This window comes from Variovorax sp. P1_G12 (assembly GCF_056405555.1).
In genome coordinates this window covers 54,991-139,502 of record NZ_JBFUBW010000018.1, presented here as the reverse complement: position 1 = coordinate 139,502, position 84,512 = coordinate 54,991, and the positions used below count along the sequence as shown (strand labels likewise).

General features: G+C 69.2%; 80 protein-coding genes (1 of these 80 running past the window's edge). 53 read left to right on the top strand and 27 right to left on the bottom strand.

The features are described from left to right. The 5 genes from AC1D2O_RS21340 to AC1D2O_RS21320 all read right to left on the bottom strand — a co-directional run. A partial coding sequence (locus AC1D2O_RS21340; RefSeq protein WP_478157864.1) for a tripartite tricarboxylate transporter permease occupies window positions 1–246 on the bottom strand: 246 nt, incomplete at its 3' end. 10 nt (window positions 247–256) lie between these two features. Beyond that, window positions 257–745 (bottom strand): tripartite tricarboxylate transporter TctB family protein, encoded by a 489-nt coding sequence (locus AC1D2O_RS21335; RefSeq protein ID WP_478094095.1) that lies wholly within the window; start codon window positions 743–745, stop codon window positions 257–259. A gap of 104 nt (window positions 746–849) precedes the next feature. Next, window positions 850–2,637 carry a type IV pilus assembly ATPase TfpB gene (gene tfpB, locus AC1D2O_RS21330; RefSeq protein ID WP_478094093.1) on the bottom strand — a complete coding sequence of 596 codons (1,788 nt, stop codon included), beginning with the start codon at window positions 2,635–2,637 and terminating at the stop codon, window positions 850–852. Between the two features lie 7 nt (window positions 2,638–2,644). Next, complete coding sequence (locus AC1D2O_RS21325; protein ID WP_478094091.1) at window positions 2,645–3,388, bottom strand: class I SAM-dependent methyltransferase; 744 nt, start codon at window positions 3,386–3,388, stop codon at window positions 2,645–2,647. Further along, window positions 3,385–3,918 (bottom strand): DNA-deoxyinosine glycosylase, encoded by a 534-nt coding sequence (locus AC1D2O_RS21320; RefSeq protein WP_478157863.1) that lies wholly within the window; start codon window positions 3,916–3,918, stop codon window positions 3,385–3,387. Before AC1D2O_RS21320 ends, AC1D2O_RS21325 begins: the two co-directional genes overlap by 4 nt. 50 nt (window positions 3,919–3,968) lie before the next feature. Between AC1D2O_RS21320 and AC1D2O_RS21315 the strand changes: the two genes are divergently transcribed. Then, on the top strand, window positions 3,969–4,799 hold the full coding sequence (locus AC1D2O_RS21315; RefSeq protein ID WP_478157862.1) for a mechanosensitive ion channel family protein: 831 nt from the start codon (window positions 3,969–3,971) through the stop codon (window positions 4,797–4,799). Window positions 4,800–4,845: 46 nt separating this feature from the next. Here AC1D2O_RS21315 and AC1D2O_RS21310 read toward each other — a convergent pair whose 3' ends face one another. Together AC1D2O_RS21310 and AC1D2O_RS21305 are read right to left on the bottom strand one after the other, a co-directional pair. After that, the gene (locus AC1D2O_RS21310; protein WP_478094744.1) at window positions 4,846–5,193 is read right to left on the bottom strand and encodes a hypothetical protein; all 348 of its coding nucleotides are present in this window, start codon (window positions 5,191–5,193) and stop codon (window positions 4,846–4,848) included. Window positions 5,194–5,317: 124 nt separating this feature from the next. Continuing rightward, the gene (locus AC1D2O_RS21305; protein ID WP_478157861.1) at window positions 5,318–6,178 is read right to left on the bottom strand and encodes a TatD family hydrolase; all 861 of its coding nucleotides are present in this window, start codon (window positions 6,176–6,178) and stop codon (window positions 5,318–5,320) included. 91 nt (window positions 6,179–6,269) lie between these two features. On the opposite strand from AC1D2O_RS21305, the gene AC1D2O_RS21300 reads away from it, so the two are divergent. The 6 genes from AC1D2O_RS21300 (at window position 6,270) to AC1D2O_RS21275 (ending at window position 12,034) form a co-directional block, all read left to right on the top strand. Further along, complete coding sequence (locus AC1D2O_RS21300) at window positions 6,270–7,238, top strand: S1C family serine protease (RefSeq protein WP_478090500.1); 969 nt, start codon at window positions 6,270–6,272, stop codon at window positions 7,236–7,238. A gap of 22 nt (window positions 7,239–7,260) precedes the next feature. Further along, complete coding sequence (locus AC1D2O_RS21295; RefSeq protein WP_478090499.1) at window positions 7,261–8,271, top strand: AAA family ATPase; 1,011 nt, start codon at window positions 7,261–7,263, stop codon at window positions 8,269–8,271. Beyond that, window positions 8,252–9,238: a DUF58 domain-containing protein gene (locus AC1D2O_RS21290; RefSeq protein WP_478090498.1), complete on the top strand. Its 987-nt coding sequence runs from the start codon at window positions 8,252–8,254 to the stop codon at window positions 9,236–9,238. Before AC1D2O_RS21295 ends, AC1D2O_RS21290 begins: the two co-directional genes overlap by 20 nt. Then, on the top strand, window positions 9,235–10,275 hold the full coding sequence (locus AC1D2O_RS21285) for a VWA domain-containing protein (RefSeq protein ID WP_478090497.1): 1,041 nt from the start codon (window positions 9,235–9,237) through the stop codon (window positions 10,273–10,275). The genes AC1D2O_RS21290 and AC1D2O_RS21285 overlap by 4 nt, the downstream gene beginning before the upstream one ends. 292 nt (window positions 10,276–10,567) lie before the next feature. Further along, entirely contained in the window at window positions 10,568–11,326 is a 759-nt protein-coding gene (locus AC1D2O_RS21280; protein WP_478090496.1) for an SDR family NAD(P)-dependent oxidoreductase, read from the top strand. A gap of 72 nt (window positions 11,327–11,398) precedes the next feature. Then, complete coding sequence (locus AC1D2O_RS21275; protein ID WP_478090495.1) at window positions 11,399–12,034, top strand: dioxygenase family protein; 636 nt, start codon at window positions 11,399–11,401, stop codon at window positions 12,032–12,034. 117 nt (window positions 12,035–12,151) lie between these two features. Here the strand turns inward: AC1D2O_RS21275 and lolD are convergent, their stop codons facing one another. Continuing rightward, window positions 12,152–12,841: a lipoprotein-releasing ABC transporter ATP-binding protein LolD gene (gene lolD, locus AC1D2O_RS21270; RefSeq protein ID WP_478090494.1), complete on the bottom strand. Its 690-nt coding sequence runs from the start codon at window positions 12,839–12,841 to the stop codon at window positions 12,152–12,154. Beyond that, window positions 12,834–14,090 carry a lipoprotein-releasing ABC transporter permease subunit gene (locus AC1D2O_RS21265; protein ID WP_478090493.1) on the bottom strand — a complete coding sequence of 419 codons (1,257 nt, stop codon included), beginning with the start codon at window positions 14,088–14,090 and terminating at the stop codon, window positions 12,834–12,836. The genes lolD and AC1D2O_RS21265 overlap by 8 nt, the downstream gene beginning before the upstream one ends. Window positions 14,091–14,125: 35 nt before the next feature. Between AC1D2O_RS21265 and AC1D2O_RS21260 the strand changes: the two genes are divergently transcribed. From AC1D2O_RS21260 to AC1D2O_RS21250, 3 genes are all read left to right on the top strand, one after another. Continuing rightward, window positions 14,126–15,094, top strand: a complete 969-nt coding sequence (locus AC1D2O_RS21260; RefSeq protein WP_478157860.1) for a hypothetical protein — start codon at window positions 14,126–14,128, stop codon at window positions 15,092–15,094. 2 nt (window positions 15,095–15,096) lie between these two features. Continuing rightward, the gene (gene recJ, locus AC1D2O_RS21255) at window positions 15,097–16,806 is read left to right on the top strand and encodes a single-stranded-DNA-specific exonuclease RecJ (protein ID WP_478090491.1); all 1,710 of its coding nucleotides are present in this window, start codon (window positions 15,097–15,099) and stop codon (window positions 16,804–16,806) included. Window positions 16,807–16,916: 110 nt separating this feature from the next. Continuing rightward, entirely contained in the window at window positions 16,917–17,267 is a 351-nt protein-coding gene (locus tag AC1D2O_RS21250) for an alpha/beta hydrolase (RefSeq protein ID WP_478157859.1), read from the top strand. A 4-nt stretch (window positions 17,268–17,271) separates the two neighbouring features. Here AC1D2O_RS21250 and AC1D2O_RS21245 read toward each other — a convergent pair whose 3' ends face one another. Genes AC1D2O_RS21245 through AC1D2O_RS21235 form a run of 3 tightly spaced genes read right to left on the bottom strand, consistent with a single transcriptional unit; the run spans window position 17,272 to window position 22,642 of the window. Beyond that, window positions 17,272–17,937, bottom strand: coding sequence for a hypothetical protein (locus tag AC1D2O_RS21245; protein ID WP_478090271.1), 666 nt, complete (start codon window positions 17,935–17,937; stop codon window positions 17,272–17,274). A 29-nt stretch (window positions 17,938–17,966) separates the two neighbouring features. Beyond that, complete coding sequence (locus tag AC1D2O_RS21240) at window positions 17,967–18,983, bottom strand: response regulator (protein ID WP_478157858.1); 1,017 nt, start codon at window positions 18,981–18,983, stop codon at window positions 17,967–17,969. Continuing rightward, entirely contained in the window at window positions 18,980–22,642 is a 3,663-nt protein-coding gene (locus AC1D2O_RS21235; RefSeq protein WP_478157866.1) for a hybrid sensor histidine kinase/response regulator, read from the bottom strand. Before AC1D2O_RS21235 ends, AC1D2O_RS21240 begins: the two co-directional genes overlap by 4 nt. A gap of 81 nt (window positions 22,643–22,723) precedes the next feature. Between AC1D2O_RS21235 and AC1D2O_RS21230 the strand changes: the two genes are divergently transcribed. The 9 genes from AC1D2O_RS21230 to AC1D2O_RS21190 all read left to right on the top strand — a co-directional run bounded on the left by AC1D2O_RS21230 (window position 22,724) and on the right by AC1D2O_RS21190 (window position 30,670). Then, a complete protein-coding gene (locus AC1D2O_RS21230) occupies window positions 22,724–23,026 on the top strand; it encodes an urease subunit gamma (RefSeq protein WP_286369833.1) in 303 nt (100 codons plus the stop codon). A gap of 34 nt (window positions 23,027–23,060) precedes the next feature. Then, window positions 23,061–23,642: a HupE/UreJ family protein gene (locus AC1D2O_RS21225; RefSeq protein WP_478090273.1), complete on the top strand. Its 582-nt coding sequence runs from the start codon at window positions 23,061–23,063 to the stop codon at window positions 23,640–23,642. 10 nt (window positions 23,643–23,652) lie between these two features. Next, the gene (locus AC1D2O_RS21220; protein WP_478090274.1) at window positions 23,653–23,958 is read left to right on the top strand and encodes an urease subunit beta; all 306 of its coding nucleotides are present in this window, start codon (window positions 23,653–23,655) and stop codon (window positions 23,956–23,958) included. An 86-nt stretch (window positions 23,959–24,044) separates the two neighbouring features. Continuing rightward, entirely contained in the window at window positions 24,045–25,763 is a 1,719-nt protein-coding gene (gene ureC / locus AC1D2O_RS21215; protein WP_478090275.1) for an urease subunit alpha, read from the top strand. 55 nt (window positions 25,764–25,818) lie between these two features. Continuing rightward, window positions 25,819–26,427 (top strand): urease accessory protein UreE, encoded by a 609-nt coding sequence (ureE, locus tag AC1D2O_RS21210; protein WP_478090276.1) that lies wholly within the window; start codon window positions 25,819–25,821, stop codon window positions 26,425–26,427. Continuing rightward, entirely contained in the window at window positions 26,424–27,113 is a 690-nt protein-coding gene (locus AC1D2O_RS21205) for an urease accessory protein UreF (protein ID WP_478090277.1), read from the top strand. Before ureE ends, AC1D2O_RS21205 begins: the two co-directional genes overlap by 4 nt. A gap of 37 nt (window positions 27,114–27,150) precedes the next feature. Continuing rightward, window positions 27,151–27,801: an urease accessory protein UreG gene (gene ureG / locus AC1D2O_RS21200; RefSeq protein ID WP_478090278.1), complete on the top strand. Its 651-nt coding sequence runs from the start codon at window positions 27,151–27,153 to the stop codon at window positions 27,799–27,801. A gap of 212 nt (window positions 27,802–28,013) precedes the next feature. After that, window positions 28,014–28,328 (top strand): hypothetical protein, encoded by a 315-nt coding sequence (locus AC1D2O_RS21195; protein WP_478090279.1) that lies wholly within the window; start codon window positions 28,014–28,016, stop codon window positions 28,326–28,328. 77 nt (window positions 28,329–28,405) lie between these two features. Further along, window positions 28,406–30,670: a heavy metal translocating P-type ATPase gene (locus AC1D2O_RS21190; RefSeq protein WP_478157857.1), complete on the top strand. Its 2,265-nt coding sequence runs from the start codon at window positions 28,406–28,408 to the stop codon at window positions 30,668–30,670. A 61-nt stretch (window positions 30,671–30,731) separates the two neighbouring features. Here the strand turns inward: AC1D2O_RS21190 and AC1D2O_RS21185 are convergent, their stop codons facing one another. Next, complete coding sequence (locus AC1D2O_RS21185; RefSeq protein ID WP_478090222.1) at window positions 30,732–31,130, bottom strand: HU family DNA-binding protein; 399 nt, start codon at window positions 31,128–31,130, stop codon at window positions 30,732–30,734. Between the two features lie 284 nt (window positions 31,131–31,414). Between AC1D2O_RS21185 and AC1D2O_RS21180 the strand changes: the two genes are divergently transcribed. From AC1D2O_RS21180 to trhA, 3 genes are read left to right on the top strand one after another with little or no spacing between them, the layout of a single operon-like run. Next, window positions 31,415–31,831, top strand: coding sequence for an NfeD family protein (locus AC1D2O_RS21180; protein ID WP_478090213.1), 417 nt, complete (start codon window positions 31,415–31,417; stop codon window positions 31,829–31,831). A gap of 42 nt (window positions 31,832–31,873) precedes the next feature. After that, complete coding sequence (locus tag AC1D2O_RS21175) at window positions 31,874–32,785, top strand: SPFH domain-containing protein (protein ID WP_478090214.1); 912 nt, start codon at window positions 31,874–31,876, stop codon at window positions 32,783–32,785. 11 nt (window positions 32,786–32,796) lie between these two features. Further along, on the top strand, window positions 32,797–33,444 hold the full coding sequence (gene trhA, locus AC1D2O_RS21170) for a PAQR family membrane homeostasis protein TrhA (RefSeq protein ID WP_478090215.1): 648 nt from the start codon (window positions 32,797–32,799) through the stop codon (window positions 33,442–33,444). An 18-nt stretch (window positions 33,445–33,462) separates the two neighbouring features. Here trhA and AC1D2O_RS21165 read toward each other — a convergent pair whose 3' ends face one another. The 3 genes from AC1D2O_RS21165 to AC1D2O_RS21155 are packed head-to-tail and all read right to left on the bottom strand — an operon-like array spanning window position 33,463 to window position 37,486. Further along, on the bottom strand, window positions 33,463–35,247 hold the full coding sequence (locus tag AC1D2O_RS21165) for an acyl-CoA dehydrogenase C-terminal domain-containing protein (RefSeq protein WP_478157856.1): 1,785 nt from the start codon (window positions 35,245–35,247) through the stop codon (window positions 33,463–33,465). Next, the gene (locus AC1D2O_RS21160) at window positions 35,244–36,863 is read right to left on the bottom strand and encodes an AMP-binding protein (protein WP_478090217.1); all 1,620 of its coding nucleotides are present in this window, start codon (window positions 36,861–36,863) and stop codon (window positions 35,244–35,246) included. Before AC1D2O_RS21160 ends, AC1D2O_RS21165 begins: the two co-directional genes overlap by 4 nt. Before the next feature lie 29 nt (window positions 36,864–36,892). Continuing rightward, the gene (locus AC1D2O_RS21155) at window positions 36,893–37,486 is read right to left on the bottom strand and encodes a 2-hydroxychromene-2-carboxylate isomerase (RefSeq protein ID WP_478090218.1); all 594 of its coding nucleotides are present in this window, start codon (window positions 37,484–37,486) and stop codon (window positions 36,893–36,895) included. Between the two features lie 89 nt (window positions 37,487–37,575). Here AC1D2O_RS21155 and AC1D2O_RS21150 point away from each other — a divergent pair, with 89 nt between their 5' ends. The 3 genes from AC1D2O_RS21150 to AC1D2O_RS21140 all read left to right on the top strand — a co-directional run bounded on the left by AC1D2O_RS21150 (window position 37,576) and on the right by AC1D2O_RS21140 (window position 40,047). Further along, window positions 37,576–38,172, top strand: coding sequence for a TetR/AcrR family transcriptional regulator (locus AC1D2O_RS21150; protein WP_478090219.1), 597 nt, complete (start codon window positions 37,576–37,578; stop codon window positions 38,170–38,172). Between the two features lie 99 nt (window positions 38,173–38,271). Further along, window positions 38,272–39,012 carry an SDR family oxidoreductase gene (locus AC1D2O_RS21145; protein ID WP_478090220.1) on the top strand — a complete coding sequence of 247 codons (741 nt, stop codon included), beginning with the start codon at window positions 38,272–38,274 and terminating at the stop codon, window positions 39,010–39,012. A gap of 48 nt (window positions 39,013–39,060) precedes the next feature. Then, window positions 39,061–40,047 carry an NAD(P)H-dependent flavin oxidoreductase gene (locus tag AC1D2O_RS21140; RefSeq protein ID WP_478090221.1) on the top strand — a complete coding sequence of 329 codons (987 nt, stop codon included), beginning with the start codon at window positions 39,061–39,063 and terminating at the stop codon, window positions 40,045–40,047. A 61-nt stretch (window positions 40,048–40,108) separates the two neighbouring features. On the opposite strand, the gene AC1D2O_RS21135 is transcribed toward AC1D2O_RS21140, so the two are convergent. The 6 genes from AC1D2O_RS21135 to AC1D2O_RS21110 form a co-directional block, all read right to left on the bottom strand. Next, window positions 40,109–41,809 (bottom strand): AMP-dependent synthetase/ligase, encoded by a 1,701-nt coding sequence (locus tag AC1D2O_RS21135; RefSeq protein ID WP_478157855.1) that lies wholly within the window; start codon window positions 41,807–41,809, stop codon window positions 40,109–40,111. Further along, the gene (locus AC1D2O_RS21130) at window positions 41,806–42,999 is read right to left on the bottom strand and encodes an ABC transporter substrate-binding protein (RefSeq protein WP_478094703.1); all 1,194 of its coding nucleotides are present in this window, start codon (window positions 42,997–42,999) and stop codon (window positions 41,806–41,808) included. The genes AC1D2O_RS21135 and AC1D2O_RS21130 overlap by 4 nt, the downstream gene beginning before the upstream one ends. A 45-nt stretch (window positions 43,000–43,044) precedes the next feature. Then, the gene (locus AC1D2O_RS21125) at window positions 43,045–43,830 is read right to left on the bottom strand and encodes an ABC transporter ATP-binding protein (protein WP_478093506.1); all 786 of its coding nucleotides are present in this window, start codon (window positions 43,828–43,830) and stop codon (window positions 43,045–43,047) included. 150 nt (window positions 43,831–43,980) lie between these two features. Further along, window positions 43,981–44,739, bottom strand: a complete 759-nt coding sequence (locus tag AC1D2O_RS21120; RefSeq protein WP_478093507.1) for an ABC transporter ATP-binding protein — start codon at window positions 44,737–44,739, stop codon at window positions 43,981–43,983. Next, window positions 44,739–45,815, bottom strand: coding sequence for a branched-chain amino acid ABC transporter permease (locus AC1D2O_RS21115; protein ID WP_478093509.1), 1,077 nt, complete (start codon window positions 45,813–45,815; stop codon window positions 44,739–44,741). The genes AC1D2O_RS21120 and AC1D2O_RS21115 overlap by 1 nt, the downstream gene beginning before the upstream one ends. Beyond that, the gene (locus AC1D2O_RS21110) at window positions 45,812–46,708 is read right to left on the bottom strand and encodes a branched-chain amino acid ABC transporter permease (protein ID WP_478157854.1); all 897 of its coding nucleotides are present in this window, start codon (window positions 46,706–46,708) and stop codon (window positions 45,812–45,814) included. Before AC1D2O_RS21110 ends, AC1D2O_RS21115 begins: the two co-directional genes overlap by 4 nt. Window positions 46,709–46,938: 230 nt before the next feature. On the opposite strand from AC1D2O_RS21110, the gene AC1D2O_RS21105 reads away from it, so the two are divergent. From AC1D2O_RS21105 to AC1D2O_RS21085, 5 genes are all read left to right on the top strand, one after another. Beyond that, complete coding sequence (locus AC1D2O_RS21105; protein ID WP_478093512.1) at window positions 46,939–47,130, top strand: short-chain dehydrogenase; 192 nt, start codon at window positions 46,939–46,941, stop codon at window positions 47,128–47,130. A 67-nt stretch (window positions 47,131–47,197) separates the two neighbouring features. Beyond that, window positions 47,198–48,004 (top strand): MlaE family ABC transporter permease, encoded by an 807-nt coding sequence (locus AC1D2O_RS21100; RefSeq protein WP_478157853.1) that lies wholly within the window; start codon window positions 47,198–47,200, stop codon window positions 48,002–48,004. A 219-nt stretch (window positions 48,005–48,223) separates the two neighbouring features. Next, window positions 48,224–49,006, top strand: a complete 783-nt coding sequence (locus AC1D2O_RS21095) for an ABC transporter ATP-binding protein (RefSeq protein WP_478094575.1) — start codon at window positions 48,224–48,226, stop codon at window positions 49,004–49,006. Further along, window positions 49,003–49,989 carry an MlaD family protein gene (locus AC1D2O_RS21090; RefSeq protein ID WP_478094574.1) on the top strand — a complete coding sequence of 329 codons (987 nt, stop codon included), beginning with the start codon at window positions 49,003–49,005 and terminating at the stop codon, window positions 49,987–49,989. Before AC1D2O_RS21095 ends, AC1D2O_RS21090 begins: the two co-directional genes overlap by 4 nt. Then, on the top strand, window positions 49,986–50,591 hold the full coding sequence (locus AC1D2O_RS21085) for a PqiC family protein (RefSeq protein WP_478157852.1): 606 nt from the start codon (window positions 49,986–49,988) through the stop codon (window positions 50,589–50,591). Before AC1D2O_RS21090 ends, AC1D2O_RS21085 begins: the two co-directional genes overlap by 4 nt. 43 nt (window positions 50,592–50,634) lie before the next feature. Here the strand turns inward: AC1D2O_RS21085 and AC1D2O_RS21080 are convergent, their stop codons facing one another. Further along, window positions 50,635–50,943: a DUF4124 domain-containing protein gene (locus tag AC1D2O_RS21080; protein WP_478087168.1), complete on the bottom strand. Its 309-nt coding sequence runs from the start codon at window positions 50,941–50,943 to the stop codon at window positions 50,635–50,637. A 203-nt stretch (window positions 50,944–51,146) separates the two neighbouring features. Here AC1D2O_RS21080 and AC1D2O_RS21075 point away from each other — a divergent pair, with 203 nt between their 5' ends. Next, entirely contained in the window at window positions 51,147–51,383 is a 237-nt protein-coding gene (locus AC1D2O_RS21075) for a hypothetical protein (protein WP_478087166.1), read from the top strand. Here the strand turns inward: AC1D2O_RS21075 and AC1D2O_RS21070 are convergent. After that, window positions 51,380–52,114 carry a GntR family transcriptional regulator gene (locus tag AC1D2O_RS21070; RefSeq protein WP_478087164.1) on the bottom strand — a complete coding sequence of 245 codons (735 nt, stop codon included), beginning with the start codon at window positions 52,112–52,114 and terminating at the stop codon, window positions 51,380–51,382. The two genes, AC1D2O_RS21075 and AC1D2O_RS21070, sit on opposite strands and share 4 nt — an antisense overlap. Window positions 52,115–52,401: 287 nt before the next feature. Here AC1D2O_RS21070 and AC1D2O_RS21065 point away from each other — a divergent pair, with 287 nt between their 5' ends. From AC1D2O_RS21065 to AC1D2O_RS20990, 16 genes are all read left to right on the top strand, one after another. Further along, window positions 52,402–53,727 (top strand): aromatic ring-hydroxylating dioxygenase subunit alpha, encoded by a 1,326-nt coding sequence (locus tag AC1D2O_RS21065; protein ID WP_478087162.1) that lies wholly within the window; start codon window positions 52,402–52,404, stop codon window positions 53,725–53,727. A 12-nt stretch (window positions 53,728–53,739) separates the two neighbouring features. Then, window positions 53,740–55,179: a glutamine synthetase family protein gene (locus AC1D2O_RS21060; RefSeq protein ID WP_478087160.1), complete on the top strand. Its 1,440-nt coding sequence runs from the start codon at window positions 53,740–53,742 to the stop codon at window positions 55,177–55,179. 7 nt (window positions 55,180–55,186) lie between these two features. Then, window positions 55,187–55,510 carry a 2Fe-2S iron-sulfur cluster-binding protein gene (locus AC1D2O_RS21055; protein WP_478087158.1) on the top strand — a complete coding sequence of 108 codons (324 nt, stop codon included), beginning with the start codon at window positions 55,187–55,189 and terminating at the stop codon, window positions 55,508–55,510. Further along, complete coding sequence (locus AC1D2O_RS21050) at window positions 55,510–56,769, top strand: NAD(P)/FAD-dependent oxidoreductase (RefSeq protein WP_478087157.1); 1,260 nt, start codon at window positions 55,510–55,512, stop codon at window positions 56,767–56,769. Before AC1D2O_RS21055 ends, AC1D2O_RS21050 begins: the two co-directional genes overlap by 1 nt. Window positions 56,770–56,853: 84 nt before the next feature. Next, window positions 56,854–58,050 (top strand): ABC transporter substrate-binding protein, encoded by a 1,197-nt coding sequence (locus tag AC1D2O_RS21045; protein ID WP_478087156.1) that lies wholly within the window; start codon window positions 56,854–56,856, stop codon window positions 58,048–58,050. Window positions 58,051–58,086: 36 nt separating this feature from the next. Further along, a complete protein-coding gene (locus tag AC1D2O_RS21040) occupies window positions 58,087–58,947 on the top strand; it encodes a branched-chain amino acid ABC transporter permease (RefSeq protein ID WP_478087154.1) in 861 nt (286 codons plus the stop codon). Continuing rightward, on the top strand, window positions 58,944–59,906 hold the full coding sequence (locus AC1D2O_RS21035) for a branched-chain amino acid ABC transporter permease (RefSeq protein WP_478087153.1): 963 nt from the start codon (window positions 58,944–58,946) through the stop codon (window positions 59,904–59,906). Before AC1D2O_RS21040 ends, AC1D2O_RS21035 begins: the two co-directional genes overlap by 4 nt. A 58-nt stretch (window positions 59,907–59,964) precedes the next feature. Continuing rightward, complete coding sequence (locus tag AC1D2O_RS21030; RefSeq protein WP_478087152.1) at window positions 59,965–60,726, top strand: ABC transporter ATP-binding protein; 762 nt, start codon at window positions 59,965–59,967, stop codon at window positions 60,724–60,726. Then, window positions 60,719–61,438, top strand: a complete 720-nt coding sequence (locus AC1D2O_RS21025; protein ID WP_478087150.1) for an ABC transporter ATP-binding protein — start codon at window positions 60,719–60,721, stop codon at window positions 61,436–61,438. The genes AC1D2O_RS21030 and AC1D2O_RS21025 overlap by 8 nt, the downstream gene beginning before the upstream one ends. Window positions 61,439–61,493: 55 nt before the next feature. Next, window positions 61,494–62,666 carry an ABC transporter substrate-binding protein gene (locus AC1D2O_RS21020; RefSeq protein WP_478157851.1) on the top strand — a complete coding sequence of 391 codons (1,173 nt, stop codon included), beginning with the start codon at window positions 61,494–61,496 and terminating at the stop codon, window positions 62,664–62,666. Then, window positions 62,666–64,033, top strand: coding sequence for an amidase family protein (locus tag AC1D2O_RS21015; protein WP_478157850.1), 1,368 nt, complete (start codon window positions 62,666–62,668; stop codon window positions 64,031–64,033). Before AC1D2O_RS21020 ends, AC1D2O_RS21015 begins: the two co-directional genes overlap by 1 nt. After that, window positions 64,030–64,749, top strand: coding sequence for a type 1 glutamine amidotransferase (locus tag AC1D2O_RS21010; protein ID WP_478087145.1), 720 nt, complete (start codon window positions 64,030–64,032; stop codon window positions 64,747–64,749). Before AC1D2O_RS21015 ends, AC1D2O_RS21010 begins: the two co-directional genes overlap by 4 nt. Before the next feature lie 227 nt (window positions 64,750–64,976). Next, on the top strand, window positions 64,977–67,205 hold the full coding sequence (locus AC1D2O_RS21005) for an NADP-dependent isocitrate dehydrogenase (protein ID WP_478087143.1): 2,229 nt from the start codon (window positions 64,977–64,979) through the stop codon (window positions 67,203–67,205). Between the two features lie 80 nt (window positions 67,206–67,285). Further along, the gene (locus AC1D2O_RS21000) at window positions 67,286–68,467 is read left to right on the top strand and encodes a lipocalin family protein (protein ID WP_478087141.1); all 1,182 of its coding nucleotides are present in this window, start codon (window positions 67,286–67,288) and stop codon (window positions 68,465–68,467) included. 197 nt (window positions 68,468–68,664) lie between these two features. Next, window positions 68,665–70,527 (top strand): non-ribosomal peptide synthetase, encoded by a 1,863-nt coding sequence (locus AC1D2O_RS20995; protein WP_478087139.1) that lies wholly within the window; start codon window positions 68,665–68,667, stop codon window positions 70,525–70,527. A 26-nt stretch (window positions 70,528–70,553) separates the two neighbouring features. Then, window positions 70,554–77,081, top strand: a complete 6,528-nt coding sequence (locus AC1D2O_RS20990) for an amino acid adenylation domain-containing protein (protein WP_478157849.1) — start codon at window positions 70,554–70,556, stop codon at window positions 77,079–77,081. Between the two features lie 6 nt (window positions 77,082–77,087). Here AC1D2O_RS20990 and nadA read toward each other — a convergent pair whose 3' ends face one another. Both nadA and nadC read right to left on the bottom strand, forming a co-directional pair. Next, complete coding sequence (gene nadA, locus AC1D2O_RS20985) at window positions 77,088–78,209, bottom strand: quinolinate synthase NadA (protein ID WP_478087695.1); 1,122 nt, start codon at window positions 78,207–78,209, stop codon at window positions 77,088–77,090. Between the two features lie 14 nt (window positions 78,210–78,223). Beyond that, complete coding sequence (nadC, locus tag AC1D2O_RS20980) at window positions 78,224–79,099, bottom strand: carboxylating nicotinate-nucleotide diphosphorylase (protein ID WP_478087691.1); 876 nt, start codon at window positions 79,097–79,099, stop codon at window positions 78,224–78,226. A 153-nt stretch (window positions 79,100–79,252) separates the two neighbouring features. Here nadC and nadB point away from each other — a divergent pair, with 153 nt between their 5' ends. From nadB to panC, 4 genes are read left to right on the top strand one after another with little or no spacing between them, the layout of a single operon-like run. Continuing rightward, complete coding sequence (gene nadB, locus AC1D2O_RS20975; protein WP_478087689.1) at window positions 79,253–80,830, top strand: L-aspartate oxidase; 1,578 nt, start codon at window positions 79,253–79,255, stop codon at window positions 80,828–80,830. A 41-nt stretch (window positions 80,831–80,871) separates the two neighbouring features. After that, window positions 80,872–81,273 (top strand): aspartate 1-decarboxylase, encoded by a 402-nt coding sequence (panD, locus tag AC1D2O_RS20970; protein ID WP_442285846.1) that lies wholly within the window; start codon window positions 80,872–80,874, stop codon window positions 81,271–81,273. An 18-nt stretch (window positions 81,274–81,291) separates the two neighbouring features. Next, a complete protein-coding gene (gene panB / locus AC1D2O_RS20965) occupies window positions 81,292–82,176 on the top strand; it encodes a 3-methyl-2-oxobutanoate hydroxymethyltransferase (protein ID WP_478087686.1) in 885 nt (294 codons plus the stop codon). Window positions 82,177–82,186: 10 nt separating this feature from the next. Continuing rightward, window positions 82,187–83,050: a pantoate--beta-alanine ligase gene (panC, locus tag AC1D2O_RS20960; RefSeq protein WP_478087684.1), complete on the top strand. Its 864-nt coding sequence runs from the start codon at window positions 82,187–82,189 to the stop codon at window positions 83,048–83,050. Here the strand turns inward: panC and AC1D2O_RS20955 are convergent. Next, window positions 83,025–83,159: a hypothetical protein gene (locus AC1D2O_RS20955; protein WP_478087682.1), complete on the bottom strand. Its 135-nt coding sequence runs from the start codon at window positions 83,157–83,159 to the stop codon at window positions 83,025–83,027. The genes panC and AC1D2O_RS20955 overlap by 26 nt on opposite strands. A 23-nt stretch (window positions 83,160–83,182) precedes the next feature. Between AC1D2O_RS20955 and AC1D2O_RS20950 the strand changes: the two genes are divergently transcribed. Continuing rightward, complete coding sequence (locus AC1D2O_RS20950; protein WP_478087680.1) at window positions 83,183–84,034, top strand: LysR family transcriptional regulator; 852 nt, start codon at window positions 83,183–83,185, stop codon at window positions 84,032–84,034. A gap of 329 nt (window positions 84,035–84,363) precedes the next feature. After that, a protein-coding gene (locus AC1D2O_RS20945; protein WP_478087678.1) for a hypothetical protein crosses the window boundary here: on the top strand, window positions 84,364–84,512 show its 5' portion. 100 nt of this gene lie beyond the right edge of the window; the window shows 149 of its 249 coding nt (coding positions 1–149); the start codon lies at window positions 84,364–84,366; the stop codon falls past the right edge of the window.

Below are 84,512 nucleotides of genomic sequence, written 5' to 3'. Positions count from 1 at the left end.
GACCAGGATGGCGGTGGTGGAGCCGCCGTACTGGGCGCCGTAGTAGATGCCGGCCAGCATGATGAGGGCCGACACCGGCGGCAGCGCGTAGGTCGCGGGCAGCAGCATCGCGATGGTGGCGACCGGGCCGATGCCCGGCAGCACGCCGATCAGGGTGCCCAGGATGCAGCCGACCAGGCAGTACAGCAGGTTGGTGAAGGTGAACGCGACACCGAAGCCAAGGGAAAGGTTGTTGAGAAGTTCCATTTGCCAGTCCTCAGCCCGTGATGAAGGTGGGCCACACCTGGATTTGCAGCTTGAGCGCCCAGATGAAGGCGATGTAGCTGCCGACAGCCAGCACCGTGGCGAGGATCAGCACCTTGGGCAGGTTGAATTCGCTGCCCGCAAGACTGGAGATCAGGACCAGCGCATAGATCGCGATGATCATGCCCATGGCGGGTACGCCGAGGCTCGGCAGGCCGCCCAGCAGCACGCCGAAGGCCAGGTTGGCACCGAGGATGTAGAGCACCTGCTTCCAGGCCCACTTGCCGATCTTCTCGCCGTCCTCGGTCTCGACCGTGAGGCCGGTGAACATGATCACGAGGCCGATGACGGCCATCAGGATGCCGAGCATCAGCGGGAAGTAGCCCGGGCCCATGCGGGCGCCGTTGCCGACGTTGTAGGTTGTCGCCCCCCAGGCGAAAGCGACCCCCACGACGGCGAACATCACCCCCGAGAAGAAGTCTTTCTGACTCTTGATTTTCACGAACAGTCTCCACGAAAAAACTCGATCGGAGATTGTGTGGTCAGGCTGAAGTCAGCTCGATGTGGATTCCACCTACCGGCTCTTCAGGGTTATCCCTGCTTGCCTCATTCCAGTGGGGGGGTGGCGCTGAGCACTTCCTCGATGGTGGTCACACCCTCCGCGACCCGCAGCGCGCCGGCCAGGCGCAACGGCCGCATGCCGTCGACCACCGCCTGGCGCCGCAGCCCGACCGCGTTCGGCTCCTTCGTGACCAGGGCCTTGAATTCCTCGCTGATGCTCAGGAGCTCGTACAGCCCCATGCGCCCCATGTAGCCCGTCATGCGGCAGTCGACGCAGCCGACCGGCTTGTAGGCGCGCACCGAGCCGCTGATCTGCCACGGCTTGACGAACTCGGCCAGCTTCTCGCGCGTCACCGACTCGTCCGGCTGCTTGCAATGCGGGCACAGCGTGCGCACCAGGCGCTGGGCCAGCACGCCGAGCATCACCGCGTTGATCAGGTAGGACGGCACGCCGAGCTCCATCAGCCGGGTGATCGCGCTCGGCGCGTCGTTGGTGTGCAGGGTGCTGAAGACCAGGTGGCCGGTGAGCGCCGCCTGGACCGCCATCTCGGCGGTGGCGAGGTCGCGGATCTCGCCGACCATGATGATGTCCGGGTCCTGCCGCATCAGTGCGCGCAGGCCTTCGGTGAAGCCGAAATCGATCTGTGCCTGCACCTGCGTCTGGTTGAAGGAGGGCTCGATCATCTCGATCGGGTCCTCCACCGTGCTGACGTTGACCTGCTCGGTCGCGACGCGCTTGAGCGTCGAGTAGAGGGTGGTGGTCTTGCCCGAGCCGGTCGGGCCGGTCACCAGGATGATGCCGTGCGGCCGGGTCACGAGCTTCTCCCAGCGCTGCGCGTCGTGCGGGGTGAAGCCGAGCGCGTCGAGGTCCTTGACCGCCGTGTCGGGGTCGAAGATCCGCATCACCATCTTCTCGCCGAAAGCGGTCGGCAGCGTCGACAGGCGCATCTCGACCTCGTCGCCGCGCAGGTTGCGGGTCTTGATGCGGCCATCGAGCGGACGCCGCTTCTCGACCACGTCCATCCGCCCGAGCAGCTTGATGCGCGCGACCATCGCGTTCATCACGCCCATCGGCATCTGGTAGGCCGGATGCAGCACGCCGTCGATACGAAAGCGGATCATGCCCTGGTCGCGCCGCGGCTCCAGGTGGATGTCGCTGGCGCGCTGGTCGAAGGCGTACTGCCACAGCCAGTCGACCACCTGCACCACGCTCTGGTCGTTGGCGTCGAGCTGCTTGTTGCTCTTGCCGAGCTCGACCAGTTGCTCGAAGCTCGCGCCGCCGGCGTTGCCGCCGGCCTTCTGCGCCGCCCGCACCGACTTGGCCAGCGCAAAGAACTCGGCCGTGTAGCGCTGGATGTCGGTCGGGTTGGCGACCACCCGGCGCACCGTGCGGCGCGACTGGCGCTCGACTTCGGCGATCCAGTCGGTCAGGAAGGGCTCGGCGGTGGCCACCACCAGCTCGCTGGGCGTCACCTGCACCGGCAGCACCTTGTGCCGCTCGGCATAGGCCGCGCTCATGGTGTCGGCGACCTTGCCCACATCGACCTTGAGCGGGTCGATCCGCAGGTACGAGAGGCCGGCGCGGCCGGCCAGCCACTGGGCCAGCATTTCGAGATCGAGCGGCTTGCCGTCGCTCTCGCGGACCATCGCGACATTGGCCAGGCGTACCAGCGGCGCCTGGCGGCTCTCGGCCTGGGCGCAGCGCGCCTGCGTGCGCTTGGCCTCGACCGGCGAGATCACGCCATCCTGGGCCAGCCATTCGATCAGGTGGCGCAGGACCAGCGGGCCCTCGTGGCGCGAGGCGGCGGTGGCGGCGGGGGTGACGGCGCTCATGGGCAGTTCAGCTCTGGGGTTTGAAAACCCGCAGCCACTTCGGCGCGGGCAGGCCCCAGCGAGTCTGGATGCTTTGGGCGCGCTCGGCAAGAAGGGGCCGCTTGGGGCGGGTGGCTTCGCGCTGGGCCAGCACCACGGTGTTGCCCTCGCGCGTCGGCTTGAAGGCCCAGACCGCCTCGGCGCCGAAGGCCGCGGTGATCTTCTCGAGGCTGTGCTCGTAGCTCGACGAGCGGCCGAACAGATTGACGGTCATGGCGCCGTCTTCGGTCAGCAAGGCGCGGCAGTCGGCGTAGAAGGCTTCGCTGTCGAGCACCGGCGCGGCCGCCTCGTGGTCGTACAGGTCGACCTGCAGCGCATCGACCGTCCCCAGCCAGCGCGGCTTGCGGATCTCGGCGGCGGCATCGGCGATCACGATCTCGAGCTTGGTGTCGTCAGCCGGCAGCTTGAACCAGCCGCGGCAGGCGGCCACGACCTGCGGATTGAGCTCGATCGCCGTGGTGCGCATGCGCAGCGTCTTGCGGCAGAACTTGGTCAGGCTGGCCGCGCCCAGGCCGAGCTGCATCGCATGCCGTTTGCCGACGCCGGCGGGATCGACGAACAGCAGCCAGGCCATCATGCGCTGGACGTATTCGAGCTCGATCTCGAAGGGCGCATCGAGCTTCATCGAACCCTGCACCCATTCGGTGCCGAGGTGCAGATAGCGCACGTCGCCCCAATCGGAAAAATTGACTTCGGGAAGGGAGACTTTCATGGAATGACCAAATACCTTTCAAACACCTCGCGCCACGCCTGCACCTTGCGCTCGAGGCTCCAGGAGGCGTTGGCAGGACTCGACGAGGGCAACCGATGGACCGGGACGCCAAGCGCCCGCGTGTGCCGCGCATGCCGGAAACTTTCGCCGCCGTTGTGCGCGATGGCCGCGAGCCGGGGCAGGCGCAGGCTCGCGATATCGTTCGCCACAGCCTCGCGGATCGCCGAATCGAGGCTGCCTTCACGCTCGCAGCTGGCATAGACGTCCCACACGCCGAGTCCCCGATCGAGCAACCAGGCGCTACGCTTTTTATAGCTGTCTTCACCCACTGGCAGCGGGTTTCCGGGCCACAGCGCCTGCAAAATCTTCCAAAAACCATTCTGCGGGTGCGCATAATACTGCTGCTGCGCGATCGACCGGGCCCCAGGAAAGCTGCCGAGGATCAACAAGGCGGCGTTTTCGGAAACGATTGGCGCGAGCCCCGTGAGCACGGCCTTGACGTCGCCTGGGCGCGAGACCGGCTTATTCATGACGAACGCTGCACGGTTTGCCGAAGCATCGGCACCTGCGAGGAGAAGAAATGAATACGGAAGCGATCTGGATTTTCCTGACGACGCAAGGCGTGGATTTTGGCCTGAAAGTGATCGGCGCCCTGATCGCCTGGGCCATCGGCCGCTGGCTGATCGGCCTGGCGCAGCGCCTGGTGGCCAAGGCCCTCGAACGCGGCAAGAGCATGGACCCGACCTTGAATCACTACCTGGTCTCGATCCTCGGCGTGCTGCTCAACATCGTCCTGATCCTCGCGATCCTCGACATGTTCGGCGTCCGCACCACCTCCTTCGCGGTGCTGCTGGCCGGCGCCGGACTGGCGATCGGCACGGCCTGGGGCGGACTGCTCACGCATTTTGCGGCCGGCGTGTTCCTGCAGGTGCTGCGCCCGTACCGGGTCGGCGACTACGTCACCGTCGGCGGCGGCATCAACGGCACGGTCAAGGAGCTGGGCCTGTTCGGCACCACGCTGATCACGCCCGACAACGTCGTCACGACGGTGGGCAACAACAAGGTGCTGTCGGATCCGATCCAGAACTTCAGCCAGTTGCCCTTTCGCCGGGTCGACGTCACCGCGAAGATCGCCAACGGGGTCGACGTGAACCAGGCCATCGCGCTGCTCAAGGCCGCGGTGAGCCAGATCGCCAACGTCTCGGCCGAGCAGCCGCCGGACGTCGAGATCCTGCAGTTCACGCCCGAGGGGCCCCTGCTCGCGGTGCGTCCGTACACCCACACCGACCACTACTGGCAGGTCTACTTCGACACCCACAAGGCGATCGTCCGCACTTTCGGCGCCGCCGGCTATCCGACGCCCGAGACCCCGCTGGTGCACCGGTCCGTCGCACCGCCGCCGACCGCCTGAAAAAAACCCGCCGACGGCGGGTTTTTCATTGGGGCCTTGGGGCCAGTCAGGGCTTCTTGGCGGCTTCGTGCTGCTCGGTGCCCGGAACCTTCTCGCCGATCTTGTTGCCGACCTTGCGAGTGCCGTCAGCGGCGTCGGTGGCCACGTTGTCGATCGCCTTCCCGGTCGCCTTGGCGCCCTTCTCGGTGGCCGTCACGGCCTTCTTGGTGCCGCTCTTGGTCGAATCCCAGGCCTTCTCGGTGCCGCTCTTGGTGGCATCCCATGCCTTCTCGCCGGCGTTCTCCACCTTCTGGGTGGTGCTGGGCGCCGTGGTTTGCGCGGTTGCCGACACGCCGATGCAGGCGAAGGCCAGGGCCACTGCGGCAGGCAGGGTGCGAACGATGGATTTGCTCATTGGATGGGCTCCTTGTATGAGTTGGAGTGACGGTTTGCCACTCTGATGCAACGACTGCACGAGTTCGCAGGATGACACCAATATCCCCTGCCGCACCCCAACGGCCCCAAGTCGGGTGCTTCGCCTACGCCGGGCGCGGGCTGTCGGCCGACAGGCCGATCAGCGAAGCCAGACGTGGCAGGGCCGCGGCGGCGTTGCGCGTGGTCGCTTCGGCCAGCGCCGAGCGCTCCATCCCGCGCAGGCCCGCCACGACCTCGGCGATGCGCGGCAGCTCGCCGGGCTCGTTGCGCCCCTGCGGCTGGCCCGCCTCCCGCTGCGCCTGCGTGCGATAGAGCCAGTGGGGCTGGATGTCCGGCGCGTCGGTTTCCATCACGATCGCATCCAGCGGCAGCATGGCAGCGAGCCGGCGCAGCTGCAGGGCGCGCTCGAAGGTCACGGCGCCGCCGAAGCCCAGCTTCAGGCCCAGGTCGATGCAGGCCTGCGCCTGCTGCTCGCTGCCGTTGAAGGCATGCGCGATGCCCTGCCAGCCCTGGCCCGGTGCCACCTGGCGCAGGTGCATCAGCACCTTGTCCACCGAGCGGCGCACATGGATGATGACCGGCAGCCCGTGCTTGCGCGCCAGTTGCAACTGACTGTGAAAGAAGCGCTCCTGCTTCGCGGGGTCCAGGCCGGCGACGAAATAGTCGAGGCCGATTTCGCCCACCGCCACCAGCCGCGGGTCGTCGCGCCGGCGGCCGAGTTCCTCGTCGAGCAGCCCCAGATCCTCGTCGCGCGCTTCGCCGGTGCACAGCGGATGGATGCCGAGCGCATAGGCATCGTCCTGCAGGTGCGCAAGTTCGCGCACGGTCGCGAAGTTGGAGACAGCCACCGCGGGGATGACGCAGAGCATGACGCCGGCGTCCCGGGCGCGGGCCCGGATCCGGGGCATTTCCGAGCCGAACTCGGGCGCATCGAGGTGGCAATGGGTGTCGACGAAGCGGGACATCGCGCGATGATGCCCGAAGGGATGCACGGCCGCGGAAAGCGTGCTACCGTGCCTCCTACAGCGACTCTCTCTTTTGTGCGGAGGTGCCCCGATGCGCAGGCCTGCTTTCTACAGCCGCTCGCCCCGAGGGCCGCAGGATGCGGCCGAGGCCGTTACGCCCGAGGCAGCCCAGACGGTCGCGCAGGCTCCCGCCGCTGCCTGGCAGCCCGGGCGTCGCAGCTTCGGCCTGCTGCTGGCATTGATGGTCGGATTGGGCGCCACCGGCGCCTACTTCTGGCCGCACCAGGGCGCTCAGGCGCTGACCCAGAAGGACATCGACGCGGCGGTGCTGCGCACGCTCCAGACCGCCCCGCTGCCCTCGCCTGCCGCCCGGGCCGCCGAGATCATCCGCCCCTCCGTGGTCCGCGTGGTGGGCTACGGCACCGAGAAGACGACGCCCGAGGCCAAGATCGAGAAACGCGGCCGCAATCTCGCCAAGGCCAAGCCACCGGAGGTCACCGACGAAGTGGCCGGCAAGCAGGTCGAGCGCGGCGTCGGCACCGGCGTGGTGATCGTCGACAAGGGCGTGATCCTGACCAACCTGCACGTGGTCGCCGGCGCCGAGACCATCAAGGTGACCTTCGCCGACGGCCTCGAGGCGCCGGCGACCATCACCGCGCTGCAGCCCGAGAACGACCTGGCGGTGCTGCAGGCCCAGAAGCTGCCCGACGACCTGATCCCGGCCACCATGCGATCGACCGCCGACCTGATGCCGGGCGACCAGGTGGCAGCGGTCGGCTTCCCGTTCGGCATCGGGCCCTCGGTGTCGGCCGGCGTGGTGTCCGGTCTCAATCGGTCCTTCCGCTCGCCCGAAGGCAAGCAGGAACTCAGCAACCTGATCCAGTTCGACGCCGCCGCCAATCCCGGCAACTCGGGCGGCCCGCTGATCAACATGAACGGCGAGGTGCTCGGCATCGTGACCGCGATCCTGAACCCGACCCAGCAGCGCACCTTCATCGGCATCGGCTTCGCCGTGCCGATCGAGAACGCGGCATCCGCCGCCGGCTCGCCCCCCTTCTGACCCACCGACGAAAGCACCCAGCATGAGCACAGAGCCCGAATCGCCCGCCCCGGTCACGGCCGAGCTGATGGAGCAGATCCTCTATCAGGTCAAGCGCGTCGTCGTCGGCCAGGACCGCTTCCTCGAACGGGTGATGGTGGCGATGCTGGCCGGCGGACACCTGCTGGTCGAGGGTGTGCCCGGGCTGGCCAAGACGCTGACGGTGAAGACGCTGGCCGACACCGTGCGCGGCCGGTTCAAGCGCATCCAGTTCACCCCCGACCTGGTGCCGGCCGACCTGGTCGGCACCCGCATCTACAACCAGAAGACCGGCGACTTCAGCACCTCGCTGGGCCCGGTGTTCGCCAACCTGCTGCTGGCCGACGAAATCAACCGGGCACCGGCCAAGGTGCAGAGCGCGCTGCTCGAAGTGATGCAGGAGCGGCAGGTCACGATCGCGGGCGAGACGCACCCGGTGCCGCGCCCCTTTCTCGTGATGGCGACGCAGAACCCGATCGAGACCGAAGGCACCTACCCGCTGCCCGAGGCGCAGGTCGACCGCTTCATGATGAAGGTGCTGGTCGACTATCCGAGCGACGAGGAAGAGTTCGTGATCGTCGAACGCGTGATCGGCCCGCCGGTGGAAGCCATTCCGGTCGCCACCACCGACCAGCTCGCGACCCTGCAGGCCGAGGCCCAGCGCGTCTACGTCGATCCCTCGCTGATCCAGTACGCGGTCCGGCTGGTGTCGGCCACGCGCGCCCCCGAGAAGCACGGCCTGAAGGACATGCGGCGCTTCATCACCTTCGGTGCCAGCCCGCGCGCCAGCATCAACCTGACCCAGGGCGCGCGCGCGCTGGCCTTGCTGCGCGGCCGCAGCTATGCGCTGCCCGAGGACATGACCGCGCTGGTGCCCGACGTGCTGCGCCACCGCGTCACGCTGTCGTACGAGGGCCTGTCGGAAGGCCTCACGCCCGACAGCCTGATCGACAGGATCATGCGGGCCGTGCCCGCGCCGCCCAAGCCGCTCGAACATGAAAAGCTGGTGGCCTAGGCGCGCGCAAGCCGCCAACGACGAGCAGCTCGCAACGATCGACGCTGCGGCCGGCGGCGTGGAGCGCGCGCTGCGCCGGCTCGAATGGACCGTGATCCGCCGGCTCGACGGCCTGCTGCAGGGCGACTACCGCACGCTGATGCGCGGCACCGGCCTGGACCTGGCCGACCTGCGCGAGTACCAGCACCACGATGACGTGCGCCACATCGACTGGAACGTCACGGCGCGGCTGCAGACCCCGCACGTGCGCGTGTTCACGGAAGACCGCGAGATGGCGGCCTGGTTCGTGCTCGACCTCAGCCGCTCGGTCGACTTCGGCTCGGGCGCCAAGGCCAAGCGCGAGATCTCGGCCGGCTTCGTCGGCGTTGTCGCCCGGTTGCTGACCCGGCACGGCAACCGTGTGGGTGCGATGGTCTACGGCAACGACATCGAAGCCGTGATCCCGCCGCGCACCGGCCGGCGCCATGTGCTGCACCTGCTGTATGCGATGGAGCGCCGCGCAGCAAGGATCGCCCCCGACCAGACAGGCATGACCCGCCTGGCCGAGCTGCTCAAGTCGGCGGCAGTGCTGATACCGCGCCGCTCGACCGTGTTCGTGGTCTCCGATTTCGTCACCGAGCCCGGCTGGGAACGGCCGCTCGCCCACCTCGTGCAGCGCCACGACGTGGTGGCGGTGCGCCTGTTCGATCCCCTCGAGCTCGAGCTTCCCGACCTCGGCCTGGTGCCGCTGCACGACGCCGAGACCGGCGAACAGCTCTGGGTCGACACCCATGATGCGGGTTTTCGCAAGCGCTTCGCCCGCATCGCCGCGGAACGCGAAGCCACCTTGCGCCAGGCGCTGGCCAAGATCGGCGTCGACGCGCTCGAACTCTCGACCGCTGACGATCTGGTGGAGGCCATCGTGCGCTTCGCCGACATGCGCAAGCGCCGCGTGCGCAGCGGACAGTCCCGGATGGTGGCTTCATGACTTTCCTCTGGCCTCAATTCCTCTGGCTGCTGCTCGCCATGCCCTTGCTGGTGCTGCTGTACCTCTGGCTGATCCGGCGCAAGAAGAAGCTGGCGCTGCGCTATGCCAGCCTGTCGATCGTGCGCGAAGCCATGAGCGCCGGCCAGACCATGCGGCGCCACATCCCGCCGCTGCTGTTCCTGCTGGCGCTGGGCGCGATGCTGATCGCGGCCGCGCGGCCGATGGCGGTGGTGGTGCTGCCCTCGAACCAGCAGACCATCATCCTCGCGATGGACGTCTCCGGCAGCATGCGCGCGGCCGACGTGCTGCCCAACCGGCTGGTGGCCGCGCAGGAGGCGGCCAAGAGCTTCCTGAAGGAACTGCCGCGCACCGTGAAGGTCGGCATCGTCGCCTTCGCGGGCAGCGCGCAGGTCGCGCAGTTGCCGACCACCAATCGCGAGGACCTGGTCACCGCGATCGACTCGTTCCAGCTGCAGCGCGCGACCGCCACCGGCAACGCGATCGTGGTGTCGCTGGCCACGCTGTTCCCGGACGCGGGCATCGACATCTCCGACTTCGCGCCGAAGAGCCGGCAGACCGGCGTCCCCATCGAGCGTGCCGGCAAGCCGCCGCCGAAGGAGTTCACCCCGGTCGCGCCAGGCTCCTACACCTCGGCCGCGATCATCATGCTGACCGACGGCCAGCGCACCACCGGCGTCGACCCGCTCGATGCCGCCAAGGTGGCGGCCGACCACGGCGTGCGCGTGTACACGGTGGGCATCGGCACGGTCGACGGCGAGACCATCGGCTTCGAGGGCTGGTCGATGCGGGTGCGGCTCGACGAGGAAACGCTCAAGGCGATCGCCAACAAGACGCAGGCCGAATATTTCTATGCGGGCACCGCGAACGACCTCAAGAAGGTCTACAACACGCTGAGCTCGCGGCTCACGGTCGAGAAAAAGGAGACCGAGATCTCGGCGCTGTTCGCGATGGGCGCGGCCGCGCTGGCGCTGCTGTCCGCCGGCCTGTCGCTGCTCTGGTTCAATCGCATCCTGTAGCGGCGTTCTCCAAGTACTTCGGCGCCACCGGCTGGCGTCATGGGCGTGGTGGCCTCGCCCGGCCGCGGCTTCGGCGGCACGCATGCGTCGGGACGGGTGTCGCTGGCCAACCTGAACGAGTACGACTATGCCAACATCGGGAAATCCATCCGCGGGATGGCGTCGGAGTACTTCGCGCGCTTCGAGCAGGAAGGCGCGGCCGGCAAGGGCGCGGCGAAATCCGCCAAGGCGAACCCTGCGAACCCTGCGAAAAAGGCGAGGAATCAGCGCATAGGCATCACAAGGAGATCCCATGTTCGATCTGAAGGGCAAGGTCGCGCTCGTGACCGGCGGCAACGGCGGCATCGGGCTGGGCATGGCCAAGGGGCTGGCCGGGGCCGGGGCGCGCGTGGTGATCGCGGCGCGCAATCCGCAGAAGTCGGCCGACGCGGTGGCGGCGCTGAAGGCCCTGGGCAGCGACAGCTTCGCGCTGTCGGCGGACGTGACCGACGAGGACTCGGTGCAAGCCCTGTTCGACGAGGCCGTCGCGCGCTGCGGCCGGCTCGACATCCTGGTCAACAACGCCGGCACCACGGTGCGCAAGCCCGTCGACCAGCTCGCGCTGGCCGAGTGGCACCAGGTGATGGACACCAACCTCACGAGCGCCTTCCTCTGCTGCCGCGCCGCCCATCCGCACCTCAAGGCGGCGGGCAGCGGCAAGATCATCAACATCGGCTCGATGATGTCGATCTTCGGTGCGCCGTACGCGCCGGCCTACGGTGCCAGCAAGGGCGGCATCGTGCAGCTGAGCCGGGCGATGGCCGCTTCCTGGGCGGCCGACGGGATCCAGGTCAACGCCGTGCTGCCGGGCTGGATCCAGACCGACCTGACCGACGGCGCCAGGGCCCAGGTGCCGGGGCTCAACGAGCGCGTGATCGCGCGCACCGCGGCGGGTCGCTGGGGCAAGCCCGAGGATCTGGCGGGCATCGCGGTGTTCCTCGCCAGTGCGGCGTCGGACTTCGTGACCGGCACGGCGATCCCGGTCGACGGCGGCTATTCGATCGCGGCCTGAACAGCGGGGCGATCGCCCCACCGTCCGGCAGCCTTCACGGAACTCGCCGGTCCCGCCACCGCTCGAAGGGCGATGAGCACCTCGCCCACTCCCCGGAACCTGCCTCGGCGCACGGTCGCAGCGGCAGCGCTTGCATTGCCGGCACTCTGGCTGGGCGCCCGCGCGCAGCCTGCGGCGCAGCGACGCCCGACACCGTCGCAGACCGAAGGGCCGTTCTACCCGGTGGCCCTGCCGGCTGACTCCGACGGCGACCTGTTGCGCAACGGCGCACTGAATTACGGCGCCACCCAGCCGGCCTGGGTCGACGGCACGGTCACCGACCTCGATGGCCGCCCGCTGAGCGGCGCGCAGGTCGAGATCTGGCAATGCGACGAAGCGGGCCACTACCACCATCCGGGCGACGGCGACCGCGCCGATCGAGCGTTCCAGGGCTTCGGCCGCGTGCTGGCTGATGCGCAGGGACGCTATCGCTTCCGCACCATCCGGCCCGTGCCCTACACCGGCCGCACGCCTCACATCCACGTCAAGGTGAAGCTGGCCGGCCGCGAACTGCTGACCACCCAGCTCTACGTGGAAGGCGCGCCGGGCAACGCGCGCGATGGTCTCTGGCGCCGCCTTTCCGAGGAGGCGCGGGCGGCGCTCACCGTGCCGTTCGAGCGCGCATCGGATGGCTGGAAGGCCAGCTTCCCGATCGTCGTCGCGGCCTGAGAGCCCCCACGCTCCCTCACTGCGTGTGGTCGCTGCCCCCCGAGGGGGAGTCAGCAGGCCGCCCGTCTGCGCGAAGCGCGGACTTCGCCGCGCTGGCGGCCCGGCGTCGGCCTGAGCTCAGTCCGCCAGCCGGCCCGCCGTAAGCCGCAGCACGCGGTCGCAGCGCGCCGCCAGGCTCTCGTCGTGCGTGACCATCACGAAGGCGGTGTTGCGCTCGTGCGCGAGGCGCAGCATCAGCGCGAACACGCCGTCGGCGGTGGCGCGATCGAGGTTGCCGGTGGGCTCGTCGGCCAGCACGCAATCGGGCTCGGTCACCAGCGCGCGCGCGATCGCCACGCGCTGGCGCTCGCCACCCGAGAGTTCGGCCGGCCGGTGCTGGACGCGCTCGCCGAGGCCCACCGCGGTCAGCATCGCGACCGCCGCCGCGCTCGCCTGCGCCGGCGGCATGCGGCGGATCTTGAGCGGCATCGCCACGTTGTCGAGCGCGCTGAACTCCGGCAGCAGGTGATGGAACTGGTAGACAAAACCGAGATGCCGGTTGCGCAAGCGCCCTTGCTCGGCCGCGTCGGCGTGCGCGATGTTCTTGCCATGGAGTTCCACGCTGCCGGCGGTCGGTGCGTCGAGGCCGCCCATCAGGTGCAGCAGGGTGCTCTTGCCCGACCCCGAGGCGCCGACGATCGCCAGCGTCTCGCCTGCGTGGACGTCGAGGTCGACGCCGTGCAGCACCGTCAGGTCGATGCGGCCCTCGTGGAAGCGCTTGGTCAATCCGCGGACCTTCAGCACCACGTCGTTCGTCGCCTTACTCATAGCGCAACGCCTCCGCGGGATTGACGCGGCTCGCGCGCCAGCTCGGGTAGAGGGTGGCGGCAAAGGCCAGCACCAGCGAGATCACGGTGATCGGCAGGATGTCGCCGCGCTGCGGGTCGCTCGGCATCTTGCTGATCAGGTAGATGTCCTTGGGCAGGAAGCTGGCGTGGAACAGCCGCTCGAGCGCCGGCACGATGACGTCGATGTTGTAGGCGATGCCCAGGCCCAGCAGCAGCCCGCCGAGGGTGCCCATGACGCCCACCATCGCGCCCTGGACGACGAAGATGCCCATGATGCTCTTCGGGCTGGAGCCCAGCGTGCGCAGGATCGCGATGTCGGCGCGCTTGTCGGTCACGGTCATCACCAGCGTCGAGACCAGGTTGAAGGCCGCCACCGCGACGATCAGCGTGAGGATGATGAACATCATGCGTTTCTCGACCTGGACCGCCGCGAACCAGGTCTTGTTGGCGCGCGTCCAGTCGCGGATCAGGAACTGGCCCGGCAGCGTGGCCGCCAGCTCGTCGGCCACCTCGCGCGCCTGGTGCAGGTCCTTGAGCTTGAGGCGCACGCCGGTCGGGCCCTCGAGCCGGAAGACGCGGGCGGCGTCCTGCTCGTGGATCATGGCCAGCGCCGAGTCGTATTCGTAGTGGCCCGAATCGAAGGTGCCGACCACGGTGAAGGGCTTGAAACGCGGCATCACGCCGGCCGGCGTGACCTGGCCGCCCGGCGCCACCAGCGTGACCTGGTCGCCCACGCGCACGAACATCGAGCGCGCCAGTTCGATGCCGAGCACGATGCCGAACTCGCCCGGCACCAGCTTGTCGAGCGCGCCCTGCTGCGCGGTGGTCGAGATGTCGGTCACCTGCGGCTCGAGCTTGGGGTCGATACCGCGGATCAGCGCGCCCTTCATGTCCTCGCCCCGCGCCAGCAGCGCCTGCGCCGCGACGAAGGGCGCGACGCCGATCACCTCGGGGTTCTTGCGCGCCCCGGCCATGATCGCGTCGATGTCGGCCAGCGCCTGGCCGTCGCGCGAGAAGATCTCGATGTGCGAGATCACGCCGAGCATGCGGTCGGTCACTTCCTTCTGGAAGCCGTTCATCACGCTCAGCACGATGATCAGCGCCGCCACGCCCAGCGCGATGCCGAACATCGAGACCCCGGAGATGAAGGAGATGAAGCCGTTGCGCCGCGTGGCCCGGCCGGCACGGGTGTAGCGCCAGCCGAGTTGCAGTTCATAGGGGAGTCGCATAGGGACGGAATTGTGGCATCCCGGACAATAGGCCCATGTCCGTTCCCCCCGCCACCGCCCGCCATCTGCTCATTCCCTTCGCCGGCCGGGGTTCTCCGGCCTGCCGCGAGGCGCTGGCCGGCCTCCGGCTACCGAAGCTCGAGGCGCTGCTGGCGCGGCTCACGCTGGTGCATGCCGACTCCCAGGACGACAGCACCCGCTCGCCGCCGCACGAGCGAGCGCTGGCCGAGGCCCTGGGCATCGCGGCGGCCGATGGCTGCATCCCCTGGGCCGCGCTGGAGGCCAGGACGGCCGGCCTCGGCCCGACCGACGGCGGCCAGGCCTGGGGCGTGGCCACGCTGTGCCACTGGCAGGTCGGCATCGACGACGTGGTGCTGGGCGACCCGGGCGCCATCGAGATCGACGCCACCGAGTCCGATGCGCTGCTGGCCGCGGCGCGTCCCTTCTTCGAGGAGGACGGCATCGCGCTGCACGCCACGGCCACGCCCGGACGCTGGCTGGCATCCGGCCCGGTCTTCGACGGCCTGGCGACGGCGTCGATCGACCGCGCCGTCGGCTTCCCGATCTCGCAGTGGTCGCCGCTGTCCGATGCCGGGCGGCCGCTGCGTCGGCTGCAGAACGAGATGCAGATGCTGCTCTACACCGAACGCGTGAACGACGCCCGCACCGCGCGCGGCGTACCGCCGATCAATTCCTTCTGGCTCAGCGGCACCGGCCACCTCCCCGCCGCGTTCGTGCCGGCCGCCGCGCCCACGGTGGCCGCGTCGCTGCGCCCCCCCGCCCTGCGCGACGACGGCGCCGGCTGGGCCGCGGCCTGGCAAGCACTGGACGCCGGGCCGGTGGCCGAGCTGCTGGCCGATTGCACGCGCGGCGACGCGGTCACGCTGACGCTCTGCGGCGACCGCGGCGCCCATCGCTTCGGGGTGCAGCCGCGCGGTTTCGCGCGCTGGGCCCGGGGCCTGTTCGGCCGCCCCGGCGCCGCCCCTGTCCTCGAGGCGCTGTGAGCATGAAGATCCTCCCCAGGGCCATCCCCCCGCGCAGCGCCTGGGCGCTCGAACAGGCCGGCGTGCATCCGCTGCTGGCACAGCTCTATGCCGCGCGCGGCGTGCTCGCGAAAGCGGAGCTCGATGACGGCCTCGCGCTGCTGCTGCCTCCGCACACGCTGCGCGGCGCCCGCGAGGCCGCGGCGCTGCTGGCCGATGCGATCCGCGAGGACAAGCGCCTGTGCGTCGTCGCCGACTACGACTGCGATGGCGCCACCGCCTGCGCCGTGGCGGTGCGCGGCCTGCGCCTGCTGGGCGCGCGCCATGTCGGCTACCTGGTGCCCGACCGGGTGGTCGACGGCTACGGCCTGACGCCGCCGATCGCCGAGCGCGTCGCCGCGAGCGGGGCCGACCTGCTGATCACGGTCGACAACGGCATCGCGAGCGTCGAAGGCGTCGCCGCCGCCAAGGCGCGCGGCCTCGCGGTGCTCGTGACCGACCACCACCTGCCGGGCCCGGTGCTGCCCGAGGCCGACGTGCTGGTGAACCCCAACCAGCCCGGCTGCGAATTCGACAGCAAGAGCATCGCGGGCGTGGGCGTGATGTTCTACGTGCTGATGGCGCTGCGCACCGAGCTGCGGGCGCGGGGCGTGTTCGATGTCGCCGCTCAACCGAAGCTCGATGTCCTGCTGCCCCTCGTGGCGCTCGGCACGGTCGCCGACGTGGTCCGCCTCGACGCCAACAACCGGCGCCTGGTGGCGCAAGGCCTGCGCCGCATCCGCGCCGGCGCGATGCAGGCCGGCATCGCCGCGCTGTTCAAGGCGGCAGGCCGCAACGCGGCGGCGGCGACCACCTTCGATTTCGGTTTCGCGCTGGGGCCCCGCATCAACGCCGCCGGCCGCCTGGCCGACATGACGCTCGGCATCGAGTGCCTGCTGACCGACGACGCCGGCCGCGCCGACGAACTCGCGCGCATGCTCGACGGCATCAACCGCGAACGGCGCGACATCGAGGGCGGCATGCGCGACAAGGCGCTGGCGCTGGCCGAGACGCTGTTCGACGACAGCCAGGAGCCGCCGGCGGCGATCAGCGTGTTCGGCGCCGACTTCCACGAAGGCGTGGTCGGCATCGTGGCCTCGCGCATCAAGGATCGCTTCCACCGGCCGACCTTCGTCTTTGCGGCCAGCGGCGCCGACGGCAAGGCGCACGAACTCAAGGGCTCCGGCCGCTCGATCCCCGGCTTCCATCTGCGCGATGCGCTCGACCTCGTCGCCAAGCGGCATCCGGGCGTGCTGTTGCGTTTCGGCGGCCACGCGATGGCGGCCGGCTGCACCGTGGCGCGCGAGCAGTTCCCGGTCTTCGAGCAGGCGCTGGCCCAGGTCGCGCAGGAGTGGCTCGACGCCGCCACGCTGACACGCCGGCTCGACACCGACGGGCCGCTGGCGCCCGAGTACCTGCGCGTCGATCTGGTCGACACGCTGCACCGCGAGGTCTGGGGCCAGGGCTTCGCGCCGCCGACCTTCAGCGAGGAGGTGGAGGTGGTCTCGCAGCGCCTAGTCGGCGAGAAGCACCTCGCGCTCAAGCTCAAGCACCGCGGCAAGCCGGTGGACGGCATCTGGTTCGGCCACACCGAGCCGCTGCCGCCGAAAGTGGTGCTCGCCTGGCGGCTCGATGCCGACGAATGGCAGGGCGTGCGGCGGGTCCGGTTCCTGGTCGAAGGCGCCGAAATCTAGGCTTCGATTGTTTCCAGGCTGCTAACGCCGCGGTTCCGTTTGCGGCGGTTGTGCGGTGGCGTTCGGCTCCAAACTTCTCCTCACCGACAAACCCTTGTGAAGGAACCGAAATGAATGCCTCGAAGATCATCGCCGCCGCTGCACTGTCCCTGCTGGCTGCCGCCGGCGCCAACGCGGAAACCTATGAGGGCGTGCATGCCCTGACCTCGTCCACGAGCCGCTCCGAAGTCGCTGGCCAGGCGGTCGCCGCGGCACGCGAAGGCAACGTCTACGCCGACGGTGCCAGCGCGGGTGCGCAGCCGTTCAGCTCCACCGCCAGCCGCGCCACCGTGCGTGCCGAGGCGGTTGCCAAGTCGCATGACCCGCTGGCCAGCCTTGATCGCCGCGCGTTCTACCGCGACCAGGTGCCCAGCGCCTACAGCAAGCCGAAGGTCTCGTTCACGCGCCAGGCTGTGCTGTAGGTCGCTAACGCTGAAAGACCTGGTTGAGCCCGATCGCGTAGCCCCGGACCCCGTCCGGACCGCTGCGCGCGGCGCTCAGGTCGATGCTGATGGTCGGCGTCAGGTTGAAGCGCACACCGGCGCGCGAGGTCCAGGTGTCGAGGGCGCGAAAGCGCTCGAAGACCAGCCACAGCTTGTCGTTGACGGCCCAGGCACCCTGCAGTCCGCCGCGCCCGGTTCGCTCGCCGCTGCCGGGCGTCCAGTCGTAGCCGAGATTGAGGTTGACATACAGGCTCTCGAGCGGATGCCAGGTCACGGGCACCACGAACTGGCCGCCGGCACGACCGCCGTGCGTGACATCCCACACCGCGCTGAAGAACAATGCCGCGCTCAGTCGCGAATCCTCCTGCTCTCCCATGAAGGTCCACTTGAGCTGCGGCCCCGCGCCGTAGGCCTTGTCGCCGGGCACCGATGCACGGTCGACGTTGAAACCGAGCTCGACCGGTCCGACCCGGCACGCAGGCCCCAAGTGGTAGTCAGTGACCGGCGCCGTGCCGAAGCGCCCCCCCCAGACCTCGTACTGGCACTGGCCCGGGTCCAGCGTGCCGGCATCGTCGATGTCGAAGTGGCCGGCGGCGTGGACAGGCGACGCCAGCAGGCACAGCAGCGGAAGCGGAAAGCGTCGGACCATGGCCGCGCATTCTAGGAGCCGCCCGTGACTCAGATCTCGAACTGGGGCTGCAGCTCGCGAATGCGTTTCATTGCGACACCCGCTGCCGCCGTGCGCGTCTCGACCCCGAGCTTCACGTACACCCGCTCCAGGTGCTTCTTGGCGGTCGCGGGGCTGCTGCCGAGGATTTCGCCGATGTCCTTGTTGGTCTTGCCCTTGACCACCCAATAGAGAACCTCGGCCTCGCGCGCCGTGAGCTTGAGGCTCAGGCTCATGGTCTCGATCACCGCGGTGTCCGACAGCTCGCGCATGATGATCAGCCAGTCGTCGCCCTCGTCGTCGTGTCCGGTCTGCTGGTGCAGTCGCAGGCTCAGGCGGGTCGCGCCGTACGCGATCGCCAGCGCCGGCGGCTCGATCTGGCGCTGCTGGGCATCGGGCAAGTGCCGCCGAAGCCACTCGAGCACCGCGGGCGGCGTCACCGGCGCGCTGGTGCCGCAGTAGCGCAGCAGCATCTCGCGCGCCAGCGCGGTCTGCCAGATCAGCTTGCCCTCGGGCATGCGCACCGTGATGCTGGCGTAGCCGAAGGCATCGAGCGCATTGCGCGCCTGGCCGGCCTGCTGCGCTTCCTGCCGCGCGCGCCGCGCCCCTTGCAGGTGGACGTTCATGCGCGCCAGCACCTCCTTGGGCTTGATCGGCTTGGTCACGTAGTCGACGCCGCCGGCCTCCAGCGCGGCCACCAGGTGCTCGGTCTCGGTCAGGCCGGTCATGAAGACGATCGGGATGTGCGCGGTCGCGGCATCGGCCTTGAGCCGGCGCGCGACCTCGAAGCCATCGATGCCGGGCATCATCGCGTCGAGCAGGATGATGTCGGGCCGCGCCTGGGCCGCGCGCTGCAGGGCCTGTTCGCCGCTGGTCGCGACCAGCACCGTGTAGCCCGATTCGTCGAGCGCATCGTGCAGCACCGCGAGGTTGTCGGGCACGTCGTCGACGATCAGCACCAGGTCGCTGTTGCCGCCGCTGCCGCGCAGCGTGTCGACCAGCATCGGGGGATGGTCGGCACCGCTCATGACGCCCCCGCCGCCGCGCTCAACGCCCGGCTCATGGCCTCGAACTGGAACTGCCGCGCCAGCGCGCGCTGGAGGGTGGTCCACGCCGCGCACTCGGGCTGGGCCGCGTCGATGTCGTCGAGCTGGTTCATGATGCCCCGAAAATAACCCAGGCCGACCGCTTCCTCGAGCGCGCGCAGCCGCGCGGCCGAAGGCAGCACCAGCGCGGCCTCGACGGCGGCGGGCGGCACGGCGGCGCTCTCGGTCCACCGGATGCCGAGGCGGCGCTCGAGCCAGTCGAGCAGCTCGCTGTGGCGCACCGGCTTGACGAAGAAATCATCGGGCGTGATGCCGACGTCGTTCTCCAGGCGCTTGTCGAAGGCGTTGGCCGAGACGATCGCGACCGCCGCCTGCGCGAGCCCCAGGGCGCGCGAACGGCGGATCGTCTCCCAGCCATCGATGCCCGGCATCGCGAGGTCGACGAACATCGCATCGGGCCGCCAGCCGGCCGCGATCAGGTCGAGCGCGTCATGGCCGCTGGCCGCGGTGCGCAACTCGAAGCCCAGCGGCGCCAGCACCTGCACCAGCAGTTCGCGATCGGCCTCCTCGTTGTCGACCACCAGCAGGCGCTGCCGGCGGCCCTCGTAGCCGCGCCGCAGCCGCACCACGGGCGCCCGGACGCGCCGGCCGCTGCCGGCGGGCGCCTCGTGCACGCGCGGCAGGAACAGCCGCACGCTGAACTGCGAGCCGACGCCGGGCGTGCTCTGCACGCTCATCTCGCCGCCCATGAGGTCGATCAGCATCCTGGCGATGGTGAGCCCCAGGCCGGCGCCGGGCGCCGCCGGTCCGGCCGTGGCGCCGCGCGCGAAGGGCTCGAAGATGCGGCCGAGCTCCTCCGCCGACATCCCCGGCCCGGTGTCCTCGATCTCGATCGCGGCGAACTCGCGCGCATAGCGCAGCCGCAGCGTGACCTGGCCGGCGGCGGTGAACTTGATCGCGTTGCCCAGCAGGTTGATGAGGATCTGCCGCACCCGCTTCTCGTCCGCGCGCACCAGATCGGGCAGGCCGCCGTTGGGCTCGAAGCGGAAGGCCAGCCCCTTCTCGGCGGCCTCCAGCTCGAACATGTCGGCCAGCTCGCTCATCAGCTCCGCGAACCCCATCGGCCGGGCGTTGAGCGTGAGCTTTCCGGCCTCGATGTGGGCGATGTCCAGCGTGCCCTCGATCAGCGACAGCAGGTGCTCGCCGCCGCGCTTGATCACCGCCACCGCCTGCCGGCGATGCGGCGGCACCGCGGCGTCCTCGCCCATCAGCTGCGCATAGCCCAGGATGCTGTTGAGCGGCGTGCGCAACTCGTGGCTGATGGCGCTGATGTAGCGGCTCTTGGCCTGGTTGGCCAGGTCGGCCGCGCGCTTGGCTTCCTCTGCGATGCTGCGCGCCTGGTCGGCGCTCTGCTTGGCTGCCTGCAGCGCATGGTCGGTCTTGCGGTGCAGCTCGATCTCGCGCACCAGCAGGTGGGTCTGGCGATTCGACTCCTCCTGCGCCACCTTGCGGCTCTGGTGCGCGAGCACCAGCCACCAGGCGACGATGCCGGCGATCACCAGCAGCGCCATGTAGGCCTTGAGGAAACCGGAGCGCAAGGACGCCGGCTGCATCCCGAGCAGTGCGCCCTCGCCCGATGCCGCGTCGCCGAGCGCGCGCAGCTCCTGCTGGTAGAGGACGCCGAAGACGCCGGCCAGCAAGGGCACGACGATCAGCATCAGCAGCAGGAAGTGGCCGAGCCCGGTGTCGAGGTAGGGCCAGACGCGGCGCGGCAGCAGCCAGCGCAAGGTGCCCGACCACTGCGCCGACAGGCTCGCCTGCGGTTTGCAGAGGTCGCCGCAGCGCGCGTCCAGCGTGCAGCAGAGCGAGCAGATCGCGCCTTGATAGGCGGGGCAGTGCGCCATGTCCGGGCCTTCGTATTCGCGCTCGCAGATCACGCAGAACTGGGTGGAGGGTCCGCCGCCGGGCCGCCCCAAGGCGGACTGCGCCCCCTCGGGGGGCAGCGACGACACGCAGTGCGGAGCGTGGGGGCTCAGAGTCCGGCGATAGCTGCCGGCGCCCGACTCGACCCGCGCCCAGCGGACCGCCGAGCGGCGCGCAGACGGCGCGAAGGGCGCATCACCGTCGTCGTCCGAGACCCGCGCGATGTAGTACTTGCCGCGGGTCGCCCAGGCGATCAGCGGCGCCGCGACGAAGGCGGTGCCGAGCGCGATCAGTGCCGAGAAGGCCTGTGCCAGCGGCCCGAAGACGCCGAGGTGCGCGGTGATCGACAGCACCGAGGCGAGCGCCATCGCGCCGACGCCGACCGGGTTGATGTCCCACAGGTGGGCGCGCTTGAACTCGATGCCCGGCGGCGACAGGCCCAGCGGCTTGTTGACGACCAGGTCGGCCACCACCGCCATCATCCAGGCGATCGCGATGTTGGCGTAGAGGCCCAGCACGTCGCCGAGCGCCTCGAACACGTTCATCTCCATCAGCATGAAGGCGATCAGCGCGTTGAACACCACCCACACCACGCGGCCCGGATGGCTGTGCGTGACGCGCGAGAAGAAGTTGCTCCAGGCCAGCGAGCCGGCGTAGGCATTGGTGACGTTGATCTTGAGCTGCGAGATGACCACGAACACCGCGGTCGCCGCCACCGCCCAGCCGTAGTTCGGGAACACGTATTCGTAGGCGGCCAGGTACATCTGGTTGGGGTCGACGGCGCGCTCCGGCGGCACCATGTGGCCGATCGCCAGGTAGGCCAGCAGCGCGCCGCCCAGCATCTTGAGCACCCCGAGCACCACCCAGCCGGGTCCGCCCGCCAGCACGCCGGCCCACCAGCGGCCGCGGTTGGCGGCCGTGCGCGCCGGCATGAAGCGCAGGTAGTCGGCCTGCTCGCCCATCTGCGTGATCAAGGCGATGCCGACGGTCAGTGCGGCACCGAAGAGGTGCAGATCGAAGCCGTCCGCCTTCGACCGGACACCGATGTAGTGCACGATGCCCGCGAACGCACCAGGATCGCGCGCCAGCACGTAGCCGAAGGGCACCACCAGCATCAGCAGCCAGACCGGCTGGGTCCACACCTGCAGCCGGCTGATGGCCGAGATGCCGTGCGTCACCAGCGGGATCACCACCAGCGCGCAGACCAGGTAGCCCCAGACCGGCGGGATGCCGAGCGCGAGTTCGAGCGCATAGGCCATCACCGCGGCTTCCAGCGCGAAGAAGATGAAGGTGAAGGAGGCGTAGATCAGCGAGGTCAGGGTCGAGCCGATGTAGCCGAAGCCGGCGCCGCGCGTGAGCAGGTCCATGTCGACGCCGTAGCGCGCCGCATAGACGCTGATCGGCAGCCCGGCCAGGAAGATGATCAGTCCGGTGACCAGGATGGCCCAGAAGGCATTGACGAAGCCGTACTGCACCAGCAGCGTGGCGCCGACCGCCTCCAGGATCAGGAACGAGGCCGCGCCGCCGAAGGCCGTGCTGGCCACCCGCCATTCGGACATCCGGCGGAAGCGCTGCGGCGTGTAGCGCAGCGCATAGTCTTCCAGCGTTTCGCTCGCAACCCAGCTGTTGTAGTCGCGCCGGACCTTGACGATGCGCTGCGGCGCTTCGTCGCTCGGAGCGGGGGGAACGGCGGTGGTGTCCACACCAGATCGGTGCAGGTTCCGTGCCACGGCACGAACGTTGCAACTGGCAGAGACCGCCCAATAATGGCCTGCCTCAAGACGCCACCTCCGCCCCCCATGGAACTCACACCGCGCGAAAAAGACAAGCTGCTGATCTTCACCGCAGCCCTGCTGGCCGAACGGCGCCGGGCTCGCGGGCTCAAGCTCAACTACCCCGAGGCCGTGGCGCTGATCTCCGCCGCCGTGATGGAGGGCGCGCGCGACGGCAAGAGCGTGGCCGCCCTGATGAGCGAGGGCCGCGCGGTGCTGACCCGCGCCGACGTGATGGACGGCATCGCCGAGATGATCCCGGACATCCAGGTCGAGGCCACCTTTCCCGACGGCACCAAGCTCGTGACGGTGCACCAGCCGATCGTCTGATACCCCTCCCCGAACAACAACAAGGACCGTTTCCATGCGCCTCCTCCGCACCGCTCCCCTCCTCGCATTGCTGCCCCTGGCCGCCAGCGCCGATGCCGGCCTGCATCACGGCTTTCTCGCCGGCTTCATGCATCCGCTGACCGGTCCCGACCACCTGGCCGCGATGGTCGCGGTCGGCCTCTGGAGCGCGCTCGCCGCGCGCCGCGCCTGGCCCGACCTGCTGTGGGCGCCGCTGGGATTCGCGCTGATGCTGCTCGCAGGCGCGCTGGCCGGCCTGGGGGGCCTGCAGCTGCCGGCGGTCGAGCCGATGATCGCGGCCTCGCTGCTGGTGCTGGGCCTGCTGGTCGCCACACGCAAGCGGCTTCCGGGCTTCGCGGCGGCCGCGCTGGTCGGGGTCTTCGCGGTCTTCCACGGCATCGCGCACGGCCATGAGCTGCACGGCGAATCGGCTGCCGCACTGACCCTGGCCGGCATGCTCGCCGCCACCGTGCTGCTGCACACAGCCGGCATCGCCGCCGGCTGGGCGCTGCGCCACGGTCATCGCTGGCTTGGGCGCATCGCGGGCGCCGCGGTGGCGCTGTTCGGCGTCGCGCTGCTCGGCAGCGCACTGGCCTGAGGGGGCTTCAATGATCCCCGGCGAACTCATCACCGACGAGGGCGAACACGTCCTCAATCCCGGCCGGCGAGCCATCACGCTGGTGGTCCGGAACACCGCCGACCGGCCGATCCAGGTCGGCTCGCACTACCACTTCGCCGAGACCAACGGCGCTCTGGGCTTCGACCGCGAGGCCGCGCGCGGCATGCGGCTGAACATCGCGTCGGGCACCGCGGTGCGCTTCGAGCCCGGACAGCAGCGCACGGTCGAACTGGTGGATTTTTCGGGCGACCGCATCATCTACGGCTTCCGCGGTCTCGTTCAAGGAAAGCTCTGATGCCCCCACGTTCATCACTTCGTGTATTCACTGCCCCCCGAGGGGGCGCAGGCCTCCCTTGGGGCGGCCCGGCGGGAGTCCTCTGAATGGCAACCATCGGCCGCCGCGCCTACGCGGAAATCTTCGGCCCCACCGTGGGCGACCGCGTCCGACTTGCCGACACCGACCTGGTGATCGAGGTCGAGGAGGACTACACGCTGCATGCCGGCGGCTACGGCGAAGAGGTCAAGTTCGGCGGCGGCAAGACCATCCGTGACGGGATGGCGCAAGGCCAGCGCACGCGCGCCGAAGGCTCGGTCGACACGGTGATGACCAATGCGCTGATCCTCGACCACTGGGGCATCGTGAAGGCCGACATCGGCCTGAAGGACGGCCGCATCGTCGCCATCGGCAAGGCCGGCAATCCCGACGTGCAATCGGGCGTGGACATCGTCATCGGCCCGGGCACCGAGGTCATCAGCTGCGAAGGCAACATCGTCACCGCGGGCGGCATCGACAGCCACATCCACTTCATCTGCCCGCAGCAGATCGAGGAGGCACTGGCCTCCGGCGTGACCACCATGCTCGGCGGCGGCACCGGGCCGGCGACCGGCACCTTCGCGACCACCGCGACGCCCGGCCCCTGGCACATCGAGCGCATGCTGCAGGCGGCCGACGCCTTCCCGATGAACCTCGGCTTCCTGGGCAAGGGCAACGCCAGCCTGCCGGCCGCGCTGCACGAGCAGATCGACGCCGGCGTGATCGGCCTCAAGCTGCACGAGGACTGGGGCACCACGCCGGCCGCGATCAGCAACTGCCTGGACGTCGCCGATGCCACCGACACGCAGGTCGCGATCCACAGCGACACGCTCAACGAATCGGGCTTCGTCGAGAACACCATCGCGGCCGTCAAGGGCCGCGGGATCTGCGCCTTCCACACCGAGGGCGCGGGCGGCGGCCATGCGCCGGACATCCTGCGCGTGGTCGGCGAGGCCAACTTCCTGCCCTCGTCGACCAACCCGACCATGCCCTACACGGTGAACACGCTCGACGAGCATGTCGACATGCTGATGGTCTGCCATCACCTCGACGCCGGCATCCCCGAGGACCTGGCCTTCGCCGAGAGCCGCATCCGCAAGGAGACCATCGCGGCCGAGGACATCCTGCACGACCTCGGCGCGATCAGCATGTTCAGCTCCGACAGCCAGGCCATGGGCCGGGTCGGCGAGATCGTCATCCGCTGCTGGCAGACCGCCCACAAGATGAAGGGCCAGCGCGGCAAGCTGCCCGAGGATGCCGAGCGCAACGACAACTTCCGCGCCAGGCGCTACGTCGCCAAGTACACGATCAACCCGGCGCTCGCGCACGGCATCGCGCACGAGGTCGGCAGCATCGAGGTCGGCAAGTGGGCCGACCTGGTGGTCTGGAAGCCGGCCTTCTTCGGCGTCAAGCCGTTCACGATCATCAAGGGCGGCACCATCGCGATGGCCGCGATGGGCGACCCCAGCGCATCGATCCCGACGCCGCAGCCGGTGCACTACCGGCCGATGTTCGGCGCCTACGGCGGCTCGCTCGCGAGGAGTTCATTGACCTTCGTCTCGCGGGCCGGCCTGGCCGCCGGCATCGGCGATCGCTACGGACTTGCCAAGACCTTGAGCGCGGTGAAGAACGTGCGCGGCGTGCGCAAGCAGCACATGGTGCACAACGCCCATACGCCGACGATGGAGATCGATGCCCAGACCTACGCGGTACGCGCCGACGGGCAGCTGCTGGTGTGCGATCCGGCGGTTTCGCTGCCGATGACGCAGCGGTATTTTCTGTTCTAGTTCGATGTGCGCGCGGATCGACAATCCGCATTCCATCGAACAACCCTGCCTTTCCATGCTCACCGCCAACAAACTCATGCCCCAGGGCGGCGGCCTCGCGGCCGTCCTGCTCAAGCGCGCCGCCACGGTCGAACTCGACTGGGACGTGCGCCAGAAAAGCCGCTTCGACACCACCGATTCGCAGGGCCGCCAGCTCGGCGTGTTCCTGCCGCGCGGCACCGCGGTGCGCGGCGGCGACGTGCTGGTGGCCGAGGATGGCTCGCTGGTCAAGGTCATCGCGGCGCCGCAGCCGGTGCTGGTGATCACGCACTGCAGCGAGCACGGAACGCCCTTCGACCTGATGCGCGCGGCCTACCACCTGGGCAACCGGCACGTGCCGATCGAACTCAAGCCCGACCATCTGAAGATCGAGCCCGACCATGTGCTGGCCGGCATGCTGCGCGCGATGCACCTGATCGTGCGCGAAGCTGAGGCAGCCTTCGAGCCCGAGGGCGGCGCCTACGGAGCGCACGGCGGCGGCCATGGGCACGCGCACGGCGCGGCGCCGGTCGGGCCCGTGCTGCACCCCGACGCCTATTCGGGCTCGGCGGGGCATGGCGAGCACGACCATGACCATGACCACGCGCACGGCCACGATCGTTCCCACGGCCACTCGCACGGATGAACGACACGCCGGCCGGCCTGCCCGCCAGCAGCCTGTTGCAGCTGATCTGGCTGGCCTCGCCGGCCCTGCCGGTCGGCGGCTTCTCCTACTCCGAAGGGCTCGAAGCGGCGATCGAGGGTGCGGGCATCACGACCGAGCCCGCCGTCTCGGACTGGCTGGCCGACCAGCTGCACCTGGCACTGGCCCGCGCCGATCTCGCCGTGGTGGCGCAGGCGGTGCCGGCCTGGCGGCTGGCGGATGCGGACCGTATCCGCGCACTCAACGACTGGGTGTTCCAGACCCGCGAATCGGCCGAGTTCCTGCTGCAGACCGAGCAGATGGGCCGCTCCTTCGTCGAGTGGCTGAAGCTGCACCACGCCGACATCGCGAGCATCTTCGAGACACTGCCTGCCAGCTATCCGATCGCCTTCGCCTTTGCCGCCAGCCGCACCGAAGCGCCCGCGCGCGATGCATGCCTGGCGTTCGCCTTCGGCTGGGCCGAGAATATGGTCGGCGCCGCGGTCAAGGCGGTACCCCTCGGCCAGAGCGCGGGGCAACGCATCCTCGGCCGCCTGGCGGCGGAAATCCCCACGGCGGTCGCTCATGCGATCACACTCTCGGATGACGGGCGGCAGGCCTTCTCGCCGATGCTCGCCGTGCTGTCGGCCCGTCACGAAACCCAGTACTCGCGCCTCTTCAGAAGCTAAGACCATGAACCCCCACGTTGCTCGCGAGGCATAACCCATGTCCTCCGCCCTCCACCACATCCCCCACCGCACCAAGAAGCTGCCGCCGCTGCGCGTCGGCATCGGCGGCCCGGTCGGTTCCGGCAAGACCACCCTGCTCGAAATGCTGTGCAAGGCGATGCGCGACAAGTACGACCTGATCGCGATCACCAACGACATCTACACCAAGGAAGACCAGCGCCTGCTAACGGTCGCCGGCGCGCTGCCGGCCGAGCGCATCATGGGCGTGGAGACCGGCGGCTGCCCGCACACCGCGATCCGCGAGGACGCCTCGATCAACCTCGAGGCGATCGACCGCATGCTGGTCCAGTTTCCCGATGCCGACGTGGTGTTCGTGGAATCGGGCGGCGACAATCTGGCGGCCACCTTCAGCCCGGAACTCTCCGACCTGACGATCTACGTGATCGACGTCGCGGCCGGCGAGAAGATCCCGCGCAAGGGCGGCCCCGGCATCACCAAGAGCGACCTGTTCGTGATCAACAAGACCGACCTCGCACCCTACGTCGGCGCCGATCTCGGCGTGATGGAGGCGGACACCAAGCGCATGCGCAAGCAGCGGCCCTTCGTGATGACCAATCTCAAGACACGCACCGGCCTCGCCGAGGTGGTGGCCTTCATCGAAGAGCGCGGGATGCTTGGCGAGGCCTGAAGCGCACAACAAACATCTCAATCTGTGACGGCCGCCGTGAATTGGTCCGCATCTTGCTGCGGATCCAGGGCCTGCATCCAGCCCCTTCGCACGGCAACGCGATTCCCGGAAACAGGGTGAACAGGACCTAGGCCATAGGGCGTGTATCGCAATCTCACCCAGGGCGCGATACTGCCGCAACAAGTCACGAGTCACGAGTCCACAGCGCCATCATGGCTTCAGAAGCGATCTTTCATCCAGCGACCGGCAGCGTGCAGTTCGCCATCTATCCCGACGGCCACGACGGGGCCCGCATCATTGCCCGCATCGACGAAGAGGCGCTGCAAGCGCGCTTCCAGGCGCCCGAGGACCGCGACGCCGACCTGGTGCTGGCCTATGCGCGCAATGCGGACGCCATCGACGCGATGGCCACGGCCCGGTATCGCGAGAATCCGGCGGCGGAGATCTGCCTGAACAGCGACGACTTCCAGCGGGCGGGCAGCGCGGCGGGCGGGCCGGGACGCAGAGCCACAGCGGGCGCGGCCTGAGGCGCATCGACCCGCTCGAAGCTGCGCCCTCGGACGCGGCTTGACCTTGAAGTTACTTCAGGGTTCCCAATGGCTTCATGGCAAGAAGAACACCTGAAACCTCCATCGCCGGCAGCCACGCGCCGGCCTCTCCCCTCCCTGCGACCTGCTGTTCGGCCGACCATGCGGTCGCGGCACCCTTGCCGCCCGGGCCGGGCGCGCCCAACACCTACCGCATCCCGACCATGGACTGCAGCGCCGAGGAGTCGGAGATCCGCCGCGCCGTCGAGCCGATCGCGGGCATCCGCGGACTGCACTTCCAGCTCGGCCAGCGCACCCTGAGGATCGACGGCGCGGACGACGCGCTGCCGAAGGCGCTGGCGGCCATCCGCAAGGCCGGTTTCGCGCCGGAGCGGGTCGGCGCCGGCGCGTCGCCCACCGCAGCCGACGCGCGGCGCGACGACCGTGCGCACGGCCACGACGGCGGCAGCGGCTACCTGCGCTTGGCCGCCGCCCTGGGCTTAGCGCTCGTGGCCGAAGGGGTGTCGTACTTCGCACCGGACACGCTGGGCTGGACGGTCGCCGGGATGGCCATCGCTGCGCTGGCCATCGCGCTCGCCGGCCTCGAGACCTATGCCAAGGGCCTGGCGGCGCTGCGTCATGCCCGGCTCAACATCAACGCGCTGATGTCGGTGGCCGTGACCGGCGCCTTCCTGATCGGCCAGTGGCCCGAGGCCGCCATGGTGATGGCGCTGTACGCGATCGCCGAGCTGATCGAGGCCCGGGCGGTCGACCGCGCCCGCAACGCGATCCAGGGCCTGATCGACCTGGCACCGGCCGAGGCCGAGGTGCGGCAGGACGGCGGTGCGTGGCTGCGCGTCAAGGCCAGCGCGATCGCCCTCGGCAGGATCGCCCGCGTCAAGCCCGGCGAACGGGTGGCGCTGGACGGCGTCGTCACGCGGGGCAACAGCAGCATCGACCAGTCGCCGGTCACCGGCGAAAGCATTCCGGTCGACAAGGGCCCGGGCGATCCGGTCTTCGCGGGCACCATCAACCAGGCCGGCGAGATCGAGTTCCGCGTCACCGCGGCCGCCAGCGACACCACGCTGGCGCGCATCATCCATGCGGTCGAGGAAGCCCAGGGCACCCGGGCGCCGACCCAGCGTTTCGTCGATCGCTTCGCGGCGATCTACACGCCGGCGGTGTTCGCGCTGGCGGTGGCGGTCGCGCTGCTGCCGCCGCTGCTGCTGGGCTGGCCCTGGCTGGCCGCGCTCTACAAGGCGCTGGTGCTGCTGGTGATCGCCTGCCCCTGCGCGCTGGTGATCTCGACGCCGGTCAGCGTGGTGAGCGGCCTCGCATCGGCCGCGCGGCGCGGCATCCTGATCAAGGGCGGCACCTACCTGGAGAACGCGCGCCTGCTGAAGGCGGTGGCGCTCGACAAGACCGGCACCCTCACCGAGGGCAAGCCCAAGCTGGTGGCATTCCGGCCGTGGGGCCAGACCGACGAGGCCCGGGCACACCGGCTGGCCAAGAGCCTGGCGGCGCGCTCCGATCACCCGGTGTCGCAAGCCATCGCGGCCGGCCTGGCGGAGCCGGCCCTCGAGGCGGACGACTTCAAGGCGCTGCTGGGGCGCGGCGTCGAGGGCGTGGTCGACGGCCGGCGGCTGGTGCTGGGCAACCATCGGCTCATCAAGGAGCGCCAGCAGGCCGACCCCGCGCTCGAGGCCGAACTCGGCGCGCTCGAGGCGCAGGGCCGCACGGTCACGCTGCTCGCCGACGAGCACGGCGTGCTCGCCCTCTTCGCGGTGGCCGACACGATCAAGCCCAGCTCGATCGAAGCCATCGCGCAGCTCAAGCGCCTGGGCGTGGCCCCCGTGATGCTGAGCGGCGACAACCAGGCGACCGCGCAGGCGGTGGCCCGCGAGGCCGGCATCGGCGATGCGCGCGGCGGCCTGCTGCCGGACGAGAAGCTGCGCGCCATCGAGGACCTGCGGCAGCGCTACGGCCCGACCGCGATGGCCGGCGACGGCATCAACGACGCGCCGGCCCTGGCCCGGGCCGACATCGGCTTCGCGATGGGCGGGGCGGGCACCGACACCGCGATGGAGGCGGCCGACGTGGTGATCATGAACGACAACCTCGGCCGCATCGCCGAGACGATCCGCCTGTCGCGCCGCACCCACGCGGTGCTGTGGCAGAACATCAGCCTGGCGCTGGCGATCAAGGTCGTGTTCTTCGCGCTGGCCGTGTTCGGCGCGGCGACCATGTGGATGGCGGTGTTCGCGGACATGGGCGCGAGCCTGCTGGTGGTGGCCAACGGCCTGCGGCTGCTGCGCCGCGCTGGCGGCCCGGCGCCGGCCTGAGCATCGTTCACAGCAAAAAAAACGGCCCCGAGGGGCCGTTCTTTCTTGCTGGACGCCAGGCTTACTTGCGTGCCTTCTTGGCCGGAGCAGCGGCAGCCTTCTTGGCGGGGGCGGCCTTCTTGGCGACCGGCTTCGCAGCAGCCTTGTCGGCCTTGCGCTTGGCGGCCTTGGGGTCGACGGCAGCCTTGAACGCTGCGCCGGCCACGAACTTCGGCACCTTCTGGGCTGCGATCTTGATCGCGGCGCCCGCCTGGGGGTTGAAGCCGGTGCGAGCAGCGCGTGCCACTTGCTTGAAGGTGCCGAAGCCGATCAGCTGGACGGGCTCGCCCTTCTTCACTGCAGCGACGATGGAACCAGTGACGGTTTCCAGGATGCGCGCGGCTTCTGCCTTGCTGACGTTGTGGGCGGTGGCGATCTTCTCGACCAGTTCGATACGGTTCACTTCAAATTTCCTATGGATGGTTTCGCCATGTTGCCTATGGCGGCGCAGCCTGCGACGCAAGCTGCAAGCGGCGCGCAGTGTAACGTAGCTGTGACCGACGCCTTCCCGGGTGGCCTCGGCGAGGCGGCCGCGAGGCCGCACTCGGTGTCGTGCAATCCGCGTTCCGCGCGCGTTGCCGAACTTCCCTGATCCAGCGCAAGAAGCGTCTCGTCAACAGCTCGCATCGCCCTGCCCGGCAGGCGGGCACCGAACGACGGGCTATCCTCGCGGCACGCCGCTGTCCGGCGCAGAAAAGGATGCATATGACGGCCCCCACGCTCTGGTGGTTGATGACGTTCGCGCTGGTCGCCCTCGAACTGGTGACCGGCACCATCTATGCCCTGCTGGTGGCGATCGGCTTCGCGGTCGGCGCGCTGACCGCCCACCTCGGCGCCGCGATGCCGACGCAGATCGTCTGCGCCGCCGTGGCCTGCATGGCCTTCGTCGGCGGCTGGTACCTGCGCGCGTCGCGCCGCCCGAAGGCGCGCCTGTCCGACCTGCAGATCGACGTCGGCGAACAGGTCACGGTCCCGGCCTGGAGCGAGGGCCGCACGGCCGAGGTCCGCTACCGCGGCGCCACCTGGCAGGTCAAGCCCATGGCCGGCGCGCCCACGGTTCCCGGACTCCATCGCATCGTCGACGTGCAGGGCAACTTCCTCGTCGTCGAGTTCATCGGCTGACGCACCGCGAAAAAACTCTACCCATCACTACCGAAAGCCTTCATGGAAATTTCGCTCGTTCTCCTCGTCGTCGCGATCCTGTTCGTCGCGAGAGCCGTCAAGTTCGTCCCGCAGCAGCACGCCTGGGTGGTCGAGCGGATGGGCAAGTACAACGCCACGCTGCTGCCCGGCGCCAACTTCCTGGTGCCCTTCATCGACCGGGTGGCCTATCGGCACAGCCTCAAGGAGGTGCCGCTCGACGTCCCGAGCCAGGTCTGCATCACGCGCGACAACACCCAGCTCACGGTCGACGGCATCCTGTACTTCCAGGTCACCGACCCGATGCGCGCCAGCTACGGCTCGTCGAACTACATCGTGGCCGTCACCCAGCTGGCCCAGACCTCGCTGCGCAGCGTGATCGGCAAGCTGGAGCTCGACAAGACCTTCGAGGAGCGCGACATCATCAACGCCCAGGTGGTGGCCGCGATCGACGAGGCGGCGCTCAACTGGGGCGTGAAGGTGCTGCGCTACGAGATCAAGGACCTGACGCCGCCCAAGGAGATCCTGCACGCCATGCAGTCGCAGATCACGGCCGAGCGCGAGAAGCGCGCCCTGATCGCGGCCTCCGAAGGACGCCGCCAGGAACAGATCAACATCGCCACCGGCGAGCGCGAAGCCGCCATTGCCCGCTCGGAAGGCGAGAAGCAGGCGGTCGTGAACAAGGCGCAGGGCGAGGCCGCGGCGATCAGCGCCGTGGCCGAAGCCACCGCGGGCGCCATCGCCCGGATCGCCGAGGCCATCGAGAAGCCCGGCGGCCAATCGGCGGTGCAGCTCAAGGTCGCCGAGGAAGCGCTGCAGGCCTACGGCAAGGTGGCCGACAAGTCGAAGACGACGCTGATCGTGCCGAGCCACATGACCGAGGTGTCGACCTTGATCACTTCGGCGATGGCGATGGTCAAGGGCCCCGCCAGCTGAGGGCCTGCAGGATGATTGCCGCCGAACGCGACCAGACGGTTGCCGAAGAAGTGATGAACGCCCTGAGCCACGGCCTGGGCCTGCTGCTGGCCATCGCCTCGCTGCCGATCCTGGTGTACAGCGCCGCACAGCAGCATGGCGCGGCCGCCGTGGTTGGCGCGAGCATCTTCGCCGGGACGATGATCCTGCTGTACCTGGTGTCGACGCTGTACCACGCCTTGCCGTTCGGCAGGGCCAAGGCCTGGTTCAACCGCCTGGATCACGCGGCCATCTACCTGTTCATCGCCGGCAGCTACATGCCCTTCCTGCTCGGTGTGCTGCGCGGCCCGTGGGGCTGGGCGCTGTTCGGCGCCATCTGGTGCGCGGCGGCGCTGGGCGCCGGCGCCAAGCTGTTCAACCGGCTGCGGCATCCGTTGTGGTCGACCGGCCTCTATGTGGCAATGGGCTGGATGGCCGTGGCGGCCGCGGTGCCGCTGCACGAACGCATGAGCGCCGCCGGGCTCGGCTGGCTGGTGGCCGGAGGCCTGGCCTACACGGCCGGCGCGGTGGTCTTCCTGTTCGACAACAAGGTGCGCTTCGCGCATTCCGTCTGGCACCTGTTCGTGCTGGCGGGAAGTGCCTGCCACTTCTTCGCGGTGCTTTGGCATTCGCACGGGTAGGGCGTCGCGCCCTTTGCCTCACAGCCAGTCCATTTCCCCCGCCGTCCACGCCGACGCATCCGCACCGAGCACGGCCGCCAGCGATTGCGTCTCGGGCAGCAGCCGCTCGAAGTAGAAGCGCGCGGTCGCCAGCTTGGCGCCGTAGATCGGATCGCCGCCCGGGGACTGCCGCGCCAGCGCCACGGCCGCCATGCGGGCCCACATCCAGGCCAATGCCACATGGCCCATCAGGCGCAGGAAGGGCACGGCCGCCGCGCCCGCGGCGTGGGCGTCGCTGCCGGTGCGCTCGAGCTGCTCGCGTGCCGTACCGCGCGCCAGGGCCACCGCGTCGCTCAAGGGCTCGGCGAACTCGCGCATGCCCTCGCCCTGCGCCTGCGCGAACTGCTCGACCATGTCGAGGAACACACCCAGCCCCGCACCCCCATCGGCCAGCACCTTGCGCCCCAGCAGGTCCATCGCCTGGATGCCGTTGGCGCCTTCGTAGAGCGGGATGATCCGCGCATCGCGCAGGTGCTGCTCGACGCCGTTGTCGGTGATGAAACCGTGGCCGCCGAAGACCTGCATCGCCATGCTCGTGCATTCGACCGCGAGGTCGCTCGAGAAGGCCTTGACGATCGGCGTCGCCAGCGCCAGCAGCATCGCCGATCGCTCGCGCTCCTCCTGGTCCGCGCCGCGATGCGGGACATCGGCCAGGTGCGAGGCCCACAGCGCGAATGCGCGCGCGCCCTCGACGTATGCCTTCTGGGTCAGCAGCATGCGCCGCACGTCGGCGTGCGCGAGGATGGGATCGGCCGGGCCGCTGCGCGCGGCCATCGCCGGCGCCCTGCCCTGCGTGCGGTCCCTGGCATAGCCCAGCGCCTTCTGGTAGGCCGCCTCCATCAGCCCGATCGCGTTGACCCCCACCACGATGCGCGCATGATTCATCATCACGAACATCGCCGCCAGGCCGCGGTTGGGCTCGCCCAGAAGCCAGCCGCTGGCACCGTCGAAGTTCATGGTGCAGGTGGCGTTGCCGTGGATGCCCATCTTGTGCTCGATCGAGCCGCAGGCCAGCGCGTTCCGATGGCCGATGCCGCCTTCGGCCGTGGGCAGGAACTTCGGCACGATGAAGAGCGAAATCCCCTTCACGCCCGGCGGCGCATCGGGCAGCCGCGCCAGCACCAGGTGCACGATGTTGGCCGTCAGGTCCTGCTCGCCGCCCGAGATGAAGATCTTGGTGCCGGTGACCGCGTAGGTCCCGTCGCCGCGCGCCTCGGCGCGGGTGCGCAGCAGGCCCAGGTCGGTGCCCGCGTGCGGCTCGGTCAGGCACATGGTGCCGGCCCATTCGCCCGAGGCGATGCGCGGCAGGTAGAGCGCCTGCTGGGCGGCATCGCCGTTGCTCGCGAGGCAAGTGTAGGCCGCGTGCGACATGCCCGGGTAGGCGGCCCAGCCCATGTTGGCGCCGCAGAACATCTCGTACAGCGCGTTGTCGAGCACCGAGGGCATGCCCTGACCGCCGTGCGCGGGGTCGCAGGCCAGCGCGGTCCAGCCGCCTGAGCAGAAGCGGTCGTAGGCCTCGCGGAATCCCGCCGGCGTCTGGACGACGCCCGGGGCCGGCATGCGGCAGCCCTCGCGATCGCCGCTGCCGTTGAGCGGCGCGATGACCTCGGAGGCGAAGGTGCCGGCAGCTTCGAGGATCTGGTCGAGCGTGTCGGGGTCGAGCGCCTCGTCGCCTGCGCCGGGCATGGTGGCGCAGACGTCGAGCAACTCGTGCAGCACGAAGCGCAGATCGCGCAGCGGGGCGGTGTAGCCGTATCCGCTCATGACGGAGGCAGCTCGCGGCGCAGGATCTTGCCGACCGTCGACTTCGGCAGCGCCTGCAGGAAGCTGATCTGCCGCGGCACCTTGTAGCCGGCCAGGTTGGCGCGGCAGTGCGCCTCGACCTCGCCGGTCGTCAAGGCCTCGCTGCGCCGCACCACGAACAGGTGCGGCGCCTCGCCGGAGCGCTCGTCGGGCTGGCCGATGCAGGCGCACTCGAGCACGCCCTCGTGCATCGCGACCACCGCCTCGATCTCGTTCGGATAGACGTTGAAGCCCGACACCAGGATCATGTCCTTCTTGCGGTCGACGATGGTCATCGCGCCGGTGGCGTCGGCCACCACCACGTCGCCGGTGCGGAAGAAGCCGTCCTCGGTCAGCGCCTTGCGGCTCTCGTCCTCGCGCTTCCAGTAGCCCGCGAACAGCTGCGGGCCCTTGAGCAGCAGCTCGCCCGGCGTGCCGTCCGCCACCGGACGACCGTCGTCGTCGACCACGCGGGCATCGGTCGACGGCACCGGGATGCCGATCGAGCCGTTGCGCCCGGGCGGGTTGAAGGTGGCCGAAGGCGAGGTCTCGGTGAGCCCGTAGGCCTCGGTGATCGGCAGGCCGCCGGCCGCATGCCAGCGCTGCGACACCGCCTGCTGGATCGAGGCGCCGGCGCCGACCACGAGTCCGGTGCCGCTGAAGTCGACCGTCGACAGCTCGGGCGCGTTGACCAGCGCGTTGAACAGCGTGTTGACGCCGATGAAGACCAGGAACGGCGCGCGCTTCATCTCGGCGATCACCGCGCCCGGGTCGCGCGGGTTCGCGACCAGCCGCATCACGCCGCCGAGCTGGAAGGTGATCAGCGACACCTGCAGCGGATAGATGTGATAAAGCGGCAGCGGCGCCACCACCGACCATTCGCGGGTGTCGACCGCGAGCCGCATCCAGCTGAGCGACTGCAGCACGCCGGCACCGACGCTGCGATGCGTGAGCACCGCGCCCTTCGAAAGGCCCGTGGTGCCGCCCGTGTACTGGAGAAATGCCGCGTCGCCGGGCTCGATCCGAATCGACGGCACCGGCAGATCGCCAGCCTGCGCGATCGCAGCCGCAAGCGGCATGGCCCGGCCCGTGCCGCCGGCAGCGCTGCCGCCTTCGGCACCGATCGCGGCCAGCAGTCCGGCCGTCGGCGCCGTGAGGATCTGCTCGACGCCCGCTTCGAGGATCACGCTTTCGAGCGCCTCGCGCAGCGTCTCGGCCAGCACGATGCAGCGCACGCCGGCATCCAGAAGCTGATGGGCGAGCTCGCGCGGCGTGTAGAGCGGATTCACCGGCACGCCGACCAGTCCGCTGCGCAAGATCGCGGCCATCGCGATCGGGAAGGCGAGCCCGTTGGGCAGCATCAGCGCGACGCGGTCGCCCTGGCGCAGGCCGGCCTTGGCGAAATGCGCCGCGAGCCGATCCGACAGCCGTCCGAGCTCTGCATAGGTCAGCGATTCGCTGCCCGCCGTCACCGCGATGCGATCGCCGAACGACGCGATCGAGCGGTCGAGCATGGCCGCCAGCGTCTCGCCCGCAGGCAGGTCGATATCGGTGTCCATCCCGGGCGGATAGGCTGCATGCCAGCGTCGTTGTTCCATGGTGTCTCCTGATGTCGTGTTCGATGCGCTCAGCGCGCGAGCTCTTCGCGAATCATGTCCATGCGGTCTTGGCCGAAGAACATCTCGTCGCCGACGAAGGTGGTCGGCGCGCCGAAGACGCCGCGCGCGACGGCCTCGTCGGTGGTCGCCTTGAGCACCGCCTTGACCTCGGGGTCGGCTGCCAGCGCCTGGATCGCCTCGGGCGCGAAGCCGGCATCCGCCAGCGTCTTCGCGGTGAGCGCCGGCTGGTTGAGGTCGAGCGCATCGATCCACATCGCCTTGAACACGGCCGCCAGCAGCGCCTGCAGGCGCTCGGGCTCGCGCAACTGCACGCCGGTCACGGCGCGCATCAGGAACAGCGTGATGATCGGGAAGTGCGGGTTGTTGAGGTAGGGCACGCCGTACTTGCGCGCATGCCGCTCGTAGTCGCGCACCGTGTAGCGGCCCTTGGCCGGTATGGCGCCGGGCGATGCGTTGCCCGTGGCCTGGTAGACGCCGCCCAGCAGCATCGGCTTGTAGACCAGCTCGGCGCCGGCCGCGGCACACAGGGGTGGCAACTGCGTCCACGCCAGGTACGAAGCCGGACTTCCCACATCGAAATAAAACGCCACGGTCTTTCCCATCGGTGATCCTTTAATAAACGGTCGTTAGGTGAACGGAAGTTATGTTATTGTTTTTTGATTGTCAACAAGGGTTCCCACCGAGGCCTCCCATGCGCTACTCCGCCACCCACAAACAAGAAGTCCGCGAGAAGCTGCTCGCCAGCAGCCGAGCGATCGCCAAGAGCGGCGGCTTCGAAGCCACCGGCGTCGATGCGCTGATGGGCGCCATCGGCATGACGGGCGGCGCCTTCTACAGCCACTTCCCGTCCAAGCAGGCGCTGTTCGAGGCGCTGATCGAGGAAGAGGTCGAGAACAGCGCCGACATGCTCGCCGGCAACGAGGACTCGCCGGCCGACCATGTGGCGCGCTGCCTGCGCGGCTATCTCAGCAGCTTCCACGTCGACAACCCCGACAAGGGTTGCGCGCTGACGGCGCTCGGCCCCGAGATCGCGCGCGCCGGCCCCGAGGTGCGCCGCGCCGTGGAGGCCAGCCTCAAGCGCACGCAGAAGAACTGGAGCGACCGCATCGGCGACTCCGACGGCGCCTGGGCGCTGATCGCCCAGTGCGTCGGCGCCGTCGTGCTGGCGCGTTCGGTCGAGAGCGAGAAGACGCGCAAGGAACTGCTGGCCGCGAGCCGCCGCTTCATCGACCAGGCGTACGCGCTCGAGCACCCCTGCGCGACCTCGCCGGGCCACAAGAAGGCCTGAGGGATTGGCGCGGGTTCGCGCGTCGGTGCTTGACACGCCTTGCCCCTTTGATTAACGTTCGTTTAGTTAAACGGTCATTCATCAATCGAAGGAGACACAATGGCGGAGTCCCAAGGTCAAGGAAAAGTCGCGCTGGTGATCGGCGCCGGCGATGCAACGGGCGGTGCCATCGCGGCCCGTTTCGCCAGGGAGGGCTACATCGCCTGCCTCACGCGGCGCTCGGCCGACAAGCTGCAGCCCACGGTCGACGCCATCCGCGCCAGCGGCGGCCAGGCCTTCGGCTACAGCAGCGATGCCCGCAAGGAAGAGGACGTGATCGCGCTCATCGAACAGGTCGAGCGCGAGCACGGCCCGATCGAGGTGATGGTCTTCAACATCGGCGCCAACGTGCCCTGCAGCATCCTCGAGGAGACGGCGCGCAAGTACTTCAAGATCTGGGAGATGGCCTGCTTCGGCGGCTTCCTCAACGGCCGCGAGGTGGCCAAGCGCATGGTGACGCGCGGCCGCGGCACCATCCTCTTCACCGGCGCCACGGCCGGCCTGCGCGGCGCCGCCAACTTCGCCGCCTTCGCCGGTGCCAAGCACGCGCTGCGCGCACTGGCGCAAAGCATGGCGCGCGAGCTCGGGCCGCAGAACATCCACGTCGCGCACGTCGTGGTCGACGGTGCGATCGACACCGAGTTCATCCGCACCAGCTTCCCCGAGCGCTACGCGCTGAAGGACCAGGACGGCATCCTGAAGCCCGAGCACATCGCCGACAACTACTGGCACCTGCACGCGCAGCCGCGCGACGCCTGGACCTTCGAGCTCGACCTGCGGCCCTACATGGAACGCTGGTAGGCATTCGGCTTTCCGCATCCCCTTCACCGAGACAAGCGACACAACCACATGAAGACACGCATCACCGAACTCTTCGGCATCCAGCACCCGATCATCCAGGGCGGCATGCACTACGTCGGCTTCGCCGAGCTGGCCGCCGCGGTGTCCAACGCCGGCGGGCTCGGCCTCATCACCGGCCTGACGCAGAAGACGCCCGAGCTGCTGGCCAAGGAGATCGCCCGCTGCCACGAGTTGACCGACAAGCCCTTCGGCGTCAACCTGACCTTCCTGCCGACCTTCTCGGCGCCGCCCTACCCCGAGTACATCGCGGCGATCGCCGAGGGCGGCATCCGCGTGGTCGAGACCGCCGGGCGCAGCCCCGAGGCCTACATGCCGGCGCTCAAGGCGGCCGGCATCAAGGTGATCCACAAGTGCACCTCGGTGCGGCATGCACTCAAGGCCGAGGCGATCGGCTGCGACGCGGTCAGCGTCGACGGTTTCGAATGCGGCGGCCATCCGGGCGAGGACGACCTGCCCAACATGATCCTGCTACCGCGCGCGGCCGAGGAACTGCGCATTCCCTTCGTCGCCTCGGGCGGCATGGCCGACGGCCGCAGCCTGGTGGCGGCCTTGGCGCTGGGCGCCGAGGGCATGAACATGGGCACGCGCTTCATCGCGACGAAGGAGGCGCCGGTGCACGACAACGTCAAGCAGGCGATCGTGACCGCGAGCGAGCTCGACACGCGCCTCGTGATGCGCCCGCTGCGCAACACGGAGCGCGTGCTGAACAACGCCGGCGTCGAACGCATCCTGCAGATCGAGCGCGAGAAGGGCGCGGCGCTGCAGATCTCCGACGTCTACGACCAGGTCGCCGGGGTCTATCCGCGCGTGATGGTCGAGGGCGAGATGGACGCCGGCGCCTGGAGCTGCGGCATGGTGGCCGGGCTGATCCACGACGTGCCGACGGTCAAGGCGCTGATCGACCGCATCATGGACCAGGCCCATGGCCTGATCACGGCACGGCTGGCCGGCATGCTCGGAGCGCAGCCGGCCTGAGTCGCGCACGCATGGCACAGCCCGGGCCCCTCGCCAGCGAGGCTGCCCGGGCTTTTTGCATTCAAGCGCTGTAGAGCGCCTCGATCTGCTCGGAAAAGCTGCGCTCGGCCCGACGGCGATGGATGCGCAAGGCCGGCGTCATCTCCTCGTCGTGGACCGACAGCGCGCGCAAAAGCACACCGAAGCTTCGGATCCGGCGGCCCTCCGCGAGCGAGGCATTGAGCCGGTCGATCTCGGCCTGCACCAGCGCGGTCACCTCCGGTCGCAGCACCAGGCTTGCGTAATCCGTGAACGGGATGCCCTGGCTCTGCGCGTAGGTCAGCACGCTCTCTTCTTCGAGCGACACCAGGCAGGCGCAATGACTGCGCCGCGCACCGACCAGCATGGCGCCGGCGATGAAGGCGCTGGCCTGCAGCGCCGCCTCCATCGCGCCGGGCGCAACGCGCTCGCCCGACGCCGTCGCGAAGGATTCCGACAGGCGCCCGACCACGCGCAACGCGCCGGCTGCATCGCTGACCGCGAGGTCGCCGGTGTGCAGCCAGCCATCGTGCGTCGACGCGAGCGGCTGCAAGTCGCCTTCATGCCAATAGCCGGCCGCGAGGGCCACGGGCTGGAGCTGGAGCTCGCCATCGCCGGCGATGCGCGCCATCGACGGCAGCAGCAGGCAAGGCCCGCAGGTCTCGGCGCTCTGGTACAGATCGGCCATCGGCACACCGATGCCCTGGTACCAGCGGGCGAGCGACGCCGCCGCCGCTGCGCCGCCGCTGAACACCTGCCGCGCACGCGCCAGGCCGAGCGAGCGCCGGACCTGCCGCCGTGCCGCGCGCTGCAGCCAGCCCGTACCCGTGCCGTCGACGCTGCGGCGATAGAGCCGGCGCACACGGGGCGCGCTTCGAAGCGCCGCGCTCTCGGTGCGCGACTTCAGCCGCTCCCAGAAGCGCGGCGGCGCATGCACCCAGTGCGGCTCGACTTCGCGCAGGTCATTGCCGACGGTGGCCGGGCTCTCCGGAAAATGCACCAGGCAGTCGCCGAGCACCGGCAGCACGGCCGCGAACATGCGCTCGGCCGCATTGGCCATCGGCACGAAGCACAGGATCCGATCACCGTCCTGCGCCCCGAGCGTGGCCCGCATTTCGGCCGCCTGCCGCAGCGCCGTGGCCTGCGTGACGGCAGCGATGCGCGGCGTGCCCGTGCTGCCGGCGGTGCTGACGAGAAAGCCGATGTCGCCGCCCTGCCCGGCCGCGAGGCGCTGTTCGAACAGCGCCTCGGGCCGCGTCTCGTTCACGGCCATGAAGGCGCCGAGACCGATCACCCGCGGGTCATCCAGCTCGCGCAGCCCGCGCTCCTCGAACACCACCACGCGCGCGAGCCTCGACAACGGCTGGGCCGACGCCAGCAGCTTCGCCGCCTGCTCGGCGTTTTCGACGAAGGCGACCCGCGTGCCGGCGGCCGCCAGATGGCGGCCGATGCGCCGCGCCGAACAGGTCGGATAGACCGCGTGGCTCACGAAACCCATCGCCTGCGCCGCCATGTCGACGAAGAGCCATTCGGGCCGGCTCTCCGACACCAGCGTCACGACCTCGCCGGGCGCCAGGCCGAGCCGGTCGAGCGCCAGCCCGATGGCACGCGCCGTGGCGAAGAACTCGCTCCACGCCACCGGCCGCCAGATGCCGCGCCGCTTGTGCCGCATCGCGACCTGCGCCGGCTGCGCCTCGCAGCGCGCCCGCCAGGCCTGCGGCAGCGTGAGGGCCGCGCTGCTCACAGGCTGCTCTCGGCCGGGTCGATGATCTCCGAGCGCGGCGTCCACTGGCCGTTGACCACCTGCTCGACGCGGCACCACTCGGGGTCGACGTGGTTGTCCTTGAAGCGCTGCGTGTCGTAGGACGACTGGCCCTTGAAGCTCGACGCCTGCAGCGTCTTCACGAGCCTGTCGGTCGTCAGCTCCTTGCCGGTGGCCTCCACGCCCTGCAGGAACCAGGACGCATAGTCGTAGAAGATCAGCGCCACGTCGTCGGGCTCCATGTTGAAGCGCTTGCGGTAGCTGTCGGACCAGCGCTTGTGCGCAGCGTCCTGCTCGGCCGCCGGCGTGATGCGCCAGCCGCCGACGCCGTAGAGGCCCTCGACCGAGGCCTTGCCGATGCTGACGGTGGTGCCGGCGCGGCCCGGGCTCGCGGTCAGCACGTTGACGCCGGTCCAGCCCAGCTTCTTCACCTCCGCCGAGACCGCGATGGTCTCGCGCGTCGTGGTCGCCCCGACGATCAGGTCGACGCCCGCGGCCTTCATGCGCGCCACCTGCGACGAGAAGTCGATGTCGCCGACCTTGTAGCCGGCTTCCGCGGCCAGCGTCATGCCCTTGGCCGCCAGCGCGTCCTTCACGCCCTTGCCGACCAGGTCGCCGAAAGGTCCCTCCTGGTAGATGAAGCCGACCTTCTTGCTGCCGAGCTTGGCCAGGGTCCACTTGAGGCCGGCGGCGGTGGTCGTGTCGTAGTGCAGGTTGGCCGTGAACAGCAGCGGCGAGTCGCCCGAGGCCTTGCGGATCAGCGAGGCCGCGCCGTAGGGCGCGAAGCAGATCACGCCGGCGTCGACCGTCTTCTTCACCGTCGCCACGCCCGGACCCGAGCCGAAGGGGCACAGCATCGCGAACACCTCGTCGCGCCGGATGAGCTTGTCGACCGCACGCACCGCCTGCGGCGGCTGGCTGCCGTTGTCCTCGATCACGAAGCGCAGCTTGCGGCCGTGGATGCCGCCGGCCTCGTTGGCCTCGTCGACCCGCATCTGCAGGCCGTTGCGGATCGGCGGCATGGTGATGGCCGCGGGACCCGACAGGTCGAGGTGCGTGCCGAGCACGATCTCGCTGCCACTGACGCCCGCGGCGCGGGCAGGCGCGGTGAGAAAGGCGGGCGCGAGGCCGGCCAGGCCGGAACTCAGCAGGGTGCGACGGCGAAGGCTCATGGATGTCTCCTGAAGTGAGGGTGGGATGAAAGACAGGACCGGCGGCTAGCGCCAGCTGTCACGCCGGCGCTGTGGCCGCAGGCCCGGCTCGGCACCGGCCACCGCATGGGCGGCAGCGCCGCCGAGATAGAAATCGCGCACGTCGTCGCGCTCGCGCAGCCTGGCGCAGCTGTCGGCCGCCACGATGCGGCCAAGCTCGACGATGTAGCCGTCGTCGGCGGTGGCCAGTGCGATGGCGGCGTTCTGCTCCACCACCAGCACCGCGGTGTTCGTCTCGCTGCGAATGCGCTGCACGATCGCGAAGATCTCCTTGGTGAACAGCGGCGACAGCCCCAGCGAAGGCTCATCGAGCAGCAGCAGGCGCGGCCGGCCCATGAAGGCACGGCCGATCGCCACCATCTGCTGCTCGCCCCCCGAGAGCAGGCCGGCGGCCTGGGCGCTGCGTTCCCTCAGCCGCGGGAACCACTCGAACACGCGCTCGATGTCGCGTGCCACTTGCGGGTCACGGCGGCGTGCGAAAGCGCCCATGCGCAGGTTCTCGATCACGCTCAGGAAAGTGAACACCTGCCGGCCCTCGGGCACCAGCACGACGCCGGCGCGCGCCACCTCGTCGGCATCGCGGCCGTCGATGCGCTGGCCCTCGAACTCGATGCTGCCCTTGGCCGGGTCGATCACGCCGGCGATGGTGTTCAGCAGCGTGGTCTTGCCGGCGCCGTTGGCGCCCAGCACGCAGACGATGCGGCCGGCCTCGACCTCGAGGCTGATGCCGCGGAGGGCGTTGACCGGCCCGTACCAGGTCTCGATGTTGCGTACGCTCAGCAGTGCAGTCATGTCGAGTGCTCCACCACGTGACCGCATGACCCGCGGCGCATGAAACCGGCGCAGCCAAAAGCCAGGGATACCGCGGAACCGGCTTTGCCGGGCCGCTGGTATCGCCCCCTCGAGGGGGCGGCGCCGCAGGCGCTTCGGGGGTGTTTCATCCTATGCTCCCAGGTAGGCAGCGATGACTCGCGGATCGGACTGCACTTCGGCCGGCGTGCCGAGCGCGAGCCGCTGGCCTTGCTCCATCACCAGCACGCGGTCGGCCACCGCCGAGACCAGCGACATGTCGTGCTCGACCATGACCACGGTGATGCCGAGCGCGTCGCGGATGTCGCGAATCCAGTGCGCGAGCTCGTGGGTCTCCTCGGGGTTGAGGCCGGAGGCCGGCTCGTCGAGCAGCAGCAGCTTCGGCCCGGCCGCCAGCGCGCGGCCGAGCTCGACGACCTTGCGGATGCCGTAGGGCAGCCCGGCGACCAGGCTCATGCGGTATGGCGCGAGTTCGAGCAGCGCGATCACGTCCTCGACCACCTCGCGCGTGGCGTTCTCGGCGCGCCGCACCACCGGCAGGTCGAGCAGCTGCGCGAACAGGCTGCCGTGCGGCGCCGAATGGCGGCCCAGCATCAGGTTGTCGAGCACGGTGGCGCCCTCGAACAGCTCGATGTTCTGGAAGGTGCGCGCGATGCCGTGGCGCACCACGTCGTGCCGCGCCACCCGGGTGATGTCGCGGCCCCGCAGCCGCACCGCGCCGCCGCTGGCATCGAACACCCGCGTGATCAGGTTGAAGACCGAGGTCTTGCCGGCGCCGTTGGGCCCGATGATCGCGAACACCTCGCCCTCGGCGACCTCGAAGCTGACGTCGCGCACCGCGCGCACGCCGCCGAAGGACAGGCTGAGCCGATCGACTTCGAAGAAGGCCATCAGGCACGCTCCGATCGCATGTAGGCCTTCTGGCGCTTGAAGCCGGCGCGCTGGCGCAGCGGGAACTCGGCCAGCGCGCCGCGAATGCGCAGCCAGCGGCCGTTGAGGCCGCGCGGCTCGAGCAGCACGAAGAACACCAGCACCGCGCCGTAGACGAACAGCTCGAGCCCGAACTGGCTGCCGATGCGCGCCGGCAGCAGCGGCTTCATGAGCGAGATCAGCGACGGCAGCATGCCGATCAGCAGCGCCCCGAAGATGGCGCCGCGCAGGCTTCCCATGCCGCCGATGAAGACCATCAGCACCAGCTGCAGCGAGAGCGCGAGACCGAAGCCCTCGGGCGTGATGAACTGCGTCTGGTGCGCCAGCAGCGCGCCGGCCACGCCCGACACGCTGGCCGAGATCACGAAGGCCAGCACCTTGGTGCGCGCCACGTGGATGCCCAGGCCCTGCGCCGCGGCCTCGGAGTCGCGCACGCCGACGAAGGCACGGCCAGTGGCCGAGCGCATCAGGTTGAGCAGCAGCCACAGCACCAGCGCGAGCACCGCCAGGCACAGGTAGTAGAACGGCCGCGGCGCCCCCAGGCTCAGGCCGAACAGCACCGGGTCGGGCACCGCGAGGCCGCTGTGGCCGCCGGTGACGGATCTCCAGCGGCCCACGACATGCTCGGTGACGATCGCGAAGGCCAGCGTCACCACCGCCAGGTGCAGGCCCGAGACGCGGATCGCCGGCAGGCCCACCAGCAAGCCCGCCAGCCCGGCCGCGGTGCCGGCGGCCAGCAGCGACAAGGGCAGCGGCAGGCCCAGCGTCAGCAGCTGCGCATGCGTGTAAGCGCCGATGCTCAGGAAGGCCGCCTGCCCGAGCGACACCTGTCCGGTGAAGCCGGTCAGTGTCATGAGCCCCAGGCTGGCGATGCACATGATGAAGATGAACGAGGCCTCGCCGACATAGAAGGTCGGCATCGCGAAGGGCGCGGCCACCAGCGCGGCGGCGAGCGCACCGTACAGCAGGCGCTGCTCGCGCGTGCGCAGCAGCGCGCGGCCCTCGGCGTAGCGGGTCTGGCAATTGTCCCTGCTCATACGCGCCTCCCGTGCGCTTCGCCGATCAACCCCCGCGGGAAGAACACCAGCACCGCGATCAGCACCAGGTAGGGCATGACATCCTTGAAGCCGTCGGGCAGGTAGACGCCCGAGAACTGCTCGATCAGCCCGATCAGCAGGCCGCCGAGGATGGCGCCGGGCACGCTGCCGAAGCCGCCGAGCACCAGCGCCGCCAGTGCCTTGAGCATCACGAACCACAGGCCCAGGTCGACCAGCGAGATCGGCGCCAGCAGGACGCCGCAGAGCGCCGCGATGGCGCCCGAGATCGACCACACCAGCGAGTTGAGGCGCTTGACCCGCACGCCGCACAGGTAGGAGGCCAGCTGGTTCTGCGACGAAGCCTGGATCGCGACGCCCAGTGCGGTGCGCTGCAGGAAGACGAAGAGCAGCGCCGTCACGCCGAGCGCGGCCGCGATGATCACCAGGTTGAGGTCGGCCACCACGGCGCCGGCGATCGGGGTCGTGCGTTCGGTCCAGGGCGTCGGGTAGCTGCGCGAATCGGGACCGAACACCATGCTGGTGCCGCCTCGGATCATGAAGCCGATGCCGATGGTCAGCATGACACCCGCGAACTGCGGCTGGCCGACGATGGCGCGCATCACCCGGGCTTCGAGCATCCAGCACAGCGCCGCGGCCAGCAGCACCACCAGCGGCAGCGCGAGCCAGAACGACAGGCCGGCCTCGACGATGAAGTACCAGGCCGCAAAGGACGACAGCATCAGCACGTCGCCATGTGCGAAGTTGAGCACCTCGGTGGCCTTGTAGCCGAGCACCAGGCCGAGCGCGACCAGGCTGTAGATCGCGCCGGTGGAAATGCCCTGCAGGCCGAGCTGGATCAGCTGCGCCAGCGAGACGGAATCGAATGCACCCATTTTGTCCTAACGATCGTTAACCAAACGATCGGCAGACTATAAGGAGATGCGGCAGCTTCAGTCTCTAGTGGTAAGCCCCAGGGTTCGCCTCGGCCGGCGATGTTCGAAAGCAGCGACGCCCGATGTGCGATATGCACGATCCGGCCGCCGCAGTTGTCTCGCGGGGGAGTTCCGTCATCGACATGACGCCGTTATTCAGGATGATCAAGGCACACCCCGAGGAAACGACCATGAACAGCCGCAACCGCCCGATCCGCGCCGGCCGCACGCCACAGCCCACGGCGCGGCGTTCCATCGCCGAAGCGCTCTCGCGCAAGCTGGGCAAGCTGGTCGGGACCGATCGGCGCCAGGCGTTGCGGGCCCGGGAGCGCTTCGATCGGCTGGAGCCCGATCAGCGCCTGCGCGAAGTCGGCGAGTGGTAGCCGGCACGGTCTGAGCGGCACGGCCCGAGCCATTCGCTACCATCGACGGACAATCGTTGTCCGTCGAATGACCTCTCCCCTCCCCCAACGCCAAAGCCTCGGCGCCCTCGCGCGATCGGCCGTCGGCCCGCTCGAGCGGCCCTTGCACTTCCTCGGCGAGGTGCTGCTGTCGGCCGCTGCCGCGCTGCGCGGCCGCTGGACCTTCCGCCGCGAGGACCTCGGGCGCGTCCTGGCCGACTGCAGCGCAAGGGCGGTGCCGATCGTCCTGGTCGTGAATCTGCTGGTGGGCGCCATCCTGGCGTTCGTGGGCGCGGTCCAGCTCGCCAAGTTCGGCGCCGGCATCTTCGTCGCCGACCTGGTGGGCATCGCGGTCGCGCGCGAGATGGCGGCCATCATCACGGCCGTGGTCATCGCCGGGCGCACCGGCGCCGCATTCGCCGCCGAGATCGCGACGATGCAGGCCAACGAGGAGGTCGATGCGCTCGAGGTGCTGGGCCTGACCGCGATCGACTTCCTGGTGCTGCCGCGCGTCGCTTCGCTGCTGTTGATGATGCCGCTGCTCTACATCTTCGCCTGCCTGGCCGGCCTGCTGGGCGGCATGATCGTGTCGGCCGCCATGCTCGACGTGTCCGGCGCCGCCTACATGCAGCGCACGGCCGAGGCGCTGACCTGGACCCATCTGGGCCTGGGTATCGGCAAGTCGCTCACCTTCGGCGCCCTGGTCGGCATGGTCGGCTGCTACTACGGCCTGCGCGCCCAGCGCAACGCGGCCGGCGTCGGCGTGGCGACCACCGGTGCGGTGGTGACCAGCATCGTCGGCATCATCGTGCTCGACGCCATCTTCGCCATGTGCGCCAACGCCCTGGATATATGAAGCACCCCCGAAGCGCCTGCGGCGCCCCGAGTCGCTGCCACAGGCAGCGGCTCTTCGGATCCGTCCAAGCCTGCGCAGGCAGGCTTGGAGCCGCGGACCTCAGCCCCTCCAGGGGGCGATACCGGCGGCCCGGAAAAGCCGGTTCCGCGGTATCCCTGGTATCGGAATGCGCCGGTTTCATACGCCGCGGGTCACCCGACAGCGCGGTGGAACATTGACATGAGCCTGCTCGCGGTGGACCAGCTCGTCATGCAGTTCGGCGATCGGCTGATCCAGAAGGACGTGTCGCTCAAGGTCGAGAAGGGCTGCATCTTCGCCGTCATGGGCGGCAGCGGCTGCGGCAAGAGCACGCTGCTCAGGCACCTGGTGGGGCTGCTGCCGCCGGCGGCCGGCAGCGTGACCTACAGCGGCGTCGACTTCTGGGCCAGCGACGATGCGCAGCGTTCCGCGCTGCGCTCGGGCTTCGGCATGCTGTTCCAGAGCGCCGCGCTGTGGTCGTCGATGACGGTGCTGGAAAACGTCTGCCTGCCGCTCGCGCGCCAGACCCGCCTCGATGCGAAGCAGCGCGAGCGCAAGGCGCGGGAGGTGCTCGAATGGGTCGAGCTGGGCGAGTTCGCGGACTTCTATCCGTCGTCGCTGAGCGGCGGCATGAAGAAGCGCGCCGGCCTCGCGCGCGCCATCGCCGCCGAGCCCCCGCTGCTGTTCCTCGACGAACCCTCGGCCGGCCTGGACCCGATCAGCTCGCGCCGGCTGGACGACCTGATCCTCGACATCCGGCACCGCACCGGCGCGGCCGTGGTCTTCGTGAGCCACGAGCTGCCGAGCCTGTTCGCGATCGCCGACGACGGCATCTTCCTCGACGCCGACAGCAAGCGCCCGATCGCGCACGGCTGCCCGCGAGAATTGGCCCGCCAGGATGTGCATCCGACGGTCCATGCCTTTCTCCATCGGGAGGTGCCGCCCCCGGCCGCACCTGCCTCCACCCCCAAGGCCACCCCATGAAACGCAACGCCCTGCTGATCGGCGGCTTCGTCGTCGCCGCCTTCGCCATCACCATCGCGGCCATCCTCTGGCTCGGCGGCAACGACCTGTTCACCCGGCAGCAGAAGGCCCGCGTGTACTACCAGGGCAACGTGAGCGGCTTGTCGGTCGGCGCGCCCGTGACCTTCCGCGGCGTCACGATCGGGCAGGTGACGGACATCGGCATCCAGATGGACGCCGCTTCGCTGAAGACCACGGTCCCGGTCACGCTCCGGCTGCAGCCCACGGCCCTGCACCTGACCCATGTCACCGAGAACAAGGCCCCCGACCTGCCGGACCTGGTGCAGCGCGGGCTGCGCGCCCGGCTGGCTTCGCAGAGCGTGGTGACCGGCCAGAAGGCGATCGAGCTCGACTTCCTGCCCGACACGCCGGCCACCTTGCTGGGCGGCCCGGGCGCGCCCGAGATCCCGGCGGTGGCGGACCGGTTCGGGGCCCTGATCGACCAGGTCGCCAACCTGCCGCTGCACGACACGGTGGCGGAAATTCGCCAGGCGGTGCAGGAGCTGAGCACCACGCTGGTGTCGGTGCAGCACACGCTGGACGGCGCCAAGGACGTGCTCGGCGGTGCCGCGAAGGAGCTGCAGCTGACCGGCGCCGAATCGCGCAAGACGCTGACGGCCGCGACCGAGGCCATCCGCCAGCTGCAGGGCAGCTCGGAAACCACGCTGCGATCGATCACGCAGCTGGCCGACACCTCGCGCCAGACGGTGCTCGCGGCCCAGCCGGAATTGCAGCGCACCCTGGTCGGCGCCCGGCAGGCCTCGGAAACCGCCAAGCTCGCGATGGAACGGCTGGCGGACGTCGCGGCACCGGGCGCGCCGCTGCGCGGCGATTTCGAGGCCGCGATCAAGGATCTTTCACAGGCGGCGCGCAGCCTGCGCTCCTTGAGCGAGCAGCTCGAGGAAAGGCCCAACGCCATCATCTTCGGGAACCCACGCCAATGAATGCACTGAACCGATGGGCGGCCTGGCCGCTGTGCGCCGCGCTGGCGGCGATGCTGGCGGCCTGCGCCTCGACGCCGGCGCCGGTGCTGCTGACGCTGCCGCCGGCCGTATCGGCACCGACTGCCGCCTCCGCGCCGGCCAGCGTCCGCGTGCTGGCCGTGGGCCGGCCCGAGATTCCGGAATACCTGGTCGCGCGCCGCGTGCGCTACCGGGCCGAGGCCAGCACGCTGGGCGAGTGGCCCGACACCTTCTGGGCCGAGCGCATCGAGATCGGGGTCGCGCGCGAGTTCAACGCCGCGCTGCGCGAGCGACTGCCCGGCTGGCGCCTGTGCGAGGCCAACTGCAGCGAGCAGTCGCCCGCTCTTTCACTGCAGGTGGTGCTGAGCCGCATGGACTATGTGCGCAGCGAACAGCGCCTCAAGGCGACGGCGCGCATCGCACTGTGGAGCACGGACCGCGCGCCGCGCCTGCTGCACGGCGGGGAGTTCAGCTACGACATCCCGGGCGACGCCGACAGCGCGCAATCGCAGGCGCGGGCATTGACGGAACTGCTGCGCCGGGTGGCCGCGCAGGCCGCAACGTCGGTTGCCGCGGTGCCCTGAGCCGGGAAGCGCAGCGGCCGAACGCGAACCGGCGCCGGCCTCGCTAGCGCAGCGCCTGCCTTTCTGAACGACGCTCGCCTGAGCGATTCACCGGGATGAAGTCGTACGACCCGCCGGCCTCCCGCGCGCGCATGCCTGGCATCGCCGGCGCAGCGATCCGATCGGCCCCGGCGCCGAACGCGGTCGACTGCAGCGCCGGGCCGGAGAACGCGGCGCCGCACGGCCGGTCGGACAGGACCGTCTGGCCGCGGTCATCCTTGCAGCGATGGATCTCGGCGGAGGCCATTGCGCTTGCCGCGAAGATGCCGATCACGACGATCGTTCGGGCCACGTGCTGAACCAGGAAGGGCATGGGGTCGCTTTCGGTGTTTCGGCGATCCTAGGGGCGCGCGGCCTATTTGCAACAAGTTGTATCTACGCGGCCGCGCCGGCCGTGAAAAAAGTCACGCAGGGTCGGCGCCCCGAGCCCGAACACCGCCGGTCCAGACGATCGACCACGCCCCACCGAGGCCACCGATCTAAGATGCGGACCCACCTCCCGAGGAAAGCATCTTCATGAAAAAGATCGCGCTCGCATCCGCCGCCTGGATCCTCGCTGCCGTGCCGACTTTCGCATCCGCCCAGGGTGATGGCGGCAGCCAGACCCGATGCGAACTCCAGTACAGCACGTGCAAGCAGACGGCCAAGGCCGACTACCAGTTCTGCAAGACCGCCTCGGAGAAGAACTGCCGCCCGCGGCTCGACAAGGCGCTCAAGAACTGCAGCGTCAGCCGCAACAACTGCCAGAACTAGCCGCGGGGCTTGCCGGCCACCAGCCGCATCCCCGGCATCAGCTCGGCCGCGAGTTCCGGCCGCTCGAGCGCGTACTCGAGATTCATGCGCGCGATCTCCACGTGCTCCTCGCCCAGCGCCTGCGCGCGCGAGCCCTGGCCGCGCTCGATCGCCTGCACCATCGCGTGGTGCGTGCGATGGGCCTGCTTCATCCACTGGTGCCCTTCTTCCATCGACGACTGCATCGGCAGCATCGCGCTCGGCGACGCGAAGGGCTGGCCGTCGAGCATGTCCATCACGCGCTGCAGCGCGACGTTGCCGCAGCCCTGCATGATGAGCTTGTGGAAGCGGTCGTTCATCTCGACGTAGGCCGCGTAGTCGTCCAGCCCCATCTCGGCCTTGTTGACCGCCTTGTCGCCATCGTCGAGGCACTCGTGCAGGTCGCGCAGCAACTGGCGCGAGGCGCCGTCCTCGGCCAGCAGGCGGGCGGCAAAGCCCTCGATCACGCCGCGCACGCGGATCGCGTCGGCGATCTCCTGCGAGGTGAAGCGGCGCATCTGGTAGCCGCCGCTCGGCGACTGCTCGATCAGGCCCTCGTGCTCCAGGCTGGTCAGCGCCAGCCGCACCGGCGTGCGCGAGGCACCGAGTTTTTCCGCCAGCGGGATCTCGGCGAGCCGCTCGCCGGGCACGAATTCACCCTTGAGGATCAGGTCGCGGAGTTGAACCAGCACGCGGGATTGTTGGGAGTCCATCTGGGTCGGCAAAGCGAAGGGATGGTTCGATTCTAAGGAGAACGACGGCCATTGCACACAAGCATCGCCAGTTGGTCCGGATGTTGCATACATCAGAACCATGATGCATCCATTTGAATGGGATGCACCGCATAGACGCGCCAGACACTAGGTGTTAACCCTTTATTTCAGGCCGTCAACATTCAATTCGAACGGAAAACAATTGACCTTGGACAAAGACAGCTTAGACAATGTATGCAATTGCATGCAGTGCATGTTTCCAACTGTCACCCCTCGATGGAGCACCCATGATCAGCGCTGAACAAAACGATTTCATCACCCGGGTCGGCCCCGGCACCCCCGCGGGCACGCTGCTGCGCCGCTACTGGCAGCCGGTGGCACTCGCCGACGAACTCGCCGGCCCGCGCCCGGTCAAGCCGGTGCAGTTGATGGGGCAGCACTTCGTCCTGTTCCGCGACGAGAAGGGCCAGCTGGGCATGCTCGACCGCGACTGCCCGCACCGCGGCGCCGACCTGGCCTTCGGCCGCCTCGAGGACGGCGGCCTGCGCTGCCCCTTCCACGGCTGGCTGTTCGACGCCAAGGGCAACTGCCTCGAAACCCCCGCCGAACCCGCGGGCAGCAAGCTGTGCAGCCGCATCAAGCAGGCCGCCTACCCGGTGGTCGAGCGCGCCGGCACCGTGTTCGCCTACATCGGCGAAGGCGAGCCGCCGGCGTTCCCCGAGTTCGACTGCTTCGTGGCGCCCGACTCGCACACCTTCGCCTTCAAGGGCCTGTTCGAGTGCAACTGGCTGCAGGCGCTCGAGGTCGGCATCGACCCGGCGCACGCCTCGTACCTGCACCGCTTCTTCGAGGACGCGGACACGTCGGAAAGCTACGGCAAGCAGTTCCGCGGCGCCTCGGCCGACTCCGACATGCCGATCACCAAGGTGCTGCGCGAATACGACCGCCCGGACATCAGCGTCGACCCGACCGACTACGGCATGCGCCTGACCGCCTTACGCAAGCTCTCCGAGACCCAGACCCACGTGCGCGTGACCAACGTGGTGTTCCCGCAGGCCTTCGTGATCCCGATGAGCGCCGAGATGACCATCTCGCAGTGGCATGTGCCGGTCGACGACACGCACTGCTACTGGTATGCGATCTTCACCAGCTTCACCGGCCCGGTCGACAAGCAGCAGATGCGCGACCAGCGGCTCAAGCTCTACGAGCTGCCCGACTACACCTCGCGCAAGAACAAGCGCAACAACTACGGCTACAGCATCGACGAGCAGCGGACCGAAACCTACACCGGCATGGGCGACGACATCAACGTGCACGACCAGTGGGCGGTCGAGTCGCAGGGCCCGATCCAGAATCGCACGCGCGAGCACCTGGGCAGCACCGACAAGGGCATCATCGCCTACCGCCGGATGCTGGTGAAGGCCATCGAGAGCACGCAGGCGGGCGAAGGGGCGCCGATGCTGATCGACGCCGCGCAGGCCAGCGCACTCACCGGGCCGCCGTCGATCGACGGCATCGGCGAGTCCGGCAACACCGACGGCTACTGGCAGAGCGCCGACCGCGAACGCCGCCTCAAGTCGGACTGGGCCTCGGCCCGCCTGTCCGCCGCCTGAGCACGTCCCGCCATGAGCTCCTTTGTAGACCGCCACGGCCTCTGGTCCGACGACCAGCAGAAGCAGGCCCAGGAACTGGTGCGCCGCATCGATGCGGGTGACCTCGATGTGGTGCGCTTCGCCTGGCCCGACCAGCACGGCCTGCTGCGCGGCAAGACGCTGGTCGCCAGCGAGGCCCGCGCCGCGCTGTGGGACGGCGTCAACCTGACCTCCACGCTGCTGGCCAAGGACACCTCGCACAAGACCGTGTTCCCGGTGTTCGCGGCCGGCGGCGGCTTCGCCATCGAAGGCTTCCAGGGCGGCGCTGATTTCACGATCGTGGCCGACCCCTCGACCTTCAAGGTGCTGCCGTGGACGCCGCGCACCGGCTGGATCCTGTGCGACGCCTACATGGCCGACGGCAAGCCCTGCCCGTATGCGACGCGCCAGATCCTGCAGCGCGCGGTGCACCAGCTCGGCGAGATGGGCCTGGACTTCATCGCCGGCCTCGAGGTCGAGTTCCACGTCTTCAAGCTCGACGACCCGCGCATGGGCCTGGCCGATTCGGGCCAGCCCGGCGAGCCGCCGCGCGTGTCGCTGCTGTCGCACGGCCACCAGTACCTGACCGAGCTGCGCTACGACCGCGTCGATGCCGTGATGGAGCTGCTGCGCTCGCAGCTGATCGGGCTCGGCCTGCCGCTGCGCTCGCTCGAGATCGAGTTCGGCCCGAGCCAGTTCGAGCTGACCTTCGGCCCCACGGCCGGCGTGCTGCCGGCCGACACCATGGTGCTGCTGCGCAGCGCCATCAAGCAGATCTGCCAGCGCGCGGGCTACCACGCTACCTTCATGTGCCGTCCGCGCATCCCGAACGTGATGTCCAGCGGCTGGCACCTGCACCAGTCGCTGCGCCGCAGAAGCGACGGCGTGAACGCCTTCATGCCCTCGGAGCCTGGCCAGGACTTGAGCGACCTCGGCCTGCACTACCTCGGCGGCCTGAAGGAGCATGCCTGCGGCTCGGCCGCACTGGCCAGCCCGACGATCAACGGCTACCGGCGCTACCGCCCCTTCTCGCTGGCGCCGGACCGCGCCATCTGGGCCCGCGACAACCGCGGCGCGATGCTGCGCGTGCTGGGCGGCGTCGGGCAGAATGCGACGCGCATCGAGAACCGCGTGGGCGAGCCGACGGCCAACCCCTATCTCTATCTCGCGTCGCAGCTCTTCTCGGGCCTGGACGGCATCCGCAACAAGACGAACCCCGGCCCGTCGGCCGACGCCCCTTACGAAACGCCCGCCGAACACCTGCCACGCTCGCTCGGCGATGCGCTCGCCTGCCTGCGCCAGGACGCGATGCTGAACGAACAGATGGGCAAGACCTTCGTCGACTACCTGTGCCACATCAAGGAAGCGGAGATCGCCCGCTTCAACCTCGAGGTCAGCGAGTGGGAACACCGCGAGTACTTCGACATGTTCTGACCTCGCCATGCCCACGATCCACTACATCCTCAGGGACGGCAGCAGCCGCAGCGTCGACGCCAAGGCCGGCTCCAGCGTGATGGAGAACGCCATCCGCGGCAACATCCGCGGCATCGATGCCGAATGCGGCGGCTCCTGCTCCTGCGCGACCTGCCATGTCTACGTCGACGACGCCTTCATCGACCGCCTGCCGCCGCCCGACGAGGTGGAGGGCGAGCTGCTCGACGGCGTCGCCTCCGAACGGCAGCCGAACAGCCGCCTGAGCTGCCAGCTCACGATGACCGCCGAGCTCGACGGCCTGACCGTGCGCGTCCCCGAGACCCAGAGCTGATGCCCGCCGCCCACCCCCTGGTGATCGTCGGCGCATCCTATGCCGGCGTCCAGCTGGCCGCCAGCGCCCGCGAGCTCGGCTTCGAGGAGCGCATCGTCATCGTCGGCGACGAGCCGCATGCGCCCTACCAGCGACCGCCCTTGTCCAAGGGCCTGCTGACCGGCAAGACGACCCTCGACCAGCTGCCATTGCGCGGCCCGGACTTCTTCGAGCAGAACCGCATCGAGCTGCGGCTCGGCCGCCGCGCCGAAGCGCTGGATGCCGGCGCCCGCTCGGTGACGCTGGACGACGGCGCCGTGCTCGACTACGGCTGGCTCGCGCTGACCACCGGCGCGCGCTGCAGGCCGTTCACGCTGCCCGGCGCAGACCTCGACGGCGTGCTCGACCTGCGCACCCTCGACGATGCGCTGCGCGTGGCCCATGCCGCCGAGCGCACCCAGCGCGCCTGCGTGATCGGCGGCGGCTTCATCGGCCTCGAAGTCGCTTCGGCGCTGCGCGCGCGCGGCGTCGCGGTGACGGTGATCGAAGCGCAGCCGCATCTGCTGGCGCGCGCCTTCCCGCCCGCGATGTCGGCCTTCGTCGAGCACGCGCATCGCCGCCGCGGCGTCGAACTCCTGACCGGCCGCGGTGTGCGTGCGCTGCATGGCACCCAGGGCCGCGTGGCCGCGGTCGAGCTCGACGACGGCCAGCGCATCGATTGCGACCTGGTGGTGCTGGGCATCGGCGTGCTGCCCAATGCCGAGCTGGCGCGCGAGGCCGGCATCGGCGTCGACAACGGCATCGTGGTCGACATGCTGGGCCGCACGACCGCGCCGCGCGTGCTGGCGGCCGGCGACGTCGCCAACATGGCGCTGCCGCCCGCACCCGGCGCACCGGCGCGCATGCGGCTCGAATCGATCCAGTCGGCCAACGATGGCGCCCGCGCGCTGGCCTCGCTGATCGTCGGACACGAACGGCCCTGCACGGCCGTGCCCTGGTTCTGGAGCGACCAGTTCGACCTCAAGTTCCAGATGACCGGCCTGGCCGCGCCCGGCGACGAGGTGGTGCTGCGCGGCGACATGGCGAGCGACCGCTTCAGCGTGTTCTATCTGCGCGGCGGCACGCTGGTGGCCGCGCACTCGGTGAACAAGCCGGCCGAGCACATGCTGAGCCGCAAGCTCATCGGCGCCCGTGCCCGCTTCACGGCCGGGCAGCTCGCCGACGAATCCTTCGACCTCAAGTCGGCGGCGACGACCGCACCGGAGGCCGCGACCTCCTGAGTCCCGGGGCCGCGCACCGGCCCCACCGTTTTCCCAACCACCCTGCCTGCCGGCCCACCGGCTTCATTGAACGGAGCTTCCACGATGATGATGAACAAGAGAAATGTGCTCGCCACCCTGACGCTGGCCTGCCTCGGTGCCTTCGGCGCCATGGGCGCGGCCCAGGCCGCCGACGAGCCGCTTCGCATCGGCCTGATCGCGACCTACTCGGGCCCCTACGCCGACTACGGCCGCCAGTTCGATGCCGGCGTGGCGCTGTACCTCAAGGAACACGGCGGCAAGATCGCCGGGCGGCCGGTCGAGATCATCAAGAAGGACACGGCAGGCCCGGCGCCCGATGCCGCCAAGCGCATCGCGCAGGAACTGGTGGTGCGCGACAAGGTGGGCATCCTCACCGGCCTGGACTTCAGCCCCAACGCCTACGCCGTCGCAGCCATCGCGACCCAGGCCAAGATCCCGACGCTCGTGATGAACGCGGCGTCCTCCGCCATCACCAGCAGTTCGCCCTACGTGGCGCGGCTGTCGTTCACCGTGCAGCAGGTGACCGACCCGATGGCGCGCTGGATGGTCAAGCAGGGCGTCAAGGAAGCCTACACGGTGGTCGCCGACTACGCCTCGGGCGTCGACGCCGAGACCGCCTTCAAGAAGGCCTTCACGGCCGAAGGCGGCAAGGTGGTCGGCGAAGTCCGCACGCCGATGAACAACCCCGACTTCTCGGCCTACGTGCAGCGCATCAAGGATGCCAAGCCGCAGGCGGTGTTCTTCTTCTTCCCTTCGGGCGTGATGCCGCCGGCCTTCCTCAAGGTGTGGAAGGAGCGCGGCATGGAAGAAGCGGGCATCAAGCTCTACGCCACCGGCGAGGCGACCGACGACAGCTACCTCGACGCCACCGGCGACGTGGCGCTGGGCCTGCTCACGAGCCACCACTATTCCTATGCGCATCCCTCGCCGAAGAACCAGAAGTTCGTCAAGGACTTCACGGCCGAGTTCGGCGGCAAGCTGCGCCCGAGCTACTTCGCCGTCACCGCCTACGACACGATGGCCGCGATCGACCTCGCGCTCGCCAAGACCCGCGGCGACGTCTCTGGCGACAAGTTCATGGAAGCGCTCAAGGGCCTGAGCTTCGAGAGCCCGCGCGGCCCGGTCCAGATCGACCCCGCGACGCGCGACATCGTGCAGACGGTCTACATCCGCAAGACCGAACGCACCAAGGGCGAGCTCGTGAACGTCGAGTTCGACAAGTTCGAGCGCGTCAAGGACCCGGCCAAGGAAAGCAAGTAAGCGAGCGGCCGCCGCGACAGCAGCAACGGGACATCCATGGGAATCGTGATCTTCGACGGAGTGGCCTACGGCATGCTCCTTTTCCTCATCGGGGTGGGCCTGTCCATCACGATGGGCCTCATGAACTTCGTCAACCTCGCGCACGGCACGTTCGCGATGGTGGGCGGCTACGCCGCAAGCGTTCTGATGAACCACTTCGGCGTGGGCTTCTTCCCGTCGCTGGCGGTGGCCTTCGTCGTGGCGGCGCTGGTCGGCGCGGTGCTCGAGTTCCTGTTCTACCGGCGGCTCTATCGTGCGCATCCGCTCGACCAGGTGCTGCTGTCGATCGGCATCGTGTTCGTCTCGGTCGCCGTCTTCACCTACTTCTTCGGCCCGACGATGCAGCCCTTCCAGCTGCCGCCGGTGCTCGACGGCCGGGTGTCGCTGGGGGGCCTGGAGGTCGGCCGCTATCGGCTGTTCCTGATCCTGTGCGGCGTGCTCGTGCTCGCGGGCCTGCTGCTGGTGCTCGGCAAGACGCGCTACGGCGCGATGGTGCGGGCCGCGGTGGACAACCAGCGCGTCGCCGGCGGCACCGGCATTCACGTGCAGCGGCTCTTCTTCCTGACCTTCTCGCTGGGCTGCGGCCTGGCCGGACTGGGCGGCGCGTTGAGCCTCGGCATGCTGGGGCTGGAGCCGTCGTTCCCGCTCAAGTACCTCGTGTACTTCCTGATCGTGGTGTGCGTCGGCGGCGCCGGCACCATCACCGGCCCCTTCGTGGCCGCGCTGCTGGTCGGCATCGTCGATGTCGCGGGCAAGTACTACCTGCCGGAAGCCGGCGCCTTTCTCATCTATGTCGTCATGATCATCATGTTGCTGCTGCGCCCGAACGGCATCATTCCGCGCAAGGGGCTTGTATGAAGCCCATCACGGTTTCGCCGGGCCGCCTGCGCGCGGCCGAGGTGGCTTTCTGGCTCGCGCTGGGCGCCAGCTTCTTCCTGCTGCCGGACAAGCTCACGCTGATGAGCCAGATCATGATCTTCGGGCTGTTCGCGGTCTCGCTGGACATGGCGCTCGGCTACGCCGGCATCCTCACGGTGGGCCATGCGGCCTTCTTCGGCGCCGGCGCCTATGCGGCCGGCCTGCTGGCCAAGCATGGCTGGAGCGAGCCCTTCAGCGGCCTGCTGTTCGCGCTCATGGTTTGCGCCGTGCTGGGCTATGTGCTGAGCTACCTGGTGGTGCGTGGCGCCGACCTCACGCGGCTCATGATCACCATCGGCGTCTGCATGCTGCTGGCCGAGCTGGCCAACCGGCTGTCGTCGATCACCGGCGGCACCGACGGCCTGCAGGGCGTGGTGATCTCGCCGGTGCTGGGCCTGTTCGACTTCGACCTGTTCGGCAAGACGGCGTTCGTCTACGCCTACGCCGTGGTGCTGGTGGTGTTCCTCGGCGTGCGGCTGGTGCTGGGCTCGCCCTTCGGGCTCACGCTGCGCGGCATCCACGACAGCCGCAAGCGCATGCTCGCGATCGGCTCGCCGGTGGAGGCGCGGCTGCGCATGGCCTATGCACTGTCGGCCGGCGTCGCCGGCATCGCCGGTGCGCTGCTGGCCCAGACCACGCAGTTCGTCGGCATCGAGTCGATCGGCTTCAACCGCTCGGCCGAGGTGCTGATCATCCTCGTGCTCGGCGGCACCGGCCGGCTGTACGGCGGGCTCATCGGCGCGATCGTCTACATGCTGGTGCACGACTGGTTCGCCGACCTCAACCCGCAATACTGGATGTTCTGGCTCGGCATCTTCCTGATCGCCGCCGTCATGCTCGGCCGCGGCGGGATCATGGGCGCGCTGTCGCGCCTGGTGAAGACCGGGAGGCCGTCATGAGCGCCGCCCGGCCGCCCGAAGGCGCTCGCACCGCAGTGCCCAGCACGGAGGGCTCCCTATGAGCGGCGCCGCACTTCGCACCCGCGGGCTCGGGATCTCCTTCGGCGCCTTCCGCGCGGTCGACGACGTCAACCTGACGCTCGAACCCGGCGCGCGGCAGGCCCTGATCGGCCCGAACGGCGCCGGCAAGACCACGCTGATCAATCTGCTGACGGGCGTCTTCAGGCCGACCCACGGAACGATCCACATGGGCGAGCGCGAGCTCACCTCGCTGTCCGCCGACAAGCGCGCCCGCCTGGGGCTGGCGCGCACCTTTCAGATCAACACGCTGTTTCCCAGCCTCACGCCGCTGCTGTCGGTGGTGCTCGCGATCAGCGAGCGCGACGGCCTGGGCGCGGTCTGGTGGCGTCCGCTCAAGCGCAACAAGGCCGCGTTCGACGAGGCCCATGCGCTGCTCGGACGCCTCAAGCTCGACGCGCTGGCCGACGTGCCGGTGGCCGAACTGGCCTACGGCAAGCAGCGGCTGCTGGAGATCGCGCTGGCCATGGCCGCCAGGCCGCGCATCCTGCTGCTCGACGAGCCCGCCGCCGGCGTGCCCGAGGACGAGAGCGGCGAACTCTTCGAGGTCATCGCCGAGCTGCCGCAGGACATCAGCGTGCTGTTCATCGAACACGACATGAATCTCGTCTTCCGCTTTTCGCGTCGCATCTCGGTGCTGGTCGCCGGCCAGATCCTCACCGAAGGAACCCCCGCCGAAATCGGCACCGACCCGCGCGTGCGCGAGGTCTATCTGGGCCACGCAGGAGCCAACCATGTCTGAGATGCTCGCCTTCGACCATGTGGTGGCCGGCTACGGCAACGCCGTGGTGCTCGACCGCCTGGGCTTCTCGCTGGCGCAGGGCCAGAGCCTCGCCATCCTGGGACGCAACGGCGTGGGCAAGACCACGCTGCTCGAAACGCTGATGGGCAACACCCGCGTGATGCGCGGTGCGCTGCGCTGGTGCGGCGAGGACATCACGCGCTGGCCGGCCCATCGCCGCGTGCGCGCCGGCCTGGGCTGGGTGCCGCAGGAACGCGAGGTGTTCCCGTCGCTCACCGTCGAGGAGAACCTGACCGTGATCGCGCGGCCGGGCAAGTGGAACCTGCAGCGGGTCTACGCGTTCTTTCCGCGGCTGCACGAGCGGCGCGGCAACTACGGCAACCAGCTGTCGGGCGGCGAGCAGCAGATGCTGGCCATCGGCCGCGCGCTGATGACCAACCCGAAGCTGCTGCTGCTCGACGAGCCGATGGAAGGCCTGGCGCCGATCATCGTCGAGGAGCTGGCCCGCTCGATCCGCCATCTTTGCGAGAGCGAGGGCCTGGCGTCGATCGTGGTCGAGCAGCACCCGGTGCTGGCCCTCGAGATGACCCACCAGGCGATCGTGCTGGAGCGCGGCACCGTGGTGCATGCCGGTCCGAGCGCGGCGCTGGCCGGCGACGCGGCCCTGCTCGAAGGCCTGCTCGGCGTCGGCATCGGCGAAGTGCCGGCCTGAGGCGGGCCCAGCCCCGTCTTCGTTCCCTTTCCTCTTTTCCTGTCAGGACCACACCATGCCAACTTCCGTCTCCCGGCTGTCCCGCCGCGGCCTGCTCGCCGCCTGCGCCTTCACGCTGGCCGCGCCGGCCGCCTTCGCGCAGGACACCGTCCGCATTGGTCTCATCGCCGAGATGTCCGGCCCCTTCGCCGAGTTCGGCAAGCAGATGGAGGCCGGCATCAAGGTCTACCAGAAGCAGTTCGGCGACAGCGTCGCCGGCAAGCGGGTCGAGGTCATCGTGAAGGACGTGGCCGGACCGAATCCGGAACTCGCCAAGCGGCTGGCCCAGGAGCTCGTGGTCCGCGACAAGGTGCAGCTGCTGGCGGGCTTCGGCTTCACGCCCAACGCGCTGTCGGTCGCACCGATCGCGACGCAGGCCAAGGTGCCGATGATCGTGATGAACGCGGCGGCCGCCGACCTGACGGCCAAGTCGCCCTACATGGTGCGCACCTCCTTCAGCTACCCCGACGTGGTGCCGCCGATCGCGCAATGGGCGATCAGGAACGGCTCGAAGAAGGCCTATGTGATCGTCGCCGACTACGCGCCGGGACATGACGCCGAAGCCGCCTTCCTGGCCGCCTACAGGAAGGCCGGCGRCGAGATCGTCGGCAGCGTGCGCACGCCGATGATGACGCTCGACTTCTCGCCCTACATGCAGCGCGTGAAGGACGCGAAGCCGGACGTGCTGTTCGCCTTCGTCAACGGCGGCGACGTGGCACCGGCCTTCATCAAGGAGTTCCGCGAAAAGGGCCTGCCCGAGGCCGGCGTCAAGCTCATCGGCACCGGCGACATCGTCGACGAAGCCATCATCGAGGTGATCGGCGACCGCGCGCTCGACATCACGACCGTCTACCCCTATTCGATGCATCACAAGTCGGAACTCAACGCGCGCTACGTGCGCGACTTCAAGGCGCAGCGCGACGCCAAGGCGCGCCCGACCATCATGAGCGTGGCGGCCTACGACGGCATGGCCGCGATCTATGCCGCGCTGAAGAAGACCAACGGCAACGCCGACGGCCCGGCGCTGATCCAGGCCTTCCAGGGCCTGCAGTTCGAAAGCCCGCGCGGCCCGATCGGCATCGACGCGAAGACCCGCGACATCGTGCAGGACGAGTACATCCGCCGCGTCGGCAAGGTCGACGGCACGATCGCCAACATCGAGTTCGAGACCTTCAAGGCCGCACACTGATGGCCTGCGATGCGCTGAGGCTGGACATCGCCGGCCTGGCGAAGGCCTACGCGAGCGGCGAGCACACGCCCGAAGGGGTGCTGGACGCGCTGTTCGCGGCCATCGAGGCCGACACGCGGCAGATCAACGCCTTCTGCCTGCTCGACCGCGAGAGCGCCCGGGCGGCCGCCCTGGCGTCCGGCCTGCGCTGGCGTGCCGGCCGCGCCATCGGGCCGCTGGACGGCGTCCCGGTGTCGATCAAGGACCTGATGAACGTGGCCGGCTGGCCCACCCGCCGCGGCTCGCTGGCGTCGGCCGGCGAGCCGCCGGCGGCCGCGGATTCGCCGGCCGTGGCGCTGCTGCGCGCCGCGGGCGGCGTGATCTTCGGCAAGACCACCACGACCGAATTCGGCTGGAACATCGGCTCCCGGAGTCCGCAGGGCGGCCTGACGCGCAATCCGGTCGACCCGCTGCGTTCGACCGGCGGTTCGAGCAGCGGCGCCGCCGCGCAGGCCGCCGCGGGCTGGGGCCCGCTGGCGCTCGGCAGCGATGCGGGCGGCTCGGTGCGCATTCCGGCGTCGTACTGCGGGCTGGTGGGCTTCAAGCCGACCTTCGGCGCCATCCCGCTCGCGCCGCAGAGCGCCTTCGCCGAATTCGCCCACCTGGGCCCCTTCACGCGCAGCGTCGAGGATTGCGAGCTCGCCATGCAGGTGCTGTCCCAGGCCGATGCGCGCGACCCGAGTTCGCTGTTCGCACGCGGCGGCGCCGGGACCGTCCGGCCGCTCTCCATCGGCTGGACCCTGCAACTGGGCGCCGACATGCAGGTGGCGCCCGCGATCGCCGAAGCCTTCCACGCGCTGGTCGAACAGCTCGGACAGGCGGGCCACACCCTCGTTCCCCTGCCCGCCGAGGGCACGGACATGGCGCCCGACATGTGGACCGTGTGGGCGTCGCGCGTGCACGAGTCCTTTCTCGCCTGGACGCCGGCGCAGCGCGCGCTGCTGGAGGGTCCCCTTCAACAGCTCTACCAGGAAGGCGCGACGCTGGACGCCGGGCGGCTGTCCCGCAGCCGGATCCGCCTGCGGGACTTCACTTCGCGCCTGGCCCAGCAGTTCAGCCGCATCGATCTGCTGCTGACGCCGGCCACGCCGACCGTGGCGCCGCCCATCGCAGACGGCACCGGCGCGCCCGTCAACTGGTTCGCGGACAACGGCTTCTCGTACCCGTTCAACCTGACGCAGCAGCCGGCCCTGAGCCTGCCGCTGGGGCGCGACGCCGACCGGTTGCCCTTCGGGCTGCAGATCGTCGGCCGCAAGTACGAGGACGCGCGGGTGCTCGCCATCGGCCGGGAAGTCGAATCGCTGCTGCTGCGCGGCCCCGCCGCATGAAGCCGATCGCGGTCTTCCAGCACACCGAGGTCGGGGCACCGGGCGCGGTGGTGCCCATCCTCGAGGCGCTGGGCCGCGAGGTGGTGCGGGTGCGCATCGTCGACGGCGACGCGGTGCCCGCCGAGGCCTCGGCCTTCGGCGGCCTGGTGTTCATGGGCGGCTACATGAGCGTGCACGACCCGCTGCCGTGGATCGCGCAGGAGCTCGCGCTGATCCGCGATGCCGATGCGCGCGGCATTCCCGTCGCGGGCCATTGCCTGGGCAGCCAGCTGGTCGCGCTGGCCCTGGGCGGCGAGGTCCGCCCGCACGACCGGCCCGAGATCGGCTGGTGCGAGATCACCGCCGAGGCCTCCGGCACGGCCCGCGACTGGTGGGGCGAGCACGCGGGGCAGGTGCTGCAGACCTTCCAGTGGCACGGCGACACCTTCGAACCGCCGGCCGGCGCGGTGCCGCTGGCGCGCGGCGCCCACTGCGGCCACCAGGCCCTCGTGGTGCGCGGGCTGCACCTGCTGGTGCAGTCCCATCTCGAGATGACCCCGGCGCTGGTCGAACTGTCGGTGCAGCGCAATGGGCACCAGCTGGCACGCCAGAACGCGCTGGGCAACCCGGCCGCCAGCGATTTCGACGACATCCTGCGGGATCTGCCCCGGCGCACCCGGCAGATGCATGCGCTCCTGCATCGCCTCTACGCGCGCTGGACGGCCCGCTGTGCATGAGCCGCCGGGCCGCTCCCAAGGCGAATACCGCAGCGCTGCTGCGCGAAGGTAGCCCAATGCGCTGGCGGGGGCCCCAGGAAGGTGCATCCGCGCCCGATGACCCCCGGCCTGCACGCCCCCACCGTCGAGTCGTAGACTCTCCGGGTTTCGGATCTGTCCCGCGCGCGCGACCACGCCGATCCACCGTGAGCGACTCATCCATCTGTTCAATGCACAAGAGGTCCCGAATGACTGCCGGAAATTCAAGAATCATCTACACCCTCACCGACGAAGCGCCGCTGCTGGCAACGGCCTCCCTGCTGCCCGTCATCCAGGCCTTCGCCGCCCCGGCGGGCATCGACGTCGTCACCAGCGACGTCTCCGTCGCGGCCCGCATCCTGGCGGAATTCCCCGACCGCCTGACCGACGCGCAGCGCGTGCCGGACAACCTGGCCGAACTCGGGCGCCTCACCCAGTTCCCCGACACCAACATCATCAAGCTGCCCAACATCAGCGCCTCGGTGCCCCAGCTGCAGGCCGCCATCCGTGAGCTGCAGGGCCGCGGCTACAACCTGCCCGACTTTCCCGAAGACCCGAAGACCGACGAAGACAAGGAAACGCTGGCGCGCTACGCCAAGGCGCTGGGCAGCGCGGTCAACCCGGTGCTGCGCGAGGGCAACTCGGACCGCCGCGCACCGGCCGCCGTCAAGCGCAACGCGCGCAAGAACCCGCACTCGATGAGCAAGTGGAGCCCGGCCTCGCGCACCCACGTCTCGCACATGCACGGCGGCGATTTCTACGCCGGCGAGAAGAGCATGACGCTCACCAAGGCCCGCGATGTCCAGATGGACCTGGTCACCAAGAGCGGCCAGACGATCGTGCTGAAGAAGAAGGTCGCGCTGCTCGAGGGCGAGATCATCGACAGCATGTTCATGAGCAAGAAGGCGCTGCTCAAGTTCTACGAGGACGAGATGGAAGACGCGCGCGAGACCGGCGTAATGTTCTCGCTCCACGTCAAGGCGACGATGATGAAGGTCTCGCACCCGATCGTCTTCGGCCACGCCGTCAAGGTCTTCTACAAGGACGCCTTCGCCAAGCACGGCAAGCTGTTCGAGGAACTCGGCGTCAACGTCAACAACGGCCTCAGCAGCGTCTACGAGAAGATCGAGAGCCTGCCCTCGTCGCAGCGCGACCAGATCATCAAGGACCTGCACGCCTGCCACGAGCACCGCCCCGAGCTGGCGATGGTCGACTCGGCCAAGGGCATCAGCAACCTGCATGCACCCAACGACGTGATCGTCGACGCCTCGATGCCCGCCATGATCCGCCTGGGCGGCAAGATGTGGGGCGCCGACGGCCGTCCGAAGGACACCAAGGCCGTGATGCCCGAGAGCACTTTCGCCCGCATCTACCAGGAGATGATCAACTTCTGCAAGACCAACGGCGCCTTCGACCCCGTGACCATGGGCACCGTGCCCAACGTCGGCCTGATGGCGCAGAAGGCCGAGGAATACGGCTCGCACGACAAGACCTTCGAAGTCCCCGAGGACGGCGTGGCCCGCATCGTCGACATCGCGACCGGCGAGGTGCTGCTCGAGCAGAACGTCGAGACCGGCGACATCTGGCGCATGTGCCAGGTCAAGGACGCGGCGATCCGCGACTGGGTCAAGCTGGCCGTGAACCGCGCGCGCCTGTCGGGCATGCCGGCGGTGTTCTGGCTCGACGAGTACCGTCCGCACGAAGCCGAGCTGATCAAGAAGGTCCACACCTACCTGAAGGACCACGACACCAAGGGCCTCGACATCCAGATCATGTCGCAGGTGCGCGCCATGCGCTACACGCTCGAGCGCGTGATCCGCGGCAAGGACACCATCTCGGTCACCGGCAACATCCTGCGCGACTACCTGACCGACCTGTTCCCGATCATGGAGCTGGGCACCAGCGCCAAGATGCTGTCGATCGTGCCGCTGATGGCCGGCGGCGCGATGTTCGAGACCGGCGCCGGCGGCTCGGCCCCCAAGCACGTCAAGCAGCTGGTCGAGGAGAACCACCTGCGCTGGGATTCGCTCGGCGAATTCCTGGCGCTGGCCGTGTCGCTGGAAGACCTGGGCCAGAAGACCGGCAACAAGAAGGCCAAGATCCTGGCCGAGACGCTCGACACCGCCACCGGCATGCTGCTCGACAACAACAAGGGCCCGTCGACCCGCACCGGCGAGCTCGACAACCGCGGCAGCCACTTCTACCTGGCGCTGTACTGGGCCCAGGCGCTGGCCGCCCAGACGGACGACAAGGAACTGCAGGCGCACTTCGCGCCGCTGGCCAAGTCGCTGGCCGCCAACGAGCAGAAGATCGTGGACGAGCTGAAGGCCGTGCAGGGAAAGCCGGCCGACATCGGCGGCTACTTCCTGCCGGATGCGAAGAAGACCGCGGCCGTGATGCGGCCGAGCGCGACCTTCAACGCGGCGCTGGAGGCATAAATCCGCTCCGGGGATGCCCGGACGCGGTCGACGGTTGCGCGGTGTAGGCTTCGTCCCACCGCTCAACCTGGATCCCTCAGATGAAAGCCGACGACCACGCCCGCATGGACCACAGCCACAGCGGGTCGCGCTCCTCGCGAAAGCGGCGGGCACGGCGCAGGGGCTTGAAGGTCTTCGCGGCGGCCGTGGTCGTCGTCATCGCGGTCGTCGGCTGGGGCCTGTTCTATCTGTCGGCGTCCGAACCGGCCCCGGCCGCCGCCGCATCGGCCGGGTCGGTCGAAACGGACAGGAAACCGGTCGAGCGGACCGCCGCCCTGGCGCCCCTGAACCTGCCGGCTGACGATGCCCCTCATGGGTCCGGCATGGAGTGGTGGTACTACAACGGGATCCTCGACGCGAAGACGGGCAATCGCTATGCGTTCCACGTCGCCGTCTTCGTCGCCAACGGCCTGATCAAGCACACGGTCATGCACGCGGCGCTGACCGACCTTCAAACCGGCAAGCGCTATGCGAGCCAGACCCGCACCGGCGGGATTCCCGTGAAGAGCGTCGCCAAGGGCTTCGACTTCAGGCAGGACGGCTGGCAGGTCGCGGCCTCGGGGCCGTTGCATGTGCTGCGCGCATCCTTCGAAGACGCCTCCATCGCGCTCGACCTGAACGATGCCCACCCGGTTGTCGCGCATCGCGCGGCGGGATCGGACACGCCGGGCCTGCTCGACTTCGGCAAGAGCGGCATCAGCTACTACTACTCGCGCCCGCGTATCGCGGCGCAGGGCGAAATCGCCATCGGCGGCAAGCCCGTCCAGGTGAGCGGCGACGTGTGGTTCGATCACCAGTGGGGCGACTTCGATGTCCTGAGCCTGGGCTGGAACTGGTTCGCGCTGCACCTGGCGGATGGGTCCGACGTGATGCTCTACGAGCTGTTCGACATGGAGGGCCGGAACGTCATGACGGCCGGCACGGTCTCGAACGCCAGCGGGTCCGTGGCCCTCAAGCCGGGCGACATCGAACTGACGCCCGGCAACACCTGGACCAGCCCGAAGACGAAGATCACCTATGTGGTCGAATGGGGCGTCAAGCTCCCGTCGGGCGTCTTGAGCATCAAGCCCTTCGTTGCCGACAGCGAATTCGATTCGAGCGGGACGACCGCGAACATCTACTGGGAGGGCCCCGTGAAGGTCACGGGCGGTTCCGGCGGGGAGGGATTCGTCGAGTTGAGCGGGTATGACCGGCTGGATGCGGCGCGCTTGAGCCGCAAGTGACCGTCGGCGGGCCCCGCCACAGCCCCCTTGCATCGATGACCTGCCCTCGGGCAGGGACTCACTGGAAGCATATGAAGATGCTACTCTTCGAGTTCATCACGGCAGCGTTTGATCTACAAGGACCACAACAAATCGAACAAGGCCACCCGTTCATCTGCTGAGGGCATCGACTCCGGGTCGATGTGAAGGAATGTCATTTGCCTGAGTTCGAAGTCTCGACACTGGCGCAGCAACTCGAGCGCCATGCCACGCGAACGCCTGCTGCGATTGCCCTTCTGGCACCAGGATTCCAGCCCCTCAACTACGCGCAGTTGTTCGCCCTGGTGCAGCACGCGCGGCCCTGGCTCGCTTCCCACTGCCTTGCACCCGCCGCTCGCGTTGCGGTGCTGATGCCGTCGGGCATGGAGCTGGCGGTTTCCTGCCTGGCCATTGCATGCGGGGCCGTTTGCATTCCGTTGAACCCAAGGCTCACCTCGACGGAACTCCTCGCGCAGCTCGACGACGCCAGAGCCGATGCCATCGTCGGCTTGCCGGATGACCCCATGGCAGCCCGTATTGCGCAGACGCTGGGGCTGGTCCCTCTGACCTTCGACATGGAGCAGTGGCTCGCCAGCCCATCGGGAAGCGAAAAAACAGGTGTCGACACACCCTGGCCCGAACCGGCACATACAGCCTTTGTACTGATGACCTCGGGCACGACCGGAAAGTCCAAGCGCGTGCCCTTGAAGCAGCAGCAGATCGTGCATTCCGCGCTCCAGACCGCGCATCACCTCGCGCTCAGCCCGGAAGACCGCAGCTTGTGCGTGATGCCCGTGTACCACAGCCAAGGCTTGATCGTCGGGCTGCTGGCGCCCCTCGTCTCCGGCTCGTCCGTCGTGTGTACGCCCGCCTTCGACGCCGCGGAGTTCCTGCGCTGGGCCCGCGAATTTCGTCCCACCTGGTACACCGCGACGCCCACTGTTCACCAAGCCGTTGTCGACCACGTGTCGCGCAACCACTCGGGGACGCCGCCGCACGCCTTCCGCCTGATTCGCTCGGCATCGTCGAGTCTGCCCGCGGGCTTGCAACACCGCATCGAAGACCTGTGGGGCGTTCCCGTGATTCAGGGCTATGGCATCACTGAAACGGCCGGACCACTGTCCAGCAATCCGTTGCCGCCCGACGTTCAAAAGGCGGAATCGATTGGCCGCCCGGTCGGCGCGGAGCTGCGCGTGATCGATGACGAGGGCCATCCGTTGAAGGTGGGGCAGCTGGGCGCAGTCATGGCACGTGGCCCCTCGGTGTTCGATGGCTACGAGGACGCTCCCCGTTCCAACGCCGACGCCTTTCGGGACGGGTGGTTTCATACCGGCGACCTCGGTTGGTTCGACGAGGACGGCTTCTTCTTCCTTGCCGGCCGCAGCAAGGAACTGATCAACCGGGGCGGCGAAAAAATATCGCCCTTCGAAGTCGAGCAAGCCCTCTTGCGTTTGACGGGTGTCGCTCAAGCCGTGGCCTACCCGGTGGATCACCCGACGATGGGCGAAGACGTCCACGCGGCCGTGGTGCCTGCGCCAGACAGCGCGGTTTCGGGACAGTTCCTGCGCTCCCGCCTTTTCGGCGTCATCGCCGACTTCAAGGTGCCGGCGTGCATCCACGTGGTCGATCGGATCCCCGTGGGCCCGGGCGGCAAGGTCCAACGCCTCGGTCTTCGCCACCAGATCTCGGGGGGCATCGAGGCCGCCCCTGCTGCGCCACTGACGCCGTTCCAGGCGCACATCGCCCTGCTGTTCGCGCAGACCCTGGACCAGCCGATGTCCGCATCCAATGCGAACTTCCTCGCCCTGGGGGGCGATTCCCTGTCAGCGCTACGGCTGGCTCGGACCGTCAATGAAACGTGGGGCCTGGACCTGTCCGCATCGGCCTTGCTGGCCGCGCCGACGGTCGTCGCCTTCGCGGCCACGGTGCAAGCCGCCATCGAAGAGGCCGATGCGCTGAGCTCGGCATTGCAGGCCGACCTGGACGCCCTGAGCGACGACGAAGTCGCCCGCTTGCTCGGCACCGACCCGATGGGTCGTTGACCTCGTTTTCCCAGATTCAAATCGCCATGAACCCAGCCTCGAACCTGGCCGCTGCGGAGCCTTCGATTCCGACGAGCCCCGACAGCCCCGAAGCACGACGACGCATTCTTGCCCGCAAACTTCTGCAGCAGCGCGCGCAGGCGGGCCCGTCCACGGCGGGTGACCCGAATGACGGCGTGCCACTGTCCTTCTCGCAGGAAGGACTGTGGTTCCTGGATCAGATGGTCAGCGGCGGCACAGCCTACAACATTCATTCGGCGACACGCTATCGAGGTCCGCTGGACGCAGAGCTGCTGGAGCGCAGCCTGCGGACGCTCATTGCGCGCCACGAGAGCCTGCGCACCGAGTTTCACGCCACTGCGGAAGCACCCGTGCAGAAGATCGTACCGGTGCGCGTCGCGCTGGAGCGGTTCCGTCTGCGGCAGGTGCCGCTGGCGCCAAGCGACACGACGGAAGCTGCGCTGCTGGAGCGCATCAGAGCCACCATCGCCGAGCCCTTCGATCTGTCCAGCGCGCCGTTGCTGCGCGCCGAGCTGATTCGCGTCGCGCCGGACGACCACGTCCTGATCCTGTTGGTCCATCACATCGTGGCCGATGGCTGGTCGATGAGCGTCGTCAAGCGCGAACTCGGTCAGCTCTATGCGCAGGGCGGCGAAGGCAGCGGCATGGCCGAGCTGCCGCTGCGCTTCTCCGACCATGCCGTCTGGCAACGCCAGCGCTTCGAACGCGGCGGTCTTCATGCACAAGGCGCGTACTGGCGCGAGAACCTGCGCGAGCTTCAGACGCTGAACCTGCCGACCGACCTGGCACGCCCTTCCCACGTGGCTTATGCAGGCCGGACGCTGACGGTGCGCATCGCCCCGGAACTCACCGCTGCATTGCGGACATTGGCGGCGAACCAGGACGCCACGCTCTTCATGGCCCTGCTGGCGGCCTTCGACGTGCTGCTGATGCGCTATGGCGGCCAGACCGACATCGCCGTCGGCGTCCCGCTGGCGGCGCGCGACGATGCGAGGCTGCACGGACTGGTGGGCTACTTCGTCAACACGGTGGTCATGCGCAGCCATGTCGAGCGCGAGTCCGGATTCATCGAGTTGCTGAAGAACGTGCGCCAGACCACGCTCGCAGCGCTCGCCCACCAGGACATGCCGTTCGACCGGCTGGTGGCCGAGCTGAGCCCGGAACGCGACACCAGCCGCAATCCGCTCTACCAGGTCTCGTTCGCGCTCGAAAACTTCCCTTACCGTGTCCTCGAGATCGAGGGCCTGGCGAGCGAGCAGTTGAGCGTTCCTGCGCAAACCTCCAAGTTCGACCTGTCGCTGACCGTCCTCGAAAGCGGCCGACAGGGGCTCGAGGCGGCGTTCGAGTACCGCACCGACCTGTTCGAGCCGCAGACCATCGCCCAGATGGCAGCGCACTTCGTCCGGCTGCTCGAGGGGATCGTGGCCGATCCCGCCTGCGCGCTGGACCGCCTGCCGCTGATGGACGCGGCCGAGCAGCACCGGGTGCTGGTCGAGTGGAACCAGGGCCCCACGGCCGGCCCGGCCGACCTGCCGGTGCATGCGCTCTTTCGCACCCAGGCGCGCGCGACGCCGGATGCCATCGCACTGGTTTTCGGGCCGCACAGCATGAGCTACCGCGAGCTCGACCTGCTGTCGGAACAGCGCGCGCACGAGTTGCGCGCGCTGGACGTCGGGCCGGAAGTCGTGGTCGGCCTGTGCATGAAGCGCTGCCTCGGCCTGGTCGTGGGCTACCTGGCGATCTTCAAGGCCGGCGGCGTCCTCCTTCCGCTGGACCCGGAGCAGCCGACCGAGCGGCTGCAGGCCATGCTGGACGATGCGGCGCCGACCGTGGTGCTGGCTCAGGCGAATCTGGTCGACCGTTTGCAGCAGGTCGAGACCTCGCCGACGATGAAGCTCGTCGTGGTTCCAGACACGGGGGGAGAGCTGCCCCGCGAGCCGCTGGCCGAACTGCCCGATTCGACGCGACCGGACCAACTCGCCTACCTGATCTACACCTCGGGGTCGACCGGCACGCCGAAAGCCGCGCAGTTGATGCACCAGGGCTTGAGCAACCACGTGCTGTGGATGAACGACACGCTGGGGCTGACCCCAAGCGACCGCGTGCTGCAGAAGACTTCCGTCAGCTTCGACGCATCGGCCTGGGAATTCTTCTCGACCCTGTCCTCTGGCGCGACGCTCGTGATCGCGCAGCCCGATGTCCATCAGGACATGCGCTTGCTGGCTGAAGCCATTCGTGAGAACGACATCAGTGTGATCCAGTTCGTGCCGTCCGAGTTGCGTGTGCTGCTGACCGAACTGGCAGGGCTGACGTACCCGCGGCTGCGCTATGTGCTCAGCGGCGGCGAGGCCATGGAACGCGTGCTCGCGCTGTCATTCCGGCGACTCCTGCCGGGCGTCAGGCTCGGCAACTTCTACGGGCCCACCGAAGCGACCGTCGACAGCGCCTGGTATGAAATCGGCGAGCAGCTGCCTGATCGCCCCATCGTGCCGATCGGCCGCCCCATCGCCAACGCGCAGCTCTACGTCCTCGATGCGCGGCACCAGCCCCAGCCTGTCAACGTGGCGGGCGAGCTGTACATCGGCGGGCTTGGCGTGGGGCGCGGCTACCGCAACCGCCCGGACCTCACGGCCGAGCGCTTCGTGCCGAATCCCTTCCGGCCCGGCGAGACCATGTACCGTACCGGCGACCTGGCGCGCTGGCTGCACGACGGCGTGGTGGAGTTCATCGGGCGCAACGACCACCAGGTCAAGCTGCGCGGCTTCCGCATCGAACTCGGCGAGATCGAGTCCGCGCTCGCCGCCTGCGACAGCGTGCAGATGAACGCGGTGCTCTTGCGCGAGACCACCGGCCGCCAGGAGCTGGTCGCCTACGTGGTCCTGAAGGAGCCGGCCGATGCCGGCTCCCTGCGCTCGGCGCTGAAATCGCGGCTGCCCGACTACATGATTCCGACCGTGTTCGTGTTCTTGCCCGAGCTGCCGTTCCTGACCAGCGGCAAACTCGACCGCAACCGCCTTCCGAAGCCCGACACCGCCTCGGCGTCCCATGAACTGGTCGCTTCGCGCTCGCCGATCGAATCCACCCTGCTCGATATCTGGACCGGTGTGCTGGGCAAGTCCGGATTCGGCGTACGCGACAACTTCTTCGATCTCGGCGGTCATTCGCTGCTGGCCACGCAGATCGTGTCCCGGGTCCGCGCGACCCTTCGGGTCGAGCTGCCCTTGCGCGGGATCTTCGAGCAACCGACGATCGAGGACATGGCCCGGACGGTCGGCGGCCTGGCCTCGGACCCCGCCGCGAACAGCGCGTCGCCGCTGGCGCCCATCGTGGTGCTGCCACGGACGGGGCCGCTGCCGGTGTCCTTCTCTCAGCGGCGCATGTGGGTGCTGAACCAGATGGATCCGCAGGGCGCGGCCTACAACATGCGCGACTCGCTGCGCCTGCGCGGGCCGCTCGACAAGGGCTCGCTGCACCGGGCGCTCGATCAACTGGTCGCGCGGCACGAGGCGTTTCACACGACCTTCGACTTCGGCGACACCGAACCCATGGCCTTCGTCGGTGAGGCGCAGCCGGCCAACCTGGTCCAGCTCTCGCTGGCGGCCGTTCCCGAGGCCGAGCGGGACGACGAACTCGAGCGACAGGCCGCACGCATCGCCGCGGAGCCCTTCGACCTGGCATCGGCGCCCCTGCATCGATTCATCCTGATCGAGCGCGACGCGAACGATCATGCCCTCGTGCTGGTGATGCACCACATCATCGGCGACGACTGGTCGTGGGGCATCGTGATGCACGAACTGCAGGACCTGTACGCCGCCGAACTGCGGTGCCAGGCGATGCCCCCGAACTCCCGGTCGATCGATTTCATCGACTACGCCAGCTGGCAGAGAGGGCACATCAACGACGATGTGCTCGCCGGCCAGACGCGCTACTGGCTGCGGCAGCTCGCCGACATGAGCCCCTTGAACCTGACCTCCGATTCGGCCGTGGCACAGCGCCTCACCAGCCAGGGCGGCCGCATTCGACGGGAATTCCCGGAAGGCTGGCTCGCCGGCGTCAAGCGCTTCGGCGGCGGCCTCGGGCTGACGCCGTTCATGACCCTGCTGGCCACCTTCCAGGCCTTGCTGGCGCGCTATTGCGGGCAGGAAGACGTCGTGGTCGGGACGCCCATCGCGGGACGTACCCGATTCGAGGCCGAGCAGGTCGTCGGCTCGCTGGTGAACACGCTGGCGCTGCGCAGCCACGTGCGGCCGACGCAAAGCTTCAGGGAGCTGGCGCAGCAGGTACGCGAGACCTGCCTGTCGGCGTTCACCCATCAGGACATTCCCTTCGACTACCTGATGGACCTGCTGCACAAGCAGGCGCCCGGCACCAGGGCCCCTGAAGTTCGCGTGATGTTCAATGTGCTGAACACGCCGCGGAAAACGCCCCAGTTCGAAGGCCTCGACGTCAGCTTCCTGCCCTTGAACCTGCGCGCGGCGCAGTTCGACCTGGCACTGACGATCGACACCGAGTGCGAGCACTCGTTGTCATTGAGCTACTCGACCGAGCTCTTCGCGCCCGAGACCGCGCAGGCGATGCTCGACAACTACATGCATCTGCTGGACCTGTTCATCCGGCAGCCGGACCGGCCCCTGCACGACCATTCGGCGGCCAGTCCCCTGGATCAGGCGAGGCTCGAGAGCTGGAACCGGACCGACATCGCCTATCCGCACCACCTGACGGTTCACGAGCTTCTTCGCGAACGGCGCGAAGCGACCGGTACGGCCCTCATGCAGGTGCCGGGCGCCGCGCTGAGCCATGCGGAGCTCTGGTCGCGCGTGCATCGACTGGCCCATGCGCTGCGCGCCCGCGGCGTGCGGCGAGGTTGCCTGGTGGGGCTCTGCGCCCAGCGATCCCCGGAGATGGTGGTCGCGCAGCTCGCCGTCCTGAGCGCGGGAGGCGCCTATGTGCCGCTGGACCCGGCCTACCCGCTGCAACGGCTGCACGACATGGCGCAGGATGCAGCGCTGACGCTGCTCCTGACCGAACAGGGTCTGTCGGACCTGTGGCGCGAGATCGAGCTGCCGACGCTGCTGCTGGACCCGGCACAGGCCGAGCTGATGACCCACCCCGAGACCCCCCTGCCGGCCGACGGCGATGCCGACGCCCGGCCGGAGGATCCGGCGTACGTCATCTACACCTCCGGCTCCACCGGCAAGCCCAAGGGGGTCGTGGTGCCGCACCGGGCGGTGGTGAACTTCCTGCTGTCGATGCAAAACGAACCCGGTCTTGGCGAGCACGACGTGCTGGTCGCCGTGACCACGCTGAGCTTCGACATCGCGGTGCTGGAACTGCTGCTGCCGCTGCTGGCCGGCGCCACCGTCGTGCTCGCCACCCGGGAGCAGGCCGTCGACGGAGAGGCGCTCCGGACCCTGATCGACCAGGCCCGCGCCACCGTGATGCAGGCGACGCCGGCGACCTGGCGCATGCTGATCGATGCCGGCTGGACCGGCTCGTCGTCGTTCAAGGCGCTGGTCGGTGGCGAGAGCCTCGGCCCGCACCTGGCCGAGCAGCTCTCGGAGCGAACCGGCGAGCTCTGGAACATGTACGGTCCGACCGAAACCACGGTCTGGTCCACCTGCTGGAAGGTGCCCTCGCGGCCGCAGACCATCTCGATCGGCCGGCCGATCGCCAACACCCGCGTCCACGTGCTCGATGCACAAGGCCATCGATGCCCGGCCGGCGTCTCCGGTGAGATCTTCATCGGTGGCGACGGCGTCACGTCGGGCTACCTGCACCGACCCGAATTGACCGCCGAGCGCTTCATCCCCGACCCGTTCAGCCCGGACCCGCAGGCGCGTCTTTACCGGACCGGCGACCGCGGGCGCTGGCGCCACGACGGCCTGCTCGAGCACCAGGGACGGCTCGACTTCCAGGTGAAGGTGCGCGGCCATCGCATCGAGTTGGGCGAGATCGAAGCACGCCTGCAATCGCACCCGAACCTCGCGCAATGCCTGGTCATCGCGCGCGAAGACCGCCCCGGGGACGCCAGGCTGGTGGCCTATGTCGTTGCGCGCGACGGGGCGCTCGACACGCCGGCGCTGAGGGATCACCTGAGGGTCAGCCTGCCCGACTTCATGCTGCCCCAGTACTACGTCGCGCTCGAAGCCCTGCCCCTGCTGCCCAACGGGAAGATCAACCGGCATGCGTTGCCCGCGCCCAGGATCGAGCAGCGGTCGGTTGCCGCTGCAGGCCACGCCCCTTCCACGCCTGCGGAGATGGCGCTGGCCGGGATCTGGAGCGAACTGCTGGCGGTGGACGGCACCGAGATCTCCCGGCTCGACAACTTCTTCGACCTGGGCGGCGACTCCCTGCAGGTCGGCCGGGTCGTCGTCGCCTTCCAGCGCGCCAGCGGCGTCCGGCTGGAAGCCCGCCGCATGATCTTCGAATCCCTGGCCCAACTCGCCAACGGCATCGAGTTGTCCGAGCACTCACCGGTTCAGGCGGAAGAGGCCAAGGGGTGGTTCAAGCGCTTGTTCAAGCGCGGACCCTAGCCTTGCTCAGGCCGCGCCGATGCCCGCCACGAGGTGGTCGACCGGCTGACCGCCCCTGAGCGCCGCCGTGAAGGCCAGCATGCGATCGATCGGCACCCGCGCGCGGCGCCCGAGCGCCGGCTCGACATGCACCTCGCCCGCCCCGGTCTCGAGCACGTGCGCCAGGCCGGCCAGGCCGTTCATCGCCATCCAGGGACAGTGGGCGCAGCTCTTGCACGTCGCCGCGTTGCCGGCGGTGGGCGCCGCGATGAAGGTCTTGCCCGGATTCAGCGTGCGCAGCTTGTGCAGCATGCCGCTGTCGGTGGCGACGATGAACTCGGTCGCGTCCAGGCGCTGCGCCGCGCTCAGGATGGCCGAGGTCGACCCGACCGCGTCGGCCAGCGCGATGACATCGGCCGGCGCCTCGGGATGCACCAGCACCCGGGCCGCCGGGTGGGCCTGCTTCAGCAGCTCGAGTTCGAGCGCCTTGAACTCGTCGTGCACGATGCAGGCGCCGCCCCAGCTCAGCATGTCGGCGCCGGTCTCGCGCCGGATGTAGTCGCCCAGGTGCCGGTCGGGCGCCCAGAGAATCTTGCGCCCCTGCGCCGTCAGTGCCCGCACCACGTCCAGCGCGCAACTCGACGTCACCACCCAGTCGGCCCTCGCCTTCACGGCGGCGCTGGTGTTGGCATAGACGACGACCGTGCGGTCGGGATGCTGCGCGCAGAAGCGATCGAAGTCGTCCGCGGGGCATCCGAGGTCGAGCGAACAGGTGGCGTCCGGATCGGGCATCAGCACCCGCTTGTCGGGCGACAGGATCTTGGCGGTCTCGCCCATGAAGCGCACCCCCGAGACCACCAGCGTGCGCGCCGCATGGTCGCGGCCGAAGCGCGCCATCTCGAGCGAATCGCTGACGAGGCCGCCGGTTTCCTCGGCCAGGTCCTGCAGGTCGGGATGAACGTAGAAGTGGGACACCATCACCGCATCGCGCTCGCGCAGCAGGCGGCGGATGCGATCCTTCAGCGCGAGGCGCTCCGCGGCGCCCGGCTCGGGTGCCACGCGGGCCCACGCGTGGCGCGTTTCGCAGGCGGCGCCGCCGGCGGCGGCGACCGGCTGCTCGTAGTCGACGTCGATCAGCGGAAGCTCCATGGTCAGCGTCATGATCAAGCCTCCCGGAACCGCATCGAGAAATCGATCGCCTTGACGTCCTTGGTCAGGGCCCCGATCGAGATGCGGTCGATGCCGGTCTCGGCCAGCGCGCGCAGGCCGTCGAGCGTCACGCCGCCGGAGATCTCCAGCAAGGCACGGGCATCGCCGAGCGCATCATTGCGACGCACGGCTTCGCGAAGCGCGGGCAGGTCCATGTTGTCCAGCAGCACCATGCGGGCCCCGTCGGCCAGCACCTGGTCGAGCTGCGCCAGGGTCTCGACCTCGATCTGCACGAACGTCGCGCGGCTCGCGACCTCGGCCGCGGCACGCAAGGCGGCGCTGACGCCACCGGCCGCGACGATGTGGTTCTCCTTGATCAGCACGGCATCGTAGAGACCGATGCGGTGATTGACGCCGCCGCCGATGCGCACCGCGTACTTCTGCGCCAGGCGCAGGCCGGGCAGCGTCTTGCGCGTGTCGACGATCTGCGCCCGCGTGCCGCGCACGGCTTCGACATGGACCGCGGTCTTGGTCGCCACCGCGCTGAGCAGCTGCAGGAAGTTGAGCGCGGTGCGCTCGGCCGTGAGCAGCGCCCGGGCAGCGCCCGAGATTTCGAGCACGGTCTGGTCGGCCGCGCAGCGGTCGCCTTCCGCGACATGCCACACGATCCGAGCGCCGGGGTCCAGGTGGCGGACCACCGCCTCGACCCAGGGCGCCCCGCACAGCACGGCGGACTCGCGGGCCAGCACCCGCGCCTCGGCGCGGCGATCGGAGGCAATCAGCGAGGCCGTGAGATCGCCGCTGCCAACATCTTCATCGAGGGCCCGCAGTGCATCGGCGCGCACCACGGCGGCCCATTCGGCGGAAGAAAAATCGAGAGTACTGTCCATCTTCATCATCGGTCGCGAGGCCGCGCACATGCAGCGAATGGCCGCGATCGTAGCAGCGATGCCGACGCGGTCGCCTCGCCTAAATGCACGCGGGCGTAGCGCAAGAGTCGGTTATGGTCGCCCGTTTGTCATCCGAGCCAAGAGCGAAGACCTGTGATTTTTCATGAATTCGATGTCCTGATCGTCGGCAGCGGGCTGGCCGGCCTCAGCACCGCATTGCACCTGGCGCCCACGCATCGGGTGGCCGTCATCACCAAGCGCGCCCTGCAGGACGGCGCCAGCCAGTGGGCGCAGGGCGGCATCGCCGCGGTGCTGGCCGAAGGCGACAGCGTCCAGTCGCACGTCGACGACACGCTGGTCGCCGGCGCGGGCCTCTGCGACCTGGCCGCCACGCGCTTCGTGGTCGAGCATGCGCCCGAGGCCATTGCCTGGCTGCGCGCACTCGGCGTGCCCTTCTCGCTCGAAGACGGCGAGCTGCATCTCACGCGCGAAGGCGGCCACAGCCAGCGCCGCATCGTGCATGCGGCCGACGCCACCGGCGCGGCGGTGCAGCGCACGCTGATCGAGCAGGTGCGGCGCACGCCCAGCATCACGCTGTTCGAGCAGCACACGCTGGTCGACCTGATCACCGGCCGCAAGCTCGGGCGGACCGACAACGCCTGCCTCGGCCTCCATGCGCTGGACGAGGCCACCGACGAGGTGCTGACCTTTCGCGCCCCGCACACCGTGCTGGCCACCGGCGGCGCCGGCAAGGTCTATCTCTACACGAGCAACCCCGACACCGCCACCGGCGACGGCATTGCTGCGGCCTGGCGCGCGGGCTGCCGCGTCGCGAACATGGAGTTCATCCAGTTCCATCCGACCTGCCTGTACCACCCCGATGCCAAGTCCTTCCTGATCAGCGAGGCGGTGCGCGGCGAAGGCGGGCGGCTCCTGCTGCCGGACGGCACCCGCTTCATGCCCGCGCACGACGAGCGGGCCGAACTCGCGCCGCGCGACATCGTGGCGCGCGCCATCGACTTCGAGATGAAGAAGCACGGCCTCGACTGCGTGCACCTCGACATCTCGCACCAGAGCCCGGCCTTCCTGCAGGAACACTTTCCGAACATCCTGGCGCGCTGCGCCGAGCTGGGCATCGACATCACGCGCGAGCCCATTCCGGTGGTGCCGGCCGCGCACTACACCTGCGGCGGCGTGCTCACCGACCTCGCGGGACGCACCGACGTGCCCGGCCTCCACGCCATCGGCGAGACCGCCTGCACCGGGCTGCACGGCGCCAACCGGCTGGCCAGCAATTCGCTGGTCGAGTGCATGGTGTTCGCGCGCGCCGCCGCGCAGGCCATCGCCGAGGCGCCGCAACGACCGCGCGCCGAGCTGCCGGCCTGGGACGACAGCCGCGTCACCGACGCCGACGAGACCGTGGTCATCTCGCACAACTGGGACGAGCTGCGGCGCTTCATGTGGGACTACGTGGGCATCGTGCGCACCAACAAGCGGCTCGAGCGGGCTGCGCACCGCATCGCGCTGCTGCAGGGCGAGGTGCAGGAGTTCTACGGCCACTTCCACGTCACGCGCGACCTGCTGGAGCTGCGCAACCTGGTGCAGGTCGCCGATCTGATCGTGCGCTCGGCCCAGGCCCGGCGCGAAAGCCGCGGGCTGCACTTCAGCCGCGACTATCCGGCGCTCGCCGCGCCGGCGGCACCGACCATCCTCGTGCCGCCCGCGGGCTGACACCTTCATCTTTTCTTGCACAAAGAAAGAACTTTCAAGCCATGTTCCGCACCCTGCTCAAGTCCAAGATCCACCGTGTCGCCGTCACCGACTGCGAGCTGCACTACGAAGGCTCCTGCGCCATCGACGAAGACCTGCTCGACGCCGCCGGCATGGCCGAGAACGAACAGGTCCACATCTGGAACATCAACAACGGGGAGCGCTTCGTGACCTATGCGATCCGCGGCGAGCGCGGCACCGGCATCATCTCGGTCAACGGCTCGGCCGCGCGGCGGGCCGCCGTGGGCGACCTGATCATCATCGCGGCCTTCGGCCTGGTGCCCGAGGAGCAGGTGGCGGCGCATCGGCCGAAGCTGGTCTTCGTCGACGACGCCAACCGCATCAAGGAAGAGCGCGCCCACATCCCGGTGCAGGCCGCCTCGGGCGAAGCCGTCGCGGCCTGACATCGGGAGCAAGCGGACATGACATCCCTCCCCGCCGCCGATGCAGCCACCCCCTACGGCACCCTGCCCCCGGCCTCGCCGCCGGCGGCCCGCAAGCCGCTGAGCCTGCCGCGCCTGGCCGACATGCATGCGCGCGGCGAGAAGATCGTCATGCTGACCGCCTACGACGCCACCTTCGCGGCCGTGGCCGATGCCGCGGGCGTCGAGTGCCTGCTGGTCGGCGACTCGCTGGGCATGGTCTGCCAGGGGCTTCCGAGCACCGTGGGCGTGTCGCTCGACACCATGCGCTATCACACGGAGAGCGTGGCGCGCGGACTGCGCCGCACCCAGGGCACGGCGTGGCTCATCGCCGACCTGCCCTTCGGCAGCTACCACGCGTCGCGCGAGCAGGCACTGCACAGCGCCACGCAGCTGATGCAGGCCGGCGCGCACATGGTCAAGCTCGAAGGCGGCGGCTGGACCACCGAGACCGTGCGCTTCCTCGTCGAGCGCGGCATCCCGGTCTGCGCCCATCTCGGCCTGACGCCGCAAACCGTGCATGCCCTGGGCGGCTACCGCGTGCAGGGCAAGGGCAGCGAGGCCGCGGCGCTGCTCAAGCAGCAGGCCCATGCGCTGCAGGACGCGGGCGCCGCGATGCTGGTGCTCGAGATGGTGCCCGCCGCGCTGGCGACCGAACTCACGAACGAACTGCGCCATTGCGCGACCATCGGCATCGGCGCCGGCCGCGGCACCGCGGGCCAGGTGCTGGTGCTGCACGACATGCTGGGCGTCGGCCTCGGCAAGCTGCCGAAGTTCGTGCGCAACTTCATGGCCGATGCGCCGGGCATCGCGCAAGCCATGCAGGCCTACGTGCGCGCCGTCAAGGACGCCAGCTTCCCCGACGACTCCCTCCACGCCTGGTAGGCACACGACCATGCACATCGCCCGCACCATTCCCGAACTGCGCGACCACCTGGGCCGCTACCGGCGCCCCGCCTTCGTCCCCACCATGGGCAACCTGCACGACGGCCACCTGGCCCTGGTGCGGCAGGCGAAGCCGCTGGGCGACGTCACCGTGGCCAGCATCTTCGTCAACCGGCTGCAGTTCCTGCCGCACGAAGACTTCGACACCTACCCGCGCACCTGGGACAGCGACTGCGAGAAACTGCGCTCGGCCGGCTGCGACCTTCTGTTCGCGCCCGACGAAAAGGCGCTCTACCCCGAACCCCAGACCTGCAAGGTGCACCCCGACGGCGCGCTGGCCGACATCCTCGAAGGCCATTTCCGGCCCGGCTTCTTCGTCGGCGTCTGCACGGTCGTGATGAAGCTCTTCGCCTGCGTGCAGCCCCGCGTGGCCGTGTTCGGCAAGAAGGACTACCAGCAGCTGATGGTCATCCGCCACATGGTGCGCCAGTTCGCGCTGCCGATCGAGGTCGTCGGCGGCGAGACCCGCCGCGCGGACGACGGGCTGGCGCTGTCTTCGCGCAACGGCTACCTGGGCGACGCCGCACGCGCAGAGGCCGTGCAGCTGTCGCAGGCGCTGCAATCGATGGCCGCGGCCGTGCGCGCGGGCGAGCGCGACTTCGGCGCCATCGAGGCGCGCGCCATGCAGGCCCTCAGCGCGCGCGACTGGCAGCCCGACTACATGGTGCTGCGCCGCCGCTCGGACCTGCAGGCGCCGACGGCCGGCGAGCCGCTGGTGGCGCTGGCGGCGGCGCGGCTGGGCAGCACGCGCCTGATCGACAACCTCGAGATCGACGGCGTCGAATCCCTCACAGCCCCAGGACAAACCGCCTGATCTCCGGGTGCGCCAGCACGTCGGCTGCGCGCTGCAGCTCGACCTCCGGTCCTGCGGCCGACACCTCGTCCATGGCGCTGTCGTACTGATCTACCTGCGCCGCGAGCATGCATTCACAATGGCGCGATGCGCATGGAATGGAGCGACCTCCGGATCTTCTTGGCCATTGCGAAGGAAGGCTCGCTCGGCGCCGCCGCGCGCCTGCTCGGCCAGAGCCAGGCCACGGTGGGCCGAAGGCTCCGTGCGCTCGAGGAGGCCATCGGGCAGCCGCTCTTTCTCAGAACGGATGACGGCTTCGTACTGACCGATGAAGGCGCCTCGGTCCTGCCCCGGGCCGAGCGCATCGAGGGAGAGACCCTCGCGCTCCAGCGTGAACTGTCGGGCAGGGATCCGGAACTCGAAGGACTGATCCGCCTCTCGTCCTCGCACTGGTTCGGCGAGCACCTTCTCACGCCGGTGCTCGCGGAGTTTGCGGCTCGCCAACCGGGCGTGGTGGTCGAACTGATCACGAGCGCACGGGCCTACAGCCTCCTGCGACGGGAGGCCGACCTGGTCTTTCGGGTCTACCCGTTCGACGATGCGGAGATCGTGTCCCGTCGACTGATGAGCATCTCCTATGCGGCCTATATGCGGGCAGGCGCCAGACACCCGGCTGCGGGCGACGGCGCCGGGACGGCCCTGGTCACGATGGACCTGGCCTCTGGCGCAACGTCCGATGCGGCCTGGCTGAAAGCGATCCTTCCGAACGCCACCGTGATCGCACGAAGCAACAATCGCGACGTTCAGGCGAGGATGTGCGCACTGGGCGCAGGCCTGGCCGTGCTGCCCCGCCCGCTCGGCGACTCGTTCGCCCAGCTGGAGCGGGTCGACCTCGGCGACGAGCCACCGAGCCGCGACACCTGGCTGGGCTATCACCGCGACATGCGACGCCAGGCCAGACTGCAAGTGCTGCTCAACCTGCTGATCGCACGCCTGGCCAACTGAGCCACGCGCAATCAGCCGCCGCGACCGGCTACCACCGAACTCCGAAGCCCACGCAGATCGCCACGACGGCGATCAAGCCGGCCAACACGAACTTGGTCATGCGATCCCTCGGAGGGGGACGCTTCTTGGGCTCGTGGGTCATGTCCGCGCGATTCAAGGGTGAGAAGCTGCTGAAGCTCTGGGGGTCGGTCGAGGGAGGCTGCATGTAAACAATTGTGTTCATCATCCCTACAGGCTCCAAGGAATAAATGCACACCTAAGTACCCATTATTGAAGCCCCGCTTGAGATGCCGCTCCGGGAAAAAGCGGAGGGACGATCCGGAAGAAACGTGAACTTTTTCATCACTTACCTCTGGATCGTTTGCTTTTTTGTAGACATAATTGGTTACATGACGGACAGCAACACAACCCGCGGATGGTGGAACAACGACGTCGACCCGACCGAGCGCATGGCCCTGAGCCAGGCTCACCGGGAACG

Excerpts from the sequence above, each read along its gene's own strand:
- tfpB (WP_478094093.1), bottom strand. The coding sequence starts at position 2,637 with ATGAGCGCCGTCACCCCCGCCGCCACCGCCGCCTCGCGCCACGAGGGC.
- AC1D2O_RS21325 (WP_478094091.1), bottom strand. The coding sequence starts at position 3,388 with ATGAAAGTCTCCCTTCCCGAAGTCAATTTTTCCGATTGGGGCGACGTG.
- AC1D2O_RS21320 (WP_478157863.1), bottom strand. The coding sequence starts at position 3,918 with ATGAATAAGCCGGTCTCGCGCCCAGGCGACGTCAAGGCCGTGCTCACG.
- AC1D2O_RS21315 (WP_478157862.1), top strand. The coding sequence starts at position 3,969 with ATGAATACGGAAGCGATCTGGATTTTCCTGACGACGCAAGGCGTGGAT.
- AC1D2O_RS21310 (WP_478094744.1), bottom strand. The coding sequence starts at position 5,193 with ATGAGCAAATCCATCGTTCGCACCCTGCCTGCCGCAGTGGCCCTGGCC.
- AC1D2O_RS21305 (WP_478157861.1), bottom strand. The coding sequence starts at position 6,178 with ATGTCCCGCTTCGTCGACACCCATTGCCACCTCGATGCGCCCGAGTTC.
- AC1D2O_RS21300 (WP_478090500.1), top strand. The coding sequence starts at position 6,270 with ATGCGCAGGCCTGCTTTCTACAGCCGCTCGCCCCGAGGGCCGCAGGAT.
- AC1D2O_RS21295 (WP_478090499.1), top strand. The coding sequence starts at position 7,261 with ATGAGCACAGAGCCCGAATCGCCCGCCCCGGTCACGGCCGAGCTGATG.
- AC1D2O_RS21290 (WP_478090498.1), top strand. The coding sequence starts at position 8,252 with ATGAAAAGCTGGTGGCCTAGGCGCGCGCAAGCCGCCAACGACGAGCAG.
- AC1D2O_RS21285 (WP_478090497.1), top strand. The coding sequence starts at position 9,235 with ATGACTTTCCTCTGGCCTCAATTCCTCTGGCTGCTGCTCGCCATGCCC.
- AC1D2O_RS21280 (WP_478090496.1), top strand. The coding sequence starts at position 10,568 with ATGTTCGATCTGAAGGGCAAGGTCGCGCTCGTGACCGGCGGCAACGGC.
- AC1D2O_RS21275 (WP_478090495.1), top strand. The coding sequence starts at position 11,399 with ATGAGCACCTCGCCCACTCCCCGGAACCTGCCTCGGCGCACGGTCGCA.
- lolD (WP_478090494.1), bottom strand. The coding sequence starts at position 12,841 with ATGAGTAAGGCGACGAACGACGTGGTGCTGAAGGTCCGCGGATTGACC.
- AC1D2O_RS21265 (WP_478090493.1), bottom strand. The coding sequence starts at position 14,090 with ATGCGACTCCCCTATGAACTGCAACTCGGCTGGCGCTACACCCGTGCC.
- AC1D2O_RS21260 (WP_478157860.1), top strand. The coding sequence starts at position 14,126 with ATGTCCGTTCCCCCCGCCACCGCCCGCCATCTGCTCATTCCCTTCGCC.
- recJ (WP_478090491.1), top strand. The coding sequence starts at position 15,097 with ATGAAGATCCTCCCCAGGGCCATCCCCCCGCGCAGCGCCTGGGCGCTC.
- AC1D2O_RS21250 (WP_478157859.1), top strand. The coding sequence starts at position 16,917 with ATGAATGCCTCGAAGATCATCGCCGCCGCTGCACTGTCCCTGCTGGCT.
- AC1D2O_RS21245 (WP_478090271.1), bottom strand. The coding sequence starts at position 17,937 with ATGGTCCGACGCTTTCCGCTTCCGCTGCTGTGCCTGCTGGCGTCGCCT.
- AC1D2O_RS21240 (WP_478157858.1), bottom strand. The coding sequence starts at position 18,983 with ATGAGCGGTGCCGACCATCCCCCGATGCTGGTCGACACGCTGCGCGGC.
- AC1D2O_RS21230 (WP_286369833.1), top strand. The coding sequence starts at position 22,724 with ATGGAACTCACACCGCGCGAAAAAGACAAGCTGCTGATCTTCACCGCA.
- AC1D2O_RS21225 (WP_478090273.1), top strand. The coding sequence starts at position 23,061 with ATGCGCCTCCTCCGCACCGCTCCCCTCCTCGCATTGCTGCCCCTGGCC.
- AC1D2O_RS21220 (WP_478090274.1), top strand. The coding sequence starts at position 23,653 with ATGATCCCCGGCGAACTCATCACCGACGAGGGCGAACACGTCCTCAAT.
- ureC (WP_478090275.1), top strand. The coding sequence starts at position 24,045 with ATGGCAACCATCGGCCGCCGCGCCTACGCGGAAATCTTCGGCCCCACC.
- ureE (WP_478090276.1), top strand. The coding sequence starts at position 25,819 with ATGCTCACCGCCAACAAACTCATGCCCCAGGGCGGCGGCCTCGCGGCC.
- AC1D2O_RS21205 (WP_478090277.1), top strand. The coding sequence starts at position 26,424 with ATGAACGACACGCCGGCCGGCCTGCCCGCCAGCAGCCTGTTGCAGCTG.
- ureG (WP_478090278.1), top strand. The coding sequence starts at position 27,151 with ATGTCCTCCGCCCTCCACCACATCCCCCACCGCACCAAGAAGCTGCCG.
- AC1D2O_RS21195 (WP_478090279.1), top strand. The coding sequence starts at position 28,014 with ATGGCTTCAGAAGCGATCTTTCATCCAGCGACCGGCAGCGTGCAGTTC.
- AC1D2O_RS21190 (WP_478157857.1), top strand. The coding sequence starts at position 28,406 with ATGGCAAGAAGAACACCTGAAACCTCCATCGCCGGCAGCCACGCGCCG.
- AC1D2O_RS21180 (WP_478090213.1), top strand. The coding sequence starts at position 31,415 with ATGACGGCCCCCACGCTCTGGTGGTTGATGACGTTCGCGCTGGTCGCC.
- AC1D2O_RS21175 (WP_478090214.1), top strand. The coding sequence starts at position 31,874 with ATGGAAATTTCGCTCGTTCTCCTCGTCGTCGCGATCCTGTTCGTCGCG.
- trhA (WP_478090215.1), top strand. The coding sequence starts at position 32,797 with ATGATTGCCGCCGAACGCGACCAGACGGTTGCCGAAGAAGTGATGAAC.
- AC1D2O_RS21165 (WP_478157856.1), bottom strand. The coding sequence starts at position 35,247 with ATGAGCGGATACGGCTACACCGCCCCGCTGCGCGATCTGCGCTTCGTG.
- AC1D2O_RS21160 (WP_478090217.1), bottom strand. The coding sequence starts at position 36,863 with ATGGAACAACGACGCTGGCATGCAGCCTATCCGCCCGGGATGGACACC.
- AC1D2O_RS21155 (WP_478090218.1), bottom strand. The coding sequence starts at position 37,486 with ATGGGAAAGACCGTGGCGTTTTATTTCGATGTGGGAAGTCCGGCTTCG.
- AC1D2O_RS21150 (WP_478090219.1), top strand. The coding sequence starts at position 37,576 with ATGCGCTACTCCGCCACCCACAAACAAGAAGTCCGCGAGAAGCTGCTC.
- AC1D2O_RS21145 (WP_478090220.1), top strand. The coding sequence starts at position 38,272 with ATGGCGGAGTCCCAAGGTCAAGGAAAAGTCGCGCTGGTGATCGGCGCC.
- AC1D2O_RS21140 (WP_478090221.1), top strand. The coding sequence starts at position 39,061 with ATGAAGACACGCATCACCGAACTCTTCGGCATCCAGCACCCGATCATC.
- AC1D2O_RS21130 (WP_478094703.1), bottom strand. The coding sequence starts at position 42,999 with ATGAGCCTTCGCCGTCGCACCCTGCTGAGTTCCGGCCTGGCCGGCCTC.
- AC1D2O_RS21125 (WP_478093506.1), bottom strand. The coding sequence starts at position 43,830 with ATGACTGCACTGCTGAGCGTACGCAACATCGAGACCTGGTACGGGCCG.
- AC1D2O_RS21120 (WP_478093507.1), bottom strand. The coding sequence starts at position 44,739 with ATGGCCTTCTTCGAAGTCGATCGGCTCAGCCTGTCCTTCGGCGGCGTG.
- AC1D2O_RS21115 (WP_478093509.1), bottom strand. The coding sequence starts at position 45,815 with ATGAGCAGGGACAATTGCCAGACCCGCTACGCCGAGGGCCGCGCGCTG.
- AC1D2O_RS21110 (WP_478157854.1), bottom strand. The coding sequence starts at position 46,708 with ATGGGTGCATTCGATTCCGTCTCGCTGGCGCAGCTGATCCAGCTCGGC.
- AC1D2O_RS21105 (WP_478093512.1), top strand. The coding sequence starts at position 46,939 with ATGAACAGCCGCAACCGCCCGATCCGCGCCGGCCGCACGCCACAGCCC.
- AC1D2O_RS21100 (WP_478157853.1), top strand. The coding sequence starts at position 47,198 with ATGACCTCTCCCCTCCCCCAACGCCAAAGCCTCGGCGCCCTCGCGCGA.
- AC1D2O_RS21095 (WP_478094575.1), top strand. The coding sequence starts at position 48,224 with ATGAGCCTGCTCGCGGTGGACCAGCTCGTCATGCAGTTCGGCGATCGG.
- AC1D2O_RS21090 (WP_478094574.1), top strand. The coding sequence starts at position 49,003 with ATGAAACGCAACGCCCTGCTGATCGGCGGCTTCGTCGTCGCCGCCTTC.
- AC1D2O_RS21085 (WP_478157852.1), top strand. The coding sequence starts at position 49,986 with ATGAATGCACTGAACCGATGGGCGGCCTGGCCGCTGTGCGCCGCGCTG.
- AC1D2O_RS21080 (WP_478087168.1), bottom strand. The coding sequence starts at position 50,943 with ATGCCCTTCCTGGTTCAGCACGTGGCCCGAACGATCGTCGTGATCGGC.
- AC1D2O_RS21075 (WP_478087166.1), top strand. The coding sequence starts at position 51,147 with ATGAAAAAGATCGCGCTCGCATCCGCCGCCTGGATCCTCGCTGCCGTG.
- AC1D2O_RS21070 (WP_478087164.1), bottom strand. The coding sequence starts at position 52,114 with ATGGACTCCCAACAATCCCGCGTGCTGGTTCAACTCCGCGACCTGATC.
- AC1D2O_RS21065 (WP_478087162.1), top strand. The coding sequence starts at position 52,402 with ATGATCAGCGCTGAACAAAACGATTTCATCACCCGGGTCGGCCCCGGC.
- AC1D2O_RS21060 (WP_478087160.1), top strand. The coding sequence starts at position 53,740 with ATGAGCTCCTTTGTAGACCGCCACGGCCTCTGGTCCGACGACCAGCAG.
- AC1D2O_RS21055 (WP_478087158.1), top strand. The coding sequence starts at position 55,187 with ATGCCCACGATCCACTACATCCTCAGGGACGGCAGCAGCCGCAGCGTC.
- AC1D2O_RS21050 (WP_478087157.1), top strand. The coding sequence starts at position 55,510 with ATGCCCGCCGCCCACCCCCTGGTGATCGTCGGCGCATCCTATGCCGGC.
- AC1D2O_RS21045 (WP_478087156.1), top strand. The coding sequence starts at position 56,854 with ATGATGATGAACAAGAGAAATGTGCTCGCCACCCTGACGCTGGCCTGC.
- AC1D2O_RS21040 (WP_478087154.1), top strand. The coding sequence starts at position 58,087 with ATGGGAATCGTGATCTTCGACGGAGTGGCCTACGGCATGCTCCTTTTC.
- AC1D2O_RS21035 (WP_478087153.1), top strand. The coding sequence starts at position 58,944 with ATGAAGCCCATCACGGTTTCGCCGGGCCGCCTGCGCGCGGCCGAGGTG.
- AC1D2O_RS21030 (WP_478087152.1), top strand. The coding sequence starts at position 59,965 with ATGAGCGGCGCCGCACTTCGCACCCGCGGGCTCGGGATCTCCTTCGGC.
- AC1D2O_RS21025 (WP_478087150.1), top strand. The coding sequence starts at position 60,719 with ATGTCTGAGATGCTCGCCTTCGACCATGTGGTGGCCGGCTACGGCAAC.
- AC1D2O_RS21015 (WP_478157850.1), top strand. The coding sequence starts at position 62,666 with ATGGCCTGCGATGCGCTGAGGCTGGACATCGCCGGCCTGGCGAAGGCC.
- AC1D2O_RS21010 (WP_478087145.1), top strand. The coding sequence starts at position 64,030 with ATGAAGCCGATCGCGGTCTTCCAGCACACCGAGGTCGGGGCACCGGGC.
- AC1D2O_RS21005 (WP_478087143.1), top strand. The coding sequence starts at position 64,977 with ATGACTGCCGGAAATTCAAGAATCATCTACACCCTCACCGACGAAGCG.
- AC1D2O_RS21000 (WP_478087141.1), top strand. The coding sequence starts at position 67,286 with ATGAAAGCCGACGACCACGCCCGCATGGACCACAGCCACAGCGGGTCG.
- AC1D2O_RS20990 (WP_478157849.1), top strand. The coding sequence starts at position 70,554 with ATGAACCCAGCCTCGAACCTGGCCGCTGCGGAGCCTTCGATTCCGACG.
- nadA (WP_478087695.1), bottom strand. The coding sequence starts at position 78,209 with ATGGAGCTTCCGCTGATCGACGTCGACTACGAGCAGCCGGTCGCCGCC.
- nadC (WP_478087691.1), bottom strand. The coding sequence starts at position 79,099 with ATGGACAGTACTCTCGATTTTTCTTCCGCCGAATGGGCCGCCGTGGTG.
- panD (WP_442285846.1), top strand. The coding sequence starts at position 80,872 with ATGTTCCGCACCCTGCTCAAGTCCAAGATCCACCGTGTCGCCGTCACC.
- panB (WP_478087686.1), top strand. The coding sequence starts at position 81,292 with ATGACATCCCTCCCCGCCGCCGATGCAGCCACCCCCTACGGCACCCTG.
- panC (WP_478087684.1), top strand. The coding sequence starts at position 82,187 with ATGCACATCGCCCGCACCATTCCCGAACTGCGCGACCACCTGGGCCGC.
- AC1D2O_RS20955 (WP_478087682.1), bottom strand. The coding sequence starts at position 83,159 with ATGCTCGCGGCGCAGGTAGATCAGTACGACAGCGCCATGGACGAGGTG.
- AC1D2O_RS20950 (WP_478087680.1), top strand. The coding sequence starts at position 83,183 with ATGGAATGGAGCGACCTCCGGATCTTCTTGGCCATTGCGAAGGAAGGC.